At 58.8% G+C, this 115,343-nt stretch carries 105 protein-coding genes and 3 pseudogenes (1 of these 108 running past the window's edge); 70 read left to right on the top strand and 38 right to left on the bottom strand.

The genetic code is table 11. The annotated features are described in order from the left end of the window. Window positions 1-164: the beginning of a restriction endonuclease gene (locus WDJ57_RS20945; RefSeq protein ID WP_338906417.1), read on the bottom strand. 1,201 nt of this gene lie to the left of the window's left edge; only the first 164 of its 1,365 coding nucleotides appear in the window; the start codon lies at window positions 162-164; its stop codon lies off the left edge, out of view. Window positions 165-281: 117 nt separating this feature from the next. Between WDJ57_RS20945 and WDJ57_RS20940 the strand changes: the two genes are divergently transcribed. Continuing rightward, window positions 282-1,031 carry a DUF6166 domain-containing protein gene (locus WDJ57_RS20940; protein ID WP_338906415.1) on the top strand — a complete coding sequence of 250 codons (750 nt, stop codon included), beginning with the start codon at window positions 282-284 and terminating at the stop codon, window positions 1,029-1,031. A gap of 77 nt (window positions 1,032-1,108) precedes the next feature. Here the strand turns inward: WDJ57_RS20940 and WDJ57_RS20935 are convergent, their stop codons facing one another. Then, window positions 1,109-1,858 (bottom strand): hypothetical protein, encoded by a 750-nt coding sequence (locus tag WDJ57_RS20935; protein ID WP_338906414.1) that lies wholly within the window; start codon window positions 1,856-1,858, stop codon window positions 1,109-1,111. Window positions 1,859-2,426: 568 nt separating this feature from the next. Here WDJ57_RS20935 and WDJ57_RS20930 point away from each other — a divergent pair. The 5 genes from WDJ57_RS20930 (at window position 2,427) to WDJ57_RS20910 (ending at window position 6,421) form a co-directional block, all read left to right on the top strand. After that, window positions 2,427-3,587: a hypothetical protein gene (locus WDJ57_RS20930; protein ID WP_338906413.1), complete on the top strand. Its 1,161-nt coding sequence runs from the start codon at window positions 2,427-2,429 to the stop codon at window positions 3,585-3,587. Between the two features lie 66 nt (window positions 3,588-3,653). Beyond that, on the top strand, window positions 3,654-3,866 hold the full coding sequence (locus WDJ57_RS20925) for a hypothetical protein (RefSeq protein ID WP_338906412.1): 213 nt from the start codon (window positions 3,654-3,656) through the stop codon (window positions 3,864-3,866). A gap of 122 nt (window positions 3,867-3,988) precedes the next feature. Beyond that, window positions 3,989-4,990 carry a DUF6610 family protein gene (locus WDJ57_RS20920; RefSeq protein ID WP_338906410.1) on the top strand — a complete coding sequence of 334 codons (1,002 nt, stop codon included), beginning with the start codon at window positions 3,989-3,991 and terminating at the stop codon, window positions 4,988-4,990. Between the two features lie 70 nt (window positions 4,991-5,060). After that, the gene (locus WDJ57_RS20915) at window positions 5,061-5,408 is read left to right on the top strand and encodes a hypothetical protein (protein WP_338906409.1); all 348 of its coding nucleotides are present in this window, start codon (window positions 5,061-5,063) and stop codon (window positions 5,406-5,408) included. Between the two features lie 86 nt (window positions 5,409-5,494). Continuing rightward, window positions 5,495-6,421 carry an ArdC-like ssDNA-binding domain-containing protein gene (locus WDJ57_RS20910; RefSeq protein ID WP_338906408.1) on the top strand — a complete coding sequence of 309 codons (927 nt, stop codon included), beginning with the start codon at window positions 5,495-5,497 and terminating at the stop codon, window positions 6,419-6,421. A gap of 10 nt (window positions 6,422-6,431) precedes the next feature. Here the strand turns inward: WDJ57_RS20910 and WDJ57_RS20905 are convergent, their stop codons facing one another. Further along, window positions 6,432-6,785: a hypothetical protein gene (locus WDJ57_RS20905; protein ID WP_220581131.1), complete on the bottom strand. Its 354-nt coding sequence runs from the start codon at window positions 6,783-6,785 to the stop codon at window positions 6,432-6,434. Between the two features lie 195 nt (window positions 6,786-6,980). On the opposite strand from WDJ57_RS20905, the gene WDJ57_RS20900 reads away from it, so the two are divergent. Next, the gene (locus WDJ57_RS20900; RefSeq protein ID WP_338906473.1) at window positions 6,981-7,796 is read left to right on the top strand and encodes a hypothetical protein; all 816 of its coding nucleotides are present in this window, start codon (window positions 6,981-6,983) and stop codon (window positions 7,794-7,796) included. Window positions 7,797-7,809: 13 nt separating this feature from the next. Here the strand turns inward: WDJ57_RS20900 and WDJ57_RS20895 are convergent, their stop codons facing one another. Further along, window positions 7,810-8,613 carry a DUF6036 family nucleotidyltransferase gene (locus WDJ57_RS20895; protein ID WP_338906406.1) on the bottom strand — a complete coding sequence of 268 codons (804 nt, stop codon included), beginning with the start codon at window positions 8,611-8,613 and terminating at the stop codon, window positions 7,810-7,812. Then, entirely contained in the window at window positions 8,610-9,536 is a 927-nt protein-coding gene (locus WDJ57_RS20890) for a MarR family transcriptional regulator (RefSeq protein WP_338906404.1), read from the bottom strand. Before WDJ57_RS20890 ends, WDJ57_RS20895 begins: the two co-directional genes overlap by 4 nt. 138 nt (window positions 9,537-9,674) lie before the next feature. Between WDJ57_RS20890 and WDJ57_RS20885 the strand changes: the two genes are divergently transcribed. Continuing rightward, the gene (locus WDJ57_RS20885; RefSeq protein WP_338906402.1) at window positions 9,675-9,998 is read left to right on the top strand and encodes a hypothetical protein; all 324 of its coding nucleotides are present in this window, start codon (window positions 9,675-9,677) and stop codon (window positions 9,996-9,998) included. A 606-nt stretch (window positions 9,999-10,604) separates the two neighbouring features. Here WDJ57_RS20885 and WDJ57_RS20880 read toward each other — a convergent pair. The 4 genes and pseudogenes from WDJ57_RS20880 to WDJ57_RS20865 all read right to left on the bottom strand — a co-directional run bounded on the left by WDJ57_RS20880 (window position 10,605) and on the right by WDJ57_RS20865 (window position 15,421). After that, window positions 10,605-11,831 (bottom strand): orc1/cdc6 family replication initiation protein, encoded by a 1,227-nt coding sequence (locus WDJ57_RS20880; RefSeq protein ID WP_338906401.1) that lies wholly within the window; start codon window positions 11,829-11,831, stop codon window positions 10,605-10,607. A gap of 173 nt (window positions 11,832-12,004) precedes the next feature. Continuing rightward, a pseudogene (locus WDJ57_RS20875) lies at window positions 12,005-14,169 on the bottom strand (type B DNA-directed DNA polymerase). 2 nt (window positions 14,170-14,171) lie between these two features. Beyond that, window positions 14,172-14,477 (bottom strand): hypothetical protein, encoded by a 306-nt coding sequence (locus WDJ57_RS20870; RefSeq protein WP_338906400.1) that lies wholly within the window; start codon window positions 14,475-14,477, stop codon window positions 14,172-14,174. A 2-nt stretch (window positions 14,478-14,479) separates the two neighbouring features. Next, complete coding sequence (locus WDJ57_RS20865; protein ID WP_338906399.1) at window positions 14,480-15,421, bottom strand: hypothetical protein; 942 nt, start codon at window positions 15,419-15,421, stop codon at window positions 14,480-14,482. A 1,121-nt stretch (window positions 15,422-16,542) separates the two neighbouring features. On the opposite strand from WDJ57_RS20865, the gene WDJ57_RS20860 reads away from it, so the two are divergent. Both WDJ57_RS20860 and WDJ57_RS20855 read left to right on the top strand, forming a co-directional pair. Then, window positions 16,543-18,138 carry a hypothetical protein gene (locus WDJ57_RS20860; protein ID WP_338906398.1) on the top strand — a complete coding sequence of 532 codons (1,596 nt, stop codon included), beginning with the start codon at window positions 16,543-16,545 and terminating at the stop codon, window positions 18,136-18,138. Window positions 18,139-18,262: 124 nt separating this feature from the next. Continuing rightward, the gene (locus WDJ57_RS20855) at window positions 18,263-18,949 is read left to right on the top strand and encodes an SOS response-associated peptidase (RefSeq protein ID WP_338906397.1); all 687 of its coding nucleotides are present in this window, start codon (window positions 18,263-18,265) and stop codon (window positions 18,947-18,949) included. An 18-nt stretch (window positions 18,950-18,967) separates the two neighbouring features. On the opposite strand, the gene WDJ57_RS20850 is transcribed toward WDJ57_RS20855, so the two are convergent. Then, the gene (locus WDJ57_RS20850) at window positions 18,968-19,996 is read right to left on the bottom strand and encodes a Cdc6/Cdc18 family protein (protein ID WP_338906396.1); all 1,029 of its coding nucleotides are present in this window, start codon (window positions 19,994-19,996) and stop codon (window positions 18,968-18,970) included. Between the two features lie 458 nt (window positions 19,997-20,454). Between WDJ57_RS20850 and WDJ57_RS20845 the strand changes: the two genes are divergently transcribed. Beyond that, window positions 20,455-21,426 (top strand): hypothetical protein, encoded by a 972-nt coding sequence (locus tag WDJ57_RS20845; protein ID WP_338906395.1) that lies wholly within the window; start codon window positions 20,455-20,457, stop codon window positions 21,424-21,426. 6 nt (window positions 21,427-21,432) lie between these two features. On the opposite strand, the gene WDJ57_RS20840 is transcribed toward WDJ57_RS20845, so the two are convergent. Both WDJ57_RS20840 and WDJ57_RS20835 read right to left on the bottom strand, forming a co-directional pair. Beyond that, the gene (locus WDJ57_RS20840) at window positions 21,433-22,902 is read right to left on the bottom strand and encodes a GmrSD restriction endonuclease domain-containing protein (RefSeq protein ID WP_338906394.1); all 1,470 of its coding nucleotides are present in this window, start codon (window positions 22,900-22,902) and stop codon (window positions 21,433-21,435) included. Then, window positions 22,899-23,201, bottom strand: a complete 303-nt coding sequence (locus tag WDJ57_RS20835; RefSeq protein WP_338906392.1) for a DUF262 domain-containing protein — start codon at window positions 23,199-23,201, stop codon at window positions 22,899-22,901. Before WDJ57_RS20835 ends, WDJ57_RS20840 begins: the two co-directional genes overlap by 4 nt. Before the next feature lie 90 nt (window positions 23,202-23,291). Here WDJ57_RS20835 and WDJ57_RS20830 point away from each other — a divergent pair, with 90 nt between their 5' ends. After that, entirely contained in the window at window positions 23,292-24,347 is a 1,056-nt protein-coding gene (locus WDJ57_RS20830) for a GNAT family N-acetyltransferase (RefSeq protein ID WP_338906390.1), read from the top strand. A 21-nt stretch (window positions 24,348-24,368) separates the two neighbouring features. On the opposite strand, the gene WDJ57_RS20825 is transcribed toward WDJ57_RS20830, so the two are convergent. Continuing rightward, window positions 24,369-24,806, bottom strand: coding sequence for a TIR domain-containing protein (locus WDJ57_RS20825; protein WP_338906388.1), 438 nt, complete (start codon window positions 24,804-24,806; stop codon window positions 24,369-24,371). A 127-nt stretch (window positions 24,807-24,933) separates the two neighbouring features. Between WDJ57_RS20825 and WDJ57_RS20820 the strand changes: the two genes are divergently transcribed. From WDJ57_RS20820 to WDJ57_RS20785, 8 genes are all read left to right on the top strand, one after another. After that, the gene (locus tag WDJ57_RS20820) at window positions 24,934-25,875 is read left to right on the top strand and encodes a TIR domain-containing protein (RefSeq protein WP_338906386.1); all 942 of its coding nucleotides are present in this window, start codon (window positions 24,934-24,936) and stop codon (window positions 25,873-25,875) included. Next, on the top strand, window positions 25,868-26,638 hold the full coding sequence (locus WDJ57_RS20815) for a RipA family octameric membrane protein (protein ID WP_338906385.1): 771 nt from the start codon (window positions 25,868-25,870) through the stop codon (window positions 26,636-26,638). The genes WDJ57_RS20820 and WDJ57_RS20815 overlap by 8 nt, the downstream gene beginning before the upstream one ends. Before the next feature lie 7 nt (window positions 26,639-26,645). Then, window positions 26,646-26,867, top strand: a complete 222-nt coding sequence (locus tag WDJ57_RS20810) for a hypothetical protein (protein ID WP_338906383.1) — start codon at window positions 26,646-26,648, stop codon at window positions 26,865-26,867. Between the two features lie 357 nt (window positions 26,868-27,224). Further along, complete coding sequence (locus WDJ57_RS20805; protein WP_338906382.1) at window positions 27,225-30,281, top strand: PD-(D/E)XK nuclease family protein; 3,057 nt, start codon at window positions 27,225-27,227, stop codon at window positions 30,279-30,281. Beyond that, the gene (locus WDJ57_RS20800; RefSeq protein ID WP_338906381.1) at window positions 30,274-33,906 is read left to right on the top strand and encodes a UvrD-helicase domain-containing protein; all 3,633 of its coding nucleotides are present in this window, start codon (window positions 30,274-30,276) and stop codon (window positions 33,904-33,906) included. Before WDJ57_RS20805 ends, WDJ57_RS20800 begins: the two co-directional genes overlap by 8 nt. Before the next feature lie 358 nt (window positions 33,907-34,264). Continuing rightward, on the top strand, window positions 34,265-35,083 hold the full coding sequence (locus WDJ57_RS20795) for a ParA family protein (RefSeq protein WP_338906380.1): 819 nt from the start codon (window positions 34,265-34,267) through the stop codon (window positions 35,081-35,083). Further along, entirely contained in the window at window positions 35,080-35,487 is a 408-nt protein-coding gene (locus WDJ57_RS20790) for a hypothetical protein (protein WP_338906379.1), read from the top strand. The genes WDJ57_RS20795 and WDJ57_RS20790 overlap by 4 nt, the downstream gene beginning before the upstream one ends. A 273-nt stretch (window positions 35,488-35,760) precedes the next feature. Then, window positions 35,761-36,993, top strand: coding sequence for a phage integrase SAM-like domain-containing protein (locus WDJ57_RS20785; protein WP_338906377.1), 1,233 nt, complete (start codon window positions 35,761-35,763; stop codon window positions 36,991-36,993). A gap of 61 nt (window positions 36,994-37,054) precedes the next feature. Here the strand turns inward: WDJ57_RS20785 and WDJ57_RS20780 are convergent, their stop codons facing one another. The 4 genes from WDJ57_RS20780 to WDJ57_RS20765 form a co-directional block, all read right to left on the bottom strand. Next, window positions 37,055-38,281 carry a hypothetical protein gene (locus WDJ57_RS20780; RefSeq protein WP_338906376.1) on the bottom strand — a complete coding sequence of 409 codons (1,227 nt, stop codon included), beginning with the start codon at window positions 38,279-38,281 and terminating at the stop codon, window positions 37,055-37,057. 279 nt (window positions 38,282-38,560) lie between these two features. Further along, complete coding sequence (locus WDJ57_RS20775; RefSeq protein ID WP_338906375.1) at window positions 38,561-39,784, bottom strand: competence protein CoiA; 1,224 nt, start codon at window positions 39,782-39,784, stop codon at window positions 38,561-38,563. A 68-nt stretch (window positions 39,785-39,852) separates the two neighbouring features. Continuing rightward, the gene (locus tag WDJ57_RS20770; RefSeq protein ID WP_338906373.1) at window positions 39,853-40,938 is read right to left on the bottom strand and encodes a hypothetical protein; all 1,086 of its coding nucleotides are present in this window, start codon (window positions 40,936-40,938) and stop codon (window positions 39,853-39,855) included. After that, on the bottom strand, window positions 40,939-41,238 hold the full coding sequence (locus tag WDJ57_RS20765; RefSeq protein ID WP_338906481.1) for a helix-turn-helix transcriptional regulator: 300 nt from the start codon (window positions 41,236-41,238) through the stop codon (window positions 40,939-40,941). It abuts the gene before it with no gap. Window positions 41,239-41,374: 136 nt separating this feature from the next. Between WDJ57_RS20765 and WDJ57_RS20760 the strand changes: the two genes are divergently transcribed. The 13 genes from WDJ57_RS20760 (at window position 41,375) to WDJ57_RS20700 (ending at window position 56,986) form a co-directional block, all read left to right on the top strand. Then, a complete protein-coding gene (locus WDJ57_RS20760) occupies window positions 41,375-41,542 on the top strand; it encodes a DUF1931 domain-containing protein (protein ID WP_246989545.1) in 168 nt (55 codons plus the stop codon). Window positions 41,543-41,617: 75 nt separating this feature from the next. Next, the gene (gene xseA / locus WDJ57_RS20755) at window positions 41,618-42,670 is read left to right on the top strand and encodes an exodeoxyribonuclease VII large subunit (RefSeq protein ID WP_338906368.1); all 1,053 of its coding nucleotides are present in this window, start codon (window positions 41,618-41,620) and stop codon (window positions 42,668-42,670) included. A gap of 2 nt (window positions 42,671-42,672) precedes the next feature. Beyond that, the gene (gene xseB, locus WDJ57_RS20750; protein WP_338906366.1) at window positions 42,673-42,855 is read left to right on the top strand and encodes an exodeoxyribonuclease VII small subunit; all 183 of its coding nucleotides are present in this window, start codon (window positions 42,673-42,675) and stop codon (window positions 42,853-42,855) included. 207 nt (window positions 42,856-43,062) lie between these two features. Then, entirely contained in the window at window positions 43,063-43,341 is a 279-nt protein-coding gene (locus tag WDJ57_RS20745) for a hypothetical protein (protein WP_008580506.1), read from the top strand. A 6-nt stretch (window positions 43,342-43,347) separates the two neighbouring features. Beyond that, a complete protein-coding gene (locus WDJ57_RS20740; RefSeq protein WP_008580508.1) occupies window positions 43,348-43,767 on the top strand; it encodes a hypothetical protein in 420 nt (139 codons plus the stop codon). Between the two features lie 27 nt (window positions 43,768-43,794). Then, window positions 43,795-45,528 carry a hypothetical protein gene (locus WDJ57_RS20735; protein ID WP_338906362.1) on the top strand — a complete coding sequence of 578 codons (1,734 nt, stop codon included), beginning with the start codon at window positions 43,795-43,797 and terminating at the stop codon, window positions 45,526-45,528. Continuing rightward, a complete protein-coding gene (locus tag WDJ57_RS20730; protein WP_338906361.1) occupies window positions 45,525-46,355 on the top strand; it encodes a hypothetical protein in 831 nt (276 codons plus the stop codon). The genes WDJ57_RS20735 and WDJ57_RS20730 overlap by 4 nt, the downstream gene beginning before the upstream one ends. Before the next feature lie 2 nt (window positions 46,356-46,357). Continuing rightward, window positions 46,358-47,419, top strand: coding sequence for a hypothetical protein (locus WDJ57_RS20725; RefSeq protein ID WP_338906359.1), 1,062 nt, complete (start codon window positions 46,358-46,360; stop codon window positions 47,417-47,419). 6 nt (window positions 47,420-47,425) lie between these two features. After that, window positions 47,426-48,547, top strand: coding sequence for a hypothetical protein (locus tag WDJ57_RS20720; protein ID WP_338906357.1), 1,122 nt, complete (start codon window positions 47,426-47,428; stop codon window positions 48,545-48,547). Beyond that, window positions 48,531-50,765, top strand: a complete 2,235-nt coding sequence (locus WDJ57_RS20715; RefSeq protein WP_338906470.1) for a VirB4 family type IV secretion system protein — start codon at window positions 48,531-48,533, stop codon at window positions 50,763-50,765. Before WDJ57_RS20720 ends, WDJ57_RS20715 begins: the two co-directional genes overlap by 17 nt. Beyond that, window positions 50,758-54,582 (top strand): ATP-binding protein, encoded by a 3,825-nt coding sequence (locus WDJ57_RS20710; protein WP_338906468.1) that lies wholly within the window; start codon window positions 50,758-50,760, stop codon window positions 54,580-54,582. The genes WDJ57_RS20715 and WDJ57_RS20710 overlap by 8 nt, the downstream gene beginning before the upstream one ends. After that, complete coding sequence (locus WDJ57_RS20705; RefSeq protein ID WP_338906467.1) at window positions 54,579-55,463, top strand: DNA primase; 885 nt, start codon at window positions 54,579-54,581, stop codon at window positions 55,461-55,463. Before WDJ57_RS20710 ends, WDJ57_RS20705 begins: the two co-directional genes overlap by 4 nt. Then, window positions 55,460-56,986 (top strand): primase-associated protein, encoded by a 1,527-nt coding sequence (locus WDJ57_RS20700; RefSeq protein ID WP_338906466.1) that lies wholly within the window; start codon window positions 55,460-55,462, stop codon window positions 56,984-56,986. Before WDJ57_RS20705 ends, WDJ57_RS20700 begins: the two co-directional genes overlap by 4 nt. A 100-nt stretch (window positions 56,987-57,086) precedes the next feature. On the opposite strand, the gene WDJ57_RS20695 is transcribed toward WDJ57_RS20700, so the two are convergent. After that, the gene (locus WDJ57_RS20695) at window positions 57,087-58,859 is read right to left on the bottom strand and encodes a hypothetical protein (protein ID WP_338906465.1); all 1,773 of its coding nucleotides are present in this window, start codon (window positions 58,857-58,859) and stop codon (window positions 57,087-57,089) included. A 659-nt stretch (window positions 58,860-59,518) separates the two neighbouring features. Between WDJ57_RS20695 and WDJ57_RS20690 the strand changes: the two genes are divergently transcribed. The 6 genes from WDJ57_RS20690 to WDJ57_RS20665 all read left to right on the top strand — a co-directional run bounded on the left by WDJ57_RS20690 (window position 59,519) and on the right by WDJ57_RS20665 (window position 63,215). Further along, a complete protein-coding gene (locus WDJ57_RS20690; RefSeq protein ID WP_338906464.1) occupies window positions 59,519-59,959 on the top strand; it encodes a hypothetical protein in 441 nt (146 codons plus the stop codon). A gap of 858 nt (window positions 59,960-60,817) precedes the next feature. Beyond that, window positions 60,818-61,363 (top strand): hypothetical protein, encoded by a 546-nt coding sequence (locus WDJ57_RS20685; protein ID WP_338906462.1) that lies wholly within the window; start codon window positions 60,818-60,820, stop codon window positions 61,361-61,363. A gap of 74 nt (window positions 61,364-61,437) precedes the next feature. Beyond that, window positions 61,438-61,728 (top strand): hypothetical protein, encoded by a 291-nt coding sequence (locus tag WDJ57_RS20680; RefSeq protein WP_338906461.1) that lies wholly within the window; start codon window positions 61,438-61,440, stop codon window positions 61,726-61,728. Continuing rightward, window positions 61,728-62,063 carry a DUF7558 family protein gene (locus WDJ57_RS20675; RefSeq protein WP_338906460.1) on the top strand — a complete coding sequence of 112 codons (336 nt, stop codon included), beginning with the start codon at window positions 61,728-61,730 and terminating at the stop codon, window positions 62,061-62,063. Before WDJ57_RS20680 ends, WDJ57_RS20675 begins: the two co-directional genes overlap by 1 nt. Window positions 62,064-62,112: 49 nt before the next feature. After that, on the top strand, window positions 62,113-62,709 hold the full coding sequence (locus WDJ57_RS20670) for a DUF7437 domain-containing protein (RefSeq protein ID WP_338906459.1): 597 nt from the start codon (window positions 62,113-62,115) through the stop codon (window positions 62,707-62,709). After that, entirely contained in the window at window positions 62,706-63,215 is a 510-nt protein-coding gene (locus tag WDJ57_RS20665) for a hypothetical protein (protein ID WP_338906458.1), read from the top strand. Before WDJ57_RS20670 ends, WDJ57_RS20665 begins: the two co-directional genes overlap by 4 nt. 2 nt (window positions 63,216-63,217) lie before the next feature. Here WDJ57_RS20665 and WDJ57_RS20660 read toward each other — a convergent pair whose 3' ends face one another. Beyond that, a complete protein-coding gene (locus WDJ57_RS20660) occupies window positions 63,218-63,478 on the bottom strand; it encodes a MarR family transcriptional regulator (RefSeq protein ID WP_191452461.1) in 261 nt (86 codons plus the stop codon). 121 nt (window positions 63,479-63,599) lie between these two features. Here WDJ57_RS20660 and WDJ57_RS20655 point away from each other — a divergent pair, with 121 nt between their 5' ends. Then, window positions 63,600-63,860 carry a HalOD1 output domain-containing protein gene (locus WDJ57_RS20655; protein WP_191452460.1) on the top strand — a complete coding sequence of 87 codons (261 nt, stop codon included), beginning with the start codon at window positions 63,600-63,602 and terminating at the stop codon, window positions 63,858-63,860. A 126-nt stretch (window positions 63,861-63,986) separates the two neighbouring features. Continuing rightward, window positions 63,987-65,897, top strand: coding sequence for a PAS domain S-box protein (locus WDJ57_RS20650; RefSeq protein WP_338906455.1), 1,911 nt, complete (start codon window positions 63,987-63,989; stop codon window positions 65,895-65,897). A gap of 291 nt (window positions 65,898-66,188) precedes the next feature. On the opposite strand, the gene WDJ57_RS20645 is transcribed toward WDJ57_RS20650, so the two are convergent. The 3 genes from WDJ57_RS20645 to WDJ57_RS20635 all read right to left on the bottom strand — a co-directional run bounded on the left by WDJ57_RS20645 (window position 66,189) and on the right by WDJ57_RS20635 (window position 69,113). Further along, window positions 66,189-66,698: a redoxin domain-containing protein gene (locus WDJ57_RS20645; protein ID WP_121538072.1), complete on the bottom strand. Its 510-nt coding sequence runs from the start codon at window positions 66,696-66,698 to the stop codon at window positions 66,189-66,191. 214 nt (window positions 66,699-66,912) lie between these two features. Next, window positions 66,913-68,298, bottom strand: coding sequence for a PAS domain-containing sensor histidine kinase (locus WDJ57_RS20640; RefSeq protein WP_338906453.1), 1,386 nt, complete (start codon window positions 68,296-68,298; stop codon window positions 66,913-66,915). 260 nt (window positions 68,299-68,558) lie between these two features. Beyond that, a complete protein-coding gene (locus tag WDJ57_RS20635; protein WP_338906433.1) occupies window positions 68,559-69,113 on the bottom strand; it encodes a redoxin domain-containing protein in 555 nt (184 codons plus the stop codon). 828 nt (window positions 69,114-69,941) lie between these two features. Between WDJ57_RS20635 and WDJ57_RS20630 the strand changes: the two genes are divergently transcribed. Beyond that, on the top strand, window positions 69,942-70,808 hold the full coding sequence (locus WDJ57_RS20630) for a DNA-binding protein (protein ID WP_338906431.1): 867 nt from the start codon (window positions 69,942-69,944) through the stop codon (window positions 70,806-70,808). A 228-nt stretch (window positions 70,809-71,036) separates the two neighbouring features. Here the strand turns inward: WDJ57_RS20630 and WDJ57_RS20625 are convergent, their stop codons facing one another. Further along, complete coding sequence (locus WDJ57_RS20625) at window positions 71,037-71,921, bottom strand: DUF6293 family protein (protein WP_099254204.1); 885 nt, start codon at window positions 71,919-71,921, stop codon at window positions 71,037-71,039. A gap of 205 nt (window positions 71,922-72,126) precedes the next feature. On the opposite strand from WDJ57_RS20625, the gene WDJ57_RS20620 reads away from it, so the two are divergent. The 5 genes and pseudogenes from WDJ57_RS20620 (at window position 72,127) to WDJ57_RS20600 (ending at window position 76,121) form a co-directional block, all read left to right on the top strand. Next, window positions 72,127-72,930, top strand: a complete 804-nt coding sequence (locus WDJ57_RS20620) for a hypothetical protein (protein WP_338906430.1) — start codon at window positions 72,127-72,129, stop codon at window positions 72,928-72,930. Then, window positions 72,911-73,720 carry a hypothetical protein gene (locus WDJ57_RS20615; RefSeq protein WP_338906452.1) on the top strand — a complete coding sequence of 270 codons (810 nt, stop codon included), beginning with the start codon at window positions 72,911-72,913 and terminating at the stop codon, window positions 73,718-73,720. Before WDJ57_RS20620 ends, WDJ57_RS20615 begins: the two co-directional genes overlap by 20 nt. 173 nt (window positions 73,721-73,893) lie before the next feature. Next, window positions 73,894-74,820 (top strand): transcription initiation factor IIB family protein, encoded by a 927-nt coding sequence (locus tag WDJ57_RS20610; RefSeq protein ID WP_338906479.1) that lies wholly within the window; start codon window positions 73,894-73,896, stop codon window positions 74,818-74,820. 93 nt (window positions 74,821-74,913) lie between these two features. Then, window positions 74,914-75,794: pseudogene (locus WDJ57_RS20605) on the top strand (hypothetical protein). A 138-nt stretch (window positions 75,795-75,932) separates the two neighbouring features. Further along, window positions 75,933-76,121: a hypothetical protein gene (locus tag WDJ57_RS20600; protein WP_338906477.1), complete on the top strand. Its 189-nt coding sequence runs from the start codon at window positions 75,933-75,935 to the stop codon at window positions 76,119-76,121. 170 nt (window positions 76,122-76,291) lie between these two features. Here WDJ57_RS20600 and WDJ57_RS20595 read toward each other — a convergent pair whose 3' ends face one another. Further along, complete coding sequence (locus WDJ57_RS20595) at window positions 76,292-77,629, bottom strand: hypothetical protein (RefSeq protein WP_338906426.1); 1,338 nt, start codon at window positions 77,627-77,629, stop codon at window positions 76,292-76,294. Window positions 77,630-77,756: 127 nt separating this feature from the next. On the opposite strand from WDJ57_RS20595, the gene WDJ57_RS20590 reads away from it, so the two are divergent. From WDJ57_RS20590 to WDJ57_RS20570, 5 genes are all read left to right on the top strand, one after another. Beyond that, entirely contained in the window at window positions 77,757-78,158 is a 402-nt protein-coding gene (locus tag WDJ57_RS20590) for a hypothetical protein (protein WP_338906424.1), read from the top strand. A gap of 119 nt (window positions 78,159-78,277) precedes the next feature. Beyond that, the gene (locus WDJ57_RS20585) at window positions 78,278-78,769 is read left to right on the top strand and encodes a hypothetical protein (RefSeq protein WP_338906475.1); all 492 of its coding nucleotides are present in this window, start codon (window positions 78,278-78,280) and stop codon (window positions 78,767-78,769) included. A 3-nt stretch (window positions 78,770-78,772) separates the two neighbouring features. Beyond that, window positions 78,773-79,138, top strand: coding sequence for a DUF7568 family protein (locus WDJ57_RS20580; protein WP_338906422.1), 366 nt, complete (start codon window positions 78,773-78,775; stop codon window positions 79,136-79,138). A gap of 134 nt (window positions 79,139-79,272) precedes the next feature. After that, window positions 79,273-82,884 (top strand): Eco57I restriction-modification methylase domain-containing protein, encoded by a 3,612-nt coding sequence (locus tag WDJ57_RS20575; RefSeq protein ID WP_338906451.1) that lies wholly within the window; start codon window positions 79,273-79,275, stop codon window positions 82,882-82,884. Beyond that, window positions 82,884-83,450 (top strand): transcription factor, encoded by a 567-nt coding sequence (locus WDJ57_RS20570; RefSeq protein WP_338906419.1) that lies wholly within the window; start codon window positions 82,884-82,886, stop codon window positions 83,448-83,450. The genes WDJ57_RS20575 and WDJ57_RS20570 overlap by 1 nt, the downstream gene beginning before the upstream one ends. Before the next feature lie 89 nt (window positions 83,451-83,539). Here WDJ57_RS20570 and WDJ57_RS20565 read toward each other — a convergent pair whose 3' ends face one another. Then, a complete protein-coding gene (locus WDJ57_RS20565; RefSeq protein ID WP_338906417.1) occupies window positions 83,540-84,904 on the bottom strand; it encodes a restriction endonuclease in 1,365 nt (454 codons plus the stop codon). A 117-nt stretch (window positions 84,905-85,021) separates the two neighbouring features. Here WDJ57_RS20565 and WDJ57_RS20560 point away from each other — a divergent pair, with 117 nt between their 5' ends. Both WDJ57_RS20560 and WDJ57_RS20555 read left to right on the top strand, forming a co-directional pair. Then, window positions 85,022-85,708 carry a DUF6166 domain-containing protein gene (locus WDJ57_RS20560; RefSeq protein ID WP_338906450.1) on the top strand — a complete coding sequence of 229 codons (687 nt, stop codon included), beginning with the start codon at window positions 85,022-85,024 and terminating at the stop codon, window positions 85,706-85,708. Next, a complete protein-coding gene (locus tag WDJ57_RS20555) occupies window positions 85,708-85,836 on the top strand; it encodes a hypothetical protein (RefSeq protein ID WP_006825413.1) in 129 nt (42 codons plus the stop codon). Before WDJ57_RS20560 ends, WDJ57_RS20555 begins: the two co-directional genes overlap by 1 nt. 13 nt (window positions 85,837-85,849) lie before the next feature. Here the strand turns inward: WDJ57_RS20555 and WDJ57_RS20550 are convergent, their stop codons facing one another. Next, a complete protein-coding gene (locus WDJ57_RS20550) occupies window positions 85,850-86,953 on the bottom strand; it encodes a hypothetical protein (protein ID WP_338906447.1) in 1,104 nt (367 codons plus the stop codon). A gap of 215 nt (window positions 86,954-87,168) precedes the next feature. Here WDJ57_RS20550 and WDJ57_RS20545 point away from each other — a divergent pair, with 215 nt between their 5' ends. The 5 genes from WDJ57_RS20545 to WDJ57_RS20525 all read left to right on the top strand — a co-directional run bounded on the left by WDJ57_RS20545 (window position 87,169) and on the right by WDJ57_RS20525 (window position 91,164). Next, entirely contained in the window at window positions 87,169-88,329 is a 1,161-nt protein-coding gene (locus tag WDJ57_RS20545) for a hypothetical protein (RefSeq protein WP_338906413.1), read from the top strand. Between the two features lie 66 nt (window positions 88,330-88,395). Continuing rightward, window positions 88,396-88,608, top strand: a complete 213-nt coding sequence (locus WDJ57_RS20540; RefSeq protein ID WP_338906412.1) for a hypothetical protein — start codon at window positions 88,396-88,398, stop codon at window positions 88,606-88,608. 122 nt (window positions 88,609-88,730) lie between these two features. Then, window positions 88,731-89,732, top strand: coding sequence for a DUF6610 family protein (locus WDJ57_RS20535; RefSeq protein ID WP_338906410.1), 1,002 nt, complete (start codon window positions 88,731-88,733; stop codon window positions 89,730-89,732). Between the two features lie 70 nt (window positions 89,733-89,802). Continuing rightward, window positions 89,803-90,150, top strand: a complete 348-nt coding sequence (locus WDJ57_RS20530) for a hypothetical protein (protein WP_338906409.1) — start codon at window positions 89,803-89,805, stop codon at window positions 90,148-90,150. Window positions 90,151-90,237: 87 nt separating this feature from the next. Next, a complete protein-coding gene (locus WDJ57_RS20525) occupies window positions 90,238-91,164 on the top strand; it encodes an ArdC-like ssDNA-binding domain-containing protein (protein WP_338906445.1) in 927 nt (308 codons plus the stop codon). 10 nt (window positions 91,165-91,174) lie between these two features. On the opposite strand, the gene WDJ57_RS20520 is transcribed toward WDJ57_RS20525, so the two are convergent. After that, on the bottom strand, window positions 91,175-91,528 hold the full coding sequence (locus tag WDJ57_RS20520) for a hypothetical protein (protein WP_220581131.1): 354 nt from the start codon (window positions 91,526-91,528) through the stop codon (window positions 91,175-91,177). 195 nt (window positions 91,529-91,723) lie between these two features. Between WDJ57_RS20520 and WDJ57_RS20515 the strand changes: the two genes are divergently transcribed. After that, window positions 91,724-92,539, top strand: a complete 816-nt coding sequence (locus tag WDJ57_RS20515; RefSeq protein ID WP_338906473.1) for a hypothetical protein — start codon at window positions 91,724-91,726, stop codon at window positions 92,537-92,539. 13 nt (window positions 92,540-92,552) lie between these two features. Here the strand turns inward: WDJ57_RS20515 and WDJ57_RS20510 are convergent, their stop codons facing one another. After that, window positions 92,553-93,356 carry a DUF6036 family nucleotidyltransferase gene (locus WDJ57_RS20510; protein ID WP_338906444.1) on the bottom strand — a complete coding sequence of 268 codons (804 nt, stop codon included), beginning with the start codon at window positions 93,354-93,356 and terminating at the stop codon, window positions 92,553-92,555. Beyond that, on the bottom strand, window positions 93,353-94,279 hold the full coding sequence (locus tag WDJ57_RS20505; RefSeq protein ID WP_338906404.1) for a MarR family transcriptional regulator: 927 nt from the start codon (window positions 94,277-94,279) through the stop codon (window positions 93,353-93,355). The genes WDJ57_RS20510 and WDJ57_RS20505 overlap by 4 nt, the downstream gene beginning before the upstream one ends. A gap of 138 nt (window positions 94,280-94,417) precedes the next feature. On the opposite strand from WDJ57_RS20505, the gene WDJ57_RS20500 reads away from it, so the two are divergent. Beyond that, on the top strand, window positions 94,418-94,741 hold the full coding sequence (locus WDJ57_RS20500; RefSeq protein ID WP_338906402.1) for a hypothetical protein: 324 nt from the start codon (window positions 94,418-94,420) through the stop codon (window positions 94,739-94,741). Between the two features lie 565 nt (window positions 94,742-95,306). On the opposite strand, the gene WDJ57_RS20495 is transcribed toward WDJ57_RS20500, so the two are convergent. The 5 genes from WDJ57_RS20495 to WDJ57_RS20475 all read right to left on the bottom strand — a co-directional run bounded on the left by WDJ57_RS20495 (window position 95,307) and on the right by WDJ57_RS20475 (window position 100,165). Continuing rightward, window positions 95,307-96,236, bottom strand: coding sequence for a cell division control protein Cdc6 (locus WDJ57_RS20495; protein ID WP_338906471.1), 930 nt, complete (start codon window positions 96,234-96,236; stop codon window positions 95,307-95,309). Further along, the gene (locus WDJ57_RS20490; RefSeq protein WP_338906483.1) at window positions 96,191-96,574 is read right to left on the bottom strand and encodes a hypothetical protein; all 384 of its coding nucleotides are present in this window, start codon (window positions 96,572-96,574) and stop codon (window positions 96,191-96,193) included. The genes WDJ57_RS20495 and WDJ57_RS20490 overlap by 46 nt, the downstream gene beginning before the upstream one ends. 173 nt (window positions 96,575-96,747) lie before the next feature. Beyond that, window positions 96,748-98,913, bottom strand: a complete 2,166-nt coding sequence (locus tag WDJ57_RS20485) for a type B DNA-directed DNA polymerase (RefSeq protein WP_338906442.1) — start codon at window positions 98,911-98,913, stop codon at window positions 96,748-96,750. 2 nt (window positions 98,914-98,915) lie between these two features. Beyond that, entirely contained in the window at window positions 98,916-99,221 is a 306-nt protein-coding gene (locus WDJ57_RS20480) for a hypothetical protein (RefSeq protein ID WP_338906400.1), read from the bottom strand. Between the two features lie 2 nt (window positions 99,222-99,223). Then, window positions 99,224-100,165 carry a hypothetical protein gene (locus WDJ57_RS20475; protein ID WP_338906399.1) on the bottom strand — a complete coding sequence of 314 codons (942 nt, stop codon included), beginning with the start codon at window positions 100,163-100,165 and terminating at the stop codon, window positions 99,224-99,226. Window positions 100,166-101,286: 1,121 nt separating this feature from the next. Here WDJ57_RS20475 and WDJ57_RS20470 point away from each other — a divergent pair. Next, complete coding sequence (locus tag WDJ57_RS20470) at window positions 101,287-102,882, top strand: hypothetical protein (protein WP_338906398.1); 1,596 nt, start codon at window positions 101,287-101,289, stop codon at window positions 102,880-102,882. A 124-nt stretch (window positions 102,883-103,006) separates the two neighbouring features. Beyond that, window positions 103,007-103,693 carry an SOS response-associated peptidase gene (locus WDJ57_RS20465; protein WP_338906397.1) on the top strand — a complete coding sequence of 229 codons (687 nt, stop codon included), beginning with the start codon at window positions 103,007-103,009 and terminating at the stop codon, window positions 103,691-103,693. 18 nt (window positions 103,694-103,711) lie between these two features. On the opposite strand, the gene WDJ57_RS20460 is transcribed toward WDJ57_RS20465, so the two are convergent. Then, complete coding sequence (locus WDJ57_RS20460) at window positions 103,712-104,740, bottom strand: Cdc6/Cdc18 family protein (RefSeq protein WP_338906396.1); 1,029 nt, start codon at window positions 104,738-104,740, stop codon at window positions 103,712-103,714. 458 nt (window positions 104,741-105,198) lie between these two features. Between WDJ57_RS20460 and WDJ57_RS20455 the strand changes: the two genes are divergently transcribed. Beyond that, entirely contained in the window at window positions 105,199-106,170 is a 972-nt protein-coding gene (locus WDJ57_RS20455) for a hypothetical protein (protein WP_338906395.1), read from the top strand. 6 nt (window positions 106,171-106,176) lie between these two features. Here WDJ57_RS20455 and WDJ57_RS20450 read toward each other — a convergent pair whose 3' ends face one another. Further along, the gene (locus WDJ57_RS20450) at window positions 106,177-107,058 is read right to left on the bottom strand and encodes an HNH endonuclease signature motif containing protein (protein ID WP_338906440.1); all 882 of its coding nucleotides are present in this window, start codon (window positions 107,056-107,058) and stop codon (window positions 106,177-106,179) included. A gap of 52 nt (window positions 107,059-107,110) precedes the next feature. After that, window positions 107,111-107,944 carry a DUF262 domain-containing protein gene (locus tag WDJ57_RS20445; protein WP_338906438.1) on the bottom strand — a complete coding sequence of 278 codons (834 nt, stop codon included), beginning with the start codon at window positions 107,942-107,944 and terminating at the stop codon, window positions 107,111-107,113. A 90-nt stretch (window positions 107,945-108,034) separates the two neighbouring features. On the opposite strand from WDJ57_RS20445, the gene WDJ57_RS20440 reads away from it, so the two are divergent. Continuing rightward, window positions 108,035-109,090 carry a GNAT family N-acetyltransferase gene (locus WDJ57_RS20440; RefSeq protein WP_338906390.1) on the top strand — a complete coding sequence of 352 codons (1,056 nt, stop codon included), beginning with the start codon at window positions 108,035-108,037 and terminating at the stop codon, window positions 109,088-109,090. A 21-nt stretch (window positions 109,091-109,111) separates the two neighbouring features. Here the strand turns inward: WDJ57_RS20440 and WDJ57_RS20435 are convergent, their stop codons facing one another. Further along, window positions 109,112-109,549 (bottom strand): TIR domain-containing protein, encoded by a 438-nt coding sequence (locus WDJ57_RS20435; protein ID WP_338906388.1) that lies wholly within the window; start codon window positions 109,547-109,549, stop codon window positions 109,112-109,114. 127 nt (window positions 109,550-109,676) lie between these two features. On the opposite strand from WDJ57_RS20435, the gene WDJ57_RS20430 reads away from it, so the two are divergent. From WDJ57_RS20430 to WDJ57_RS21700, 5 genes and pseudogenes are all read left to right on the top strand, one after another. Next, window positions 109,677-110,618 carry a TIR domain-containing protein gene (locus WDJ57_RS20430; protein ID WP_338906386.1) on the top strand — a complete coding sequence of 314 codons (942 nt, stop codon included), beginning with the start codon at window positions 109,677-109,679 and terminating at the stop codon, window positions 110,616-110,618. Continuing rightward, window positions 110,611-111,381, top strand: a complete 771-nt coding sequence (locus tag WDJ57_RS20425; protein WP_338906385.1) for a RipA family octameric membrane protein — start codon at window positions 110,611-110,613, stop codon at window positions 111,379-111,381. The genes WDJ57_RS20430 and WDJ57_RS20425 overlap by 8 nt, the downstream gene beginning before the upstream one ends. A 7-nt stretch (window positions 111,382-111,388) precedes the next feature. Beyond that, window positions 111,389-111,610 (top strand): hypothetical protein, encoded by a 222-nt coding sequence (locus WDJ57_RS20420; RefSeq protein WP_338906383.1) that lies wholly within the window; start codon window positions 111,389-111,391, stop codon window positions 111,608-111,610. A 357-nt stretch (window positions 111,611-111,967) separates the two neighbouring features. Next, window positions 111,968-115,024: a PD-(D/E)XK nuclease family protein gene (locus WDJ57_RS20415; protein WP_338906436.1), complete on the top strand. Its 3,057-nt coding sequence runs from the start codon at window positions 111,968-111,970 to the stop codon at window positions 115,022-115,024. Continuing rightward, window positions 115,017-115,343 (top strand): annotated as a pseudogene (locus tag WDJ57_RS21700) (UvrD-helicase domain-containing protein); the annotation flags it as partial. The gene WDJ57_RS20415 and the pseudogene WDJ57_RS21700, both read left to right, overlap by 8 nt.

Genomic DNA, 115,343 nt, shown 5'->3' with positions numbered 1-115,343 from the left:
ATGATCGCGCGCCGCGTGCCATCGACGACCTCCTCCATGATGACGTCGCGACCCTCGTCAGCCGTGCGGTCGGCCTGGCGGACGTTCTCGTAGCCGAGGTTCCGGAACACGTCCTCCATCACGTCCTCGAACTCGAACCCCGAGAGATCGTCCAGTACAGCCATCCTCAATTATGTGGACAGTACGTTGCAACTGCCAAATACGTTGCCGAACGCTACGCCGTCCTGTTTGTGGAACCCCTGAGAGGGGTGCGGGGTCACCGAACCGCCCGCGAGCAACGAATGAACGGGAATGTACCTGTAGCAAGTTCGGAATCGGTTCCAGTCGCATCGCCCGGTCAGTCCCACCGAGACACAGTCGAATACGTCGGCTTCCGTGTCGACGGCCAAGCCGTCGTCCTGAACCTCTCGGAGCATCGGCGACTCTCCCTCGAGCGCAGTCTGGACCTCGTCAACCACAGTCCGAGCGGGTTCGAATGGGGATACAGTGGTAGCGGGCCCGCCCAGCTCGCGTGCACGCTCCTCCTCGACTACTACGACGATGAGCAGTTCGCCCGTGAGCACTACATCGCGTTCCGGAATCAGGTGGTCTCACAACTGGAGTGCGACGGTGCAGCGGCGTGCTGGCACCTCACCGGCGAGGAGATCGACACCGCGATGGCGACCCTTACCGACGACGTCGTCGCGCTCGCGGACGGCGGACGGCCGTCACCGTCGCTCCCTGAGAACTGGCGAACCGTCTCTCGCCCGGACCGGCGGGTCTTCCAGCGCGCTGATCGCGACCACTACATCGTACTCGGGGATGGAAGCGACGAGTGGCTGGTCGTTCTCTGCAGCCAGGGCGACCGGGCATATCCCGCCCCGCTCGCACATCGGACGGTTGCCGAGGAGGCTGACGTGGAACAGGTAATCCGGGAACTTGCCGAAGAGAGCAACGACCTCATCGAACCCCCGGAGGGGAGTACTGATGGAGACGCTTCGACTGGCGCGAGCCACCCACCAGCTCCTCGAACGTGGTGTCGAGGCACTTGAGAAAATCGGGCGTGAACTGGAGCGATACAACGATCGGGAGGAGCTCTCCGGTGATGCTGATTAACCGTCGATTCAGATTATAGAGGAGACTCTCCTTCGTTTTCCGGTGGGGCCGTTAGCATTGCATCGAGGAGTGCTGGTTTGAGTTGTTCCAGCTTCGTGAACACCTCGCCGTTTGAGATGTACTCCACTGATTCAGGGATCACCACATCGGGGTTCTCATAACCAGCGCGCGGGCCGAAGAATAGCAACCTTGCTTTCGTTGTTGAACGAGCATATCCTTCCAGCTTTGTCAGTTTGTCATTCAGTTCATCAGCATCCGTTTCATGAGTTACTTGCGCGACAATACTCATTTCCCCAGGATGGCTCCGGCCGAGAATGTCGATATCACGCAATTCGCTACCGGGCGGAAGGTTTTCACCGATGCTATACAGCTGAAGGAAGTGCGTGTACTCCTGTCGAAGATATTCGAGACAAACAGTTTCGAGTTGCCCCGGTGCCAAGAAGCGTGCTTTTTCTTCTGCGCTAGCCTGATTTCCCAAGATCTCGGTGAGGGTGGTGGCGCCGTTATACGCTGCTTGTAGGTATTTCATATCCCCGTTGTCCCAAGTTCCCAGTGCTCCTCGAGGGAGTTTTGCCGAAAGAACCGGGTAGTCACGATACCAGACCCACCGAGAGTCCTCAAGTTGAAGGCCAGTATAGACATAGCCGTCGTCAATATCATCGATATTTTGGAAGAGTTCATAGAGAGAGCTGGAAGACTCTTCAGCACTGGTGAGGACCTCCGACTCGCTTGTACCGACTGGTACCTCTGGTGTCCCACACATTCTGACCCTCGACATCCAATCAATAGTAAGTGGGCCTGAGAGCTGTCATCTGGCTGCCTGATAGACCCAATCTTCATTCCACCTTTAAGATTTAGACTGCCAGAACCGTAGTCGGCACCCACGAGAGCCCCAGATTCCGCCCAGTCTTTGAGGACCTCTATTTTATTTCCGAGTTTTCGATGATTCTCCGTTCCAGTTTCCTCGTACCGTGCCGCACATTCGTCGGGATCTGCGGTAATTGGGGTATTCGAATAGTGAACAGCAATCAGGTCATCTTGATACAGATCTTCAATAGCGCCTGCTGTACAGCTGATTCTGTGCCGAATAAACACAGTATCAAGTTCTTCAGTCATGGTCTGAAGGTGATTCGGCGTGTCCTAATCCTTTCGCCTATACATCAGTTGGAGATCGCGAATCCAACCTTCGTGACCTAGTTCAATTAACCAACAATCAACCCATCTTGTTCGGATGTTGGTTAAGTTGAGTTTTTTGCGCCCGGGAGAAGGGCGCAGGGCGCGAGACGATGCAGTCGCACGTCGACGAGGATTCCTGAAGTGAGGTGACTGAGATGAAAGATCCAGAGTCCAGAACCATCTTCGCTGGCGTCGATGGGCGTACCGACACCGAACTACCAGAGTGGTACCGAGAGCGACACGGGGATGCAGACCCCGTGACCTTCGCTGAGGCGGTTCGTGATCTTCCGCAGGCCGTCGAGACGACCGTAGCGTACCAGAATCCGTACACCGACGAGTGGATCGAGACGGAGCGGTTCAACGCGCTCGTCGAGCCGAGTCGGGCTCGGGAGCAGGCCCGAGATGAGGACCCGGACACGGACCCGTTGTTCCACGTTCCCACTGACAGCTACTCGATCATCAACCCGGTCGACGTCTACGGGCCGCTGGAGGAGGTCCTCCGCGAGGAGACCATCGACGGGACCCCGCTGGGCGAGGTGATGTTCGGCGAGATTCGGCGCTACCGGGGCGGCGGCGAAGTCCACATGGACATCATGTTCGATGGCCTCGAGGTGCGCCTGCCCGGCCGGTCGGACCCGATCACGATGGGCGTCACGTCGGGCTACGACTTCTTCGGCGAGCACGCCGTCTACGTGGAGGGTTTCGCTCAGGATGGCTACTGCTCGAACACGATGCGCTCGCTCACCGACAAGGAGGTCATCAAACACGTCGGCGACGTGCGGAACTTCCACACCTGGTGGGAGGAACTCCTCGCACAGGTCGAACTCGTCGCCGATGACCTCTTCGAGTTCATCCGGGACGCGCAGGACATCGACCTCGACTTTTCGGAGCTCCCGTTCACCGTCACGGAGTTCTACACCCTGCTGGGGTTCCCGGACTACCTGGCCGAGCGTGCCGCTGGCGATGCAGAAGCCAATGCGGCGTCCCCCTTCGAGATCGATATGTGGACGCTGCATTCCGGTGCGACGTACGCGCTCACCCACTTCTTCCAGGGGAAAGAAGGGGCGTCTCTCGATCAGTACGTCCGCATTGCCAACGACATCCTGTTCAACCCGGAAGGCACCATCGAGCGCGTCGAGCAGGCGTACGAACAGCAGTTAGAAGCGGACGGCGACGACGGGTCGCAGGCCTCGCTGGAGGGTGAACGAGCGTTGGCGAGCATCGAGCGCGTCAGCGACGACCTGCAGGAGAAAGTTGAGCAGTTCGAAGAGCGCGAGGACGCGCTCCGGGAGCGGTTCCAAGAGGCGAATGCCTGACACCGCGTCAGTGACGTAGTCGTCTGTTCTGTTTTTCTCGCCCTGGAGGGGTGGAGGTCTACCGAGATGGAACAGTCCACGATTAGCGACGACGAGTTCCCACCTGAGAAGCGTCTTGAAGCACCGAATTACCGATTGATCAAGGCCGGTATCGCGACGATCCCGGATATGGAAACCCTCCAAGAGTGTGTTGCCTACGAGAACGCCCACCAGAATCGGACGCAGATTCTGCGCCGGCTCAAGTGGAAGGCTGAAGAGCTGCGTGAGAACGAAGAGTAAGCCCTATCTTAACCAACACAATCCGCGTGAGTTTCCCTATTGTTGGTTAACCCGCTGTGCCTCGGTTTTTCGGGCCCCTGAAAGGGTGCGGGGCAGCCAGCAGCGGCCTCGCGAGCCTAATCATGTCCCTCGAGCTGAGCTCCAGCGCCAGCACCGCCCGCGAAATCGCCGCCGCCAGACAGGCAGATTACGTGGCGTTTCTGCATCGAGCACCGTTTGTCGTCGACGCTGTCGAACTCGGCTTCCTTCCCGGGTTTCGCGAGGACTGTGGGTACCAAGAGACGCAGTATCAGAACCTCAGCCTTCCCGTTGGTATGCTCGACAACGATTTCCGAAATCCCGATCTGGAGCGGTTTGTCGACCGTTTCTTCGAGTACGAACCAGAGGTTGGGGTCATCGGGGACGTTGACGAAATCGACGACGTCGACGCCCACGTCGCTGCGGCTCGTGAGATCCAAGCGAGCTATCCTGAGGCCGAGCTCATCGTCGTTCCGAAGTCGCGGGCGGTGATCGACGCGATGCCCGAGAACCTTGTCCTCGGGTATTCACGGGGATACGCCGACCGCCTGGCCCACGAGTTCTCCGACCCAGCCGATTGGAGAGGGCGGCGCGTCCACATCCTCGGCGGGAGTCCACCCAAGCAGCTCGACGCCATTCGACAGCTGACCAGACCGACACTCACCGACGAGCCACCGGCCGACATCGTCGGCGTCGACTGGAACGGGCTGCATCGTGGCGCACAGTTCGGTGAGTTCTGGACGGCCGACGGCTGGGACGACAGCGGTCGCGACGCCGACCACGTCACCGTCCGAAAGACGGTGCGCCACAGCCTCGCCCGCGTCCGTGAGTTTTGGAGGACCCAAGGAATCTGGCCCGAAACGACACCGCAGGACGAGGGGGTGGCCGTGGAGTACGAGGGCCCGAGTCCTGCCGATCTCGAGGACGCCGCCTGTACCGAGTGCGGGACGAACGTCTGGCGAACTCGCCGCGGCCCGTACGTCGCCGAGTACGATACCGGCGCAATCTGTGGATACTGCAGCTACGAGTGCTACTTCAGCCACCGTCACCGGAACAACTTGGAGGAGATCGCCGGCGAGCAGAGCGTCTACCTCCCGCCGGCGTGATTTCGCGACCTGTTTTTCGTGCCCCCGAGAGGGCGAGGGCTTCTTCGAAAGCTCTCAGAGGTGACTACCAGTGAGTCAACAACAGAGTCCCGACAACGTCTCGATCGACGAGATCCCGGTCGATATCGACAACACGCAATCAGCGGAGGTCGATTCCGCCGACGTCCCTGACGAAATCGAATCCATCACCCGTGGGCTCGCCGGTGAGCAGCCGCCGACGAATCCGCTGGTCGTGCTGAAAGCGGCCCGGTGGTGGTACATTCACGGCAATGGCGGCACGGATCCCGCCTTCCAGTGGGCCATCGAGTGGGCACGTCATCTTGCGACCGACACGCCTGGTGACGTCGAGCGGTTCGACGAGTTCCTCGAGTACCTCGTCTCGGTTGGCTTTGCGGACGAACGTCACGAGCTCCGCTGACCGACAGAGCGGTTTTTGAACGCCCCTGAGGGGTGCGGGGCGGTCTGAACAGACGCAGTCGCCGTGAACTTGATTCGGTGAACACAATGGCTACGACTAGTGACTCGTCGGTCTCCTTCGACCAGACCGACACGCGATCAGACGAGATGAACAGTACCATCGAACAGTGGATCGACGACCTCGTCGCCGGCGTCGACGACGCGCAGGCCAGCGAAGAGTTCCAAGAGTGGCTCGATGTCCAGAGTCGTTTCCACGACTACTCCTACCGGAACACGCTCCTCATCAAGCGGCAGTGTCCCGAGGCGAGCCGGGTGGCGGGCTACCGGACGTGGCAGGAGGAGTTCGACCGCCACGTCAAGGAGGGTGAGTCGGCCATCTGGATCTGGGCACCGATCATCTCCAAGCAGTGCCCGGAGTGCGAGAATTCGCCGAGCTACCATGAGGACAGCGACTGTGACTACGATGAGACGCCGCCCGAGGAGTGGTCCGATGGCCTGGTCGGATTCAAGCCTGCGCCGGTGTTCGACGTCTCGCAGACCGAAGGCGAGCCGCTTCCCGACCTAGACACTGAAGCAACCGGGGACGCCGGCGACCTCGTCGAACAGTTGACTGTCGCCGCTGACGACCTCGGCGTGACGGTGCGGATCGTTCCAGCCGAGGAGTGGACCCACGGCGAGGCGAAGGGCATCTGCGAACAGCTGAGCCTCGTCGACGTCCAGCCGCTCGTCGAGGTGCGCGATCGGGAGAATGAGGCCGACCTCGCGCGGACGCTGATTCACGAGTACGCCCACGCCCTGCTCCACTTCGACGTCGACGACGACACCGAACGGTCGAAACGCGAAGTCGAGGCCGAAGCCGTCGCGTACGTCGTCGGGCGGTACTGCGGGCTCGACACGAGCGGATCGGCGTTCTACCTCGCTGCGTGGGAGTCGGACGATCCCGAGGTCATTCGCGAGCGGCTCGGACGGATCAGTCGGACGGCAGAGGAACTCATCGACGTCCTCGAAGAGTAACCCTCGCGCTTCACTTGCGGAACAGTCCTACGAGTAGCATCAAACCAGCAGCTCCTATCGCGAAAGTCGTTTGAACTGCAGAGAAACCCCCGCGAAGTGCCATTCGAGTATAATTGGGATTTGAATGGTAGAGGTCGCTCGCCATCCTAATTATCGCATCAACTAGTGGAGCCAACACATCAAATACCAGCGCCTTTCCAAAATTCACCCCTGCTTGACCCAGTCGGTACGCAACCGTCACCAAGAAATTCGCCTTCCCCGTCAGGAAATGGCGGTTTGAAGGTGTGACGTACTGTCCCCTTCCGTTGGTCGGGTTAAATGGCCATTTTGCGAACTTCACAGCCTCAGTAAACAGCGATGCCACAAACGCGATAAGTCCCCGAATCATCTTGTGTGTTATGTAGTAACTAGTAGCACATTAAATTTCGTTCTCAAAAGGCACCAAGCCAGACGGCTAAGTGAGCCAGATCAATTCTCTATGTCATCATTGGCTTCCAGTTTCTGGAAGTTTTTCTGCGCCCGCCGAGGGCCGGAGGCGCGTTCTTACCTCCGTCGAATGATGACTGAACCCTATCTCACGACGGTCCTCGAGGAAGCTGAGCACGCTGCCGAGCAGCATGACCAGGTCGCTCGAACGACAGACAACCAAGCCCACGAGTACCTTCGATACGCCGTCCTCCGGGTGCTCGAAGGCGAGGCGGAACACCTCCCGGCGGACTGGACGCCGATCGACGGCGTGACCGTCGGCTACGGGAGCGACGAGGCGATGTACAATAGCTGGGGCTCCAGCGAAGACTGGTGGGAGATCGTCCCGCCGCAGGTGGCGTGTACCCGCTTCCGGGTGTTCTTCCCGGACGACCACCAGACGGTTCCCCGCGACATCGTCGACGTGATGGCCGCGCTCGGTGCCTGGCGCGTCTGGACTGGGTGCGCAGCCGCCTGTGGCTCCTACGACCATCGCGAGCGCCGCGAGGTCCACTACCTGTGGCCGGAAGGCCATCCGGTGGAGGAACTGCTCCACGAGCGGCTCAGTGGCCCTGTGGAAGCCGTCGCTCCGGACGGGGGTCGAACGGGCGACGTTCGCGACCGACTGGTCGTCGACGAGAACGCAGAGTCACAGGACGATCTCGAGCCCCGCACGAAGCGTGCTGTCGCCGAAGCGATGGACGTCTCACTCCTCTCGAAAGGTGGCCGCTACGAGGTGCGGTCCGCGTCCGGGAACCGGTACGAAGTCGACGTCATCGACAAATCGTGTACCTGTCCCGACTGGCAGCAGCGCTCACCCGAGGGGGGCTGCAAGCACCTGCGTCGCGTCGATCACGAGATCAAACGGGGCCGCGTGCCCCGACCAGACGGCCGCCTTCCTTCCCCGTAGGGCGACGATTGAGCTACTCCACAGGACGGACCGTGTCGCCATCTCGTTGGACCCGGTCGAACGTTGAGAGATACGCAATCCGGTCGTGAACCTCGTCGGTATCCAGCTCCAGTTCGGAGGCCAGTTCGTCGACGGTCATCGGCTTGTCGAGTGCCTGGAGGACTTCGAGCCCCCGGTAGTACCTGTTCGTGAGTTCCTGGACGCGGGCCTCGATCGGCGTGGTCACTCCGTACCGCTCCTCGAGTTCGACCAAGGCCTCGTTCGCGAACGTGGCGAACTGATCGTCCCCCAGGCGTTCGATCTGGGCTTCGAGTTCAACCCGGACGACGTCGTAATCGAGGCCGGCCTGCACGAGCATATTCATGTCCTCGATGTCGTCGTCGCGGCCTGCGATTGCCTTGAACAGGAAGATATCCTCGTTGCTGACCAGCCGGACCGTCAGTCGATCCGTGTCGAGGAACGGCTCGCTGCGCTCTTGCATCCCGTCGGTGAGCACGAGCTTGTTCGCGACTTGCTGGTTGAAGATGTCGAGGCGACACCCATCGTCGTTCTCGACGCAGCTCGTCGCCCCCAGCGCCCGGTAATCTGGATCCAGGGATTGAACCTCCGCATACCCGAGATCCATCAGGACGGCCCACAGCTGACCGTACGCGTCGCCATCAGGGACGGCTGGGTCGATATCTTTCGTCGCCCCCTTGAGGTCGCGCAGTGACATCGCACCACCACCGATCAGGAATACCGTGAGCGGTTCAGATAGGCCATCCCCGATCCGCTGGAATTCGTTCTCGATGTACTCGCGTCCGAATGTTGGTCTCATTGTGGTAGTGGCACCTCGTAGTCAGCCGCCAGCTCTTGGAACTCGTCCCACTCCGGGAGCCGGTCGTCGTCGACCTCGTCGTGCGTCTCGAGGTAGCGGAGCAAGGCGTCGATTTCGTCTTCGAGGCCATACTTCGCCGCCTGCTCTCGGAGGTCCGCCTCGTCGACGTCGACGTGGCTGAGCAGGAGGAGACAGTACGAGCGGTGACGGCTGCCGTCGTCGATCAGCAGCATGTGACAGCAGAGCTCCGCCGGCGAGACTGCGTCGAGGTTCTCGGAGTAGACGTAGTAGCGGTGGCCGGTAAGCAGGAACTGGAGGTCAAAGGCCGCGAATCGAGCGAGGCCAGTTTCGTGGAATCCCTCGGCGTCGATCTCCGTCTCAGCCTGGGCGAGAAATTCGTCGTAGTCCTCCCAGAGAATCGTGCCCTTCGGGGCAACGGCTTCGAGGCGATGGCGATGGAGATGGTGTGTGAGTTCACGGGCGAACTCGTGGAGGCGGTCGAAGTCGGCGTTGAACTCGTAGCGGCCGTCGGCCGTCCCGACGAGCCCACGGTCGCGAAACCGCTTGAGGACCCGGTTGACCGTATTGCGGTAGTTGTCGCTCCGGTCGGCGATCTCGGAGACGGTTCGCGGCTGGTCGAGGTAGTACAGCACCTCGAGTGCCTTCCCGGTCAGTAGATCGGGGAAGTCGATATGGGAGTGCTGGCGGACGAGGTCCTGGTACCGTTCGACGGCGCGAGTATCCGACGGGACGACTCGTTTTCGGCGGCCGTCGCGTTCCGTGTAGACGAGCCCCTTCTCGACGAGGTCGGCGACGGCACGAGAGAGGTAGCTCTCGCTGTGGTCGAGTTTCGTCGCGAGTTCGGAGATCGTGTCGCCGCGGTCGACCGTGGCGAGGACCTCGAGTTCGATGCGCCGGAGCACGGTGTAACATAGTACGAAACTTGTATATAAAGAAGTTTCGAGTAGTGTTACATCCAGCAATCGCGAGAACCGTCCCCATCGTCTTAACCAACAAAACTATGGACTCGTGGGTCGTGTTGGTTAACACGAGAGTAGCCGATGTCCTACGAACCCCCGACCCCACCGGCGAACCTCCCGACGGAGATCGTCCACACGCTCAATGAAGCCACACCGGAGCATCTTCGAGACGTTGCCAGCTACGCCGAGGCGTTGGCCGAATACAAGGAGCGTGAAGCTCGTCTCGAGGAGGAAGCGGACGACGCCGACGTCGAGGCGCGCCCCGATGACCTCCCAGACGACGTGCCGGCGAAGGCGACGATCACGATCAAGGAGATCAACGACAACCGCTACTACTACTGGCAGTGGCGGGAAGGCGATTCGGTGACGTCGAAGTACAAAGGGCCGGTGAATCCCAACGAGTAGACGAGATGGAACTGTAGCCTGATGTTTGTTTCAACGTGATTCGTAGCGTAGCAGATGACACCCCCCAGAGTGTGAATGGGATCGGTTTACCCGACACCCCTCGGTGTGAATGGGCTATCAACCGCCACTCTCTAACGAGACTTCACGCCGAGAGAAGACAGAGCAACACGCGGATAGATTACGCCTCGTTTACCCCCACACCCCTCAGTGTGAATGGTCCACCACCCAGGGTACCGCGATTAAGAAGTCCTTAACAGCAGAAGTCCTCTCACCGTAGGGAAGGTTTTCGCCTCAGTGACGAAGCGTCGGCTTCGGCACAAGGCCTTGCCTTTTAGAATACGTCTACTCGGAGGACTGTTTAGACTGTAGTATAATAAAGATAACTACAACTGCGGTGCGGTGCAGTAGCGGACCGGGTCAGCTACGGTGGCAGGACTTGTAAGCCGCTCTCCGTGCCGGTAATGGGACCTCAGACGGACGACACAGCTTCTACGGGTCAAGTCCTGCTCCGTCTTTACTACTGCCCTGACCTATAGGGGACCATTCACACCGAGGGGTGGGAGGGTCACCATCCCATCAACGTCTGGAGTTCCGGCGTTGAGTTGATCAGTCCAGTTCGTGTACTCTCCACGTCTCCTTGGAGCGAATACGACCTGAACTTCCCTGATCTCCGCCTTCCTTCTTTTTCGATTCGAGAACTCCTGTCGTCACGTGCTTGTTCAGAAGCTCAAGCGCACGATTGTACCCCTTGGGTTCTACTTCGACGTCCCGTGCTACTGTTTGGTAAACCTCGTGAATCTCTGACGTCCGGAACCATTCTTTCTCCGGGTTATTCCGGTCAAGACGTGTGAGAGCAAACAAGAGTAATTTCCCGGACAACGGAGTCCCTTTCACCATCTCCATAAAGAGCTCAACTTCGACGAGTTCGTCAGCTTCGAAAACGTGATTCGCGGTCACAATATCATCGCCTTCTTCGTCAGCGATCTCGCCCGCATTTCGGAACAATCGGACTGCCCGTCGAGCGTCACCGTGTTCTTCAGCTGCGAGTTCAGCTGTGGTTGGAATCACCTCGTCATCCAGGACACCGTCGTAAAATGCGTCCCGTCGATTTTCGAGGATTGCAATGAGCTGGTCTTCTTCGTATGGCGTGAACGTTCGGTGTTCTGGCTGGAGAGTCGATTGAACCCGTGACTCGATTTCTCCTTTGAATTCGATGTCGTTCGAAATCCCGATTGTAAGGACTGGGAAGTCAACGTCGTCTTTTGATTGTGACCGTGATAGCGTGTAGAGGACCTCGTTGACTTCTCCGTGCTTGTCGATTTCATCGATGATGACGACAAGACCGCCAGAAAACTCCCGCTGAACAACTGGCCACAATTTCTGATCCCGATAGTGCTCGGCTGAGAGGCCCTGATAGGGGACATCAAGCGGGTTCTCTGCTTTCGCGTTTACCTGCTCTGCGATCTTTCGGAAGGTGGAGGTATACGTAGAGATGGGGTCTGGGTTGATGTAAGCAGTAACGATGGGGGAGTCCGTTCCTGCAGTTGCTGCTTCGAGCCGTTCGCAGACGTGTCTTGCAACTAGTGTCTTCCCCGTCCCGGTTTCTCCCCACTCCAGAACGTTATCCGGGACGCTGTTTGTCCGCATCTTCCGGAGATTCTTGGCCAAGAACGTGATATGGTCGTCTCGGCCGACGATTCGATTGGCGTCAGGAACGTTATCGATCTCGAGCAACCACGGTTTCTCAAAAATATCCGATTCGTCTTCGCTATCCCCCTCGTCGATATTTAATATCTCGTCGACGGTTGTTTGCGTGGAATCATTGTTTGGCATGGGCGGACCAATTCGCCCCATTCACAAATAGGTTGTCCACCCTCGGTGTGATTGATTCCCTCCATTCACACTCCGGGGGGTGTTACATAGACCAAGGCCCCCCAGAGTGTGAATGGGATCGACCTCGTCGCCCACTTGTGGTTTTGCTCGCATCAAGTGACATCTGAGCCTACTCATCCGTTCCGGGCTGCTGTGAACTCCGTCAGCTCCACCTCTCGTGTCTCTGCGAGTCTCCGTCGAATGTCTGTACGAGCCCACCCGAGCGGTGAAAGCACGCTCTCGACCGCTCTGATCAGCTGCGTCTCGTAGTACGAGGCGTCGTAGGTCTCGATCTCCTCGTGGGCGAGGGCGACCCGGTCTCGCGAGGATTTCTCGTCGTCGACGACCACGTACTCGATATCCTGCCCCGGGTGGACTGCCAGTTCCTGCTCGCGAGCCCGTTTCAAGGCGGCCACGTTCTGGGTATTCTGTGAGTAGCCTTCCAGGGGCTTGGAGACACGATTCCGCTCGACGAGGCGCTCCACTGCTACGTTGCCCGCCTGCAGTTCGTCGATTGCTCGTTCGAGCCGTCCGAGCACCGCGTCCGGTGACCGCGTGGCATCGAGCTGGTCGAGACAGTCCCGCTGGATGTCCACGATGAACGGCGGGGTTGAGCGCTGCCGGGCTTCGATGCCTCTGACCTTGAAGTCGTCGTCGCCGGCGACCTTGCCGAAGTACTTCGTCAGCGCGCCGGCGTCGCTCTCGCGCTGCGGAACGAACGCCACCCAGTCGTAGTGGGCCTCGTGTTCGAGCCGAATCTCGACGCGTTCCGTGATCTCCGTCGCGAGCGTCCCGAGGTCCTCGCGGTCCTCGTCGTCGACGTCAGGGTCCGGCGTCACCCAGATGGAGTCGACGATGCCGTGGACGACGCGCCAGCCGCCGGCTTCCAGCCGCTGTTTCGCCGTCAGCAGAATCTCGCGAGCGAACGCGTTGATTGCTTCGTGGCACTCGATTCGGCCGAATTTCGCGTTGCTGAACCCTTGATAGCCGAAGCAGGCGACGAGGATCCACTTCAGCGCTCCCGACCGTCCCTCGAGTTCCGCCAGCCGGTCCTCGTCGGGGTTGTCCCGTTCCTTCTCGCGACGGATGGCCGCCTTGATCTCGTCGCGCGCGTCGATGATCGGCTGTAGCACGTCGACGAGGTAACCCCGCTCGTCACAGATCGAGTACCCGAGGCCGGGGACGTCCTCGCGGTCGCTGTGGCACTCACACCGGATGACGTCCGGCGAGACGTTCCGGGTACAGATGATGTTCGGGTACAACGAGGAGAAGTCGAGTTCGTGGACGTTCTCGTGAAGCCCGACCTCGGGCGCGAAGATGAAGCCGCCGCGGTCGGCGTCGTGGAGCGTCCCCATCGGTTTGTAGAACTCGTGGCGCCAGGAGTTCCATGGCACGAGGACGCCGCGGTCGTGGGCTTCACAGATCTGGATCGCCGTGAGCACGTTCCCGATCGACGCCCATGCGAGCTCCTGGACGGGCTTGTTCGAGCGCGACACGAGGTCGAGGACGCCCTCGAGGTTCGTCTCCCCGTAGAAGAACGTGTTCGATTCGTCGATGATCGCCCGGCCGGGCACGTTGTACCGCGCCGGTGAGTGACCGACGCGGCCGTAGCTCGAGTACGTCGACCGGCTCGCGAGTTGCTGGTAGTCGACGTCCGGCCACCGACTCAGCGAGAAGCCGTCGACGCCGGCAGCCGTCGCCATCTCGTACAGAGTTGGGACGATCTCGCTGGTTGAGCAGACCAGGACGTCCGGATCGTGTGCGTCGAGCGCCCCTGGACGGCGGTCAGGAGATCCGTCGGCGAGCCGGTAACAGTATCGCCGGCGACAGACAGCTCCCCATAGATGTCGTTGCTCGTTTCGGTCACCGGAACGCTGAGCCGGAGCGTCGACAGCTCGCTCGCCGGCGTCGGATCGGCGTCGGTCTCCAGACAGTACCGGAACTCTCGCGAGAAGTCGACGTTGAAACAGGCGAGATCCCCGACTGGATAGTCCGACAGCTGGCGCGCTTGCCGGGCGAGTGGAGTGACGCGATCGATGTGGGCAACGTCGACTGCGAGAACGGCCTCCTCGTCTCGTCGAAAGCCGGGGCGTCGCGCAACCATCTCGGTCGCGACGACGTCCGGGTGCTGGTCGTACACCGACTGGAGCGTTGTGAGGTCGAGGTCGGTCTCTGGGTCGCGAGCGGCGACGTAGAAGCGTGGGGTGTAGTCTTGGCGCTCGGTCGCGACGGCGCCGTCGGCGGTTGCCTCCCACTCCAGGACGCGGCCGTCGTCCAGAAAGTCGATACTGAACGGCATCGTCACGGGTTCGCGTCCGGTGGGCCACTCTCTTGATCATCGCTCGCTGTGACTGCGGCTTCGAGCTCCTCGAGGCGTTCCTCGTGGTCGTCGAGGCGGGCCTCCTGTTCGAGATCGATGCTGAGCAGCGCCGGCAGCAGCGGATTTTGGTGGTTCAACAGCCCGCTCGCGTCGGCGTGCTCGCGGGCGTACTCGAACAGCTGGTCAAATCGTGGCTGGTCGCGACGCCGCAGTGCCCGGCGGAACTCTGCCCAGCGCTCTTCGATAGCCCGGAGCGCATCCCGGTACGTCGGGTTTGTGCGCCCCATCGCTATCGGCCTCCTGTCCCGGTCGCGGTCCACGCATCGAGCAAGGGGTCCGTAGTGGCCGCCACCGTCTCACCGTCAGCTGTGACGCCTGTCCCGACACCCTCCGGAGTCGGCGTCGACGGCGTCGACGTTGTCGGTTCCACGCCGACCTGCGTGGCGCGTGCCGCGAGCAGCTGCCGCCAGTACGCGAACGTCGTCTGGTAGTACGCGCCGTCGTCGACGGGATAGACGAGCGTCTCGAAGTCTTTGCCGACGACCCGTGGCCCCATCCGAGTCTGCTCGCACTCCAGGTGGTGGTCGGCGACCGTCGCGACTGACTCGGTGAATTCGTTTCGTTCGTTTCGCGTAACGAGCACCGGGATGTCGTACCCCTCGGCGTAGGTTGCCAACCGAGCGAGAGTTCGAGCCTGAAGGGTTCCCGCGTGGGTTTCGCCGAGGATATCGTCGGCGCGGTACTGGACGTCGACGGCCGGCGCGACGATGAGGGCGGGCGTGTGGGGCGACGTGTCCTCGTCACGACTCGGTTCCCCTCGACCGGCCGTCCCGGCGTCAGTGGTGGACATCTGGATCGACTTGTTCACTGCCGTCGGGAGATTACAGACGGCGCCGTAGTGCTGGTAGGCGGTGAATCCGCGGGCGACGTGAATTCGGTTGAGCAACCGTTGACTGGGCGCGATCTGGGCGAGTGTCGTCGTCGCGTGACCATTTGCGTCGACCCAGAAGGCGGGCCCGTCGTGCAGGAGGAGATGGTCGAGTACGAGCGACTGCAGGATTGGGACGCCGCGGCCTCCCTCGACGTCGAGCAGCGTGATGCCGTCGCCGAGTGACGGCAACAACATCTCGTCCGTAGTCGGATCGGCCTGGTCAGCAAGGGACCGATTGCGGTCAGCGCCCCGTGTCGGCTGGTCCACCGTCAATCGGTTCGACGTTGAGTGTTCTCCCATACTAGATTAGTTGTCTACGTTCCCGATAAGCCGCGGCGTGTCGCTTCCGCGTTTCAGGAAACTCGATGTGATCCCCTCCAATCCCGGTACAGTCCCGAGTAGTCTCCGTTTGGATCCTGTTTCCGAGAATAGTTCCTGAATCGAGCGCACTTCGTGTTAACCAACACCCGGCCGTATCGACGGCGGTGTGTTGGTTAAACCTGCCCAGCTGCAGTCTCGAGCCTGACTGCTCGGTATGTTAATGCTCAACGCCACGTTGGAAGAGGTGCTCTATGAGCTATCCACGAACCCACGTCGACCACCGAAACCCCGATCACCACGAGTCAATGCACCCAACTCGAAATATCGTGAACGCCCACGTTGTCGCTGGGGAGTTCCTCACTTCACGATACCACGATGCGCTTCAAACTGTTCTCCATCCCCTCGGCGAATCTCTGGACACCAAAGACCAACATGCGCTCAACGACCTTGGCATCGTCCATGCTAATGGTTCCTTGAACGAGCTTTCCCCTATCGTTCGTACATACGTCAAACTCGACGAGTATTGGACACGCACCCATCGTACTGCGCTCAACGAATTATTCGATGATCGACGTGCTCACGTCCTGAGTTGCTGTACACGGTTCCTTTCTGAGTTCTCTCGACACACACTCGAAGTCGAATCTGGCCGTTCCGGAACTGCGCTGGATACTACCCTTGCTCCACTCCTCGAAAGCGGATTTCTCTCACACACAGATGATGAGAAAACGCCATATTCTGTTGATGAACACCACGCGCTATATCGACCGACTGAACGGCTCTTCGACGCACTTCTTGACCAAGCAGCTGTTCTCTGTGAGCTTCTGCCGCCGACAGAGCTCTAATCGTACGATTCAGAGTCTTTTCGCCTCTGTGGGATCCTCTTGGTCACATACCATCTGCGGTGAAACAGCCGATAAGTAGGCTTGCGAAGTGACCGCTCCTGTCTTCCCAGTTTCAGATGTGTTCAGAGTACGGTGCAAGATGCAGGACGCATAGTCAGCACAATGTTCTGGAGGCCTTGTAGCGTAGTTAAATGATGATTGCTATACCTTCTTGTTTCTGGCACGACCGACTTCCACAAGAACGGGTCACTGGCTGCTATGGACGATATTGAGCGCATTCAGGCGTACATCCTCGGTCGGCTTGATCGGGAACCGCAGGAGAAGGCGGACGTCATCGACGAAATCGACGAGAATCGTGGCGACGACCGTGATACCATCGAATTTGCGTTCGAGGATCTGATCGATCGAGGTCGGATCCAACCCGACGACGAGGATCCACCGACCTACTCTCTTACTGACGCCGGCGAGGTCAAGATGCTTTTCGAAGGACCAGCGGTGATGCTGGCGATCGACTTCGTCGGCGTCCCAGACAAGAACCAGTTGGATGCCTATCTTATGGACCTATACGAGGTGGAAGAGACACCGGAGGAGATGACGACGGGGGGAACGGGTACACTCCCGCTCACCTCGCAGGAATGGGGCGAAATAGAAATGGATCGGGACGAGTTCGACTCTCTCAAACTGACGGTGCTCCAGTTCAACTCCGTCCCGCTCGGCTATCACATCGTCCTCTCCGGAAAGCTGACCTCGGACCACTTCGACGCCATTTGGGCCGCGGACCAGGATGCAGGTTTAGCGCCGGCCCGTGACGCGATCCGCGAGGTATGGAGTGACATCTTCGACGGGTTCTCGCTCGGCCTCGTCTCCAGCCATGATGACCCAGTACGGCTCGTCGGGAGGAACACGCCGATAACCGTGTCCACTCTCAAATTAGGGTTAAGCGTCAACGAAGCCTTGACTGGCTCCCGCGACGTCACGGATCATCAGCGTCTCTACCGCTCGTACGCCTCGCACTTCGGAGGACACGGATTCTTCGAGATGCTGGATATCGATCCATTATCCTCCAAGTCGGTGATCCCACAGGCGGCGAACGCGGTGTGTATCGTCGGTTCAGGGAGTGAGATGTCGCCCGATAACATGACGTACCATAGTTCCTATACCATGATCGAGATCTCTGACCAGCTGGTGCTTGATGAAAACACGCAAACTCCGCCTTCAGCGCTTTCCCTGAGTTCGGACTTTTTTGTCCGGTTCCTCCCGTTGCTCTACCTCTTCAACTGGTTCAAAGACAAGCGATTGGAATTCTGGGAGTTGAACGAGTCGGTCCGGGAGCTCTCCCTGTCGCAGATAGATGCCGGCGGCAGTATAGATGACGTCCAGGATGACATGGAGCACCTGATCGATGCCGACTTGGATTTCACAGAGACGTACTCGCGGGTCCTGTTCCACCAGCAGATCGCGGAGAACTATTTCGAATATTTGACCGACTGGTTCGAGCAGCGCGACCACGGTGAGATTCCTGTCTCGGATATACGGCGGATCGACGATACGGAAGAAACTCAAGGTGTGTTCACGACCATTCTGGATGATATCGTCGACGAAATGGAGTTGGTCGAGGAGAACTATGAAGGTCTGTTTGACCGGTACTCGGTGACTGCGACCAGCTTGAATCGGCTGTTGTCGTACCAATCGTCGGCAACGAACATCCAGATTAACAACACGGTGAAGTGGCTGACGGTGGTCTTGGTATTTCTGGCGTTGTTCGGCGGCTTCGGCGGATATGATATCGTGGCAGATCTGGCAACGCAAGCCTATGAACGCGCTGTAGAATTAGCTGGACACCTACCGTTCTAACCCGTGAAATCTTTCGTCTGTACTTGTCGATTGTCCCCAAATATAAAATCAAACGAGGGAGCAACAGCACCACACCTTCACATTTCCAGATACGTTGAAGACTCTCCCAGTTGGACTGGGAGGTATGTGTGGCCGAAACTCGCTCTTCATCGACCAAGCAGACCTCGAGGCTCGCTTCGATGCCGAGGTCGTCGCGGACGGCGGGTACACACCCCGATACAACATCGCGCCTGGCGACGACCTCCACATCATCACGAACGAGGCTTCCGACGAGATCGACGCCTACCACTGGGGGCTGATTCCGTTCTGGGCGGACGAACCCGAGGAGGGCATCATCAACGCTCGCTCCGAGACTGCCGACGAGAAACGCGTCTTCGAGCGGGCGTGGGAATCACGTCCTTGCCTCGTCCCCTCGTCTGGGTTCTACGAGTGGCAATCGCCGAACGGCGGGTCGAAGCAGCCCTACCGGATTTACCGGGAGGACGACCCCGCATTCGCGATGGCTGGGCTCTGGGACGTCTGGGAGGGCGACGACGAGACGATCTCGTGCGTCACGATTCTCACGACGGAGCCGAACAACCTGATGAACTCAATCCACGACCGGATGCCGGTCGTCCTCCCAAAGGACGCTGAGTCCGACTGGCTCGCCGCAGACGCGGACACCCGCAAGGAACTGTGCCAGCCGTACCCGAAAGACGATCTGGACGCCTACGAGATCTCGACGCGGGTCAACAACCCCGGCAACGACGATCCCCAGGTCATCGAGCCGCTGGACCACGAGCAATCGGGCCTCGGCGAGTTCAGTTCCTGATAGCTGACGGGATCACGGTCACTGCATCGGCGACGCCGCCGCTGAATCGACGAGCGAGTACTCTCGATCCCGACTCGTCCCCTCCGCCTCGAGGAGGTTGTACTGCTCCATCTTCGAGAGGTACGTGCGGATAGTCCGCTTCGTCCGTGGGTCATCGACGTCCTCGGTATAGCGCTCGTGAATCTCGCTCGGCCCGACCGGGCCGTGCTCGCGAACGATGTCGTAGACGACGCGCTGGTGCGGGGTGAGCGAGTCGAGGCTCTTCTGCTTGATTTGGGCCCGAGCATCCTCGGCGGCATCCAGGAGAATGTCGTCGGTGATGCGCTCGTGGTTCTCGCGATCAGCCTTACCGGCGGCCGTTCGGAGGATACCGATTGCGAGGCGGGCGTCGCCGGCGGCCGCGTCGGCGATTCGATAGAGTTGGTCGTCGGTGATGACGTCATTGTCGAGCCCCCACTTTGCCCGCGCACTCAGGATATCGTACAGCTGCTCGTCGTGGTACTTGTCCATCCGGACGTGTTCGCTGGAGCGCAGCCGGCTCACGAGCCGGTCGTCGACGCGGCTGAACAGCTCCTCTTCCTTGTTCGCTATGCAGATGATCGCGAATTGCGGGAGGCTGTGGAGGTCGTAGATGACGCTGGGGTCTTCGAGCTGGTCGACCTCATCGAGGATGACGACGGTTCGCGGGCCATCGTGTTGCTGGAGGCGGTCGACGAGTTCGTCGTGGGGCGTCGACTGCCGGTGGATGTCGATGGTTGCACCGAGGTCGTCGAGGATCTGGTAGAGCGTGCGGAACCGGGTGTAGTTGCGCCAGCAGTTGACGTAGGTGGTCTCGACATCGAGGACCTCCTCACGTAGGCGTTCGGTGACGAATTTTGAGATGCACGTCTTGCCGGCGCCGCTGGGTCCGGTGACAATAGCGGTGTCGGCGGGTTCGCCGTTCGTGATTGGCTCGAGGACACTGGAGAGGTGGTTGACTTCGGCGTCGCGATGCTCAACTTCCCGAGGAACGAACCCGGCCCGGAGGACGCGAGCATCGCGAATCATCTGTCTCTGACAGACTGATTTCGGGTCAGGTTACAAAAGCCTGACCGGGTTGTTTCCGGAAACTCCTATGATAGTACCATCGTGAGTACCCAAAAACCTACGCTGTATCCCGATTTGTGTTCATGGAAAGTCGAGGCTTCCGGAAACTTCCGGAAACTCATCCTCCACTACTGATTTGACACCAAGTGAGTGATTTCTCTTTGACCCCCGAACGACGGGGTGCCGGAGAAATGGTCATTATGATCGAGTGACAAGCAAATCTAATACAGCCATCGACTTCGATGCCATATCTTGGAGTTCTAAACGGAACACGGGTAATCCCACCGCAAGTAGCCGACGGCACGTCTGTTACTTGTCCTGCGTGCGACCAACCGATGGCCGTTGTACGGTCTCACGAACGAGGTTCTGCTTTCATTTCCCGTCATTTTCGGCACCACGAACAGGAGGGTCGTTCTGAGATGGGCCAAACTGCAGGTCAGGCAACCTTTGCTGATCTTGTAGATGTCGGCGAGTGCCCTGGTGAATCGGACGAACATATGAAAATGAAGTCGATTGCATATGCTCGATTGGAGCACGATTTCCCCGATGCGACAGTTGAGCTTGAATCCGGTATCGACGGCCGAATTGCGGATGTCCTGCTCACATTCGATACTCCCCGAGAGCCCCATGGAAGGGGTATCGCGATAGAGGCTCAGTATCGGAATCAGGGCAAAGATATCGAGGCAGTCACTGACCATTATCTACAGCGTGACTATAGCGTTGCATGGCTCAATGAGGGCGATTTCTCAGAGTACGATGTTGATCTCTCCGGAATACTGTCTGTCTGGCCCTATGCGCTTCCGTCGCGGTCTGATATGGAGGGGTACCCGGAAGTCATCAGATGGCTCTGGCAAGAGAAGTCGCCCTCTGTTTCGGTAGAGATCCCTGTACCCGGAGAATATTGGGCTTCATTCGATAAGTCGGATGAATGGGTGACCGTTGCTCAACAAGATCTCCGACGGAAGGGGCGCGCTTGGGCGACTGTTTCTCGCTCACCAACGGGTCAGCTAACTCTTCAGCTTGGAAAGAAGGACTGGGGCTGGGACGGAGATACCCACCGTGTCACCGTTCAGCTTGAAGAATCGGATACCGAGGAACTCCGGTCATTCACTAATAACTTGGAACGGCTGGCATTTGGGTCGGATCGTCCGACTGAGGCAGATCGGGAACGCCCTTGGCATGATTTGACAACGGCTTGGTTCGCCGGTTCCCCCCGTGTTACCTCCTGGCTCTCAGCTTCCCTCTCCCCCGATGACGACGTAGTCCTCTCGTTAGGAAAGAAACACCCGAAGGAAACCGATCGCGTTAGTGTACAAATTGATGAAACTGCGACTCAGGCTCTAAATGAGCTCACTGATCTCCTTGAGAGGGCTTTCGAACTGGAAGCTTGATTGCGGTTAGAACGGTTGGTTCTCGAGGATGTGCTCCATAATGAGCTGCTCCCGAGCATTAACGAATTCCTCAAAGGTCATCTCCTTGGCGCCCTCTGGGATATGGTGAGTCTGCTTGTAGTCGTCCGTTCGGGAGTTCATCCAGTCCTCGAAGTCGTCATCGGATTTCATCTTGTTCGTCTTGTCGATCAGCAACTGGAGGTTCCCCACTCGGTCGGCATCTGCCTCCTCCGGGAGTACCGACTTCGGGATAATGTGGTCGATATCGTAGTCTTTGCCCCGTGCCGGTTCATCGGGATAGTGCGACAGCTGCAGAAGGAACTCGATGTCGCGCTTCCCGTACTGGAGCTCCTCGAAAAGCGTGGTCAACTTTTCTTCGGTGAAACGGAGGGAGGTTCCGTAACTGGATGCCACTTCATCACTGATCCGCTCAAGTGGGAATTCCGAGGTCTCCTCTTCCTCTCGGATAACATCCCGGACGAGTTCTGCGATCTGGTTCGATGATTGGCTGGTGAATCCGTTGAGTCGGGCCGCACAGATATAGTAGAGAATGTCACGACGCCGCCCGCGTCCTTTTATAGAGGTCGAATCGAGCGAGGGATTCTCGTTCTGGTAGAGGTAGTAGGCGATAGGTGTGTAGAGGGCGGGACTGAGGATGTAGGTCACCGTCGGATAGTAACTGTTCAGAAGCTCAGCGAGTTGTTCCATCGTGTTCGAGAACGTATCGGTAAGCCAGATCTCCTTCAGATTCCGCAGCAAGTCGAGTGTGTAGTTGTCGAACCGATACTGGATCTCGTTGCCGTTGATTGCGAGCAGTACCTTCTGGACGTGCTTCGTAGCAAAAGGAGCGTTCCCACCGTCGATGATCCCGTTCAGTTCGTCGACCATCGAGTGCACCTCGTCCCGTGCGTTGATTTCCGGCGGCTCCTGTTGCCAGCTACTAGTCATCAACGACAGGAGGATTTCGGCACGATTCGGTGTCACCCCTCCCTGATTGATCCGTACGAAGACGTCACGAACACGGGTGATGTCGTTCTCGTCTTCGGTAAAGAAGTGGAGCTTCTCGTCCTTGTGGACCGCTCGATAGAGGTCCTCGAAATTACGCTGAGCGTTGAGAATCAGACTATCTGAATTCTCTATCTCGGGGTGGTTCTCGACCAGCTCCTGGATCTCTCCCTCAATTTCCTGGCGTTCTGCATAGAAATCGTCGTTGTCAGAGATGGACATGATTCGGTTGACTGGATACCAGTATGCATTCGCGGTTGCGGACTTCTCAGAGCGGAAGGAGAAGTCGTATTTATTGCCGAGTTCTGAGTCCGCTGTCTGCGGGTCCGAGAGGAGGTTGAGATAGAGTCGCTTCTGAACCCACGAACTGGCCTTGTTCCGAGGGTGGTTGTGTTTCCGCTCGTAGAATGATCCGGTCAGACCGATATTGAGCGCGGTCAGTCGCTGCTGGCCGTCGAGGACTAGTTTCACCGGTGACGGGAGTGGGTCTTCAGAATTGTGCGGGGGTTTCGATGGGTCGGTGTTGTGAGTGACTGGGGAAAATTCGGTTCGTCGACGTAGTGGGTGACGAAGCGATATTTGGGCTGAGCCTGTGCTTCCTCAGCCGAGAGGTTCCACTGAAGGAGCGCACCGATCGGATAGTCCCGTAACAGGGAATCAAACAGATCCACGATGTCACTCGTTTCCCAGACGAACTCCCGCTGAATCGCGGGTAAGAGATAAGAATAATTTATGTTTTCCACGACCTCAGCGATCCGCTTGGTTTCCATATTCCGTCTTGTGGTATGCTGGTTTTATATATCCACATAGTGGTGGTCGCCTATCATTTATAACGTCACAGAGCGATTTCTGATACGGAAATGAGTTTGAATATTCCACTTCCTGCGGGTCTCGGGGACTATGCTTGGCTCGAAACTCTTGCTCAACGTGAGGAGATTAATCAAACGATTCCTCTCTATATCGAAGCTGATGACGGGATTGAGGTCGTCGCTGTTTCCCTTCTCTGTGAAGATGATCTTCGGATGATCTACCGGGCACCCGGTGGTTGGCAATTGCTCACAGAATATGAGTTGTCCGAGGACCCGATTATTCACGTAGACGACCTCCTTGATGCTGTCGTTGCATTTGTGGGAACAGACGCGAGAGTCGTTCAAAAACTCGCTCAGGAACTCGGTGAGAAGTTAGAGGAGCATTGGAAGATGGGATTTGTTCCGTATAGTCAATCTGGGAAGGGGGACAAATTTGAGGAACTTAGACAGGACTGCAATTGCTCAGGGATTGACGACCCGTCAATTGAGCGTGTTCCGGGAATGTCCGAAATCGAGGAATCAGCAGAATTTCGCTGCCATAACTGTATGAGCCTATACGGTATCGAGTATCAGGGTCGTAGAATCGATCTTGATGAGGTGTTCAGTGCTGAGTGGCTCTTCACGAATTCGACTCCGGATGACATCGTGGAGATCGGTGCCGAAGATTCATTTCTCGTGTATTCTAATGGTCGACCAATAGACAAAACAGAACGAGTCATCGGCGCGATGACTAGCTATGGTGGTGACACGAGTTCTTCTTTTGCCCGATATATCCCTGAAAACCACCAGGGATTGCTCTATATTCGAGATGACGACGCGGCTGGATACGTCACTTGGGAAGAGCTGGATGGAATACAGGTTCTTCGACAGCTGTATGTCCGGGATCATTACCGGCGCCGGGGGATTGCTGAGGAGTTAATTCAGACTTGGTGCCAGGAGTACTGTAAGGATGATGTCTACTATATCGACGAACCAAATGATAAGAGCCGGTCTCTGTTTTCAAAACTGGGCCACATTAACGGAGACGGTGAGTACGAAGCGATCGAACTCTACCCGATTCGTGGAGTTGGAAACAGTCTCGACGGTAGCCAGACTCTCCCTCAATAGTTCATCCACGCTCTCATCAACTCAATCAGCCAGGTCTCGAATTCCCTCTACCACACTCTTTCCTTGCCAACCCACGATCTGGTCTGCGTGGTCTTCAACGAAATTGGGCATCTGCTCGTTTCCGCGCGGTGTAACACCCAGAATAGGCTTGCTCTCGATTTTAGCTAAAATAGTTTCTTTCTTGATCCATTTGCTGTGTGCTACGTACATTCCCCCGAGTATTATTACGACCGTAGCTGGCTTGATCTGGTCTTCCCGGAGCGCCTGTTCCAGCTCCTTTTCGGTGTCAGCATCGATCTCATCCACCTTCGGTACTGAGTAGTTCCGGAAACTGAAATTCGGGTAGTCGCGAAGTAGTTCTACCATCCGATTGTACTCGTCGCTGTACTCCCAAGAGTGCGAGATGAACAGTCGGTATTCGCTCCGACGGTTGCTTGAAGATCTGCTGTTGAAGCTCATAACTATATGCGAATTGTTGACGGCTTACCCGTTTAGTACTATGGTCCTCTCTGATGCGGAATCCAAATATGGCGATATTCCAGGGGGAAGAACTTATACTATTTAAAAACGGATTGTTCATACGGTTATGAGCCAAGACACCTCCTCCCCATTGAAAACCACCTGGGAGGCTGCGTTTGATGATATTCGTGGCAGTCCAAACCCCGAATCAGCTGTTCGATTCGTTCTGAAGTCAGCTGTTAACGATCTACCTACCGGATTCTATCGCGATGATGGAGACCGCATACTACCGACCTACAAAGGGAACGATCTCGGAAAGGAGTTCACCGTTCGAGAACTCGGCCCCGTTTATACAGTCACGCAATCTGGGGATAACAGTCTCCCTGAGCTCAGTTCCTCTCAACCGTCGCTCTTCGAGCCGAATGACCAACAGTCGGGCCTTGTCCCGACCGACGATCCCCTGAGCCGCAGTTCTACCGACACTCAGAACCAGCAGGGGCTCTCGTCTAGACAAAAAATCGCTGGCGGTGCTTTGCTCCTATATGGTGCCTACAAAGGGCTGGAAGCCTTGGCCTCTGTAGGCTCGTCGACTCAAGAGTCCCCTTCCTCCTCAGGCGGAAATACTGGGCAATCACTCCCTCGCTTAGCACGCGCTGCAACTCGACTTGAGGACAAGCAGTACAACGTTTTTGTCTCCCACTCGTGGGAGTACGACGAACACTACGAGCGTATCGTTGATTTCCTTGACGAGGTTCCGTCGATCGAGTGGCAGAATCATAGTGTCCCCTCAACTGACCCCCTGCCCGTGGATACCGAGTCTGCCCTTCGCTCTGAACTCCGGAACCAGATGAAAACGGCGTCGGTTGTCGTCGTAAGTAGTGGAATGTACGGTGCTCACAGCACTTGGATCCTGGAGGAGCTGGAACTCGCCGATGAACTGGACAAGCCGGTGATCGCAATCATTCCAGAGGGACAATCGAAGGTCCCCGAGAAAATCCAAGAAGTCGCAGATACTCAGGTAGGATGGCGAAAGGCCTCGCTTGTCGACGCACTCGCTGAATATGCCTGATTCAACCGACGAAGCGGCGGTTGATCTCTCAGAGGATGGCGCCGATACTGACGATGGAGACACGCCCGAAACAGAACCTGAACACTCTGAAGAGGTCACTGGAGGGGACCCTGCTGAGCCATCTGAGGAGGAAGATGTTACAGCTGGACCGCTGGCTAATCTAAGTGAGGACGAGAAGAATCGGCTGATGGAGCAGTACATACATTACGGGGAGGTTGCGATCCAGACTGCCAATCAGCGAGTCCAGATGAACCGCTTTTTCGGTCTGATTTTAACCTCGGTACTGGCCGGTCTCTTTGCTCTCGCCCGCGGCAATCTCACGACCACTAACGCTGCGATCGTTCTCTTCGCATCAGGATTCGGTAGTCTGATTTGCTACTTCTGGTATCAGAGTCTTCAATCATACCGCCGGCTGAACAAAGCGCGGTATGCCATCTTGAATGAGATTGAGTCGGTCCTGCCTGTTCGCATGTACCTGGATGAATGGCGATATTTGAAGCGAGAGAAACCCGACCCGGAAATCGTTGATCCTCGTCCCGCTGAAGATGCTGACCACCGCTCGCATACGATTGTGGAACAGTGGTTCGTCCGCCTATTGGCTGCTGGATACATATCCGTCGGAGGGTATGCCGGCGGGTTCATTCTTACTCCACGGGTGAAGAGGTTCATTCCATCACTACCGGACCCATCGGTGGTTGGTTTTGGTGTTGGTGGAGTCTTCCTGCTCGGCTTAGCCATCCTCTTTAGGATTCAAACCCGCTGAGAATATCATGAGACGCTTCGATACCGGTGATTCTGTCCGAATTGATATTCCTGATGAGACTGATCCCGATCACGACTGGCTCCATGGTCGTCAGGGAACAGTTGTTGAGATCATTATTGACGATGCGGGAGCTGTGACTGATGATGAACGCGAGGGATATCTCTTTCGCGTTAAATTCGATGATGGCGAAACTGCTGATGTGCGCTGGCGTGACCTCCGACCCGCTTGATGTGACTTCGATGCTACTATTCGTATCAGTCGAATCCTTCCTACAAGAACGAGGTGCTTGAACTCAGCGTGAACGACACTCGGACACAGTTGTTCGGGTGTTAGCAACCGTCGCCTGAGTTCTCAATCCTCCCTGATTTATTTTGGTTCCTCTCGGTAAGCCACTCCTAAGCTGTCAGTCTCGCCAAGAGTGAAGTGAGACCGATATCTTGGTAGGGAGTGTTCGATGGATTCAACGCTTCTCACCGGCCCGAAACACGCCCGATTGGAACGACGGGCATTTCAGCGGGCTGATGACATCGCAACCGATTCGCTGGGGAGTATTCTCTACATAACGCGGAACGACGCTCGCCGGAGTATGGTCGAGGACAGCTGGGCCGTTTCCCACGAACCTCTCCGTCTTCGTGCCGAGACGCTTGACGCGGTCGTTCGGGAGTGGTACGAACATCTCCACGGTCCGGTTCAACCACTCGCCGGGCAGCTGAACCGCCGGCTGGCGGAGTACGCTCTGGACAGATCGACAGCCGAGACAGACGGCGCTCTCGCCGGTGAACCTGCCTCTGCCGCTCTCGCTGATTCGTTCAGTAGCCGCTTCTCGCTCTTCGACGACGCCGGCGTCGGTACCGCTGACGCGCTCGTAGCGGAGTTCGAGGGCTCAGACCTCGATGACCGTATCGCGAAAGCCACTGTCGACGCGTACCGACACTACCGGGATCTCCACGGCGACTATGTCGACGAGTGGGTCTGTACCCGGGGAGAAATGTTCGACGCCGTCGCGACGGCGGAGCAGTCACTATCGGCGTTCTCGCCGGAACTGGATGTCGTCATCCTTTCCGGGTATCACGAGTTCCGTCCCGTCGAACGCCGCCTCATCGAACGCCTCGCCGACGAACTTCCGACGATCGCACTTCTGCCACTCCACCAGGATGGCCGGAGCGGAGTCGACGCCGTTGCGGAGGGCGCCTTGGAGGTCTACGAAGCACTTGACTTTGAGACAGTAGAACTCGATCCCGTCGACGAGTCAGGGCAGGCCTTTGGAACGATCACCGAGTCGCTCTACCGCCCGGATCCCGACACCGTCCCTGCTCCAGACGCGCTCCAGTGGCGGGAACTCCCGACGCCCGAGCGCGAGATTCGCTTCGTCGCTCGCGAGCTCCGGACCGAGTTGGCCAATGGTCGCGATCCCGACGACTTGGCCGTCGTCGCCCCCGGGACCGAGGCCTATTCGGGGTACGTCGAGGACACGTTCGATACGTACGACATCCCGCACGTCACGACTGCCGCCTCACAGCTGAACCGGACGTTCACCGGGAGCGTCGTCCACGATCTCCTGAACCTCGCCGAACCCGACCCCCGTGCTGAGGACCTCACGTCCCTGTTAGCAAATCCATTGGTCAACGTCGTCGATACCGACCAGGCCAACGCCGTCACGGCAGCTGCTCGCCGGCGCGACACGGTTTCTGTGTCACCCCTGCTCGATGACGTCGACGACGACTCGGCGGCGCTGATCGAGGAGCTACTGGCCACGTTAGAGACGCTCCGAACAGGCGACGTCGAGGACGCAACCGAAACGCTCCGTCGACTGTTGGACGACCGGTTCGACCTAGAGGCGGCGACAGAGGACTACGCCAGCGGTTCCGAGCAAGCCGTCGAACAGCGAGCCTACGACCTCGTGGACGAGGTCCTCGCCTCGTTCGAGTCGCTGGCGGCGGTCAATAGCGACCTTTCCCCGTTGGCACTGTTCACCCGTGCGTTCGATGGCGTGCCGATCCGGGTTCCACAGCGCGCTGCTGGCGGCCACGTTGAGGTGATGGGGCTGCTCGACGCCCGGATGCGCTCGTTCGAGAAAGTGTTCCTCGTGGGCCTGACGAGCGAGCACTTCCCGGTAACGCCGGAACGCCCGGCCTTCTTCGAGGAGATGACCGACGCCCATCCGCGGTTCGACACTGGCGACGAGCGCCTCCGGGGGCGCTATCTCTTCGCGACGCTCCTCGCGAACGTCGATGAACTCACGATTACCACACCAGAGACGGGCGACGACGAGTCCGCAGTCGTCCGGTCGCCGGTCCTCGACGAACTCCAGCGCGTGACCGGCATTGAACCCGAAGACGGCGTCGACGACCGCGTGGGCTCTCGTGAGGACCTCCAGCGGCACGTTGCCGCAACGACCAACCGGCGTGCGGCGGTCAGCCACGCCGGCGACCGGGGCGATCTCTCTCCCGAGCAGACCAAGCGCACGGATCGGGGACTCCACTGTGCGGACAACAGGGGAACGGCTGGCCTCTCCGAACACGACGGCGTCTTAGAACTCGATACAGTCGATGAGGTATACCCTCCGTCTGAACGGGAACCCTACAGCGCGAGTCGTATCGAACGATACGTCGAGTGTGGGTTCAAGTTCTACGCTGACGAAGTACTCGGAATTGCGGATCCGGACGATGTCGAGGTCGTCCCTACGCCCCTCGAAACTGGATCGTACGTCCACGACGTCCTCGAACGGTTCTTCGCGGATTTGCAGGACGAGACCGAGGACGGTGTCGATCTCACGAACTTCGACCGGGACGACCTGGCGACGCACCTTCGCGAGATCGCCGTTGAGGAACTCCGGGATGCTGACTTCGAGTACGACGGCCTGTTCTACGAACGGTGGAAGGCGGAGCTGTTCGCGGGCCTGGGTGACGGCGAGAGTGCTCCGTACGAGGCCGGGAGCAAACCTCACGACGCACCGGAACAGGGGTTGTTCGCTACCTTCCTCGACAACGAACTCTCGCGGGACGGCGCTGACCTCCCACACTTGTTCGAGGCCCCGTTCGGCGAGGGACTTCACGACTCGGATGCTGGGCCGTTCACAGTTGGGCGACCGGACGGCTCGACTGTCTCGATTCGGGGTTACATCGACCGCGTTGACGTGAGCCAGGGTGGCGAACAACCGACGCTCACGCTCTACGACTACAAAACTGGTCGAGCACCGTATATGACGAAGACGACCGGCGGCACGAAGTTCCAGCTCCCCATCTATCTGCTCGCTGCGGCCAACGTCGTCGACGGTGATCTGTTCGAACAGGGATCGCTTTCAGCGACATACTATCAGGTGCGACCCCCCAACGACCTCAAGGTTCCACGCGGCGTCGAATCGAAGTTCGATTCAGAGGTCGAACTCCGCCGGTTCCTGAACGATGTCGTTCCGGAGTGGTTGGGCCAGATCGACAAGGCCATCGGCAACGGACGGTTCCACACGACGATTCTGTCGTCCAGCGGAGCGAATTGCCGATACTGTGACTACCGTCGGGCGTGCGATGTCCGCCATCACCGCAAGCGGGAGTTCGTCGACGAGGTTCACAAGGACGACGCAGCGTATGTTCCGCTCCGTGTTCGCGACGACGAGGACATCCAGACGGTGATGAGCGATGACTGAGGAACCCGAGGAGATTCAGCTCACAGAGGAACAGGAGGACGCGCTCGTCCAGGGCCGGAACGTCGCGATCACTGCCGGCGCTGGGACGGGGAAGACGACAACGCTCACCGAGCGGTACGTGACGATACTGGCCGAGAACCGGTCGCTCACCCCGGAGAATATCGTCACGATCACCTTCACGCGAAAGGCCGCTGCCGAACTGACTGAGCGTGTCCGAGAAGAGGTGTACGACCGGCTGGAGGCTGTAGACTCACCAGAGGCCTATCATCGCTGGCGAAACGTCCTCGACGACCTGGAGGATGGCTACGTCCACACCATTCACGCGTTCTGTACCCGTCTCTTGCGAGAACGGGCCGTCGAGGCTCCGGTCCCGCTCGGCTTCGACGTGCTCGATGAAGACGGCGCCGCGACACTCCAACGCGAAGTCGTGACGGAGTTCCTCGAACGCAATCAGGACGATGATGACGTGGAGCTCCTTGCCCAGCTCTGGAGTCGCGACCAGTTGGTCGATGTACTCGCTGGATTACTTGATGAACGCCCACATAGCGAGTCCGTCCTCGAGGCGTGGCATGACGCCGAGGTCGACGACTACGTGGATATCTGCTGGGAGGTCGTTTGTGATCTCGACGTTGCTGATGCTCGACAGACGCTGTATGCGGACGGACTCCTTGAGCAGCTACGCACGGTCGCGAACAGTGTCGACCGCGAGGACACTATCGCTGATGGGGACGGCCTTCGAGCCTACCGGACCTTCACCGAGGTCGCGACGACACTCCCTGAGCGACCTGAAGATAGCGACCCCCGCGACTGTCAGCGGGCAATCCTCGAGCTGTACGAGGCCTGTGAGAAGAAGAACGGCGGCCTGTACAGCAGTTCGGGGTACGTCGTCGGTGACCGGGACGATTGGGGTGAGTCCGGTGACGTCTACGACGACCTGAAAGACACCATCGACACGGTCATCGATGCCGTCGAACCGCACGCGGATGCGGTCGAGACGACGCCGGGGGAACTGGAAGAGAATAGCGCTCACTACGCGCTGGCTCTGATGCGGGTCTTCGACGACGTCCTCGCAACCTACACCGACGAAAAGGACCGCCGGGATACGCTCGACTTTCCCGACGTGATCGAGACGACCCTTGAGTTCCTGCGAGCCAACGATGCCGTCACGGAGCGGTTACGAGAGCAGTTTGCGGCCGTGATGGTCGACGAGTTCCAGGACACGGACCCGCGCCAGTGGGAGTTAGTCAAGCTCCTCACGGGCGTCGACGAGCAGACGGCGTCGAACGTCTTTCTGGTCGGCGACGAGAAACAGAGTATCTACGGATTCCGTGGTGCAGACGTGACGACGTTCGGGGAAGCGAGAGCCGACCTTCAGGCCGTCAACGAGTTCCGTGGGGTTGACGACGTTCCCGACAGCGATACCGAGAGTCCGACCGCGCTCGAACTCTCCGGGAACTTCCGGACGCTGGATGAGCCATTGTCGTTCCTGAACGAGCTCTTCGAGTACCTGTTCCAGCCGGAGGGTGACCGCCACGAACCCTACGAAGCGCCATCGCAGGAGTTGACCACGCAACGCGACCGTGTCGAGGACATCGAGGGACTGACCGGGAGTGTCGAGTATCTCGCTGTCCCCGACGACGCTGACACGGCGGCAGAGCTCTTCGGCGACGACCATCCGGTCGCCGAAGGCGCGCTCGACCACACCATCGAGGCCGAGGCGCAAGCGCTCGCTGCTCGATTGACCCACCTGTTTGACGATCCGCCGCAAGTCCAAGACCCCGATACAGGTGGCCATCGTGACGCTACTCCCGACGACACAGCAATCCTCCTCCGCCGGCGAACCCATCTGGATCGGTATCAGCGCGCCCTCGAGGAGTACGACATCCCCTATACTGTCGTCGGTGGCGTCGGGTTCTACGATACGCCTGAGGTCCAGGCGCTTACGAACCTGCTTCGAGTACTCGGTGATCCACAGGACGACGTCTCCCTCTACGGGGTGCTTCGGTCGCCGCTGTTCGGATTCGCGGATGATCGCCTCGCACCGGCTGTCGCTGAAGCTGATTCAGTATGGAATGCGCTCGCCGAGGCGGACGATCCACAGCTCGCGGATGCGTTCGATCTCCTTACGACGTGGCGGACCCTCAGCGGCTGTGCGACGCCGTCCGAAGATGGCGTCCTCCCGTGGAACCGCCTGCTGTCCCGGGTGATCGACGACACGGGGTATCTGGCGAGTGTGAGTGCTGATGAACGCGGTCGACAGGCCGTCGCGAATGTCGAGAAGTTCCGCGACCAGGTCCGTACTTGGAGCGAGAACGGTGTTCACACAGCTGCCGGGTTGCTCCACCGGATCGACCGCCAAGCCGAGATCGACCCTCGTGAGGGGGAGGCAGATATTCCGGGTGACGCCGAGGGCGTCCGGATTATGACGATCCATTCTGCGAAGGGACTCGAGTTCCCGATCGTCACCGTCCCCGATCTCGGGAGTGACCTCAACTTCGGTCGCTCCGTCGACGACCATGGCTACGTTCGACTCGTGGACGGAACTGATGACGCGCCGCCGGTGCCGGCGGTTGGTGGGCCGAATCCGGATGATGCGTTCTCCATCGAGAAGACAGCCGTCCACGAGTACGCTGACCGACGGTCGCGTCCACAGGAGCGAGCGGAGTCAAAACGCCTCCTCTACGTAGCGTGTACACGAACGCGGGATCACCTCCTTCTCTGCGGCACGCACGACATCGACGTCGACGAGTCCGGGACAATCGAACTCGGCGAGCCTGCAGCCTTCGACGACGCAGACCGGTGGCGCGACTGGTTACAGCCAGCCCTCCTCGACGGAGCACTCGTCGCCGAGGCGGTTCGTGACGGACAGGCCCGTGGTGAGATAGATGGAGCCAGCTATACTGTTCGCAGGCCGCCACGCCCAGTAGACTGGAACACCGACGACGTTGTTGATTCAGCGCTGGAGATATCGATTCCTTCACCGCCGTCGTTAGCGCCGGCGAAACGTATCGCGGCTACGACCCTCGTGAATGCGGTGGCGGATGCGTCTTCAGACGGCCACAGTTACTCTCAGCGTGAGGAGTCGGCCGGCCTGAGTCCCACGACGTTTGGGACGGTCGTCCACCGGATCAACGAACTTCGTCCTCCGAGAGACGAGTGGATCACCCTGATCCGTCGTTTGAGTCAGATGGTTGGTGAGGAGCCGACAGAATCGGACCTCCGTGATGCTGTTAACCACGCTGCTGATGCAGTCGAATTTGTTGATCACATCGAGTCCGATACCCAGCTTCAGGAGATTTACGACGAGTACTCTGTTGTCGCTCGAATCGATGAGTCGCGGATTGTCGGTGATATCGACCGGCTGCTCGTCACGCCGGACGCATTCCACATTATCGACTACAAGACCAACGACCTCTCAGCTACGACATCGGATGAGCTCGCGGAACATTATCGACCACAGATGCTCGCGTACGCTCTCGCCCTCCTCCAACATGACCGGAATCGTGACGTACGAGCTTCACTCCGGTTTACTGACGAGGGGATAGAGGAGCGGTTCTATTGGGTATCGGATCAGATGACGGAGATGGAATCTGAACTACGGTCAATGGTGGATTTGGTAGATTAAGCCTCTGTTTTTGCCAATTCACTCACCTTGCGATAGGTCAGGGCGAGCTCTTGGTGGCAGCCTTCGAGAAACGAATAGAACGAACGAAACGAACGCAACGAGCGTATTTCGAGTAATGAATGAATTTACTGGAACGAGCCGAACCGACGCTGGTATACAGAGTGCTCGGTGAACGAAACGAACAAAACGAGAGAAACGAAGATGGTGATGAAAATGAACGAAATCCGTTCAACGAGTGGAACGAACAGTTGGTTTTAACATCGTAGTAATCCTCTCACCGAGTGAAACAACCTCACCGAACGCACCGAACTAAACGACCAAAACGAACGAAACGAACACAACGAGAGAAACGAAGATAATGACCGACACCAATACCGCACGAATCACGGTGGCGAATCAGAAGGGAGGCGCGGGGAAGACAACCGACGTTATTCATACTGGCGGCGCACTCTCCGCCCGAGGCCACGATGTCCTCTTGGTCGATATCGACTATCACGGAGGGCTCACCTGCTCACTTGGCTACAACGATCTGTACTACGACACCGACCGCACAACGCTGTTCGACGTCCTCGACTTCGATCAGATGGAGTCGGTGAACGACATCATCGTCGAGCACGAGGAATTCGACATCCTTCCCGCGAGCGAGAAGCTCGCGAACAACAAGAACATCCAGACGCTGCTTGAGGCGCCGAAGAGTCGCGAGCGGTTGGAGATGACTCTCGACGAGCTCAAAAAGGACTACGACTACATCATTGTCGACACGCCGCCATCCCTGAACGTCCTCACTGACAACGCTCTCGTCGCGACCGGCAACGTCGTCATCCCCGTCATTCCCGAGAAGCTCAACGCCAACAGCCTCCAGATTTTCGCAAAGCAGCTGAGCTCCCTCGAACAGGCGTACGGAGACATCAATCGGCTCGCAATTGTTTGTAACCGCGTCGAGCAGAACGCTGAACACCGCGACACCATCGAGGAGATCAAGTCGGCGTACTCCCTCCCAGTGTTCGAGATTCCGAAGCGGACCGACCTCTCCCAGTCGATTGGCGAGGGGGTGTCCGTCTTCGGATTCGGCAAAGAGAACCAGCGCGTCGAGGATGCACGTGACCTGTTCAACGAGATCGCCGACCTGTTCGACGAGAAGTTCGAGAAGACCGCGCCTGAGGAGGTGAAAGCATGAGCGACGGCTGGGGTGATGCTTCGGGCATCGAGGGCAACTACGAAGAGGAGGACGATGAGGTCGATTCCAGCGAAACGAGTGAGGTGAGTGAAACGGTGGAAACCAGTTCATCGACCGAAACGACGGAATCGACTTCAACGAGTGAAACGAGCGAAACGAGCAAAACGAAGACGAACATCAAGGACGAGTGGAACGGGCGAACGATCTACATTCCCGACGATGTCCTCGACGAGATGGAGGATACCTACCTCGAGTCCCAGCTGAAGCTCCGCAAGGCGGGGCAGGACGAGTTCAAGAAGAACCGCCACTTCTACCCGCTACTCGTCCAGTTCGGTGTTGAGGCGCTCTCTGATGCGGATGCTGAGGAAATTCAGGCTCGGCTTTCGGAACTCGGAGACGAATGACCTCGCGCAGAACGAGGACCGAGTTTTTGTATAGCGATATACGATATACATTTTCCTGTAGTGCGGAGTTCCGGCGCTAAGAGACTCTAGACCCCCGAATTCTCCCGATGGCTCGAATACAACAAGTGGTCCTGATTATGCCCGTAATCACGACCACTTTGAAGTACCCCGCCGCCGTCGGTGAAGCACGAATGCTGCAACCGCCTCACGACGGCGCTTCCCCCGGGGTAGACGCACCGAGACCGGGCCCGCAGGACGGTGGAGGGCCGGTGGATGCCTGATCGAGCGCTTTCGACACCGCTCGACGACAGCTTCGAGCGCTACCTCCAGGACAAAGGGAAAGGCCGTGGTGGCGACGGCGGGAACTATCGACGCAACGCAGCTCGCGAACTCGAGCGGTTCGCCGAGTGGGCCGCCGGCGACCGCGGCGCCGACGACTGGACCGGGATCGTCCCCGACGACGTCGACCGGGAGCCGACCTTCAACGATCTCGAGGAACGCGTGTTTCGGGAGTACGCCCGACATCTCGGTGGAGATCGGGGACTCAAGCAGAACACAGTACAAACCTATTACCGCTATATCTCTGCCTGGTGTGGCTGGTGCGTCAACGAGGGATATCTCGAAGCGCATTACGCGCAGCGGGCGAGTGCGATGGCGCCGTTACCGGAGGACGACGGCCGCAAGCCCGGCGACCAGCAGGCCTGGACGTCTGAACAGCGCCACGCCCTCACCCGCCACGTCGACGAACAGGCTCGCGAGGCCATCGAGGCGTACACGACACTCCCGGAGGATACTGACCCCCTCGACAAGCAGCGAGCGCGCTACGGAGCGCTGAAGGCGACTCGTGACCGGGCTCTGGTGTTCGTCCTCGCGTATACCGCCGTCCGCGTTGGCGAACTCCTCCGGGACCCGAATGACCCGCGCCGACGCGGTGTTCGCTGGGAGGATCTCTCCCTCGACGACGGGAGTATGGACGTCTACCGGAAGAAACAGCAGTGGGACGCCGCCAGTCTTCCCGACCCGGTGATCTCGCCGCTCCGGAGTTATCGCCAGCTGATGGACCCACCAACGGAGCGCTGGCCGGTGTTTTCGACGTTCGACCAACGGACGCTCGCAGAGCTCGTCCGGGAAGAGCTAGCCGAACGAGGGGAACGCCCAGAAGCAATCGCTGAACGCCGAGCGGAGTACGCTCGCGACCTGTTGCTGGCGCTCGATGAGGATATTCGGCCGCCGTCGATCACGACGGACGGCGCACGGTCGATTCTCCAACGGCTATCGGAGGCCGCCGAAATCGACATCGCCCATCCGAAACACGATTATCTTGCTCCACACGGTGGTCGACGTGGGATGGGGGAGGTACTTGTTCGAGCGTTCGGGTATACGGTCGCGGCTCGGTACTTAGATAACTCTGAGGAGATGGTGAGGGAGCGGTACTCCCATATTGAAGCTGGTGAACTCGGTGACGTAGCAACTGAAGCACTAGAAGAGATTGATACTCTTACATAATCGTGGCCCCATCTCAATACATTACGTTTTCAGAAAGACAGGGTAGATAGCCAATTGAGGGCTATTCGTTTTTGAGCATCTGCCGGATCAACGGGGTCAGAACTGCGGCAGCGTAACCTGCGGCACCCCACTTCGACGTCATCGAGTAAGCAATATACCCAGCTATCCCTCCAATAACTGCCCGCTGGTAATTTGCAGGTTGCTCATTAAACCACTCTCTGGTCTCAGAACCTGCTAAAATGAAATACGTAATCTGAGTCGGCACCTCCAACGCCAATTCAAAAGAGAAACTACCTGCATCCGGCAGAGTAGCATCCACAGTAGCCTCAGCAGGGCCCGCTTCCGGAAGCACCTCGGCAGTAGCCTCCAATGGCTCAGCATCTCCACTTGTCGTTGACGGCGGATTAACAACCGACCTCTCAAACTGGGAAGACGGATAACTACTGGCCGCAGCTGCAGCACTTACCGACGGTTGAATCGCCGCCAAATCAGCCAATACAGACTGAGGAACCCGGATATCTGCAATCACATCAGATAGCATCAAAGCAGTTGATCGAGCAATCATATTTTGCTGTTCCTCAATGACAGCAGTCAATGGAGCCAAACTCCGTGCGAGTGCCATCTCCTGCTGAGCAATAATCGGCTTGAGGGCACTGGCCACCATCTTTTCCGTTCGAAACAGCTCTGAATCCACGACACCAGCTAAAAGAGATGTCTGATTCTGAAGAACCGTATCGTGGATGTTCGGAATATTAGCCACCGCAGCAATCGTAGAAGCCGGGATTTCAATACTCGGAACTAGCGCACTCATATCTAGATTCAACCCTTCCCAATCAAAGGGTAGCGGCGGCGTTTCCTCCTCTGGTGGCTCACCTACCGACAAATCCTCAATATCGTGGTCCAAGTACAGCGCGCCGACATACTCTCGAAGCAGATCTTCAACTGGCTCATCATCATTGTCCTCACCGAACTTTTCCTCCAACTCCTGTTCTAGAGAAAAGTACGCTCGTGATGGCCTCGACGCTTTCGTCGCCACATCCGAGGGGTCCTCGAAGATCAAACGGTAAACCGTGAGTGCCTCCTTCGTTGTCTCCACAGACAAGTCAGTCTCCTCGGCAACTGTTTCTATATCTCCTACATCACGCCATAATTCGCCGGCCTCACGAACCGTCCCTACCCACTCAAATGACACCTGCTCTTGGCGCTCCTGGCGCTCCTCCTGAATCGCCTCCATCAACTCCTCAAAATCAGCTTCACTACTCGGTTCCTCGTCTTCTTCCTCACTCATTACCAGAAGAGTAAGTAGCACGGCGTAAAAAGACGCTTCCCCCGATAACCAACATAGGCGCTTCAGCTGTAGTTTTATGCTTGAATTCCTCGCTGAAGAGTTCGACCTCAAGTGAAGCGAGCACGTCCGTGAGGTCGGTCAGTCGGTTGCCGAACTTCGCGACTGATTTGAATATTTTTCTGAAGCCCGTCCAACGAGTCTCTCTTCTGGGTACGGAATGCATTCTTGTTCCGTTGGCCCTTGCTGTCGAGTAGATTGTCTTGAGTGGTTGGCTTCCTTTTACGGCGGAATCCAGCTCGTGTGGTCGCGGAGAGTTGTCTCGGGAGTTTTCATCGTCGCGCCGCACTTGGGGCAGTAATCTTCGATCGCATCCTCGTCGTAGAGGTAGTGATCGCACTCGGGAGGGCTGGCTTGGAAATACACGTCGTCCCAGTCGAGATCAGGCTCTCGACCGTAGAGACAGAAGGTACTGTGTCCTGACCGCCCTCGATGGTTCGTCACTAACCGAACGGGACAGTACATGCATTCGCGGAGTTCGATTAACGGCTGGTCGGAATGGTTTGTCCAGAGCGTTTCTCGTCGCCCCCATTCGTGAAACCCCTTCGGCCCCCGACAGCGCTCTATCTCAGGTCGTGTCGCAAGCAGCTTCTCCACCTGTGCGGAATGGTACTGGCTTCCTGCCCACTTCCAGAACGGATCTCGGTCGTACTCACGGACAATCGCGTTCTTGAGCGCTTTCAGGGGAAAGTCGGGGCCGTGCTCGTCGCTCGCGGTGTAGGTGTAACTGCCGTCGGGTTCGTGAAGCCGGCGTAGCTCGCAACCCTGGGCAGTACAGATATCGTACGTAATCAGGTCATTCTGTCCGCGGGGATGGGCATAGGGCGGCACGCGCTCCCACGCATGTTCGCCGTCGTAGAGGAGCGCTTGGCAGTTCGTAAATCGGCTAGCTTTGCTCGTTCGTTGGGCGTATCCGGAACCGTCGTCTTGCTCAAATTCGGCACCGATCATATCGTAGTTGAACGTATCGAGAAGGACTGTTGCCGCGCGTATCCAGACGACCGAGTACCCAGCGGCCAAGTAGTCATGCGTCACCTGATGGACGTCCTTGTCCTCGTGACTGTGCTGTACCTCAACGGCGAGGCCTTCTCCGAAATAAGGGTTCCAATCGTCAAAGGTCGCGAGTGCGTCGGCCCGGCGTTCGGTCACAGGTGTCGGCACCTCGGGCACGTCGACGTCCACCTCCGTCTCGATGCGGGCGTTTTCTCCGAATTGCTGGTGCAGAGCGACCTCAACACGGGCGACTGCGCGTTCGTGGGTCTCTGACTCGCCGCCATTCGAGCAGCGCTGGCCGGCGTCGTCTGATACGTGGTAGAAGTGTCGAGACTTGCCCGGCGCCGATCGCGGGTACATCGTCCCGCCGCATACTGGACAGGTGACTTCTTCTCCATCGTCGACAATAGCGGGGACGACCGGGCGACCGTCACGACGACCGCGGAAGGGCATACCGGCAAAGAACATCTCGGTAAGCAAATAATCTCTCCCAGCTGTAGGCCAGTACAAGACGGAACAGGTTAGAGCGGGTCCTCAAGTCCGCAGGAGATACACTTCATGCAGCCGTCCTCACGTTCCCAAATGTGATCGCAGTACTGGGGGTCCGTGGTCGTCATCTCAGAGAAGTCCTCGAACGGATCATTTGAGATGACCTCCTCTCCGTTGTGCTCTTTGAGACGGGCCCCACACCGGCACCGAAAGCGGTTCTCTCCTCGCGGCTCCCAGACGTGTTGATGGTCTTCTTTCTTCTCCTCCTTTTCTCGCTGTTCAAACGCTGCTTGAGCAGCTCTGTCAGCAAGATCTGAGCTCGTCTTGATGGTCGACTCATCAAAGATATAGGCATCAACAGCTCTCTCTTTCCAGCGCTCAAGCCGACAGTGTTTACAGAAATCCCGGTCGTGGAGGTCACTCCCTCCGTATTTCCAGGTATGATTACAGTCCGGATTCGGGTCGGAGAATGTTAGGGAATCAGCGTTCACGAACCGCTCGAGATACCCCTCAGGTGGATCTACCTCTGGAGGGTCTGCCCACGAAGCTGCGAAGGCGGCCTCAGCCCGTTTGTCGAATGCGACGACCATCCCCTCAATACGGAATCGGTCGTTCGTAAAATCGTCAGGGCTGGCCCAGTAGACGCTATATCCGGCCGAGAGATAGTCGTGCGTGACCGCGTCGAGGTCTTTGTCTTCGTTTGCGTATTGTACCTCAACGATCAATCCACGCCCAAGGTAGTCGTTTGTGTCATCAGCGGGAAATTCGACGAGGGCATCTGCTCGGCGAGAATCAGTGAGCGTCGGCGTATTGGGAACATCGACGGTGACCTCGGGTCCACAACGGACATATTGGTCAAACCGCTGCCGCAACGCTGATACTGCGAGTGATTTCATCTTTCGATGCGGATCCGACTCTCCTCCGGAGCAATTGACCGTCGAATCCCCTGAGCCCGCAGTAACGTGATAGAAATGGCGGGCGCGGCCATCATCAAATGGGCCCCGTGGTCGCATCGTTCCCCCACAGGCTGGACACACGACGTCAGTACCGTCCTCTACCTCTTCAGGAAGAACTGTTCCTCCCTCCTCGCCTGTAGAAGACTGTGCGATAAATGGCATCTAGGTCGACGTAGCGACTTCTTCTGTAGACTCGATATATTCGTCTTCCCACTCTCGACGTGCCTCAATTTCGCGGGAGCCTCGTTGCGTTAACGAGTACAGATTGGTTCGCTTGTCGAGTTCGCCTTTCTTGAGGAGCCCTTTCTCGACGAGGTCGTCGAGATTCGGATAGAGCCGGCCGTGGTTGATCTCCTGTTCGTAGTAGTCGTCGAGTTCGGCCTTTACTGCGAGCCCGTGTGGTTCGTCGAGCCCGGCGATCACGTACATGATGTCCCGCTGGAACCCAGTTAGATCGTGCATCCGTCCGTTCACTATTTTTGAGGGGTGGCATATGTTCTCTCTGGTGCTCAAAGGCCAATATTCGATACGACGAGGTGAGAACCCTGCGTGAGAACTTCGAACCTTTATATGGTGGACAAGAGAAGTCCGCGATGGAATGTCTGACCTAATCGTCAAAGCAGCCGTGAAGGACGCACTTTCGGACCACAACGTCTCGGCAGATTTCTACGACGCCCTCAACAAAGAGGTCGCCGAACTGCTCGACGACGCCGCAGAGCGTGCCGAGGCCAACGACCGGAAGACGGTCCAGCCCCGCGATCTGTAGGCCTGCGTAACGCAGCCAACCCCGCCACTCGAACGTAGCTTTTTGAGGTTCCTGTTCAGAAGTTAGGAAACGGAGATGGCGGACGCACCGGATACCGAACGGCAGGCGGTCGAACCCGATGCGAGAGAGGTCCTTAGCGTGTCCCAGCTGAACGACCGGATCGCGTCAGTCGTCCAGGACACGCCTGCCCTCAACGGCGTCCGCTGTATCGGGGAGGTCACTGACCTCCACAAGAACAGTACGGCGCTTTACTTCACGCTCACCGACGGCGATGCCGAGCTCCCCTGTATGATCTGGGCGAACCGTTACCGGGAGATGGACGCCGACCTCGAGGACGGGACCGAAGTCATCCTCGAGGGCGATATCGACTACTGGGTCGAAGGTGGGAAAATCGACCTCAAACCGTGGGAGGTGATCGTCGTCGGCGACGGCGACCAGGCGGCCGCCGTCGAGCGACTGCGAAGTGAACTCGAAGAGCGTGGCTGGTTCGACGACGAACAGAAACAGCAACCGCCGGCGTTCCCGGAGCGGGTCGGCGTCGCCACGTCCCTCCGAGGGGACGCCCGGTACGACATCCAGAACGCGATTCACGAGCAGGACCCCACCGTCGACATCCTGGTGAAGGACGCAACCGTCCAAGGGTCGAACGCGCCGACGTCCATCGCGAACGGCATCCATCATCTCGACCGTTCGGAGGACGTCGACGCGATCATCGTCGGCCGTGGCGGTGGGAGCGATTCGAACCTCCAAGCCTTCAACACCGAGCGGGTCGCGGAGGCGATCTTCACCGCCAATACCCCTGTGGTCACCGCTATCGGACACACCGATGACCGACTCATCGCGGATCAGGTGGCGGACGTTGCGACGATCACGCCGACCGCCGCCGGCGAGTATATCGTGAACTCCCGCCAAGAGTTCCTTGCGAGTGAGATCGAGCCGCTGGAGCAACAGCTCGACGGCGCGTACGAGACCTTCCAGCAGGAGCACGAACACGAACAGGAGCTCGCCGAAGCAGTCGATGAAGCGACTGCACCCGAGGGGCTCTCACCGATTTACTACAAAGTCGCGATCGCTGTGTTGCTGTTGCTGTTGCTGGTCATCACCGGACTTTGGCTGGGGGTGATCTAACCGTGGCAAAAGACTCCGAAATCCACGATCGGCTAAGTCGCGTCGAGGAGATCATTGAGCAGCTCGACGCAGATGAGTGCGACCTCGACGAAGGTACAGCACTTCACGAGGAAGGTCAAGAACTCCTGACCGAGGTTCGAGAGGTCCTCGACGGGGGAAACGGCGAAGTTGTGGAGCTCGAGTAAGTGAGCTGATTCTCACTCTTAACCAACAGACTTCTTCCTCCTGCGCCTTCGTTGGTTAAGTCCTTTCCTACGAGGTCAACAAGTGATTTGGTTATAATTTATCCGATAAACTTGCACCACTTGGTAGCCAGAAAGCATTTAGGTATCATCCAACTACCGCGCCAATATGTACCGTGACTCAACCGGTGCATACCCATACCCGCATGTATGATTACGAGGTCAGTCACCATCGAAGACATCGATGACCTGTACCTGATGTGGAACGACCACATCAACGCCTCCGCCCTCTATCGCCGCGCCCTCCGCGAGGAAATGGAAGTCCGCGGTGTTGACCCCGATGAACTCCGCGACCTCCTCGAACGGGCCCGCGAGCAGGGCTACACGCTCGACGAGATCGCAGAAGACACCAACCGATTCGACGACCTACAGTCGCTCGTCGAAGAGCAACAGAACCAGCCACCAGCTGGAGACGCCACAGATGATTGACTCGCTATGTCACAGGACCAGACTCCCTCCGACCCTGAGCCTAGCGTCGAAAACCAGTCACCGCTGACCGGGAAGATCCCTCGGCAGGCAGCGCTCACCGTCGTCCTCCTGAGCCTGTTCGCTGTCCAGCCGGTCGCCGCCCAGAGTAACGCGGTCTGTAGCGCAGACAACCTCCCGAGCATGATTGAGGGGTTCTTCCAGCTGACCACCGCGCTGGGGATCGTCGGCCTCGCCATCGTCTGGCAGGCTGACTCCCTCATCGAGATGTTCACCCTCAATCCCGAGCAGAAGAAGGGCCTCAAGCGCCACAAGCGGTCGGCGATGAAGTCCGCGGTCGTCCTCGTCGTGCTCGGCCCGCTGTACACCGTCGCCGGGTCGATGATGGGCCTCCCGCTGGCGCAGTGCGTCGACCTCGTCCCCTGGTAACCACCCCGCAGTCCCGGTGCGAGCCCTATGAACCATCGAGAGCTCTCCGTGCTCATGGCCGGCTTGCTCGCGACGAGCCTAGTCACGGGTATCGTCGCCGCTGACCCGCCACGACCAGGTACGGAGGGAAACGGGCTCACGGAAAACGAGTCGGCAACGCTGTGGTCACGTGATGCGGACAACTACATCAGCCAGGAGGAGTACCGCCAGCGCTACGGCGAGGACCGCTCCGCCGTCCATCAGGTCGCCAACGGGACGGACATTACGTTCAAACGGCCGCCCGCGACCGCGGCGACGTGGACGCGGAACGACTTCGAGGACCTCGACGCCGCCGGCCCAGATACGTCCGTGCATCCGCCGCACGCGGACCTCGAGGAGGGCGTCTTCATCGAAGATGCTCACGCGACGATCTTCGCGGTCCAGCCCTCTACTCGTGGCCACCTCGAGTCCGGTGAAACCCCACTCTACATCGCGCCGAATGGGACGATGCGCGGGTTCGTTGATTATCGCGTTCGCGTCCCCAACGGGAGTTCCTCCGGCAACACGACTATCTCGTGGTCGCTCACGGAGCACGAGATCGAAGAAGTCCGGTTGAAGAAGGACGGCGAGACCATCGCCGAGCGTGACGGGTCACATACGCCTGCCCTCGACTACCAGATCGAGGACGACTGGAGTGCGAATCTCACGTTGGAAGCGGAGATTAGCGTCCGGCTGAAGAAGACCGTCAGGACCGACCTGGGTGACCGGACGGACGTCGACGTCACCTATCGGACGGAATCACGCAATGTCTCCGATTCGATCGGCGTCGAGATCTACGACCTCTCGGCGTACCCCTACTACGCCGAGTATCCGAACGGCGACGCTGGCGTGGCGATCTTCCAGTCGCGGCCATGGCAGGGGTACACGCTCACGGAGGACGGTGAGGCACGGGTCCGTGGCATCTGGCGGTTCTACACCGCTCGGAACACCAACTGGGACACGCTCGTCCGGTCGAATCGCACGGATAGCGCCACCGTCGAGTCAGACGCGATTCCGGTGTACGTCCACGCCTATCCCTCGCGGATCGGGCCGCGTGCCGAGCCGGTTCGAGACGGACCGGAACTCATCGAGACCTGGGGGACTGACCGCCCGTCACCAGTCGGTACCATCGGTGAGAACATCAATATCGACATCGTCAACCAGTCGTACACGACGACGTACGGCGTCGCCGTTCGAGCTGAGAACGTCGATCGAGAGGCGCTGCATGTAGCGGGAATCGTCCGGGGCGTGAATGCGTCAATCGTCGAGCCGGACGCCGGCTCCGAGCGGCAGCTCCACCGCAGCAATCTTACTGTTGAGGTCATCCATCAGAATCAGTCGCAAGCGACGCTCAGGGTCGAACTCCGGGACAATCAAACTGGTGCGCCGATCGCGCTCGACGATAGCCGTCAGTATCCAATCGGCGGCACCACCCGAAACGGGTACATCACGGTCGCGGATCAGCGCGTCGAGACCAACGCCTCGGGAGTGGCGATCGTGACCATCGACGAACCGGGCATCTACACGGCTCGGTACCATCCGGGCTCGTGGCTCGGTCACGACCCAGCGTACGTGAGTGATACCGCGACGGCCCGGTGGCACCCACTCGGGACGATCGACGGCTGGTTTGCACTGGTGTTCGAGGTCGGCTGGCAGCTCCTGCCCTTCTTCGTGATGTTCTACGCTGGCAAGCGCCTCCTGCGGATGCTCGGCCCAGAAGACATCTTCGGACAAAACCCATGACTCAGGACAATCCCCACCTCAGTAGACGGACCGCCCTCCGAACAGTCGCCGGCGCCGCTCTCGCGAGCGTGGCCGGATGTCTCAACAACGGCGATTCCCCGGATGGCGGGAACTCAACACCGTCTGATGAAGGAGGAGTCATCCAGGAAGTCACTATAGAGGGGACAGAACTCGTCGTTGAATACTCCTCACAGGAGGAAGTCGACCAGATTAATCTCGTCCAGCCGAATGGGGAACTGTTCGGTCAGCGAGAAACCGCTGCTGGGTCACAGCAGGTCTCCTTCGAGATCGGGACTTCCTACGAGCCTGGAGAGTATACTGTCGTGGCCCTCAGCGGTGAAGAAACGCTAGCTGAGACTTCCTCTCTGATACAGCCGGAAATTGGAATTCAAGAGGTCGGTCTTTATCGGAATAACCCTGAGAAGCCGTGGGACGAAGTCTACGGAGACACCGAGACGGATCGGCTAAAGAACGGGGAAGCGTACGTCACCGTCGGAAACACCGGAAGCGGACCAGAAGCGATTGTTGAGTTGATTTTCTCCGGTGATGTTCCAAACCCTGTCGAAGATCCCCGAGGTAGCGGGATGTATGAAACCGAGCAGGTGGTGATCTCGCCGGGAGAAACTACCGACCTGTTCAGTAGTTCGTTCCCGTTTGGTTCTGAATCTGAGGAGGGAATGGGATGCTCCCCGGACGGGAACAGCGGCCAGTTCACCGTTACAGTCCGAACCCAGGTTGGCGGCGACCAGGTATCGAAATCCTTCGATGTAGAGTACTCCGGATCCACGGAGATGAGTGACTGCGAGGTTTCAATCACGGAGGCCTAACGATGGTGGACCTGATAGACGTCGTTCTCGAGGGCTTCAAAGACGTCGTCGATTGGTTCATCGGTCTGTTCATGGACGGGCTTCGGTCGGGGTATCAGACGCTGACCGAAGAGATGTTTGGCACTCCGACTCCCCAGACTGAAGGGACGTTCATTTTCGGAGAACCAAGTAACGCCCCTTGGCCAGCAATTCAGGAAGGACTCATCGGTGGCGAGATCATGTTGATCTCTCTGCTGCTACTCGTGATGAGCGTTCAGGGACGACACACCATCCGCATCTTCAATATCGGGAGTGCGTACGAGGCTCGGAAGACCAAGAAGACTGCCTGGGTCGGAGCCTTTCTGATTATTACCTGGTACTGGATTGGAGCGCTCGCGCTCTACCTTGTTGATGGGTTCACGATTGCCCTGATGCCGGAGCTGTCCTCGCTGGGCTCTGCTATGCTGCAGTTCATAACGGGGTCGATTACCAATCCCGGTCTTGGTCTCCTCTTTGCTCTCATCGGAGGAATCTCGATGTGGGCACTGGAGGCGCTGTTCTACATCAGGCAGATTCTCCTCTACGTCTACCTGTACGGGATGCCCATCGCGTTCGCCGTTGCGTATGGCAATATCCCAGTCCTCTCTGATGTCGCGATGGGGTTCAGCAAACGGTTCGTCCCACTGGCCATCCTACCCCTGCCTGCGGCGATAGTCCTCAAAGGATACGACCTACTCTACTCTGGAGGGGCGTTGACGCCGGGATCAGCGTTCCTCAAGTATCTCGTTGCGGCTTCACTTCCCCTCGTTGCGCTCTATGTGACGTGGAAGACGTTCAAGTACGCGACCCCGCTGACGGCGAAGGTTCTCGGTGGTGCGACGAAGGGAGCGGCCCTCATCGGCGGTGTCGCCGCTGGGGCCTATGTCGGCGGCGCCGGCGTCGCAACGACGGCGGCCCGGTGGGGACCGAAGGCCGCAGCGGGACACGCTGTGGCGCAGAAAGCTGCAGCCCGTGGCGCGAACAGCGACGAAGACGGCGGGACGCCGTCCTACCGGCGGACCGAGAACGACCCTGGAGGTTACTAACAATCCATGTCCATCGACGAAGACGCAGCCGCACGGCGCATCATGGACCAGTTCGGTGAGGAGAGTCGCATCCCCTACCTCAACATCGAGGAAGGCGACGTCGGCGTCCTGATCGCCTTCCCGATCGTCGGCCTGTTCATCGCCGGCCTCACCGGCATCGAATCACTCGCCCTGCCGTTCGTCGCAGGTGGGTTCGGGTTCGGCGTCGCGATCGTCTACGTCTCGCCCGACCACCTGAACGCGTGGACGTGGACGAAAGACGTCTATCGCTACGTCAAGCGCCCCCAGATCACGTTCAGTGCCCCGGAGGAGCCCGACAGTAATACCAACGAGACAGAGCGAAACGAGGGCGGGCTCGCGAACTACACACCGTTCAAGCCCGACGAGCGGACGCAGGACCTCACGAACATCGAGCGGGCGTGGCCGGGTGCTGGCGCGATCCAGCGTGCCGACGGGACGATGGAGGCGTTCATCGAGATCGACCCCGGCAACATGGATTTCGCGATGTCCGACGACTGGGCACAGCTCCAGGACGCCGGCGAAGAGTTCGCCAACAAGGAACTGGACTCGAAGCTCAAACTCCACGCCACGACCCGCTCGTTCCCGGTCGAACAGATTACGGAGAACATCGAAGACCGCCTGAACGACGAGGACGTCAAAGCAAATCCGATCTTCCGGGAACTCCTCGAGGAGTATCGGGAAACCCGACCCAAAGAGATGCGCGAACGGGGCATCCAGCAGGTGCGGTACTACATCGGCGTCGAGGTCACGCCGCTGGAGGTCTACGACCGCTTCCGGGATGAGGGCACACCGGCCGAGAAGCTGACGCAGTTCCCCGTCATCGGGTTCCTGTTCAACCCGTTCGTAACCCGCCGGGAGGACCTCACGGACGTCGAGCGCCGCGCCCAGATGTTCGAGAAGCTGGACAGCCGAGTCAACGACGTGCGGTCGGAGTTCATCCAGCAGGCCTCAGGCTGGTCCGCTCGGCGGCTCAGCACGGTCGAGCTCTTCGTGTTGAATATGGACTTTTGGAACGGCCGCGAACACGACTACGACGACGCAGAGAGCATCGTTCGCGAACAACCTATCATCGGCGACTCGCGCCGGGAGGATGCCCACGATGCGTAACCTCGTCCTCCAGACGGGCAGCGGAGCCGTCGGCCAGCTCACGGAGTGGCTGACGAATCCGACTTCAGCTGAAGGAGCGGCCCTCTACATCCTGCTCGCGGTACTGGTCGGGATCGGCGGGAAATTCCTCTGGGACTGGTACACCGAAGACGACGAGGAAGAGGTCGAGTTCTCGGACCTGCTCGACGAGGAGACCATCGAACAGGGCGCGGCCGAACGCCAGCTCCTCGACGACATCGCCGAGTCACACAAGACGGTGACCGCGCCGGCGGCCATCGAGTGGGAGACACGCGCAGCACGGGTCGGCGAGCAGTGGACGACGACGCTGTACATCGCTGACTATCCGGACTACCCCAACGACGGCTACCTCTCCGAGCTCTTCGAGATGACGGACGTGCAGTTCGATCTGACGGCCCACATCACGCCGAAGAACCAGGAGCGGGCCCGGAACGAACTGCAGGATATCGCCGACGACCTTCAGGTGGACGCTGACCTTGAACAGAGCGTGCGAAGTGCCTACCTACAGGAACGCGCCAACGAGGCCGCAGCGACGTACAAGGCCGTCGAGAACGGCGCGAACGTCTTCGACCAGGGGATGTTCATCACGGTCAGAGCCGACGAGAAGGAGGCACTCCGCGACGCCGTCCAGAAGGTCAAGAGCGCGCTCCGTGACGACCCCGCGAATCTCACGCCGAAGACGGCGATCTGTCGGCAGGATCTCGCCCTTCAGTCCGCCGCACCCATCGGTGACAACGAGTTCGGGCGGACGTCGATTGCGCTCGGCGGCGCCGTCGGCGCGTTACTGTCTTCGCCGCACAACGCGACGATTCTCGAGGAGGGCGGCGTCGAATTCGGAATTCACAAGGACAACCAGAGTCCCGTGGTCATCGACCCGTTCGCGAGGGACAACGGCTACGCGATGTTCACCGTCGGCGACACGGGGTCGGGGAAGTCGTTCAGTTCGAAGCAGAACTTCATCCGCTCCATCGAGCAGAGCAAGGACCGTATCGGCATCATCCTCGAGCCGTTGAACAACTGGGCGGGGGTCGCGGAAGCCCTCGACGCCAAACGCATCACGGTCGGCGGGACGCTCGGCCTGAACCCCTTGGAGATTCGGGAGACGCCTGAACACGTCCAGCGGGCGATGGGCGAGGACGCGAGCCCGTTCAACGAGAAGCTCGACGACGCGATGAGCTTCCTCACGAACTTCTTCGCGCTCCGTGGCATCTCGCTTGGCGACCGCCGGACGACGCTCGAACTCGGGCTCAAGCGTGCCTACAAGCGCCAAGGAATCACCGACGACATCTCCACGCACAGCAACCCGAGCCCGACCATCCGCGATATGATGGACGTCTTCGAGGATATGGTCGACGACCCCGAGGAGTTCGTCGTCCGGTCCGACGAGGAGGCCGGGAAGATCAAGGAGGACGCGACGTGGCTCCTCGATCAGCTCCGCCCCTTCGAGGACGACGGTCGCCACGCCAATCTCGGCCAAGAGTCCGACTTCGACATCCGGGACGAGAAGGTCATCTATCTCGACCTCGCCCAACAGGAGGGCAGCGTCGACAGCAGTACGGCGCTGACCATGCAGCTGCTCATCTCGCTGGTCTACGAGCGCGCGAAAGTCTCGGACAAGGAGGTCGTGTTCTACATCGACGAGGCGCGGTACATCATGCAGGACGCCGCGAGCCTGGCGTTTCTTGAAACGGTGTTCCGTCACCACCGCCACCACGACCTCTCGATCCGGCTGGTCACACAGACCGTCGACGAGTTCTTCGAGCACGCCGAATCCGAGGCGATCCTGGATCAGTGTGCAGTCAAGCAGTTCCACCGCCTCGACGGGATGGACGAGGAGTGGGCCGACGAGTTCGGGCTGAACTACGCGCAGATGCGGTTCGTCCAGGACGCCGTGCCGGGCAACGAGGACGCCGGCTTCTCCGAGGCCCTCGTGGGCGTCGACGGCGAGTGGCGCGGTATCCAGGTCAAAGCGATGCCCAAGGAGAAGCAGGTCATCGACTTCGACCCGACCTCACAGATCCGGTCCTCGCTGCCCGGCGCCGGCGACGACGCCGTCGATACCGAGATGGAGGAGTTCCAGGAAGAGCTCGAACACCGAGCAACGAACGGAACGAACGAAACGAGCGAACTGAACGAGGAATCAGACGCCGTCGAAGCTGAGCCAGACGGCGGGTCAACGGAGGACACCAACGATGGCTGAGTACCTGCGCGTCACGCCGACATCCGAGCGGCTTGACCCGGAGAGCATCCCCCGAGTCCTCGACAGCCTCCACAAACTGACCACGCCCGGCTCGTCGGGCCTCGGGGCGAAGCTGAACCCACTCCACAGTGAGACACCACCCCGATTCGAGTTCCTCGCGATCAGTGATGGCCCGGACGACCCGGTAGAGTTCTTCTACGGGGCCGATGCGCACCTCGATACGCTTGAGAAGCGTCTCCGCTCCATCTATCCAAGCACGTTCGACATCGAGCGCGTCGACGTCGACGTCGCCTCTCGGCTCATTCAGCCAGTCGAGTTCACACCGCAGGAATTCGTCGACCACTACGAGGCCGGGCGGCTGCAGTACGAGTTTGGCCCGGCAGAACAGTACGACATCGTCGACGAGGAATCAGGGGACTCCGAGCCAGCCGAAGCGGACCCCGTTGTCGACGGCGGTACAGCAGCCACGAGCGTCCCCGATCATCACGTTACTGTCGGGGACTCAGCCCTCGAACTAGCGCCGCCCGATGCACTTCCAGACGACGAGGAAGAGCGACGGGCCATCGAGGAGCCGACGACGACACCGGCGGGAACGATTCTGGCTCGCCCGGCACAAGACGCTGTCTCGCCGCTCGGGGTTCGGTGGTGTGGTGCCGCGTCGCGGAAGCAGGACTGGATGACCTCGCTGACGCCGTTCACGGCAGAGGAAACGAACGGCGATCTCTCGTCCGTCGACGAGCCCGGCGCGGCACTGGCGTCGCTGATCGACCACCTGATGGAGGCGACAGCGCCGACCGCGTTCCAGGTTGTCTTCCAACGGCGTGCTAGCTGGCAGTCCGACGCGGAGGTACGGAAAGAGGACCTCGTCGACGGCCGCGACACGTTCTTCCAGGAGGTCGTTGGGTCGTTGCTCGAGGTCGAGGACCAGCGGAGCGACCAGGACGACCGGCAGCTCAGCGAGGCCGTCGAGAAGCGCATCGAGTACATCGACGCGAAGAACGCCAAACGGTCGTTCACGGTCAACATCCGGGCCGTCGGCGTCCCCACCGACGACACCCGCGACGACCTCGATGCCCGGATGGACTCGCTCCTCCCCGTGTTCGACCCGCTTGATGGGCCGTTCTACGAGGTCGAGGGGCAACGCCTCCGGGACAGCGGCTTCCGTGAGAAAACGAAGGAGAAGAAGGCACGGGCCGCTCTCCAGCGCCTCCTCAATCGCGAGCTGACGACGGGCCGGGGGAAGACCCGCCCCGAGCTGGTCCTCAGCGGGACGGAGCTCGCGAACTTCGTCCTCGTCCCCTCCTCCGAACAGTTGACCGTCGAAGGGACGCGGGGAACGAGGGCCGAACAGCAGAGTCGGAATCCGCTCCCGTGGCCGAACCCGGATCTGATCCAGCAGTTCCAAGACGGGATGGCCATCGGGTACGCGCTCGACGAGAACGGTGAGCCACGGCCGGACCCCATCCGGATCCCGCCGGACCTGTTGCCGACGCATTACGGCCGGTTCGCGTCGACGGGTGGCGGGAAGTCGAAGGCCATCATCAACGACGCGCTCTCGCTCCGCGAGACGACGGGTGGCCCCGTCGTCCTCGTCGACCCGAAGGGCGACGGGATGTGTGAGAACTACCTGCGCTGCCACTACGAACGATTCGGTGGTTTGGACGACGTCTACCACTTCCGCGTCCCGGAGACGATTCCCGCGTTCTCGTTCTTCGACATCCGGCCCGCGCTCGAAGCGGGCCGCAACCGTGAGGACGCGATTCAGGACAAGGTCGACCACTTCCACGATATCCTCCGTATGATTATGGGCCGCGAGCAGTACGGCCAGGCGTTCGTCGCGAACGAGATCCTGAGTTACCTAATCAAGGCGCTGTTCGACGAGGAGTACGGGAACGACGTGTTCGGGCTGGACGACCTCTTCGCCGCCGCCCTCCGGATGCAGCGCGACCAGACGATTCCCCCGGTCTCAGCGGACAACCAGAACATCGAGGAATCGCTGACGCGCCACTTCGCGAAGGACAACCACCAGTTCCAGGTGTCGATGGACGCCGTCGGGAACCGCCTCGACAAGCTCAAAGAGGACGCGCATCTCCGGCGAATCTTCAGCCACGTCCCTGAGCAGAACGACGCCGGCGAGTACGTCGACAACCGCTTCGACTTCCGCGAATTCCTCGACGAAGACGCTACCATCATCTTCGACCTCGGCGACCTCCGGCCGGAGGCACAGCGAGCGATCACACTCCTGCTGTTGAGCAACCTCTGGGACGCCGTGCAGGTTCGCCGTCGCGACGGTCAGACCGACTACGAGAAGCTCACGAACCTCATCATCGAGGAGGCGGCGCCGGTCGCGTCGACGAAGCTCGTCTCCGAGCAGCTACTGCCGCAGGGCCGATCGTTCGGGCTGAGTATGGGGCTCGTGATGCAGTTCCCCGAACAGGTGCGGAACCGGAACGAGCGAGCCTACGACGAGGTGCTGAACAACATCAAGACGAAGCTCATCGGCAACATCTCGATCGAGCGCGACCTCGCGGAGTCGCTTGCCCACGAGGACCTCAGCCCGACCGAACTCCGCAACCGAATCAACACGCTTCCGAGCGGCGAGTGGATCGCACAGCTCCCGAGCCCGTCCTTCGGGGAGACTGGTCCGCCGCCGTTTTCGTTGAAGCCCCTCCCGATTGCGCCGGGGCATCCAGAAAGCGACCAGCCGCTCACAGAGCCCCAAGAAGACCATTTCGAGTCCGTGTCCCGGCCACGGATGGTCGAGCGGACACAGGCCCAGCACGGGCTAACAGAGCCGACTGAGTCGAGCACTGCTCCGGAAGAGACTGGCTGGGGGAGTTCGGGGGCCGAGACGACGGGCTCGGCTGCCGACGGCGACTCAGGAACGGACCCGACGCAATCCGCGTTCATCAGCAAATCGACGACCGAAGATGCGTCGACGTCGACCACGCCGACCGAGACGGACAGCGACCCAGATGCAGACGAGTCAGAGATAAGCCCCCTGTTCGGGCAGGCCACCGAAACGGACGAGGACCCAGCTGGTGACCAAACAGCGGAGCCGGAGAACGGGGCAACGCCCGTCCAGGAAAGCAGCGTGCCCGTTCCCGATGACGAACTCCGACAACGCGGGCTCAGCCGTGACGACGTCCGGTTCCTGAATCGGGTTCTCGACGTGATGAACCGAGAGGACGACGAGTACACGCTACTGGACAGGATGAGCCAGCTTCGGGACGAATACGACGACCTCCATGTGGAGCGGCTCACGGAGCAGGACCTCCTGGAAGCGGACTCCGCGGCCGGGCGCAAGTACTACACCGTCCTCCCGGACGGTCGAGACCTCCTCGGGAGAGAATTGAAGGCGGGGCCAGGAGCGGGCGATCTCGGCGAGAAAACGCCACACAAGGTTGGCGTCCGGCTCCTCGAGCTGTGGCTCCAGCAGCGGGATGACGTCGTTCGCGTGGAACCGTACTACGAAACTGACGACGGCACGGTACTGGACGTGGCCGGCTTCGACGCGGACGGCGATCTCGTCTGGGCCGGCGAAGCAGAGCTCGCGAGTAACAACCGGCACGCCCCGGTCGAGGATTACGACAAACTCCGCGCGGTGGACGCCGACGCGATCTGGGCCTTCAACAATCGCGAGACGGCGCTCGACGTCCTGGATAGCCTTGCCGACGCGGATCGGATCGACGAGCGGGTCAGCGGGCGGGCGGCACGGTCGTTCGCGACCATCAGAGACGCCGTCGATGACTTCGATGCTGCGGGCCTGACCACCGTTCGGGGCTTCAAAAATCTCGATCAGGAACTTAACCCATGACCTGGCGACAGGCGACCCGCGAGGAGATTTACGCCTACTACGCCGAAGAATTCCCCCGCTATCTGGATGACCTGCCGGAATTCATCACGGCGACCGGCCCGAAACAGTACGCCATCGCCTTCCGAGAGTCCCACCCGGTTCGCAAAGATGAGGTGCCGGACAAGGACTTCATCCGGCGGGATACGTGGCAAACAGATGCTTCGGGGGACCGAACGACGCCCGAGTTCGACGACTTCGAGGACGTCGTTGAGTTCATTCGGCACCCAGCTCGCAACGACCCGCTGGGACGGAGCAAGTTCGCACTCGCTGATCCGGAGGTGCTAGAGCAGCCGGACCCACGGCCAGACGCCGTGTACTACGCGCTGGATCACTGGGAACGACCCTGGGTCCTTCTCGTCGACATCGACGCGAAAGAGATCGCCCGAGACCGAGCGGACGAGATGGTGTCGGCGGACGTCGACAGTCGGGACGACGATGCGCTCCTCGACGCTGCAGGTATCCTCGACGCCGCTCCCGAGGGGTATCCGTACGCCTTCGAAGACGTCGACCGCGCCATCGAGTACGGGTTCGAGGTGCGCGACATCTTCGAGGACGATTTCGACGCCGAGGAAACGATGGTCGTCTACAGCGGGCAGGGTGTCCACGTCTACCTGCTGGATACCGACCCGGCGCACCGATACGACGAGCAGAGTCGCGAAGTGTTGAACGACCTCCTCCTCGAGACGTACGACATCCCGATCGATCCCGTCGTGACGGCCGACCGCCGGCGTGTCGCTCGCCTGCCCTACTCGCTGCACGCCGACGTCTGTAGCATCGTTCAACCAATCGAGAGTCCGGCGTTCGACGTTCGGTCGGCGACACCCGAGGTGATCGACGAATGAGTCCGAGTACCCCCACCGACGACGAGGACATGGCGTATCGGGTTGCGGCACTCCCGCTGGAGTACGGTGAGACCCGCATCAACCAGCTGTTTACGCGTGGCTACAACCGATACGTCGTCGACGGCGAGGACCAACCAGAGGACCTCGTGAACGACGTCGAGCGGTTCGGGACGGCGGCGTTCAAAGAGCAGGTCCGTGTCGACGCCGCCGAAGAGCCGTTCGTCGACGAACCGGGGACGCTCGCCGTGCTCGCGACGCTGAGTGCGATCTGTGTGAAAGAAAACCCGAAGTTCGAGCACGCGTCACCACGGAACATTCAGGTACTCTACGACATCCGAGAGCTGTACGTCAACAATCTCGCCTCCCTCATTCGAGCCCACGGCGATGGGTCGCTCCAACAGGACATCGCCGACGTGCTGTACAGCAAGGAGCCCGGTGAAGATGGCCCGCATCCGGGTCGGGTCTGTACGGGCATCACAGAGATGCCGGAGTTCGGGGAGGGCCTGTACCTCGAAATCCCGATGGCGGCGGCGTCACGCAAATGTCTCGTTCGAGCGGAGGGCGAGTCATCGACGGGGAGTGACGATGGCGGGGAGATACTGACGCGAGTGAAGGACAACAACCTGTACGTCCCGGTCGGTGATTTCGACAGCAAGTATCGGGACTACGCTGAGCGGGCATTCAAGAAGCTCCTGCGGGTGCAAGAAGACGGACTCTCCGACGACCAGCTATCGTGGCTGACCACGAACGAGTCGGCGATTACGGAGCGGATCGACCGCTTCCTCGAGACCGGCCATCACGAGCGAATCTGGCGGAACTGGGACCGTGGAGAACGGACGATTCGCGTCCTCCGGCGGGCCCTGAGTGACGCGCCCGACGACGTGGCGCAAACGGGCGAGTTCCAGACGGCGAAAGAGCTCTATCGAGCGGTCACCGCGTATGACGCCGAGGACGACTGGGAATCCTCTGTAACGGACTGGATCTCGAGTCCGAGCAGTCTCGCGAAGACGCTGGCCGACCACGAGTCCAACTCGGCTGTCACCATCGACCGCGACGGGCGCGTCAATACCTACCGAATCGGGCGAGCCGGAACCGGCGCCGAACAGATCGAAGTGCGAGAGATCGAGGACCTCTTTGAACTCCCCTGTATGGCGAATATGGAGGAGCGGCTACACGAGAAGAAGCCTGTTCGAAAGGATCTCTACAACTTCGCGCGGATGGTGATGTGGCTGCCGCAGTACCAGGACAGCAGCCTTGACGAGATCGTCGCGGACCTCAAGGACGTCTTCTCCCGGTGGCCGTGGTACGACGAGCAGGAGACCGAGTACCAGGTCCGCTACGAGTTCTCGAACACGATCGACGGCGACACGCCGTTGCCGATGAACTGCGATAACGACGATCTACAGCGCTACTGTATCGGCCAGGACCAGTGTCCCTACTCGATCTGGGGCAGCCTCCCGTTCCCGGATGAGATGTACGAGCAGGTTGAGGAGGAGTCCGCCGGCCCCACTGAGCAATTCTGATTCAGAGAGTGGGATATGGCAGCAGTCTATCGTTGGCTTCGCACCGGTATAGTCCTATAATCATACAGTCGATGATAGAAACACTACCCTCAGCAACAACTTATGACGATTGGATCAGCTCGTCCAATTCATCCACAATCCACCCACCAGTAGCCCCCTTTGCAACAATTTCGTGACGAACTCCATCGTTGTACACTAACTCTAGCTCCCGGTGATATTCCGGCCCAGAGCGCCCCTCAATCATCGCCTCCAGACGCCGTAACATGAACTCACTATACTTCCACGGCAATGATCCCTCTTCATACTCTCTCAAGTCGCTACACCTCGTGAATAGGATTTCCGTGATATACTTCTTGAACTGGTGTGGAATCTCTTCAGTCGTCAGAATCTCCTGGTGACACGACAACATAATTTCTACTGCCGACTTAGGAATGGTCCCACCTCGATCACGCCGATACGATTCTAGCGCTATGAATTCCTCAAAGTCGCCATCCTCATCCTTCACATCATACTCGTCGTTTTTAACCAGCCGTTCCATAATCCGGAGTAAATCTCCCATGTTACTGATCATCTCATACATAAATCGGGAGTAGTCGTTCGGCCATTCGCTATCTGGATCAGTTTCCTCCGTATTCTCGTAGTTCTCGCACATTAGGCGCGTCATCGATTCGTAATAATACAACCACATATGCCAGTCAATTCGCTGGTAGAACGCCTCACGCACCATAATATCAAAGAAACTGATGGCGATGAAGAGCGGGTCGTTAAACACGTAGTCCTTCGAGCGATTCACGGATGTCAACCGCTGAGCGTTGTACTTATCGTAGTCCTTCGTTCCCTGATCGCGCAGCATCTCTTTGGCCGTATCCCCGACCGGCTTGTACGCATCTAATTCCTCAGCACGAGAGCAATCCGAGAACAACGCATGCAACAACCGATTATCGGGATCAACTCGATATCGGTAGATCCCGGCCATCGACATATTATTCGAGATTTCTTGATACAGCAAGCTGTTTTCTTCTCGAAGGAGCGTTGTGAGGTACTGGTGCGTAACGTCTCGACGCCGAAACCCGTCGAGGTCGGTGTCTAAGATGATGTCAATCCCGAGCCCAGGGTCAAGAATTGGGTGTTTAGCGCCGAATTCAGGGTCCAACAGCAGAGTTTCTGTGTAACTGGAGGCGTCTTCTGCCGAGTCTGCAAGCCGGTAACGTAGCGCTGCGAGGTAGTATGTTGCTTGCCGACGCTTCAGTTCAAAGCTGTCTCGTACACGCTCACGAGCAGTTTGCTCTGCGTTATCTTCCTCTACATATTCGATCAAAGGCGAAGAGTCATCGAGTTCTTCTGCTTCTTCTTCAGTCTCGATAAGGGTGTGTGTGACTGTAATGTCGATGTCTCGCCATTGTTGTTCACTCGGTGGAGTGGGTTTCTTCGGGTGGTCGATAAGGGGTGTATAGTTGTCCCGAAGCACTTCCACGAGCGTAGCGTATTCGCCCCGGTTGTAGAGGTCTCGAAGTGTGGATAAGAGCATTTGTTCGTTGCGAATACGCACGCTTTTGCTTAGGAAGACTCCGAGGAATATGCCCATGATCGTGATGGCCGCAGCTAACTGGATGAATTCGATTTCGAGAGCAGTGATTTCGATAGGGGATTGTGTGTAAGAGGTAGTCAGGCTCCAGAGTGTGGTTTTGTCGGTGTTCTGTAAGTAGATGCTTCCGGCGTAGCTCGCTAGAACGGTCAGTCCGAGAGCTGTGAGAAGGGCTGCAAAAGGTTTGTTCCAGAGTGTATAGGTAACTCGGAGCTGTCGATAACGCGGTAGAACGCTGTAGATGGCGACAATGGTGGCGAAAAGTGTGAATATAAATAATTCCGCCATTTTCCAGGGAGTGGTTCTCGAGGTTTATTAACTGTAAGTATTTGCACAGCCGTCTATCCAGCGACAATCAGATGGAACATCAAGCAAGATACGCGCCCCGTGTTCAGCACGTCAACTGAAACCCATCAAAACGGATGAATTATAAGATTTTCTTAGATAGTAGAAACAGATCCACTATAACCCCGTCGAGCAATTGTCAGCGGCTAACACGGCCAAAATCGAGGGAATCGGGGATATTCCACAATTCGAAGTGCCGAGTCGGAGGATCTTGAGAGGTTCAGTCCAGGTGATGCAACGGTTCCAAGTTATCCAGATACGGCCGTAATCACCTTCGTTACCCTGCCGTCGAGCAATTTTTGAGATTATGGCATTACTCCGGAACTCGTCGAGGTATCTTCTACCGCCTCAAATCGGCCCGACGGGGTTCTTCTTCGATTTGAGGGCGTCATATTGTCTTGCATATCGCGGTTTTCGTCCAAAGAAAGAGGCGATATGCAATGTGCGAAGGCCGCCGGCTCTCTCAGGCCGAGGGGCCATCACAGGGGTAGCGGAACTACGGAAGTATCAGATTTAGCGCATTGGTTGACAGGGTGCGTTTCGGTGGGGTCTGTTGCCCCCGCGAGGGGGTGGCGGGGCGCGTCACGTGCCCCCAATAGACGATGGTTTCGGAACAACGCAGTAAGACACGAGCAGCGGATCACGCAGCAACTACCACTGACGGTGAGGCGCCGTGGGCGGACCTCGAGATGACGGTTCCGACCGACCGGAATCACGCGTCGGTCGTCGCGCTCGTGGAGTGTACTCTCGTCGAGCTCACGCACGAGGCCGTGGGAGCCATCTTCATCTCCCGGCAGGTCGGGCGGTCGACGCGGACGCAGTACGTCGCGGCCGACGACGTCGGCGAGGAGTTCCAGAAGCGGCACTTCGACGACCGGCAGGGCTGGCACGAGACCACCGTCCCTCGACGAACCGTTCGCGACGAGCTCATCACTCAGCTCACGCGGTCGGCGTCAACGACGGCGGAGTGGGCAGGTGAAGAAGCAGCCAGCGACCCAGATACCTTCGTCGTGAAGCCAGTTCGAGAGCTCCGGACGCCGTAGCGGCTAGACTTAACCAACATTCCGAACCGATACCGACACAGTGTTGGTTAACTCTGGGGCTATCGCGACCCCTTTTTCCAGAACAGGACCACAGCTGGAATCGCCATTTTCGCAAGGAAGACTACGGACTGAGTGCGTATCGCAGAATGTTACCCACTTAATCAAATTGTCTAGGTCGCGTGAAAACCTACTGGACTCTTCCGTATGAAGCACGTACTATCTGTTTATCACAGACCTCACGTCATCGGGGAACGCCCCCCGTTCCGATCCCCCCTCCGCTGATTTAGACGTTGCTAAACTCCGTCTTGAATTGAGCGAAAAGTCCTTGGAAGAATTAGTGGAAGATGGGGTGGTCAAGTGGGATCCCGAGAGAAATATTGTAAAGAAAGGCCCCCACTTCGACAAGGAACGTCCCCTCAAGAGCTAATTCAGGATTCGACATGGTGTATCATGCCACAATCGTATTCCTCTCCGCAGTCTAAAGAGAAGGATGCCTGAACAGGATCCAACTACCAAACGGGAGTTTCAAGAAGCGATGGATGACCTCATTCTTCGTGCACTTGAGAACGGTGTTCCCATAGACAATGGAGGATACGAACTACGCCATGACGCCGAGACTCGAGACTTAGAAGTGATGATTTTCCGGTTGAAGAAGTCGGGATAATGACGATGACTAGCAGCCCTGAGCAGGATTTTCACCCCATCGCTGAATTGAGAAGGGGATATTGCGCCTAACTAAAATCAGTCGAATAACCCCGCCCACCGCCCTACTCCTCGAGTAAGTATACCTTGGCGGCCGGTCGGCTCGATTGACCGTCGCGACGGGTTTTATCGGGTCGCTACTCCTCGAGAGCGAGTATGGTCGTCGTCGAGGAAGTCACCAAACTGAGCGCGCGCCGCACCCAAACTTCGTCCGAGGCGTTTCCGGACGATGCGCTGGCGTCGATTCGGGCGGCCGTTGAAGCTGTCCCGGCCAGCGTCTTCGACGACTCGACGAAACACACGGAGGTCGGTGGGTTCGATGCCGCGATCGCCGACAAGCTCTCGCAGTACGAGTACGAAGGGGACGCCGCCGGCGGCTACAACCCGAACTGCAAGCTCTGGTCGCATCAGGGGTTTAACTACAGCGTCGATCTCTACGACGCCGACGCCCGTATCGCCATCGAGGTCGAAAAGAGCGAGCGGAAGAACGTCAGCGATGACCTCCTCAAGTTCCAGAAGGGGTACCGCACCCAGAAGGACGGCCGGCCAAAGATCGAGTTCGGCTGTCTGGTTGTGCCAGTAAACTACCTGGGCCGGCATAACCTGTACCAGCACAGTCTGACCAAGCTCGACTTTATGAAGGGCGTCCTGTTCATCGACGATGTCGCCGTCATCGGCTATCGCGATCCCCGACCGGACTAGACGCTGTCCGCCCTGACTGTTTATCGGCGCCGGGAGGCGTGCAGCGCGCAATAGCGTGCGCTGTGTGACTCACCATGCCTGATCCCGATCCGCACGACGACACGAGTCGCGACTACGAACAGTTCGAGAAAGAACAGCTCGCCCAGGACCGCGACGCCGCCGGCGTCGACACGGCGGACGTCGACGACACGACGGCCCAGAACCTGGTCAACGACCTCATCGACGCGGACGTCGTCACTCCGGTTCCCGAGGACCAAGTTCTGGTTCACGAGCCGAGCGGTACCGCGTTCGACTCATCGACGCAGCTAGCCGTCTTCCATCGTGGCTGGACGACTGACCGCGACGCCGACGCGGAGGGCGAGTGATGCAGCAAACCCTCGTCGGCTGTGCATTCTGCGACGCGCCGCCCGGTACCGAGACTGGCGAGGCCCACACCTGGGGGCAAGACGAGCGGGTCACGCACCCGATCTGCGTGGACTGTGCCATCCAGACCGAGCCGGATCCCGACGAGTGCGATCACGTCGCCTGTGACGGCTGTGGGCTGGCCGTCGACACGCTCGCGGCGCTCACGCGATTCCGTGTCGAACTCGGGCATCTGGAAGGCCCGTTGCAGCTGTGCGCCCGCTGTAGTCCGGGTGGGCTCGCGACGTACTGGACGCGCGACCTCGAAGAGCATCTCGTCGCGACGCCGGCAGAGTGACCCCAACACTCTTTACTGATTCGCTGTAAACTGTAATCAAGAACGAATCGTGTCACGCACTTCAAATCGCGCCGACGGCGACATCGTCCAGGACTTTCTCTCGGTCGCTGACCTTCTCGAGGAGCCACAGCTCGCCCAGCTGTACGCGTACCTCGCTAGAGAGGGCGAGGCGACCGTCCAGGACGTAATGGACGACCTCGAACTTGCCCAGGGGACCGCCTACAGTTACGTCAACCGGCTCGTCGACGCCGGCGTCGTCGACGTCACCGACGACGAGCAGCCGCGCCGGTACGCCGCCCGGGAGATCGACCTGACCGTGACGACGGCCGCCGGCGACCGCGAGTACACCATCACGCCGGCGCTGATCGACGCCGTCGGCCGCCGCGAGACGGACGCCGACATCGACACCTACATCGACCGCCACGGCGTCGCCGGCCTCGCGACCGCGCTCACCTACGCCGTCGCTCGGGAGCGTGGGGAAGTGACCCACCGGCTGATGGCGGAGGACCTCGACATCTCGCCGCTGGCGGCGGAGATGATCCTCCAGGCGCTCCGGCCCGTCGTCCACGAGCACTACGACATCGAGGAGGCAGGGGCAGGACTCGACGAGTTGGATATCGACGACGACGGCGCTGACGACGCGTGAGCCGGCTCCACATCGCTGACACCGGCCTGTTCGTCGCGATGGGACAGTCGTCGAACAGTCGGTACCAGGCCGTTCGGCGGTTCGCTCGCCGGAACGACGTCACCTTCGTCCTGCCCGAACGGGTGTACGAGGAGCTGACTATCGACGATCCGGATGTCGAAAACCCGCCCGTCGACACCGCAATCGACGAGGGCTGGGCGACGGTTGCGGCGCCGCTCGAGTTCTCCGAACCGGTCGTCTCGCGGGTGATGGATGGCGTCCAGCGGTACATCGCGAACGCCGACGACCGCCCTGCCGACGAAGTCGAGCGTGCCGACGCCGCCCTCGCCGCCCTCGCTGCCCAGCATCTCAGCGCGGGGACGGCGACCGAGGTGTACATCTACACGACCGATATCGCGGCCGGCGAAGGGGCCGAAACCGTGCTCGCGAGCGAGGGGTACGGTGACTCGGTGACGTTCGTGAACGGCTTCCGGTTCATCGAGGACCTGGTCGCCGGCGACAGTTGACGCTATTCGGGGTCGAGATCACGAGCGTCGAGGTCGCCGGCGAGATACTGCTCTCCCGTTCGCGTGATATCGTAGACGCCGTTGCCGAGGTGGACGAGGAGGCCGTATTCGACCAGCGTCTTGCAACGGGCATTGATGTGTTGGCGAGAGAAGCGCACTCGATCGCTGTCCGCCATTTCTTTTGGGGTATCGGGACCGGCTTCAGCAAGATGCTCCAGAATGCGGTCATCGGCGCGAGACATCCAGTCGGCGTCAAAGCGCATAATCGCTTGTGGTTGCGCCGACGCTATCCCGAACGCGCTAAGTCAATTGAGGAAGCGTTAAGCTTCTGTGGTTGACTCCAAACGTTTTAAACAACTGCCATACTATGCCCCACGTGTACAGATGGATTCCCCACCAGTAGACAGTCCGGCCACATCGAGTGACCTGCTGGTTGATATTGTTGAGAGACTAGAGGCGTGTGGGCTCGAGGATGACACCTATCAGCTCCACGATTACGTCGACGTCGACGCTCTGGACCAGCTCGTGAACGCGTCACAGGCGGACGTAGAAGTTCAGTTCACGGTCGAGGGCGTCCAACTCGTAGTGACGCCGGACAACGTCGACGTTCTGATTGACCAAAGGGAAAGATCAGAGCCACAGTAACCCGATGCCTGCCGAGCGGTGTATCCGGACACCGGCCGGGCACTTCCATCTGGTACGCGGTGGGCGGATACACCGACACTTGGCGTCCACGGCGATTAAATGGTTAACAGGTCGTAACATATTGTAATGAACCGGGCGTATCGCGTGGCCAGTCAATGGTCGGTCACTTTCCTGGGAGGTGCCCTTCTATGGCTTGCACTTGGCCGCGCGATTACTGATACCGACGAGCCTCTCGTCGATTTTATCGAAGTATCTCTTCCGGTTGCGGTCGGGCTTGGACTAATCGTGGGTGGAATCTGGCTGGCACGAACGCACCCAATCGACCGGATCACCCAGCTGACAAAATGGCTCCTTGGGGGCGCACTCGTCGGCGTTGCCGTCACCCTCTGGATCCTGTTCATCATCTCTCTCGAACAGGTTCCCGCCGGCGAACCGATTGTCCTCGTTCTCAATGACGTTGCGCTCTTCATGGCTGCTGGAATCCTGCTCGGCTACTATGCGACCGGCCTGGAAGCACGTGAACAGCAGCTCGAACTGTCTGAACAGCGGTTTCGCGCCCTGACCGAGAATTCGTCATTCGCCGTCATTACCATCGACGAGTCGAGCACGATTCGCTACGCGAACGACGCCGTCGAGGAGCTTTTTGGTTACTCGCCAAAGTCACTCACCGGGGAGCCACTAGCGACGCTGATGCCCGGCCGATTGCAGGAACCACATCGCGACGCGATGGCGCAGTATCTATCAGCGGGCGAGCGTTCGCTCGATTGGGCAGGGCTCGAATTGGTTGGTCAGCGAGCGAACGGAGCGGAGTTCCCCGTGGAGGTTAGCTTCGGCGAATATGCCGTTGCGGACGAGCATCTGTTTACGGGTGTCATTCAGGATGTCTCCGACCGAAAAGCAGCCGAACACCGGCTCCACCAGCACACGTCGAAGGTGACTCAACTCCACGAGATTGCCACTGACATCACCGCGGCTGATTCGAGAGCGGCGATCCACCAACGGGCCGCTGATGGCGCTGTCGAGTTGTTCGGGGCAGATGTCGCCCGAGTTGCCGTCGTAGAAGGTGATCAGTTTGTTCCGGCCGCCAGCTCTGGTTCCGAAGATATCGACGATAGTGAGCCGATGCCGCTCTCGTTCGGGTACGCCGGTCAAAGCTATCAAACCGACACGGTCCTTCGAGTCGACGATCTCGCCGACACGCGGTCAGCAGCCAGGTCGCCCATCCGTGATGGTGGGGGAAAATCCGAGCCCCAGTCATGTGAGGATCCTCGAGCGTTGCTGAGTATCCCGCTCGAAGGCTACGGTGTCTTACAGGTGTTCGCGTCGGAGCCGGGTGCGTTCGCCGAACGCGACGAGGACGTCGCAGAGATGCTGGCAACCCACGTCGTGACGGCCCTCGATCGGATGTCCGCAGAGGCGATGATCCGCCGAGAGCGTGACCGTCTCGAGGAGTTCGCCAGTCTGCTGTCTCACGATCTCCGAAATCCCCTGAACGTCGCACAGGGTCGTCTGGAACTCATCCAGATGACTGGCGAGATAGACCACGTTGACGCAATCGACCGGGCGTTGAATCGGATGGAACGGCTAATCGAGGATATGTTGACACTCGCTCGCGAAGGCGATGCCGTCGGAGAAACGGAACCGGTAGCACTGCGCGCGGTCGCTAATCAAGCCTGGACAAACGTCACAACCAAATCAGCTTCGCTCGAGGTCGAGTCGAGCGTCCAGATCGACGCGGACCGCAGTCGGCTCATCCAGGTGTTTGAGAACCTGTACCGGAACGCAATCGAACACGGCGGCGACGGAGTCACAATTCGCGTCGGCTCCCTCGACGACGGGTTCTACATCGAAGATACCGGCCCCGGCATCCCAGAAGACGAACGAGACGACGTCTTCGAGAGTGGGTATACGACCAACCAGGACGGCACCGGGTTCGGGCTCGCGATCGTCAAACGCATCGTCGAAGCCCACGGGTGGAAAATCAAGGTCACCGAGGGCACAGACGGTGGGGCCCGGTTCGAGGTTTCAGGCACCTAATCTGGGTCAATATTGAGAGTGTGAGGAGACGGAGACGAAAGCCCTCGGCCGCTCGACGTCCCGCGACCGCCGCTGTGGGCTCGTGCCTGCGGTGCTGGCGGGTCGGCGGACGGCCTCGCCCTTTCTGAGTCCACAAGACGAGAGTAGTTGCGCCGAGCGGTGGAGCTAGTTGGATAGGTGTATACGTACCGGCCCGCCCCGCTCTCCGCTGCCGCCCTCCGCGTAGCCCACGACAAAGGGACTTAATACTGGGGCTGTATTCACCCAGTTTCGAACTAATAGGACTATTCGTTACTTGTCAGCCTCTTGTGCATCGGGATTGATGAGATCTAAACTGATTTCGTATGCCTCATGAAGGGGATCCATATCCCACGGGTCCCAATTATCCTCAGCAACCCATCGATAGCGAACAGTACGATCTGAATCAAGCAAAACGATTCCACGTTTATGATTCCGTTTGCCCTCTGAGGTCCGGGTGAGCATCCCGTACTGGTCGTATACTTGCTTGTCCTCGTCAGTTAAGAGTGGATACGACAGACTGTTTTGGCGGATAAACTGTTGATGACTGTACGGGCCATCAGGTGAGACGCCGAGGACAGCAATATCGTCATTGAACGTCAACATCTCCATATCATTGAGTTCGCACATTTGGGATTCACATACCGGACTGAAGTCATAGACGTAGAACACCAGCATCGTCGGTCGTCCAGCAGCGAACTCAGAAAGAGTGAATTCCTGGACTTCATCGCCTTGGGTCCCTGTCAGCGTGAAATCAGGCGCCGTTGTCCCAGTCTCAACCATATCTATAAATACGAGTCAAGTTTGAAAACAGTTGTCACGCTACACCCATTCGGTTCACTTACTGGCCCGTATTCAGGGGGCATCACGTCTCAGTAACCACTTGTTCATTTTTGTGGTAGAAGCCGACTTGAGTTCCAGAGGCTCACAATACGGCATTCTACTGAGTAGCGACTGAACGGTACGTCGACCGTCAGCTAACACAGACGAGAATAACTTACCGATCAGCGGAAGTGGTCGTGACACCGGTGAAGTCGAAATGTGCGCCACCACCCTCACTCGCCGTGACCTGGACATTCCACCCGTGGGCGTCGGCGATCTCTCGGACAATATTGAGGCCAAAGCCTGTTCCATCGGTAGCAGTCGAGTATCCAGCCTCGAATACCTGGTCCCGCTCACCGTCCGGGATTCCGGGTCCATCATCGGCAACATAGAAGCCGTTGTCCCGCTCAGCTACCCGCACTGTGATGTCCTCACCCCCATGTTCGACGGCATTTCGAATTAGGTTTTCAAGAAGTTCTCGTAGCCGACTCCGATCCGCACGGATATGCTGCTCGGTCTCTACGACGAGTGTCGCCTCCTTGGTTTCGACAGTCCGCCAGCACTCCTCAGTCACGGCTGCGAGGTCAACAGCAGTAACCTCGCCAATTCGAGAACCCTCTCGAGCAAGCGTGAGTAAATCCTCAAGCAGCGTCTGACTTCGGTCAATCCCATTCGCTGCGGCATCAAGGTGCTCGCTCTCACACTCTTGTTGGGCCAGTTCCAGTCGCCCTTGCGCGATATTTAATGGGTTCCGGAGATCGTGACTGACGACGCTGGCGAACTCATCCAACCGCTCGTTTTTTCGTTGTAGCTCCCTTTGACGTTCTTTGAGCTCGGTGATATCGCGCACGACACAGATGATTCGCCCATCGTCAGTCAGACTCAATGAGAGTTCCTGTGGGAACGTGCTCCCGTCTTTGCAGATTCCGACTGCTTGGCCCCGCCAACTATTCTCTTCAAACAACGTTGGCATCACATCTTCTTCGAATCGAGTAGCCTCCTCCTCCGTGTAGCACATCTGCCACGTCTCTCCCAAGAACGCGTCCGGTGTATCGTACCCGTAGATATCGGCATGTGCCTGGTTTACAAACGCGTATTCTTCATCGGTGTCGAGTATTGCCATCCCATCGATGGACGCTTCAATCGCCGTCGACTGAGCCTGCAGCTCCCGTTCGCGTGCCTTCCGCTCAGAAACATCTCGGATGACTCCCGCCGTGCCCGCTCCCAGATCGGTGTCGTCGAACTCAGGAAGGAGTTGGCACCGAATTTCGCACGGAATGCGGTCGTCGTGTGCAGTCTTCAGTTCGGTTTCCGTGTATCCAAATTCGATATCACCTGCTCTGAGTTGGTCGCGGTTCCATGTTCCGCCCTCTATGGCCGCGTCATCGAAGAGAAGCGAGGCATGCGCTCCGAGTAACTCGTCGCGGTCGTACCCAGTAACATCCGCCATCGCGTCGTTGACAAAGATAAAGTGAAACTCCGGATCGAGGACATATACCATATCCGGAACCGTATTGAGGATAGTCCAATACTGCGCCTTTTTCTGCCTATCCTCGCCCATAGAGGGACAATTCAAATCATCGAGTGAAAATAGTTGTGCTAACACATAGCACCGCATCTTCGTCTGCTGGGTCGACTCTCTGCAAGACTAACTGGCCAACGCGACCAGTGAACTACGTCACCAGGACCCTCTCAGCCCCTCAATGCCCCATAACTGTACGAAGCTCTAAGACGGGGATCATCGATAACCAGCGACTGGCTCCGTTCGAAGACGTGGCTATCCGCTTCTCACCGACTGCTCACCGTTGTGGAGATGATGACTCAGGAGATCTGACTCGGCGTCTCGTCGTATTCGACGACCAGGTCGACGTCCGCAGTGCCAAAGTCATCTCGTTCCTCTGTCAGTTGGTCGAGTGCCTCTTTGACCGGGAAGAAATCCGGTTTTTTGAGGGCGTCATCAGTCGACCACGCGTATCGAATCGTCTGTGTCGAGTCGATGAGGAAGACAGCGCGTTGCGGTACGGACTCGTGGTTTTCCCATTCATTGTAACACACGTCGTATGCGGATGCAACACGCCCAGCACTGTCACTGAGCAGCGGGAAATTCAACCCGTACTCCTCAGCAAACACTCGGTGCGAATACGCGCTATCCCCCGATGCCGCCCACACATCAAGATTCGGCGTGAGCTCGAACCATTCGGCATCGCGGATTGCACACAATTCGTTGGTACATACCGGACTGAAATCGAAGGGATAGAACAAGAGGAGCACGGCACTGTCCCGTTCAGTCGCGTCGCTGAGGCTGAACGTGTCGAACGTGTCGTCGACGACACCCGGGAGCGTGAACGTGGGTGCAGAATCTCCTTCAGTAACCATGGTGTTTGTTCACCAACCACTTACTCCTCTATACAGAAGTATTCAGTGGCGGTCAGGTTCGAAAGCCCCGATAAGTAAGCTGGTTCACTCCGTAACGCATGGGTCTTGTTTGATCCGAACACTTGGTCGACATCGTTGAGACGCTCGAAACGGGAGGAGTGGGTCGAGACCGACCCCTGCTGTAGGACGGCGTCGACATCCTTCTCGGCGAGTCGGCCGGCTCACCGAACTGATTACGCGAACGTATTCGTGGACAGACACTGCTCCTGAAAGCCCTCGGCCGCTCGACGTCCCGCGACCACCGCTGCGCGCCTCGTGCCTGCGGTGCTTGCGGGGTCGGGGGACGACCGAGGCGGCCTCGCCCTTTCTGAGTCCGCCAGGACGTTAGATGCCTCACCGAGCGACGTAACCAGCTGAACAGGTGTGTACGTAGCGGCCCGCCCCGCTCGCCGCTGCCGCCCTCCGCGTCGCTCGCGACCGACCATTCCGGGCGTGCGGGCGCTCTCCGCACCGCCCGCGCCCGTTCCGGGCTAAAGTGCATGTGCCCTCGGCGCCAGCGGGTAAGCGCGAGGGGTTGCGCGGCGTGGCTGCTCACCCCCACGCTTACTCCGCTGGCCGCTCGCTCCGGGCGGGTCGGCGCGCGGTGCTGGTTGGGGCCACCTCATGCAGGCGCGCTCTCGCTCGCGCCCGGTAGGGCGCTCGCGAAGGCGCGAGCGAGAGCGCGCAGATGGTTCTGTCGGTCGTTGTCGTCGGAAAACCGCGATGTGGTAGCATCGCGGTGTCGGCGCGTGAGCGCCTTCGTCGGAAATCACCTTGTGAGTGATTCCAATGTCCAGTAACAACGCTAGCGGAAAGGTCGTTTCGGTCGATGAACAGGCATTCGAGAAAGCGGGCGGTCAGGCGGTCGATGAAGACGGCTTCCCGGTCGTCGACGAGACGCCGGAGTTCGAGGCCGCGGTCGAGCAGGAGACGCAAGCGAAAGTGGATGCGAACCACCCGGACGGGATCGCGGACACGAGCGAGGACCGGATTCACGGTGTCACCCTCGAACAGGAGGAGCGCATTCAGGCGCGGGAAGCCGAACTGGAGCGCATCAGTGCCCAGGCCGAGCTGGGAACGCAGGACGGTCGGGAGCAGCGCACGCGAGAGGTCGTCAGCGAGCAGTGTGGCCGTGACGAGCCGGCGCCGGCGGAGCGCACGGATCCCCGAGAGAAGCTGACGCAAGAAGAACTCGCGGAGGTCAACGAGCAGGCGATGCGGATCAGCGACGAAGTGCAGGGCGGCTGGTCGAGAGCGGTCGTCGCGAAGCAGCTGGCCGAGAAGGTGCAACGTGGGCGGGACGTCACGAAGGCGGTGCTGGAGACCCTCGAGGAACTAAAGGCGGTGCCGGGGGCGATCGTGCCCATCGCGGACGTGCCGGACGTCCCGGTCGGTGAGGTGACGGTCGAGGGTGAAATCACGCAACTCTGGGATCCGAGTGATACGTCGATTTCTCAGGTCGGGTTGATCGAGGACGATAGCGGGAAGATCAAGTTCACCATCTGGGAGGCCTCTCGGAAGACGGTCGTGAGCGAAGGTGAGACGGTCCGGTTCCGGGCCGTCAAGAAGAACTGGTACCAGGGGCGGTGCAGCATCGCCATCACGGGCTGGAGCAGGATCGAATTCCCAGAGCGCGGTCGGTGGTGGGAAGAGTAGGTGAGCGCAACGCCGTTCTTTTTTGTGTGTGCCGGACCGGCCCTGACCCCGCCGCCCCACCCTCCGCTCCGTGCTCGCTTCGCTGCGCGCGCAGCCACAACCTCACGCACCGGGCCAACAGTTATCCTGCAAGCCCAGGGAGCGCGTGTGCGACCCGAGGAAGTTTATCGGCCCCCAGAGGGGTGTGGACGCGCGAGTGCTCCGGTGAGACCTTCCAGAAAGTGTCGGTTAGTCCCTATGGGTTTTGACCCACATCATCCCCATCGTTGAAAGGGACGTTTCGTGCCGATTTCCCTTTTCGTCGCGATCTAAGTACCCGCGCTCATCGAGATTTGACGCATTGTACTGAACGCGGCTGCGAAACGAGTCATTGTACTCCTCACCGAGGTCGGCCGCCAGCTGCTCTGCAAGCTGTGATGTGGACTCCATCGCCCCTTCTCGGTACAGGAACTCCAAGATAGATTCTTCAAAATCCTGCAGCTCGCGCCCAGGTGATGCCGGGAACTCAACGTACATGTCGCCGTCTTCGATCTCACGAACACCCTCTGTTACGCCCACACGGTCGATCTTTTCGCGGATCTCCTTGAGCTCGTGGAGACGTTCCGGCATCCGGATGTCCTCCAGTTTCTCCAAGAACTCGATCTGGTTGTCGATCGCCTCGATCATGTCCAAGACCAGATATTCATCCGGTGCGGCGTAGTACGTATGAACTTGGTCGCGGTATTTTGGGTCTTTTTCGGCAATGATCGAGTCGGCCGCAGTGGCGAACGCGAACGCCACTGTCCGCGGCATCGAAGAAATGTTCACGTACACTTCGTTTCCCTTCTGCAGCTCCGTCCAGAGGTAGTCGTAGGCGCGTGGGTACAGGTTTTCGTAACTGTACAGCTGCTCGTACTCGATTTGCTCGTGGTCGACGTCGACGTCGATGAGTTCGAACGATTCCTCCAGTCGTTGCACCATATTCCCGGCAAGGTCTCCAGCTCGGCTGTCAACGTCATCAGTATCCGTGTCGATCAGGACAACGCGGTCCGCAGGTAGGTCGCCTTTTGAGATTGGGTAGATAAGCCGGTGAAAGTCAAACCCGACCGGGATGAAATGAATGCGGTCAGTCATCAGTCTCCACTCTCGGAGTGTTCACAAAAAATGCTTCGTAGTTCCACGGCCTCGGTTTTGTTGTCTCTCCGACAGAGTGCGTTTGAAGAATAATATTCACACACTACCCCACTCTCGGGCCCTATTAGTCGGTAGGATTAAGTTGACGTGCGAGAAAGTATTGATTAGGTGCCCCGGAAGCACAACAGCACCACCACAACAGCGCATGTCGGAAGAGATATTCCCTCACGGACCGATCCCCAAGTTCTCACCCCGCAACAGTCGTCACCGGCGGTTGTTCTCGAGCCACGATGCCGCACCGTACCTGCTGACCACGTTCACGAACGCGGTGTGGCTGGAGAAGCGGCCCGACGAGCTCGACGCATTACTGGCGCCTCACCAGGAGCTGGTCCTGGCGAACGTAGAGGCTGACAAGTACCTGGTCGGGCGGACGCCGGACGATGAGATGGAGCGGGTTGAGAAGTTACAGCCAGCGTACTACATCCCGAGTGACCGGTGGGTGTACGAGGACACGATGACGGATGCTGAGCAGTTGGAAGAGATCGACCGTTGTATGGACGGGACTCGTGAGGTGTTCAGCCGAATCGAGGCCCGTGATGACCTGCCGACGCAGGTGATCCCGATCGCGAAGGGGTGGAAGCACTGGCATTTTGAACGGTGCCGGCGTACGTTCGAGGATCTCGGCTTGTCGTACTGTGCGTTCGATGTGACGCAGTACAACAGCATCAATATGGTTCTCGAGGACGTTCACCGGTTGATCGAGGTCATCGGTCCTGACGGGGTCTTGTTAATCGGGAAGCTGTCCCCCGATCATCTCCGACGATGCCCGCCTGAAGTGGTGGCTGCTACCGGGGTCGATCACTGGCGGAAGAACAGCCAGAGGGAGTCAGGCCGGTTCAGTCGTGAGCTGTATCGTTTCTGGGCGGTGCGGGCGTACGCCGCCATCAGCAGTGCACAGACCAGATTAGACCATTTCGGAAGCCAATCCAATGTTCGTATTCATGGGTAACCGTGTTGGCAGTCCGCCGTCCAGTTCGGGCGGTGGAGGCGAGGAACAGCCCGAGGAACAGCCAGAGGAGGAAGCGGACGGTGACGAGGACGAGACGGTGCAGGCCGGTATCACGGGCGGAGTGGCGGGTGCTGCGGCAGCTGCCGCCGGTGCTGCGTCGGGGAGTGGTTCGCCGCCTGTAGATGGTGAGACACCTGACGAGGACGCGGAGGATGGTGACGATGTCAGTCCCGACGATAACGACGAGGGCAGCAAGGAAGACCCAGAGGTTCCGGAGGAGATCCGGGAGGATCCGCCCGTTGAGCCGGAGCAGCCGACCGACGGTGACGGGTTTGAGCCTGCGGAGCCGGCAGAGAAACCCACCGAATCTGACAGTGAGGAGAAGACTGAGAACGAGGAGGCCCCTGAGGACGAGGATGACCTCGACGATGACGATGAGGATTCCCGGTTCGTGTACGGCGATATCGTGTTCGATCGGGACAGCGTCGACGAGGACGAGGTCGACGAGGCGGACACCGAGTTGTCCGTAGTTGTGAACCTCCCGGACGCGAGTATCCGTGAATGGGAGTGCGGCGAGGATGAGACCGTAGCGGATCGGGACTCGCATTACCCACCGACTGATGACGTTGTCCTGGTCGTTGAACGGGGGGTGCTGGACGCGGTGGCACCTGCGTGGGATGAGCGCGAGTCCGAAATCCTGATCGAGGAGTTGGATGCTGTCGGTGTAGAGTATACAGCCTATCCGTCGCTTCGGCTAGGGCTGTATGAGCCGTCGCATCTCCGGGAATAAGAACGCGTAGAAAATTCCGCTTGGAGTACGTTACCTACGCCGGTTTAGGAGTCAAGCACTGTATTCAGTGCCACAACCCCCAGGACCGAATTCCGTACTCGATAGCGTTTATTTGCCCCTCAATGGGTGAGGGGCTCGCTGTACTGGCGGGTTCCCTGAACACGGTGAGAACGATGGCAACCAGAGACATCTACGAGAGCGGATTCGACGAAGACGCCCGAGCTGAGTCGAGCGCAAACCAATGCCCCGAGTGCGACGGCCGGGTCACGACGAACGCAGTCGAAACGGTCTGCGAGGACTGTGGCCTGGTCATCGACGAACAGCGTATCGATAACGGGCCGGAGTGGCGGGCGTACGACGACGAGGAGTGTGAACGAACGGGCGCCCCACTTACAGCGGCTCGCCACGATCGCGGCCTGTCGACGGAAATCGGTCGCGGCACCGATGCCAAGGGGAACGAGATCTCTGGGCAGAAGCGACGGCGACTCGCACGGATGCGCCGTGAGCAGACCCGGGGGCGCTGGCGGTCGAAAGCGGAACGGAATCTCGCCCACGGCCTGGGCGAAGTGCGTCGGTTGACAAGTGCCCTCGAGCTCTCCGATTCGGTTCGCGACCAGGCGTGTCAGCTCTTCCGGAGCGCCCAGAACGAGGATCTGCTTCGTGGCAGATCCATCGAGGCGATCGCCGCGGCCAGCGTCTACGGAGCCTGCCGGTGCAACGGCCTCTCGCGGTTGGTGGATGACGTCAGCGAGATGGCCCGCGTCGCGGAGTCACGGGTCACGAACGCGTACAAAACGCTGAACGAAGAGCTGGGCCTCCCTGCTGAGCCCGTCTCCCCCAGTATGTTCGTGCCACGGCTCGCCTCAGACCTCGAGTGTCCGGACGAGATCCGACAGCGGGCCCGAGCCCTCGCGGAACAGGCCGAGGAGCGCGGCGTCACGACGGGCGTCCATCCGGCCGGGTTCGCCGCGGCCTGCCTCTACAAGGCCGGTCGCGAAGAGGGCCGATGGCTGACGCAATCCGAGGCCGCGGACGTGGCGAACGCCTCGAAGGCGACTGTTCGGGCGCACCGGGATACGTTGGAGGAACAGGTCGCCTGAGGCGATCACTGTCTCTCCGTCTGTACTGCACATCGGTCTATCCACGCTACGATTTAAACACGAAGACGAGCCATGTTCTCTGTAGACTGCCCTATGAACGGTCGTTACTCCGACTTTGAGGAACTGCGGCCGACCGGCGAAGCGTCCCACATTCCGGACACGAGGCTGGACGAGGGGTGTGAGGGTGCCCCCCGGCGGCAACGCGTCGCGACGAGCTCTGGTGGCTACCCTGATGCGCCGACGCCCGCCGATGGCGAGTGCCGGTCCTGTGGGGCGTCAGTCCCAGACGGCCAGACGAAATGCCGGTTCTGTCTCTCTAACCATCTCGGAGGTGACGCCACTAGCACGAACGAGGCAGCGTCGACGACGTTCCTCGGCATCGTCCATCTGGTCGTCGAGTCGACCACGTTCTACGGCGCCGTGGCGAAAGGCGGCGCCGCGGCGAACCTCCTCTCTGCCAACGAGGCGGATCCGGCCGTCGACGACTACACGCTCATCTACGATCTCGACGAGGCGCCAGCGCGCCAGCTGGCCGAGCAGTGGCCCTCACTCCCCGCCGCGGTACAGGTGGCGTCAGAGGAGGAGAGCGGCTTCTCAGTGCTGCCCGTGACCGGAGTGGGTGGAACGGGCAGGAAGCGTCGGAGCGTCAGGAGCAGCCCCCGACGCGGCTCTACGACCAGCGTGGGGACGGCATCCGCGACGCGTCGCGTCTCGACGCGGTCCTCGACGGCGCCGACGACGCGGTGTGGCTGGTCCCAGCGATGGCGTTGACCGAATCCAGTGGCGAGGCTGCGGCTGATCGCCAGGCGTCGTCGGTACCGACGACGCAGGAACTCGACTGTCAAACCTGTGGACGGGCGACCGACCATCGGTTCAAGACCCACGAGTCGGTCCCGGATGAGGCGTGGACGGGGCAACCGATCTGGGAGTGCCGGGTGTGTGGCTCGGCTCGCTACGGCCCCAATCTCGAGTAAGGCCAGTGCTGGGCATCGATTCACCAACAGCCTGCGAGTACCGTCGGGGTTTGTTGGTTAAGGCCGCGAGCTCCTGCAAGCCCGACGCCAATCTCGATGGGGCGTCTTTCCGCGCCGGCGAGCGGTGAGGCGCTTCCGATGGAGCAAGAGTTCAAACAGGGCTATCGGATGCATCGTATACTCAGCAATCTCAACCGACTCGACGTCGACCGATTAGACGACGCGGATCGAGAGCGAGTCGAGGCCGCGAGAGACCTCTTGGAGGAGGTGAGCCTTCTCACGCGGCCGGGCGACGGAGCCGGAGCGGACGCCCACGCAGACTCCTAACTGGCGTCGCCGACCACGCCTCGGGAGGCACCTCTCGCGTCGGTTAATCGCCCCCGATAGGAGTACGGGGCGATCCAGTCGTGGATCCTCCGTGAGATGAAGAGTACGTCGAGTTGATGAGGGAGGTGATAAACGAGGATGGAGGGTCAAGTTGACTTGTCTGACACCAATTATTCCTGAGATTCGGCGTTTTCTCTCATTTCTTCCAGTTTCTCCAGCAGTTTGAGGTCGTGTTCGTGCCCCTCGATCTCCCCCCGCTTTTCCGTGATTTGACGTTCACGCTCTGCCTGTGCCTGTAGGATGTTGTCGTCAGATTTTGCTCCGTACTCGAACAAGAACTGCAACTCCTCGAATGAGTGGTTCTCCCTTTCATTGGCGACGAATCGGATAGACGCTTCACAGAGGTTTTTCAGGTAGACTCGGTCGCCTTCTGTGACTTCGACTTCTTTGCCGCCGTGGATCAGGTCGTTGCGTTTGTCGGCTAAGAGCTCGATCCGTTTCTCAGCGAGGTCACGGTCCTCCGGTAGCAAGGCTGCCGTACTTCGTTCAAGTGGAGCGGCTGCTGAGTATTCCTCCTCTTGGGAGAGTGTGGCAGCTTCTAAGGCCCGCCAGAACTCGAGGAATGACTGTGTCGGCCTAGGTTTCGACATACCGGATTGGAAGGCTCGCAATGCTGTGCCGAGGTGCTCCTCGATTGTGGAAAGCTCTCCGTTGAAATTGGGGAGTTCGTTGTAGAGTTCTTCGAAGGCATACCCCATTCCTGCCCTGAATTTGAATGTTTGGCGGGGCCGGTAGTCGTATGAGACGTAGTAGTGAAGGTATTCACTGTCTTCCAAAACGATGTAGCAGACCGGTGCTTGTAGTTCTGTAATCCCGTACTTCCACGTCGTTGAACGGAACGTATTAGGAGTGGATGCGAAGTATGCCGAGTACGTGATCTTCCCCATCAGGGTCTTCAACGCTGTTTCCACACGGTTCACGGCGTATTGTGGATCGGCTGCTTCAACTTCTGCCTCCCAGTACCGATGATGACTGAAAGGCGATTCGTGGTGGCGCTTAGTAGGTACTTCTTCGAGGAATTTGTCGAACGTGCTTTCCTCTGATGCCTGTTCGACATAGTCGTCCCAGACTTGTTTCGCTGTTAAACGGAATTCGACGCCGAGAATCTCAACGGGGTGAGTGAATCCTTCGGCGTCTTTCTCTCGGAAATTCCAAGGGAAGAGAATCGTGTATTCTTGGTATCGGTCTTCGACGTCAGCTTTGAGTTTGTGGAGGCTGGAATGAAAATCGGAGATCGGGTCATCCGAGTCGGAAATGTCTTCGAGGATATCCTCGACTTCGTCTTTGAACTTTTGTTCAGAGATCCGTAGTTCGTCAGGGCTGATTGAGGTTTCGTCAGCGATGATGCTGACCAAGACGTCGAATTGGTCGTCCTGCGGAGTGAGTCTTGATTGACCGTCCCGTTCTTCTAAGGCATCGAGGGCATCATGGATGTGTTCGTGAAGCATCGAACTCTGTGGTGGACTGTTTTTGAAGCCTGTTTGAGGTAAGTGTTTGCGAGAGGATAGTCAGGGGTAGTGCTGCCTGTTTGTCAGGGGGCGGAATGGGTGAGCCCCGCCATAGGCTCGTGATTCGATGACCTCAGACGACGACCCGTTTCACGACTGCGAATTGGATCCCGAGGCGATCCTCGGAACACACACCTTCAAAGACGTCCTGTTCACCGACGAGACGGAAACCCCGGTGAACGTGCTCACCGGCGAGACACCGGCACATTCGCAAGCAACCGTCGAGGAAGCGAAAGAGTTCGCTGCGAGTATCGACACGGAGACGCCCCAAATCGCGCTCCCCGCATCCGTCGAGTCGCAGGTCGAAACACAGAGCAAGCCCTACACGGCGACCGCATTCTTCCACTTCAAGGCGACAGGCTCGCTCGCACGCCACCGTGCTTACCAAGCCGCCTACGAGTCGGACGCGTTCGCGGTCGACTTCGAGGCTGACTACGCGTCGGGCGACCTGACCATCACTGTCGAATGAGCGGACGAATCCTGAGAATCCGCCGTCACGAGGAGAGTTTTTCGAGCGCCGGCGATGGGTGCCGGCGCAGCTGGAGCGAGCAACGACACCCAGTGCGTCGGCGTTTCGAGGTGTTCAAGATGCACATGGTGATTTACGCCCTCGTAGAGGCATCGACGCACGACGACGCGCTGGCCACCGGAAAGTCGGTGTTCAACCGCCTAGTCGGCGCGGACCCACACGCCGGCGCCGTCTTCGATTACTATGTGACCTTCGACGAGGAGGACACGTCCGTTGCTGGGAAGGCGCGATGGGGTGAGCTCCCGACTGCAGCCCCCGTCGATTCTGATGACGGCCAGGATCTCCTCGAGCGTGGCTGGGAGGCGACGAAGGAAGAGTTCGAGCGTAATCTCGATCGGGTGAAGGAGGCCATCGACGAGCTCTCCGACGAGGAGATCATGCGCGACGAGGACCTCGCCCGGCACGCCTTCCACAAGGTCGGTGCGTACGATGGCCCGACGATCTTCCTGTATACAGAACACGGAGCCGGCATTCGCCACCGTGGACAGCTGGATCGACTCCTCGAAGAAAGTGAAGAGATCTGGATCGTGCCCGCTGACGTCCACTTCTAACCAATGCCCCGTATCACCAACTGGCGACGCGAGAGCCGCTCGCCGACGCTTGCGTTTCGGAACACCGAGACCGGGGCGCGAGCCGTCCTGCATCGAGCCCCGGATTCCTACCGATACAAATGGCGTGGGGCAATCCTCGTCGACGGCTACCCGGTCTGGTCGCGGGGATACGAGACGAAGGATGCGACATCGTTCCGTGACGAGCTCCGGGAGCGGCCCGCACCGGACCTCAACTGCACGGAGTGTCCGAACGACGACGTTCGCGTCGGCGAGAAGGCGGCAGACGGGGCGAAAGTCCAGCGGTGGTATGACTGCCCCGATTGTGGGTACGAAGCCCCCTCACGCATCGTCTACGGCGCCGAACGGTGAGTGGAAGAATATGCGCAGGGGGTAGAGAACGAGATTACCGATAGTTCTGCAGCACTCCTGGTGGGTCAGAGTAGGTCCTACCCATTCCGGAGCGCCTACACTTATTTGACCGCGAGTTAAAGGCCCGAATATCAATGAGTGAGTTGACGGAGTCTCTTGCCGGGTACCTCCCCGATGATTTTGGTGATAAAGTCGAAGACCCGGACTACGGCGAGGAAACCGCAGCGAAGAACTACGGTATCCCGATACTACAAGAACTTGGGTTGGAGCACGCTGAATACGAATCCATCATTGAATCCGGTGACCGTCCGGATTTCATATGGCACGATGAGGACGGTGTGTCGCGCATCGTAGGTGAACTCAAGAAACCGCGAGACGAGGACCACAAGGATGACGAGCGGTACAAAATCAACCAAGCCATTGAAGAGGCGCGCGTCTACAACGACCAGCTGCGGCTAAAATACATACTCTGCACGGATGGCCGCTACATTTTCCTATCGAATGAGTACGACGATCCAGCCAGTGAAATTGAACTCGACCTCTTAGACCTATTCCACGATCCGAGCGACGACGAGGTGGAAAGTGTCGCCGCGCAACTCCAATCCCGACTCAGCGGAATCTACGGTGGGGAGTGGAATGACGAGCCGAGTCAGCGCGACATCAGCGACGACGAAATTTTTAGTGAGTTTATCGAAGCGTCCAAGCAAGCGCTGAACGACGACCTTCTCCCATCAATAGAGCGACGGTTCGAGGGGTATCAAGACCGATACGAGGAGTTCGAAGACAAACGCGCTGAGATTCTCGAGGAACGAGAGGACCTCCGGGAGCAATACCGCGGGCACTACGATTGGGATGCGTACCAGGATTCTATTGACGCTGTCGCGGAGGACTTACAGTTCGACTACGAGGAGCACATGCGCGACGCGGCGTCACGAAACATCGACGAGGATCGGTGGATTGACGAAGTGGCCGAGTTCCGCGATGAGCTACTGGGACTCCGGAATCAGCTGTCGAGTTTGAAGGCGGAATACGCGGAAGCGGTGCGGTGGCACGACAAGTGGCAGGAGTGGCTCATTTTAACCGGAAAGGACTACGAGGAGGCAAGCCAGTCGGATAAGGAGGACATCAAGGAGACGTTTCAGCTGCAAACGCTGAATACGCTGTACAACCGTCTCTTATTGATTCGCACGTTTGAGGACCTCGGGTTGGTGGGACAGATCATCAGTAACGGGTTCATCAAATTCTATGACGAAAAGGTCCAACTCCGGGATAACAAGTATATTGAGCCGCTGAGCGTGGCATCCCGTCAAGCCGAAGAGGTATACTCTCCGCTGTTCCGACGGGATACGCCCCATGATTGGTACCACTACGAAGAGGATGTGCTGAAGACGGTACTGCGGCGGTTTGATAACTTCAACTTCCGCGATATCAACCGAGATATCTTCGGTGAGATGTATCAGCAGTGCTTGGATGCAGAGAAGCGGAAGAAGTTGGGTGCGTACTACACGCCGCCGACCGCTGTGCGAGTCCTACTGGATTACGCTGAATTCACGCCGCGAGAGCAGAATATCACGCAAAGTGGTGACCCGGTACTTGACCCCGCGTGTGGTTCGGGCACGTTCGTGCTGGAGGCGATGGGTCGCGTAATTGAATCCCTTGAGGACGCTGGGTTCGATTTGTCGCGTGATGACGATCTCTTGGAGGCGGTCGAGCTCATCAACGAGAAAATCCGAGGGTTCGACATCGACCCATTCGCTATCCAGCTGGCGCAATCGAATTTGCTGATTCGCGTGCTTCAGGAGCGCCGCAGTGGGAATGGCGGGGACGCGCACTTGGAACTCCCATCATTTTCAACGTACGAAACGGATTCGCTGCTCACCGCGAAAGGCAGTGATAGTCGGATGAGTAACCGCCGATTCTACCGGTCGAAAGAGAATGACGCGGAGCACCTAGATGAGATTATGGATGCGAAAGAAGACGACTACGGGTGGATTATTGGTAATCCGCCATACATCCGGTCACACAATCAGGAAGATCGCGTCACGGCAGAGTACGAGCGGCTTCACGACGTGTTCGGTGAGGAGCAGAGTGACATCTTCACGGCGTTCGTCGAGCAGGGCTTAGAGTGGCTGGATGAAGGCGGGAGACTAGCGTTCGTGATTTCGAACAAGCTGTTAGTCACGGGTGCATCCGAGGATGCGATGGAGTTCATCAGGGATAACGCGACGATCGACTTGGTCGCGGATCTCACGCGATGCAAGGTATTCGGAATCGACGTTAATGTATTCCCAATCCTCATCGTTCTGACCAAGAAATCTGGTGAAGATAACGAGGACGTCCGAAAAGAGAATGAGACGGACGTGGTGAAGGTGTATCCAAAAGGATCGAAGGAATCGAATGAGTGGGGATACGCGCTTGAGCACGCCGCTGCAGAGTTAATTCCGTGGCGTGACGCGCCGGATTACGATTTCGAAGACGACTTTGAGAGTGAGGAGTATCCGGACATCGAGACAGAGGACACGTACGAGCGGTATACAGTATCGCAGAAGCGGTTTAGCGAGGATTGGAGTGAATGGGCGGACCGCTTAACACTGAATTTCCAGATCACGGATAGCTTGTGGGAAGCCGCGAAGGAAATGGAAGACACCGACGAGTGCGTCCCGCTCAGCGATCTTTGCAAGATGGATAATGGCGGGCGAGGTGGCGCTGTTTCACGAGGTGAGGAACCACGGTATTACCGACCTTACGCGTCCGACACGAAGGAATCGGACTCGCACGTACCGGTAATTGGCGGGAAGAATATTGAGCAGTTCTACCTCGGGGATGCGCCGGGAGATATTGAAGAGTACGTAGACGTGGATGCGATTGAAGCCGATGATGACACGGATGTCTCGGATAACAAGCTGGATGCGTTCAAGAACAAGGACAAGATTGCGTATCGCGAAACCGCACCCGAGTTGAGTTTCGTCGTTGATACAGCGAGTGGGCCGACAAAATTCTACAACAAGACCGCGTACTTCCTTCAGCTGCAGAACGACGGGGGGCTCGCTGAGTTCTCCGATTCGTCAGACGCAATGGATCCGCACTACATAGCGGGGCTTCTGAATTCGGACGCGCTCGATTTCTATTACAAAGCCTATTACGAGCACTTGTCGTTCCGGCACGCCCCGGCAATTAGGTGCCGTCCGACGCACTTGCATCACGCGCCAATCCAGGTCCCCGATGAGGAGACCCGGGAAGCAATTGCGGGGCATTCGGAGGCGATTCACGACGCGAAACGCCAGCTGAAAATCCAGAGGCATGACCGTGAGACCCTGTTCGAGACGTTCAAGGAGGAAGATAAGACGGAGCCGTTCCGTACGAAAGTTCGGTCGGTCGTCGACACGCAGGATTACAATATCGGATCGTTCAATATTGAACAGGATGGGGACGAGGTGTCCCTGAATCGGTTCCACACCGTTCGGATGCACAGCGTTGCGGAGGCAGAAGACCTCGCAGAGTTCCTCGAGGAATTCGGTGATGAGTACATCGCCGGGGACGAGCTCCGTAATCTTGAGCTCCCGGAGGACTTTGACGAATTCCGCGACGCTCACTCCACGGTGTCACGTGAAATCAGTGATTTGGAAGACCGTATTGAGTCGGAGCGTGAGGCGCTGGATGACGAAGTGTTCGCGCTGTACGGGCTTGAGGAGTACCGTGATGAAATTCAAGAGTATCTGGATAGCTTCCTTACTGTGATTCAGTAATGTGCGCCGATAACGAGGTGGATGTGGTGAATGTCGTTGGGTCAGGGAAGCTGGGTGTCGAGTTAGACCTATACGCACTCGCTACTGACCTATCTGCTGAGACGAATTCTCAGACGAAATACGATCCGGATGAGCATACAGGGATGCATGTCCGCCTTGAGAGTGGGGCGCTCATCACGTTGTATCGGACCGGGAGTTACCACATCGTCGGTGTTGATTCCGAAAGGGCGTTGTTCGAGGCGCGGGATACATTCATTGAGGCGATGGGGAAGGTCGGGTTGGATGTCCCGAGTGGTGAGGACCCGTTTAGTGTGCGGAATTTAGTAACAACGACGAGTCTCGGGGATTCGGTGAATCTGAATGCATTGGCGATTGGACTTGGATTGGAGCAGGTGGAATACGAGCCGGAGCAGTTTCCGGGGTTGGTGTATCGCCCAACGGAATTTGACGCTGTGGTCCTCATTTTTGGGTCGGGGAAGATGGTTGTGACGGGTGTGACGAGTGTCGAGAGAGCGAAGCAGGTGCGAGAATCCGTAGCTGATGAGGTTTATCGGTTGTTAGGGTAGCTGATAATAGGCACCTCAGTCAGTTCCACGGCCCGCTTGAGCACGCTCTCGAAGAGCTGGTCGCTGAGCCGGCGTGTACCCGATCCCGCTCAGATAATGCCGCCGGTGACAAGTAGTCCGACGACGAGCAGCACCGTCGCGACTACGCTCCCCCCGGCCAGCCACTTGTTCTCCATCGTCTTCTCGTGGAGCGGCATTTCGGCGTACTCCTCGCGGAACGCTTCGAGGTTCTCCTCATCGTAGAAGTACTTCGTTTTCAACGCGAACCGTTCGGTCACTGCACAGCCCGTACAGACCGGCTCGCTTTCCAGCCGCTCCGTTTTGGTGTGGCTGGTGCAGGCGATCGCCCCACAGTTCGGACAGTACGTGTACGTCTCGTCGACGCCGCTCGTGTCACAGTGGACGCACTGATGGATGCCGTCCTCGGCGGTCACCCGTGACGGGCCTGCCGCGTAGTACTCGAAGGGGTAGGTGTACTCTTGGAGTTCGGTCGTCTGGCGAACCTCGGGGAGGTACACTGGTTCGATCGATTGGACGGAGATGTCCGAGCGGTTCGGCTCGCAGGTCTTGTTGTACGTGACGTTGTTGTCACCGGTGTAGGTCACCGTCGTCGTGTGATGCTGCTGGAGCCGCTCGACGGCCCACTCCTTGTACTCGGTTTGGGTCTGCCCGAACCGGCGCTCCTCGACGTCATCGAACACCTCCGCGAACTGCTCGGTATCGAGGTCGACCGTCGCGTGAAGGTTCTCGGTGACCAGCGTTGCGACGTCTTCGTCGACGACCTTCGGCTGCCCGCGTTCGGCGTGGGCAACGAATCGCGTCCGGTCGTTGATCCGGTGGATGATGCCCACCGACGTCTCGAAGACGGCGTTTGTGTCCGCGGTGACCGCGACCACTGGGCGGAACGTCACCGATGAGTGCGGGTCTGGGAGGTCGGCGGCCTCGATGTTCTCGACGTCGCGGAACGCCTCTTCGACGGGTGCGTCGACGTCGGCGGCCGGGTCGTACGGGCGGAGCGTCTCGTCGCAGAGAATCTCGATGCGACCGTTGTAGAGGTCGAGGCCGATCTCGTCGGCAATCTCCCGGAGGTCCTCGCCGTCAAGCAACTCGATTGGGTGCGGGTCGTCGTTCTGCTGGAGGCGGTCGGCGTACTCCTGAGCGGGATTCGTGAACCGGCCGGTCGTGACGACCATCCCGCGCTTCGGGCCGTCGAAGTCGAACGTCGCGATGGCGGAGTGGAGCTTCTGGACGACCGGCCGGCCGACCGTCCCCGTGTGCTTGCACTCGACGATGATCGCGCGCCGCGTGCCATCGACGACCTCCTCCATGATGACGTCGCGACCCTCGTCAGCCGTGCGGTCGGCCTGGCGGACGTTCTCGTAGCCGAGGTTCCGGAACACGTCCTCCATCACGTCCTCGAACTCGAACCCCGAGAGATCGTCCAGTACAGCCATCCTCAATTATGTGGACAGTACGTTGCAACTGCCAAATACGTTGCCGAACGCTACGCCGTCCTGTTTGTGGAACCCCTGAGAGGGGTGCGGGGTCACCGAACCGCCCGCGAGCAACGAATGAACGGGAATGTACCTGTAGCAAGTTCGGAATCGGTTCCAGTCGCATCGCCCGGTCAGTCCCACCGAGACACAGTCGAATACGTCGGCTTCCGTGTCGACGGCCAAGCCGTCGTCCTGAACCTCTCGGAGCATCGGCGACTCTCCCTCGAGCGCAGTCTGGACCTCGTCAACCACAGTCCGAGCGGGTTCGAATGGGGATACAGTGGTAGCGGGCCCGCCCAGCTCGCGTGCACGCTCCTCCTCGACTACTACGACGATGAGCAGTTCGCCCGTGAGCACTACATCGCGTTCCGGAATCAGGTGGTCTCACAACTGGAGTGCGACGGTGCAGCGGCGTGCTGGCACCTCACCGGCGAGGAGATCGACACCGCGATGGCGACCCTTACCGACGACGTCGTCGCGCTCGCGGACGGCGGACGGCCGTCACCGTCGCTCCCTGAGAACTGGCGAACCGTCTCTCGCCCGGACCGGCGGGTCTTCCAGCGCGCTGATCGCGACCACTACATCGTACTCGGGGATGGAAGCGACGAGTGGCTGGTCGTTCTCTGCAGCCAGGGCGACCGGGCATATCCCGCCCCGCTCGCACATCGGACGGTTGCCGAGGAGGCTGACGTGGAACAGGTAATCCGGGAACTTGCCGAAGAGAGCAACGACCTCATCGAACCCCCGGAGGGGGAGTACTGATGGAGACGCTTCGACTGGCGCGAGCCACCCACCAGCTCCTCGAACGTGGTGTCGAGGCACTTGAGAAAATCGGGCGTGAACTGGAGCGATACAACGATCGGGAGGAGCTCTCCGGTGATGCTGATTAACCGTCGATTCAGATTATAGAGGAGACTCTCCTTCGTTTTCCGGTGGGGCCGTTAGCATTGCATCGAGGAGTGCTGGTTTGAGTTGTTCCAGCTTCGTGAACACCTCGCCGTTTGAGATGTACTCCACTGATTCAGGGATCACCACATCGGGGTTCTCATAACCAGCGCGCGGGCCGAAGAATAGCAACCTTGCTTTCGTTGTTGAACGAGCATATCCTTCCAGCTTTGTCAGTTTGTCATTCAGTTCATCAGCATCCGTTTCATGAGTTACTTGCGCGACAATACTCATTTCCCCAGGATGGCTCCGGCCGAGAATGTCGATATCACGCAATTCGCTACCGGGCGGAAGGTTTTCACCGATGCTATACAGCTGAAGGAAGTGCGTGTACTCCTGTCGAAGATATTCGAGACAAACAGTTTCGAGTTGCCCCGGTGCCAAGAAGCGTGCTTTTTCTTCTGCGCTAGCCTGATTTCCCAAGATCTCGGTGAGGGTGGTGGCGCCGTTATACGCTGCTTGTAGGTATTTCATATCCCCGTTGTCCCAAGTTCCCAGTGCTCCTCGAGGGAGTTTTGCCGAAAGAACCGGGTAGTCACGATACCAGACCCACCGAGAGTCCTCAAGTTGAAGGCCAGTATAGACATAGCCGTCGTCAATATCATCGATATTTTGGAAGAGTTCATAGAGAGAGCTGGAAGACTCTTCAGCACTGGTGAGGACCTCCGACTCGCTTGTACCGACTGGTACCTCTAGGTGTCCCACACATTCTGACCCTCGACATCCAATCAATAGTAAGTGGGCCTGAGAGCTGTCATCTGGCTGCCTGATAGACCCAATCTTCATTCCACCTTTAAGATTTAGACTGCCAGAACCGTAGTCGGCACCCACGAGAGCCCCAGATTCCGCCCAGTCTTTGAGGACCTCTATTTTATTTCCGAGTTTTCGATGATTCTCCGTTCCAGTTTCCTCGTACCGTGCCGCACATTCGTCGGGATCTGCGGTAATTGGGGTATTCGAATAGTGAACAGCAATCAGGTCATCTTGATACAGATCTTCAATAGCGCCTGCTGTACAGCTGATTCTGTGCCGAATAAACACAGTATCAAGTTCTTCAGTCATGGTCTGAAGGTGATTCGGCGTGTCCTAATCCTTTCGCCTATACATCAGTTGGAGATCGCGAATCCAACCTTCGTGACCTAGTTCAATTAACCAACAATCAACCCATCTTGTTCGGATGTTGGTTAAGTTGAGTTTTTTGCGCCCGGGAGAAGGGCGCAGGGCGCGAGACGATGCAGTCGCACGTCGACGAGGATTCCTGAAGTGAGGTGACTGAGATGAAAGATCCAGAGTCCAGAACCATCTTCGCTGGCGTCGATGGGCGTACCGACACCGAACTACCAGAGTGGTACCGAGAGCGACACGGGGATGCAGACCCCGTGACCTTCGCTGAGGCGGTTCGTGATCTTCCGCAGGCCGTCGAGACGACCGTAGCGTACCAGAATCCGTACACCGACGAGTGGATCGAGACGGAGCGGTTCAACGCGCTCGTCGAGCCGAGTCGGGCTCGGGAGCAGGCCCGAGATGAGGACCCGGACACGGACCCGTTGTTCCACGTTCCCACTGACAGCTACTCGATCATCAACCCGGTCGACGTCTACGGGCCGCTGGAGGAGGTCCTCCGCGAGGAGACCATCGACGGGACCCCGCTGGGCGAGGTGATGTTCGGCGAGATTCGGCGCTACCGGGGCGGCGGCGAAGTCCACATGGACATCATGTTCGATGGCCTCGAGGTGCGCCTGCCCGGCCGGTCGGACCCGATCACGATGGGCGTCACGTCGGGCTACGACTTCTTCGGCGAGCACGCCGTCTACGTGGAGGGTTTCGCTCAGGATGGCTACTGCTCGAACACGATGCGCTCGCTCACCGACAAGGAGGTCATCAAACACGTCGGCGACGTGCGGAACTTCCACACCTGGTGGGAGGAACTCCTCGCACAGGTCGAACTCGTCGCCGATGACCTCTTCGAGTTCATCCGGGACGCGCAGGACATCGACCTCGACTTTTCGGAGCTCCCGTTCACCGTCACGGAGTTCTACACCCTGCTGGGGTTCCCGGACTACCTGGCCGAGCGTGCCGCTGGCGATGCAGAAGCCAATGCGGCGTCCCCCTTCGAGATCGATATGTGGACGCTGCATTCCGGTGCGACGTACGCGCTCACCCACTTCTTCCAGGGGAAAGAAGGGGCGTCTCTCGATCAGTACGTCCGCATTGCCAACGACATCCTGTTCAACCCGGAAGGCACCATCGAGCGCGTCGAGCAGGCGTACGAACAGCAGTTAGAAGCGGACGGCGACGACGGGTCGCAGGCCTCGCTGGAGGGTGAACGAGCGTTGGCGAGCATCGAGCGCGTCAGCGACGACCTGCAGGAGAAAGTTGAGCAGTTCGAAGAGCGCGAGGACGCGCTCCGGGAGCGGTTCCAAGAGGCGAATGCCTGACACCGCGTCAGTGACGTAGTCGTCTGTTCTGTTTTTCTCGCCCTGGAGGGGTGGAGGTCTACCGAGATGGAACAGTCCACGATTAGCGACGACGAGTTCCCACCTGAGAAGCGTCTTGAAGCACCGAATTACCGATTGATCAAGGCCGGTATCGCGACGATCCCGGATATGGAAACCCTCCAAGAGTGTGTTGCCTACGAGAACGCCCACCAGAATCGGACGCAGATTCTGCGCCGGCTCAAGTGGAAGGCTGAAGAGCTGCGTGAGAACGAAGAGTAAGCCCTATCTTAACCAACACAATCCGCGTGAGTTTCCCTATTGTTGGTTAACCCGCTGTGCCTCGGTTTTTCGGGCCCCTGAAAGGGTGCGGGGCAGCCAGCAGCGGCCTCGCGAGCCTAATCATGTCCCTCGAGCTGAGCTCCAGCGCCAGCACCGCCCGCGAAATCGCCGCCGCCAGACAGGCAGATTACGTGGCGTTTCTGCATCGAGCACCGTTTGTCGTCGACGCTGTCGAACTCGGCTTCCTTCCCGGGTTTCGCGAGGACTGTGGGTACCAAGAGACGCAGTATCAGAACCTCAGCCTTCCCGTTGGTATGCTCGACAACGATTTCCGAAATCCCGATCTGGAGCGGTTTGTCGACCGTTTCTTCGAGTACGAACCAGAGGTTGGGGTCATCGGGGACGTTGACGAAATCGACGACGTCGACGCCCACGTCGCTGCGGCTCGTGAGATCCAAGCGAGCTATCCTGAGGCCGAGCTCATCGTCGTTCCGAAGTCGCGGGCGGTGATCGACGCGATGCCCGAGAACCTTGTCCTCGGGTATTCACGGGGATACGCCGACCGCCTGGCCCACGAGTTCTCCGACCCAGCCGATTGGAGAGGGCGGCGCGTCCACATCCTCGGCGGGAGTCCACCCAAGCAGCTCGACGCCATTCGACAGCTGACCAGACCGACACTCACCGACGAGCCACCGGCCGACATCGTCGGCGTCGACTGGAACGGGCTGCATCGTGGCGCACAGTTCGGTGAGTTCTGGACGGCCGACGGCTGGGACGACAGCGGTCGCGACGCCGACCACGTCACCGTCCGAAAGACGGTGCGCCACAGCCTCGCCCGCGTCCGTGAGTTTTGGAGGACCCAAGGAATCTGGCCCGAAACGACACCGCAGGACGAGGGGGTGGCCGTGGAGTACGAGGGCCCGAGTCCTGCCGATCTCGAGGACGCCGCCTGTACCGAGTGCGGGACGAACGTCTGGCGAACTCGCCGCGGCCCGTACGTCGCCGAGTACGATACCGGCGCAATCTGTGGATACTGCAGCTACGAGTGCTACTTCAGCCACCGTCACCGGAACAACTTGGAGGAGATCGCCGGCGAGCAGAGCGTCTACCTCCCGCCGGCGTGATTTCGCGACCTGTTTTTCGTGCCCCCGAGAGGGCGAGGGCTTCTTCGAAAGCTCTCAGAGGTGACTACCAGTGAGTCAACAACAGAGTCCCGACAACGTCTCGATCGACGAGATCCCGGTCGATATCGACAACACGCAATCAGCGGAGGTCGATTCCGCCGACGTCCCTGACGAAATCGAATCCATCACCCGTGGGCTCGCCGGTGAGCAGCCGCCGACGAATCCGCTGGTCGTGCTGAAAGCGGCCCGGTGGTGGTACATTCACGGCAATGGCGGCACGGATCCCGCCTTCCAGTGGGCCATCGAGTGGGCACGTCATCTTGCGACCGACACGCCTGGTGACGTCGAGCGGTTCGACGAGTTCCTCGAGTACCTCGTCTCGGTTGGCTTTGCGGACGAACGTCACGAGCTCCGCTGACCGACAGAGCGGTTTTTTGAACGCCCCTGAGGGGTGCGGGGCGGTCTGAACAGACGCAGTCGCCGTGAACTTGATTCGGTGAACACAATGGCTACGACTAGTGACTCGTCGGTCTCCTTCGACCAGACCGACACGCGATCAGACGAGATGAACAGTACCATCGAACAGTGGATCGACGACCTCGTCGCCGGCGTCGACGACGCGCAGGCCAGCGAAGAGTTCCAAGAGTGGCTCGATGTCCAGAGTCGTTTCCACGACTACTCCTACCGGAACACGCTCCTCATCAAGCGGCAGTGTCCCGAGGCGAGCCGGGTGGCGGGCTACCGGACGTGGCAGGAGGAGTTCGACCGCCACGTCAAGGAGGGTGAGTCGGCCATCTGGATCTGGGCACCGATCATCTCCAAGCAGTGCCCGGAGTGCGAGAATTCGCCGAGCTACCATGAGGACAGCGACTGTGACTACGATGAGACGCCGCCCGAGGAGTGGTCCGATGGCCTGGTCGGATTCAAGCCTGCGCCGGTGTTCGACGTCTCGCAGACCGAAGGCGAGCCGCTTCCCGACCTGAACACTGAAGCAACCGGGGACGCCGGCGACCTCGTCGAACAGTTGACTGTCGCCGCTGACGACCTCGGCGTGACGGTGCGGATCGTTCCAGCCGAGGAGTGGACCCACGGCGAGGCGAAGGGCATCTGCGAACAGCTGAGCCTCGTCGACGTCCAGCCGCTCGTCGAGGTGCGCGATCGGGAGAATGAGGCCGACCTCGCGCGGACGCTGATTCACGAGTACGCCCACGCCCTGCTCCACTTCGACGTCGACGACGACACCGAACGGTCGAAACGCGAAGTCGAGGCCGAAGCCGTCGCGTACGTCGTCGGGCGGTACTGCGGGCTCGACACGAGCGGATCGGCGTTCTACCTCGCTGCGTGGGAGTCGGACGATCCCGAGGTCATTCGCGAGCGGCTCGGACGGATCAGTCGGACGGCAGAGGAACTCATCGACGTCCTCGAAGAGTAACCCTCGCGCTTCACTTGCGGAACAGTCCTACGAGTAGCATCAAACCAGCAGCTCCTATCGCGAAAGTCGTTTGAACTGCAGAGAAACCCCCGCGAAGTGCCATTCGAGTATAATTGGGATTTGAATGGTAGAGGTCGCTCGCCATCCTAATTATCGCATCAACTAGTGGAGCCAACACATCAAATACCAGCGCCTTTCCAAAATTCACCCCTGCTTGACCCAGTCGGTACGCAACCGTCACCAAGAAATTCGCCTTCCCCGTCAGGAAATGGCGGTTTGAAGGTGTGACGTACTGTCCCCTTCCGTTGGTCGGGTTAAATGGCCATTTTGCGAACTTCACAGCCTCAGTAAACAGCGATGCCACAAACGCGATAAGTCCCCGAATCATCTTGTGTGTTATGTAGTAACTAGTAGCACATTAAATTTCGTTCTCAAAAGGCACCAAGCCAGACGGCTAAGTGAGCCAGATCAATTCTCTATGTCATCATTGGCTTCCAGTTTCTGGAAGTTTTTCTGCGCCCGCCGAGGGCCGGAGGCGCGTTCTTACCTCCGTCGAATGATGACTGAACCCTATCTCACGACGGTCCTCGAGGAAGCTGAGCACGCTGCCGAGCAGCATGACCAGGTCGCTCGAACGACAGACAACCAAGCCCACGAGTACCTTCGATACGCCGTCCTCCGGGTGCTCGAAGGCGAGGCGGAACACCTCCCGGCGGACTGGACGCCGATCGACGGCGTGACCGTCGGCTACGGGAGCGACGAGGCGATGTACAATAGCTGGGGCTCCAGCGAAGACTGGTGGGAGATCGTCCCGCCGCAGGTGGCGTGTACCCGCTTCCGGGTGTTCTTCCCGGACGACCACCAGACGGTTCCCCGCGACATCGTCGACGTGATGGCCGCGCTCGGTGCCTGGCGCGTCTGGACTGGGTGCGCAGCCGCCTGTGGCTCCTACGACCATCGCGAGCGCCGCGAGGTCCACTACCTGTGGCCGGAAGGCCATCCGGTGGAGGAACTGCTCCACGAGCGGCTCAGTGGCCCTGTGGAAGCCGTCGCTCCGGACGGGGGTCGAACGGGCGACGTTCGCGACCGACTGGTCGTCGACGAGAACGCAGAGTCACAGGACGATCTCGAGCCCCGCACGAAGCGTGCTGTCGCCGAAGCGATGGACGTCTCACTCCTCTCGAAAGGTGGCCGCTACGAGGTGCGGTCCGCGTCCGGGAACCGGTACGAAGTCGACGTCATCGACAAATCGTGTACCTGTCCCGACTGGCAGCAGCGCTCACCCGAGGGGGGCTGCAAGCACCTGCGTCGCGTCGATCACGAGATCAAACGGGGCCGCGTGCCCCGACCAGACGGCCGCCTTCCTTCCCCGTAGGGCGACGATTGAGCTACTCCACAGGACGGACCGTGTCGCCATCTCGTTGGACCCGGTCGAACGTTGAGAGATACGCAATCCGGTCGTGAACCTCGTCGGTATCCAGCTCCAGTTCGGAGGCCAGTTCGTCGACGGTCATCGGCTTGTCGAGTGCCTGGAGGACTTCGAGCCCCCGGTAGTACCTGTTCGTGAGTTCCTGGACGCGGGCCTCGATCGGCGTGGTCACTCCGTACCGCTCCTCGAGTTCGACCAAGGCCTCGTTCGCGAACGTGGCGAACTGATCGTCCCCCAGGCGTTCGATCTGGGCTTCGAGTTCAACCCGGACGACGTCGTAATCGAGGCCGGCCTGCACGAGCATATTCATGTCCTCGATGTCGTCGTCGCGGCCTGCGATTGCCTTGAACAGGAAGATATCCTCGTTGCTGACCAGCCGGACCGTCAGTCGATCCGTGTCGAGGAACGGCTCGCTGCGCTCTTGCATCCCGTCGGTGAGCACGAGCTTGTTCGCGACTTGCTGGTTGAAGATGTCGAGGCGACACCCATCGTCGTTCTCGACGCAGCTCGTCGCCCCCAGCGCCCGGTAATCTGGATCCAGGGATTGAACCTCCGCATACCCGAGATCCATCAGGACGGCCCACAGCTGACCGTACGCGTCGCCATCAGGGACGACTAGGTCGATATCTTTCGTCGCCCCCTTGAGGTCGCGCAGTGACATCGCACCACCACCGATCAGGAATACCGTGAGCGGTTCAGATAGGCCATCCCCGATCCGCTGGAATTCGTTCTCGATGTACTCGCGTCCGAATGTTGGTCTCATTGTGGTAGTGGCACCTCGTAGTCAGCCGCCAGCTCTTGGAACTCGTCCCACTCCGGGAGCCGGTCGTCGTCGACCTCGTCGTGCGTCTCGAGGTAGCGGAGCAAGGCGTCGATTTCGTCTTCGAGGCCATACTTCGCCGCCTGCTCTCGGAGGTCCGCCTCGTCGACGTCGACGTGGCTGAGCAGGAGGAGACAGTACGAGCGGTGACGGCTGCCGTCGTCGATCAGCAGCATGTGACAGCAGAGCTCCGCCGGCGAGACTGCGTCGAGGTTCTCGGAGTAGACGTAGTAGCGGTGGCCGGTAAGCAGGAACTGGAGGTCAAAGGCCGCGAATCGAGCGAGGCCAGTTTCGTGGAATCCCTCGGCGTCGATCTCCGTCTCAGCCTGGGCGAGAAATTCGTCGTAGTCCTCCCAGAGAATCGTGCCCTTCGGGGCAACGGCTTCGAGGCGATGGCGATGGAGATGGTGTGTGAGTTCACGGGCGAACTCGTGGAGGCGGTCGAAGTCGGCGTTGAACTCGTAGCGGCCGTCGGCCGTCCCGACGAGCCCACGGTCGCGAAACCGCTTGAGGACCCGGTTGACCGTATTGCGGTAGTTGTCGCTCCGGTCGGCGATCTCGGAGACGGTTCGCGGCTGGTCGAGGTAGTACAGCACCTCGAGTGCCTTCCCGGTCAGTAGATCGGGGAAGTCGATATGGGAGTGCTGGCGGACGAGGTCCTGGTACCGTTCGACGGCGCGAGTATCCGACGGGACGACTCGTTTTCGGCGGCCGTCGCGTTCCGTGTAGACGAGCCCCTTCTCGACGAGGTCGGCGACGGCACGAGAGAGGTAGCTCTCGCTGTGGTCGAGTTTCGTCGCGAGTTCGGAGATCGTGTCGCCGCGGTCGACCGTGGCGAGGACCTCGAGTTCGATGCGCCGGAGCACGGTGTAACATAGTACGAAACTTGTATATAAAGAAGTTTCGAGTAGTGTTACATCCAGCAATCGCGAGAACCGTCCCCATCGTCTTAACCAACAAAACTATGGACTCGTGGGTCGTGTTGGTTAACACGAGAGTAGCCGATGTCCTACGAACCCCCGACCCCACCGGCGAACCTCCCGACGGAGATCGTCCACACGCTCAATGAAGCCACACCGGAGCATCTTCGAGACGTTGCCAGCTACGCCGAGGCGTTGGCCGAATACAAGGAGCGTGAAGCTCGTCTCGAGGAGGAAGCGGACGACGCCGACGTCGAGGCGCGCCCCGATGACCTCCCAGACGACGTGCCGGCGAAGGCGACGATCACGATCAAGGAGATCAACGACAACCGCTACTACTACTGGCAGTGGCGGGAAGGCGATTCGGTGACGTCGAAGTACAAAGGGCCGGTGAATCCCAACGAGTAGACGAGATGGAACTGTAGCCTGATGTTTGTTTCAACGTGATTCGTAGCGTAGCAGATGACACCCCCCAGAGTGTGAATGGGATCGGTTTACCCGACACCCCTCGGTGTGAATGGGCTATCAACCGCCACTCTCTAACGAGACTTCACGCCGAGAGAAGACAGAGCAACACGCGGATAGATTACGCCTCGTTTACCCCCACACCCCTCAGTGTGAATGGTCCACCACCCAGGGTACCGCGATTAAGAAGTCCTTAACAGCAGAAGTCCTCTCACCGTAGGGAAGGTTTTCGCCTCAGTGACGAAGCGTCGGCTTCGGCACAAGGCCTTGCCTTTTAGAATACGTCTACTCGGAGGACTGTTTAGACTGTAGTATAATAAAGATAACTACAACTGCGGTGCGGTGCAGTAGCGGACCGGGTCAGCTACGGTGGCAGGACTTGTAAGCCGCTCTCCGTGCCGGTAATGGGACCTCAGACGGACGACACAGCTTCTACGGGTCAAGTCCTGCTCCGTCTTTACTACTGCCCTGACCTATAGGGGACCATTCACACCGAGGGGTGGGAGGGTCACCATCCCATCAACGTCTGGAGTTCCGGCGTTGAGTTGATCAGTCCAGTTCGTGTACTCTCCACGTCTCCTTGGAGCGAATACGACCTGAACTTCCCCTGATCTCCGCCTTCCTTCTTTTTCGATTCGAGAACTCCTGTCGTCACGTGCTTGTTCAGAAGCTCAAGCGCACGATTGTACCCCTTGGGTTCTACTTCGACGTCCCGTGCTACTGTTTGGTAAACCTCGTGAATCTCTGACGTCCGGAACCATTCTTTCTCCGGGTTATTCCGGTCAAGACGTGTGAGAGCAAACAAGAGTAATTTCCCGGACAACGGAGTCCCTTTCACCATCTCCATAAAGAGCTCAACTTCGACGAGTTCGTCAGCTTCGAAAACGTGATTCGCGGTCACAATATCATCGCCTTCTTCGTCAGCGATCTCGCCCGCATTTCGGAACAATCGGACTGCCCGTCGAGCGTCACCGTGTTCTTCAGCTGCGAGTTCAGCTGTGGTTGGAATCACCTCGTCATCCAGGACACCGTCGTAAAATGCGTCCCGTCGATTTTCGAGGATTGCAATGAGCTGGTCTTCTTCGTATGGCGTGAACGTTCGGTGTTCTGGCTGGAGAGTCGATTGAACCCGTGACTCGATTTCTCCTTTGAATTCGATGTCGTTCGAAATCCCGATTGTAAGGACTGGGAAGTCAACGTCGTCTTTTGATTGTGACCGTGATAGCGTGTAGAGGACCTCGTTGACTTCTCCGTGCTTGTCGATTTCATCGATGATGACGACAAGACCGCCAGAAAACTCCCGCTGAACAACTGGCCACAATTTCTGATCCCGATAGTGCTCGGCTGAGAGGCCCTGATAGGGGACATCAAGCGGGTTCTCTGCTTTCGCGTTTACCTGCTCTGCGATCTTTCGGAAGGTGGAGGTATACGTAGAGATGGGGTCTGGGTTGATGTAAGCAGTAACGATGGGGAGTCCGTTCCTGCAGTTGCTGCTTCGAGCCGTTCGCAGACGTGTCTTGCAACCAGTGTCTTCCCCGTCCCGGTTTCTCCCCACTCCAGAACGTTATCCGGGACGCTGTTTGTCCGCATCTTCCGGAGATTCTTGGCCAAGAACGTGATATGGTCGTCTCGGCCGACGATTCGATTGGCGTCAGGAACGTTATCGATCTCGAGCAACCACGGTTTCTCAAAAATATCCGATTCGTCTTCGCTATCCCCCTCGTCGATATTTAATATCTCGTCGACGGTTGTTTGCGTGGAATCATTGTTTGGCATGGGCGGACCAATTCGCCCCATTCACAAATAGGTTGTCCACCCTCGGTGTGATTGATTCCCTCCATTCACACTCCGGGGGGTGTTACATAGACCAAGGCCCCCCAGAGTGTGAATGGGATCGACCTCGTCGCCCACTTGTGGTTTTGCTCGCATCAAGTGACATCTGAGCCTACTCATCCGTTCCGGGCTGCTGTGAACTCCGTCAGCTCCACCTCTCGTGTCTCTGCGAGTCTCCGTCGAATGTCTGTACGAGCCCACCCGAGCGGTGAAAGCACGCTCTCGACCGCTCTGATCAGCTGCGTCTCGTAGTACGAGGCGTCGTAGGTCTCGATCTCCTCGTGGGCGAGGGCGACCCGGTCTCGCGAGGATTTCTCGTCGTCGACGACCACGTACTCGATATCCTGCCCCGGGTGGACTGCCAGTTCCTGCTCGCGAGCCCGTTTCAAGGCGGCCACGTTCTGGGTATTCTGTGAGTAGCCTTCCAGGGGCTTGGAGACACGATTCCGCTCGACGAGGCGCTCCACTGCTACGTTGCCCGCCTGCAGTTCGTCGATTGCTCGTTCGAGCCGTCCGAGCACCGCGTCCGGTGACCGCGTGGCATCGAGCTGGTCGAGACAGTCCCGCTGGATGTCCACGATGAACGGCGGGGTTGAGCGCTGCCGGGCTTCGATGCCTCTGACCTTGAAGTCGTCGTCGCCGGCGACCTTGCCGAAGTACTTCGTCAGCGCGCCGGCGTCGCTCTCGCGCTGCGGAACGAACGCCACCCAGTCGTAGTGGGCCTCGTGTTCGAGCCGAATCTCGACGCGTTCCGTGATCTCCGTCGCGAGCGTCCCGAGGTCCTCGCGGTCCTCGTCGTCGACGTCAGGGTCCGGCGTCACCCAGATGGAGTCGACGATGCCGTGGACGACGCGCCAGCCGCCGGCTTCCAGCCGCTGTTTCGCCGTCAGCAGAATCTCGCGAGCGAACGCGTTGATTGCTTCGTGGCACTCGATTCGGCCGAATTTCGCGTTGCTGAACCCTTGATAGCCGAAGCAGGCGACGAGGATCCACTTCAGCGCTCCCGACCGTCCCTCGAGTTCCGCCAGCCGGTCCTCGTCGGGGTTGTCCCGTTCCTTCTCGCGACGGATGGCCGCCTTGATCTCGTCGCGCGCGTCGATGATCGGCTGTAGCACGTCGACGAGGTAACCCCGCTCGTCACAGATCGAGTACCCGAGGCCGGGGACGTCCTCGCGGTCGCTGTGGCACTCACACCGGATGACGTCCGGCGAGACGTTCCGGGTACAGATGATGTTCGGGTACAACGAGGAGAAGTCGAGTTCGTGGACGTTCTCGTGAAGCCCGACCTCGGGCGCGAAGATGAAGCCGCCGCGGTCGGCGTCGTGGAGCGTCCCCATCGGTTTGTAGAACTCGTGGCGCCAGGAGTTCCATGGCACGAGGACGCCGCGGTCGTGGGCTTCACAGATCTGGATCGCCGTGAGCACGTTCCCGATCGACGCCCATGCGAGCTCCTGGACGGGCTTGTTCGAGCGCGACACGAGGTCGAGGACGCCCTCGAGGTTCGTCTCCCCGTAGAAGAACGTGTTCGATTCGTCGATGATCGCCCGGCCGGGCACGTTGTACCGCGCCGGTGAGTGACCGACGCGGCCGTAGCTCGAGTACGTCGACCGGCTCGCGAGTTGCTGGTAGTCGACGTCCGGCCACCGACTCAGCGAGAAGCCGTCGACGCCGGCAGCCGTCGCCATCTCGTACAGAGTTGGGACGATCTCGCTGGTTGAGCAGACCAGGACGTCCGGATCGTGTGCGTCGAGCGCCCCCTGGACGGCGGTCAGGAGATCCGTCGGCGAGCCGGTAACAGTATCGCCGGCGACAGACAGCTCCCCATAGATGTCGTTGCTCGTTTCGGTCACCGGAACGCTGAGCCGGAGCGTCGACAGCTCGCTCGCCGGCGTCGGATCGGCGTCGGTCTCCAGACAGTACCGGAACTCTCGCGAGAAGTCGACGTTGAAACAGGCGAGATCCCCGACTGGATAGTCCGACAGCTGGCGCGCTTGCCGGGCGAGTGGAGTGACGCGATCGATGTGGGCAACGTCGACTGCGAGAACGGCCTCCTCGTCTCGTCGAAAGCCGGGGCGTCGCGCAACCATCTCGGTCGCGACGACGTCCGGGTGCTGGTCGTACACCGACTGGAGCGTTGTGAGGTCGAGGTCGGTCTCTGGGTCGCGAGCGGCGACGTAGAAGCGTGGGGTGTAGTCTTGGCGCTCGGTCGCGACGGCGCCGTCGGCGGTTGCCTCCCACTCCAGGACGCGGCCGTCGTCCAGAAAGTCGATACTGAACGGCATCGTCACGGGTTCGCGTCCGGTGGGCCACTCTCTTGATCATCGCTCGCTGTGACTGCGGCTTCGAGCTCCTCGAGGCGTTCCTCGTGGTCGTCGAGGCGGGCCTCCTGTTCGAGATCGATGCTGAGCAGCGCCGGCAGCAGCGGATTTTGGTGGTTCAACAGCCCGCTCGCGTCGGCGTGCTCGCGGGCGTACTCGAACAGCTGGTCAAATCGTGGCTGGTCGCGACGCCGCAGTGCCCGGCGGAACTCTGCCCAGCGCTCTTCGATAGCCCGGAGCGCATCCCGGTACGTCGGGTTTGTGCGCCCCATCGCTATCGGCCTCCTGTCCCGGTCGCGGTCCACGCATCGAGCAAGGGGTCCGTAGTGGCCGCCACCGTCTCACCGTCAGCTGTGACGCCTGTCCCGACACCCTCCGGAGTCGGCGTCGACGGCGTCGACGTTGTCGGTTCCACGCCGACCTGCGTGGCGCGTGCCGCGAGCAGCTGCCGCCAGTACGCGAACGTCGTCTGGTAGTACGCGCCGTCGTCGACGGGATAGACGAGCGTCTCGAAGTCTTTGCCGACGACCCGTGGCCCCATCCGAGTCTGCTCGCACTCCAGGTGGTGGTCGGCGACCGTCGCGACTGACTCGGTGAATTCGTTTCGTTCGTTTCGCGTAACGAGCACCGGGATGTCGTACCCCTCGGCGTAGGTTGCCAACCGAGCGAGAGTTCGAGCCTGAAGGGTTCCCGCGTGGGTTTCGCCGAGGATATCGTCGGCGCGGTACTGGACGTCGACGGCCGGCGCGACGATGAGGGCGGGCGTGTGGGGCGACGTGTCCTCGTCACGACTCGGTTCCCCTCGACCGGCCGTCCCGGCGTCAGTGGTGGACATCTGGATCGACTTGTTCACTGCCGTCGGGAGATTACAGACGGCGCCGTAGTGCTGGTAGGCGGTGAATCCGCGGGCGACGTGAATTCGGTTGAGCAACCGTTGACTGGGCGCGATCTGGGCGAGTGTCGTCGTCGCGTGACCATTTGCGTCGACCCAGAAGGCGGGCCCGTCGTGCAGGAGGAGATGGTCGAGTACGAGCGACTGCAGGATTGGGACGCCGCGGCCTCCCTCGACGTCGAGCAGCGTGATGCCGTCGCCGAGTGACGGCAACAACATCTCGTCCGTAGTCGGATCGGCCTGGTCAGCAAGGGACCGATTGCGGTCAGCGCCCCGTGTCGGCTGGTCCACCGTCAATCGGTTCGACGTTGAGTGTTCTCCCATACTAGATTAGTTGTCTACGTTCCCGATAAGCCGCGGCGTGTCGCTTCCGCGTTTCAGGAAACTCGATGTGATCCCCTCCAATCCCGGTACAGTCCCGAGTAGTCTCCGTTTGGATCCTGTTTCCGAGAATAGTTCCTGAATCGAGCGCACTTCGTGTTAACCAACACCCGGCCGTATCGACGGCGGTGTGTTGGTTAAACCTGCCCAGCTGCAGTCTCGAGCCTGACTGCTCGGTATGTTAATGCTCAACGCCACGTTGGAAGAGGTGCTCTATGAGCTATCCACGAACCCACGTCGACCACCGAAACCCCGATCACCACGAGTCAATGCACCCAACTCGAAATATCGTGAACGCCCACGTTGTCGCTGGGGAGTTCCTCACTTCACGATACCACGATGCGCTTCAAACTGTTCTCCATCCCCTCGGCGAATCTCTGGACACCAAAGACCAACATGCGCTCAACGACCTTGGCATCGTCCATGCTAATGGTTCCTTGAACGAGCTTTCCCCTATCGTTCGTACATACGTCAAACTCGACGAGTATTGGACACGCACCCATCGTACTGCGCTCAACGAATTATTCGATGATCGACGTGCTCACGTCCTGAGTTGCTGTACACGGTTCCTTTCTGAGTTCTCTCGACACACACTCGAAGTCGAATCTGGCCGTTCCGGAACTGCGCTGGATACTACCCTTGCTCCACTCCTCGAAAGCGGATTTCTCTCACACACAGATGATGAGAAAACGCCATATTCTGTTGATGAACACCACGCGCTATATCGACCGACTGAACGGCTCTTCGACGCACTTCTTGACCAAGCAGCTGTTCTCTGTGAGCTTCTGCCGCCGACAGAGCTCTAATCGTACGATTCAGAGTCTTTTCGCCTCTGTGGGATCCTCTTGGTCACATACCATCTGCGGTGAAACAGCCGATAAGTAGGCTTGCGAAGTGACCGCTCCTGTCTTCCCAGTTTCAGATGTGTTCAGAGTACGGTGCAAGATGCAGGACGCATAGTCAGCACAATGTTCTGGAGGCCTTGTAGCGTAGTTAAATGATGATTGCTATACCTTCTTGTTTCTGGCACGACCGACTTCCACAAGAACGGGTCACTGGCTGCTATGGACGATATTGAGCGCATTCAGGCGTACATCCTCGGTCGGCTTGATCGGGAACCGCAGGAGAAGGCGGACGTCATCGACGAAATCGACGAGAATCGTGGCGACGACCGTGATACCATCGAATTTGCGTTCGAGGATCTGATCGATCGAGGTCGGATCCAACCCGACGACGAGGATCCACCGACCTACTCTCTTACTGACGCCGGCGAGGTCAAGATGCTTTTCGAAGGACCAGCGGTGATGCTGGCGATCGACTTCGTCGGCGTCCCAGACAAGAACCAGTTGGATGCCTATCTTATGGACCTATACGAGGTGGAAGAGACACCGGAGGAGATGACGACGGGGGGAACGGGTACACTCCCGCTCACCTCGCAGGAATGGGGCGAAATAGAAATGGATCGGGACGAGTTCGACTCTCTCAAACTGACGGTGCTCCAGTTCAACTCCGTCCCGCTCGGCTATCACATCGTCCTCTCCGGAAAGCTGACCTCGGACCACTTCGACGCCATTTGGGCCGCGGACCAGGATGCAGGTTTAGCGCCGGCCCGTGACGCGATCCGCGAGGTATGGAGTGACATCTTCGACGGGTTCTCGCTCGGCCTCGTCTCCAGCCATGATGACCCAGTACGGCTCGTCGGGAGGAACACGCCGATAACCGTGTCCACTCTCAAATTAGGGTTAAGCGTCAACGAAGCCTTGACTGGCTCCCGCGACGTCACGGATCATCAGCGTCTCTACCGCTCGTACGCCTCGCACTTCGGAGGACACGGATTCTTCGAGATGCTGGATATCGATCCATTATCCTCCAAGTCGGTGATCCCACAGGCGGCGAACGCGGTGTGTATCGTCGGTTCAGGGAGTGAGATGTCGCCCGATAACATGACGTACCATAGTTCCTATACCATGATCGAGATCTCTGACCAGCTGGTGCTTGATGAAAACACGCAAACTCCGCCTTCAGCGCTTTCCCTGAGTTCGGACTTTTTTGTCCGGTTCCTCCCGTTGCTCTACCTCTTCAACTGGTTCAAAGACAAGCGATTGGAATTCTGGGAGTTGAACGAGTCGGTCCGGGAGCTCTCCCTGTCGCAGATAGATGCCGGCGGCAGTATAGATGACGTCCAGGATGACATGGAGCACCTGATCGATGCCGACTTGGATTTCACAGAGACGTACTCGCGGGTCCTGTTCCACCAGCAGATCGCGGAGAACTATTTCGAATATTTGACCGACTGGTTCGAGCAGCGCGACCACGGTGAGATTCCTGTCTCGGATATACGGCGGATCGACGATACGGAAGAAACTCAAGGTGTGTTCACGACCATTCTGGATGATATCGTCGACGAAATGGAGTTGGTCGAGGAGAACTATGAAGGTCTGTTTGACCGGTACTCGGTGACTGCGACCAGCTTGAATCGGCTGTTGTCGTACCAATCGTCGGCAACGAACATCCAGATTAACAACACGGTGAAGTGGCTGACGGTGGTCTTGGTATTTCTGGCGTTGTTCGGCGGCTTCGGCGGATATGATATCGTGGCAGATCTGGCAACGCAAGCCTATGAACGCGCTGTAGAATTAGCTGGACACCTACCGTTCTAACCCGTGAAATCTTTCGTCTGTACTTGTCGATTGTCCCCAAATATAAAATCAAACGAGGGAGCAACAGCACCACACCTTCACATTTCCAGATACGTTGAAGACTCTCCCAGTTGGACTGGGAGGTATGTGTGGCCGAAACTCGCTCTTCATCGACCAAGCAGACCTCGAGGCTCGCTTCGATGCCGAGGTCGTCGCGGACGGCGGGTACACACCCCGATACAACATCGCGCCTGGCGACGACCTCCACATCATCACGAACGAGGCTTCCGACGAGATCGACGCCTACCACTGGGGGCTGATTCCGTTCTGGGCGGACGAACCCGAGGAGGGCATCATCAACGCTCGCTCCGAGACTGCCGACGAGAAACGCGTCTTCGAGCGGGCGTGGGAATCACGTCCTTGCCTCGTCCCCTCGTCTGGGTTCTACGAGTGGCAATCGCCGAACGGCGGGTCGAAGCAGCCCTACCGGATTTACCGGGAGGACGACCCCGCATTCGCGATGGCTGGGCTCTGGGACGTCTGGGAGGGCGACGACGAGACGATCTCGTGCGTCACGATTCTCACGACGGAGCCGAACAACCTGATGAACTCAATCCACGACCGGATGCCGGTCGTCCTCCCAAAGGACGCTGAGTCCGACTGGCTCGCCGCAGACGCGGACACCCGCAAGGAACTGTGCCAGCCGTACCCGAAAGACGATCTGGACGCCTACGAGATCTCGACGCGGGTCAACAACCCCGGCAACGACGATCCCCAGGTCATCGAGCCGCTGGACCACGAGCAATCGGGCCTCGGCGAGTTCAGTTCCTGATAGCTGACGGGATCACGGTCACTGCATCGGCGACGCCGCCGCTGAATCGACGAGCGAGTACTCTCGATCCCGACTCGTCCCCTCCGCCTCGAGGAGGTTGTACTGCTCCATCTTCGAGAGGTACGTGCGGATAGTCCGCTTCGTCCGTGGGTCATCGACGTCCTCGGTATAGCGCTCGTGAATCTCGCTCGGCCCGACCGGGCCGTGCTCGCGAACGATGTCGTAGACGACGCGCTGGTGCGGGGTGAGCGAGTCGAGGCTCTTCTGCTTGATTTGGGCCCGAGCATCCTCGGCGGCATCCAGGAGAATGTCGTCGGTGATGCGCTCGTGGTTCTCGCGATCAGCCTTACCGGCGGCCGTTCGGAGGATACCGATTGCGAGGCGGGCGTCGCCGGCGGCCGCGTCGGCGATTCGATAGAGTTGGTCGTCGGTGATGACGTCATTGTCGAGCCCCCACTTTGCCCGCGCACTCAGGATATCGTACAGCTGCTCGTCGTGGTACTTGTCCATCCGGACGTGTTCGCTGGAGCGCAGCCGGCTCACGAGCCGGTCGTCGACGCGGCTGAACAGCTCCTCTTCCTTGTTCGCTATGCAGATGATCGCGAATTGCGGGAGGCTGTGGAGGTCGTAGATGACGCTGGGGTCTTCGAGCTGGTCGACCTCATCGAGGATGACGACGGTTCGCGGGCCATCGTGTTGCTGGAGGCGGTCGACGAGTTCGTCGTGGGGCGTCGACTGCCGGTGGATGTCGATGGTTGCACCGAGGTCGTCGAGGATCTGGTAGAGCGTGCGGAACCGGGTGTAGTTGCGCCAGCAGTTGACGTAGGTGGTCTCGACATCGAGGACCTCCTCACGTAGGCGTTCGGTGACGAATTTTGAGATGCACGTCTTGCCGGCGCCGCTGGGTCCGGTGACAATAGCGGTGTCGGCGGGTTCGCCGTTCGTGATTGGCTCGAGGACACTGGAGAGGTGGTTGACTTCGGCGTCGCGATGCTCAACTTCCCGAGGAACGAACCCGGCCCGGAGGACGCGAGCATCGCGAATCATCTGTCTCTGACAGACTGATTTCGGGTCAGGTTACAAAAGCCTGACCGGGTTGTTTCCGGAAACTCCTATGATAGTACCATCGTGAGTACCCAAAAACCTACGCTGTATCCCGATTTGTGTTCATGGAAAGTCGAGGCTTCCGGAAACTTCCGGAAACTCATCCTCCACTACTGATTTGACACCAAGTGAGTGATTTCTCTTTGACCCCCGAACGACGGGGTGCCGGAGAAATGGTCATTATGATCGAGTGACAAGCAAATCTAATACAGCCATCGACTTCGATGCCATATCTTGGAGTTCTAAACGGAACACGGGTAATCCCACCGCAAGTAGCCGACGGCACGTCTGTTACTTGTCCTGCGTGCGACCAACCGATGGCCGTTGTACGGTCTCACGAACGAGGTTCTGCTTTCATTTCCCGTCATTTTCGGCACCACGAACAGGAGGGTCGTTCTGAGATGGGCCAAACTGCAGGTCAGGCAACCTTTGCTGATCTTGTAGATGTCGGCGAGTGCCCTGGTGAATCGGACGAACATATGAAAATGAAGTCGATTGCATATGCTCGATTGGAGCACGATTTCCCCGATGCGACAGTTGAGCTTGAATCCGGTATCGACGGCCGAATTGCGGATGTCCTGCTCACATTCGATACTCCCCGAGAGCCCCATGGAAGGGGTATCGCGATAGAGGCTCAGTATCGGAATCAGGGCAAAGATATCGAGGCAGTCACTGACCATTATCTACAGCGTGACTATAGCGTTGCATGGCTCAATGAGGGCGATTTCTCAGAGTACGATGTTGATCTCTCCGGAATACTGTCTGTCTGGCCCTATGCGCTTCCGTCGCGGTCTGATATGGAGGGGTACCCGGAAGTCATCAGATGGCTCTGGCAAGAGAAGTCGCCCTCTGTTTCGGTAGAGATCCCTGTACCCGGAGAATATTGGGCTTCATTCGATAAGTCGGATGAATGGGTGACCGTTGCTCAACAAGATCTCCGACGGAAGGGGCGCGCTTGGGCGACTGTTTCTCGCTCACCAACGGGTCAGCTAACTCTTCAGCTTGGAAAGAAGGACTGGGGCTGGGACGGAGATACCCACCGTGTCACCGTTCAGCTTGAAGAATCGGATACCGAGGAACTCCGGTCATTCACTAATAACTTGGAACGGCTGGCATTTGGGTCGGATCGTCCGACTGAGGCAGATCGGGAACGCCCTTGGCATGATTTGACAACGGCTTGGTTCGCCGGTTCCCCCCGTGTTACCTCCTGGCTCTCAGCTTCCCTCTCCCCCGATGACGACGTAGTCCTCTCGTTAGGAAAGAAACACCCGAAGGAAACCGATCGCGTTAGTGTACAAATTGATGAAACTGCGACTCAGGCTCTAAATGAGCTCACTGATCTCCTTGAGAGGGCTTTCGAACTGGAAGCTTGATTGCGGTTAGAACGGTTGGTTCTCGAGGATGTGCTCCATAATGAGCTGCTCCCGAGCATTAACGAATTCCTCAAAGGTCATCTCCTTGGCGCCCTCTGGGATATGGTGAGTCTGCTTGTAGTCGTCCGTTCGGGAGTTCATCCAGTCCTCGAAGTCGTCATCGGATTTCATCTTGTTCGTCTTGTCGATCAGCAACTGGAGGTTCCCCACTCGGTCGGCATCTGCCTCCTCCGGGAGTACCGACTTCGGGATAATGTGGTCGATATCGTAGTCTTTGCCCCGTGCCGGTTCATCGGGATAGTGCGACAGCTGCAGAAGGAACTCGATGTCGCGCTTCCCGTACTGGAGCTCCTCGAAAAGCGTGGTCAACTTTTCTTCGGTGAAACGGAGGGAGGTTCCGTAACTGGATGCCACTTCATCACTGATCCGCTCAAGTGGGAATTCCGAGGTCTCCTCTTCCTCTCGGATAACATCCCGGACGAGTTCTGCGATCTGGTTCGATGATTGGCTGGTGAATCCGTTGAGTCGGGCCGCACAGATATAGTAGAGAATGTCACGACGCCGCCCGCGTCCTTTTATAGAGGTCGAATCGAGCGAGGGATTCTCGTTCTGGTAGAGGTAGTAGGCGATAGGTGTGTAGAGGGCGGGACTGAGGATGTAGGTCACCGTCGGATAGTAACTGTTCAGAAGCTCAGCGAGTTGTTCCATCGTGTTCGAGAACGTATCGGTAAGCCAGATCTCCTTCAGATTCCGCAGCAAGTCGAGTGTGTAGTTGTCGAACCGATACTGGATCTCGTTGCCGTTGATTGCGAGCAGTACCTTCTGGACGTGCTTCGTAGCAAAAGGAGCGTTCCCACCGTCGATGATCCCGTTCAGTTCGTCGACCATCGAGTGCACCTCGTCCCGTGCGTTGATTTCCGGCGGCTCCTGTTGCCAGCTACTAGTCATCAACGACAGGAGGATTTCGGCACGATTCGGTGTCACCCTCCTGATTGATCCGTACGAAGACGTCACGAACACGGGTGATGTCGTTCTCGTCTTCGGTAAAGAAGTGGAGCTTCTCGTCCTTGTGGACCGCTCGATAGAGGTCCTCGAAATTACGCTGAGCGTTGAGAATCAGACTATCTGAATTCTCTATCTCGGGGTGGTTCTCGACCAGCTCCTGGATCTCTCCCTCAATTTCCTGGCGTTCTGCATAGAAATCGTCGTTGTCAGAGATGGACATGATTCGGTTGACTGGATACCAGTATGCATTCGCGGTTGCGGACTTCTCAGAGCGGAAGGAGAAGTCGTATTTATTGCCGAGTTCTGAGTCCGCTGTCTGCGGGTCCGAGAGGAGGTTGAGATAGAGTCGCTTCTGAACCCACGAACTGGCCTTGTTCCGAGGGTGGTTGTGTTTCCGCTCGTAGAATGATCCGGTCAGACCGATATTGAGCGCGGTCAGTCGCTGCTGGCCGTCGAGGACTAGTTTCACCGGTGACGGGAGTGGGTCTTCAGAATTGTGCGGGGGGTTTCGATGGGTCGGTGTTGTGAGTGACTGGGGAAAATTCGGTTCGTCGACGTAGTGGGTGACGAAGCGATATTTGGGCTGAGCCTGTGCTTCCTCAGCCGAGAGGTTCCACTGAAGGAGCGCACCGATCGGATAGTCCCGTAACAGGGAATCAAACAGATCCACGATGTCACTCGTTTCCCAGACGAACTCCCGCTGAATCGCGGGTAAGAGATAAGAATAATTTATGTTTTCCACGACCTCAGCGATCCGCTTGGTTTCCATATTCCGTCTTGTGGTATGCTGGTTTTATATATCCACATAGTGGTGGTCGCCTATCATTTATAACGTCACAGAGCGATTTCTGATACGGAAATGAGTTTGAATATTCCACTTCCTGCGGGTCTCGGGGACTATGCTTGGCTCGAAACTCTTGCTCAACGTGAGGAGATTAATCAAACGATTCCTCTCTATATCGAAGCTGATGACGGGATTGAGGTCGTCGCTGTTTCCCTTCTCTGTGAAGATGATCTTCGGATGATCTACCGGGCACCCGGTGGTTGGCAATTGCTCACAGAATATGAGTTGTCCGAGGACCCGATTATTCACGTAGACGACCTCCTTGATGCTGTCGTTGCATTTGTGGGAACAGACGCGAGAGTCGTTCAAAAACTCGCTCAGGAACTCGGTGAGAAGTTAGAGGAGCATTGGAAGATGGGATTTGTTCCGTATAGTCAATCTGGGAAGGGGGACAAATTTGAGGAACTTAGACAGGACTGCAATTGCTCAGGGATTGACGACCCGTCAATTGAGCGTGTTCCGGGAATGTCCGAAATCGAGGAATCAGCAGAATTTCGCTGCCATAACTGTATGAGCCTATACGGTATCGAGTATCAGGGTCGTAGAATCGATCTTGATGAGGTGTTCAGTGCTGAGTGGCTCTTCACGAATTCGACTCCGGATGACATCGTGGAGATCGGTGCCGAAGATTCATTTCTCGTGTATTCTAATGGTCGACCAATAGACAAAACAGAACGAGTCATCGGCGCGATGACTAGCTATGGTGGTGACACGAGTTCTTCTTTTGCCCGATATATCCCTGAAAACCACCAGGGATTGCTCTATATTCGAGATGACGACGCGGCTGGATACGTCACTTGGGAAGAGCTGGATGGAATACAGGTTCTTCGACAGCTGTATGTCCGGGATCATTACCGGCGCCGGGGGATTGCTGAGGAGTTAATTCAGACTTGGTGCCAGGAGTACTGTAAGGATGATGTCTACTATATCGACGAACCAAATGATAAGAGCCGGTCTCTGTTTTCAAAACTGGGCCACATTAACGGAGACGGTGAGTACGAAGCGATCGAACTCTACCCGATTCGTGGAGTTGGAAACAGTCTCGACGGTAGCCAGACTCTCCCTCAATAGTTCATCCACGCTCTCATCAACTCAATCAGCCAGGTCTCGAATTCCCTCTACCACACTCTTTCCTTGCCAACCCACGATCTGGTCTGCGTGGTCTTCAACGAAATTGGGCATCTGCTCGTTTCCGCGCGGTGTAACACCCAGAATAGGCTTGCTCTCGATTTTAGCTAAAATAGTTTCTTTCTTGATCCATTTGCTGTGTGCTACGTACATTCCCCCGAGTATTATTACGACCGTAGCTGGCTTGATCTGGTCTTCCCGGAGCGCCTGTTCCAGCTCCTTTTCGGTGTCAGCATCGATCTCATCCACCTTCGGTACTGAGTAGTTCCGGAAACTGAAATTCGGGTAGTCGCGAAGTAGTTCTACCATCCGATTGTACTCGTCGCTGTACTCCCAAGAGTGCGAGATGAACAGTCGGTATTCGCTCCGACGGTTGCTTGAAGATCTGCTGTTGAAGCTCATAACTATATGCGAATTGTTGACGGCTTACCCGTTTAGTACTATGGTCCTCTCTGATGCGGAATCCAAATATGGCGATATTCCAGGGGGAAGAACTTATACTATTTAAAAACGGATTGTTCATACGGTTATGAGCCAAGACACCTCCTCCCCATTGAAAACCACCTGGGAGGCTGCGTTTGATGATATTCGTGGCAGTCCAAACCCCGAATCAGCTGTTCGATTCGTTCTGAAGTCAGCTGTTAACGATCTACCTACCGGATTCTATCGCGATGATGGAGACCGCATACTACCGACCTACAAAGGGAACGATCTCGGAAAGGAGTTCACCGTTCGAGAACTCGGCCCCGTTTATACAGTCACGCAATCTGGGGATAACAGTCTCCCTGAGCTCAGTTCCTCTCAACCGTCGCTCTTCGAGCCGAATGACCAACAGTCGGGCCTTGTCCCGACCGACGATCCCCTGAGCCGCAGTTCTACCGACACTCAGAACCAGCAGGGGCTCTCGTCTAGACAAAAAATCGCTGGCGGTGCTTTGCTCCTATATGGTGCCTACAAAGGGCTGGAAGCCTTGGCCTCTGTAGGCTCGTCGACTCAAGAGTCCCCTTCCTCCTCAGGCGGAAATACTGGGCAATCACTCCCTCGCTTAGCACGCGCTGCAACTCGACTTGAGGACAAGCAGTACAACGTTTTTGTCTCCCACTCGTGGGAGTACGACGAACACTACGAGCGTATCGTTGATTTCCTTGACGAGGTTCCGTCGATCGAGTGGCAGAATCATAGTGTCCCCTCAACTGACCCCCTGCCCGTGGATACCGAGTCTGCCCTTCGCTCTGAACTCCGGAACCAGATGAAAACGGCGTCGGTTGTCGTCGTAAGTAGTGGAATGTACGGTGCTCACAGCACTTGGATCCTGGAGGAGCTGGAACTCGCCGATGAACTGGACAAGCCGGTGATCGCAATCATTCCAGAGGGACAATCGAAGGTCCCCGAGAAAATCCAAGAAGTCGCAGATACTCAGGTAGGATGGCGAAAGGCCTCGCTTGTCGACGCACTCGCTGAATATGCCTGATTCAACCGACGAAGCGGCGGTTGATCTCTCAGAGGATGGCGCCGATACTGACGATGGAGACACGCCCGAAACAGAACCTGAACACTCTGAAGAGGTCACTGGAGGGGACCCTGCTGAGCCATCTGAGGAGGAAGATGTTACAGCTGGACCGCTGGCTAATCTAAGTGAGGACGAGAAGAATCGGCTGATGGAGCAGTACATACATTACGGGGAGGTTGCGATCCAGACTGCCAATCAGCGAGTCCAGATGAACCGCTTTTTCGGTCTGATTTTAACCTCGGTACTGGCCGGTCTCTTTGCTCTCGCCCGCGGCAATCTCACGACCACTAACGCTGCGATCGTTCTCTTCGCATCAGGATTCGGTAGTCTGATTTGCTACTTCTGGTATCAGAGTCTTCAATCATACCGCCGGCTGAACAAAGCGCGGTATGCCATCTTGAATGAGATTGAGTCGGTCCTGCCTGTTCGCATGTACCTGGATGAATGGCGATATTTGAAGCGAGAGAAACCCGACCCGGAAATCGTTGATCCTCGTCCCGCTGAAGATGCTGACCACCGCTCGCATACGATTGTGGAACAGTGGTTCGTCCGCCTATTGGCTGCTGGATACATATCCGTCGGAGGGTATGCCGGCGGGTTCATTCTTACTCCACGGGTGAAGAGGTTCATTCCATCACTACCGGACCCATCGGTGGTTGGTTTTGGTGTTGGTGGAGTCTTCCTGCTCGGCTTAGCCATCCTCTTTAGGATTCAAACCCGCTGAGAATATCATGAGACGCTTCGATACCGGTGATTCTGTCCGAATTGATATTCCTGATGAGACTGATCCCGATCACGACTGGCTCCATGGTCGTCAGGGAACAGTTGTTGAGATCATTATTGACGATGCGGGAGCTGTGACTGATGATGAACGCGAGGGATATCTCTTTCGCGTTAAATTCGATGATGGCGAAACTGCTGATGTGCGCTGGCGTGACCTCCGACCCGCTTGATGTGACTTCGATGCTACTATTCGTATCAGTCGAATCCTTCCTACAAGAACGAGGTGCTTGAACTCAGCGTGAACGACACTCGGACACAGTTGTTCGGGTGTTAGCAACCGTCGCCTGAGTTCTCAATCCTCCCTGATTTATTTTGGTTCCTCTCGGTAAGCCACTCCTAAGCTGTCAGTCTCGCCAAGAGTGAAGTGAGACCGATATCTTGGTAGGGAGTGTTCGATGGATTCAACGCTTCTCACCGGCCCGAAACACGCCCGATTGGAACGACGGGCATTTCAGCGGGCTGATGACATCGCAACCGATTCGCTGGGGAGTATTCTCTACATAACGCGGAACGACGCTCGCCGGAGTATGGTCGAGGACAGCTGGGCCGTTTCCCACGAACCTCTCCGTCTTCGTGCCGAGACGCTTGACGCGGTCGTTCGGGAGTGGTACGAACATCTCCACGGTCCGGTTCAACCACTCGCCGGGCAGCTGAACCGCCGGCTGGCGGAGTACGCTCTGGACAGATCGACAGCCGAGACAGACGGCGCTCTCGCCGGTGAACCTGCCTCTGCCGCTCTCGCTGATTCGTTCAGTAGCCGCTTCTCGCTCTTCGACGACGCCGGCGTCGGTACCGCTGACGCGCTCGTAGCGGAGTTCGAGGGCTCAGACCTCGATGACCGTATCGCGAAAGCCACTGTCGACGCGTACCGACACTACCGGGATCTCCACGGCGACTATGTCGACGAGTGGGTCTGTACCCGGGGAGAAATGTTCGACGCCGTCGCGACGGCGGAGCAGTCACTATCGGCGTTCTCGCCGGAACTGGATGTCGTCATCCTTTCCGGGTATCACGAGTTCCGTCCCGTCGAACGCCGCCTCATCGAACGCCTCGCCGACGAACTTCCGACGATCGCACTTCTGCCACTCCACCAGGATGGCCGGAGCGGAGTCGACGCCGTTGCGGAGGGCGCCTTGGAGGTCTACGAAGCACTTGACTTTGAGACAGTAGAACTCGATCCCGTCGACGAGTCAGGGCAGGCCTTTGGAACGATCACCGAGTCGCTCTACCGCCCGGATCCCGACACCGTCCCTGCTCCAGACGCGCTCCAGTGGCGGGAACTCCCGACGCCCGAGCGCGAGATTCGCTTCGTCGCTCGCGAGCTCCGGACCGAGTTGGCCAATGGTCGCGATCCCGACGACTTGGCCGTCGTCGCCCCCGGGACCGAGGCCTATTCGGGGTACGTCGAGGACACGTTCGATACGTACGACATCCCGCACGTCACGACTGCCGCCTCACAGCTGAACCGGACGTTCACCGGGAGCGTCGTCCACGATCTCCTGAACCTCGCCGAACCCGACCCCCGTGCTGAGGACCTCACGTCCCTGTTAGCAAATCCATTGGTCAACGTCGTCGATACCGACCAGGCCAACGCCGTCACGGCAGCTGCTCGCCGGCGCGACACGGTTTCTGTGTCACCCCTGCTCGATGACGTCGACGACGACTCGGCGGCGCTGATCGAGGAGCTACTGGCCACGTTAGAGACGCTCCGAACAGGCGACGTCGAGGACGCAACCGAAACGCTCCGTCGACTGTTGGACGACCGGTTCGACCTGCAGGCGGCGACAGAGGACTACGCCAGCGGTTCCGAGCAAGCCGTCGAACAGCGAGCCTACGACCTCGTGGACGAGGTCCTCGCCTCGTTCGAGTCGCTGGCGGCGGTCAATAGCGACCTTTCCCCGTTGGCACTGTTCACCCGTGCGTTCGATGGCGTGCCGATCCGGGTTCCACAGCGCGCTGCTGGCGGCCACGTTGAGGTGATGGGGCTGCTCGACGCCCGGATGCGCTCGTTCGAGAAAGTGTTCCTCGTGGGCCTGACGAGCGAGCACTTCCCGGTAACGCCGGAACGCCCGGCCTTCTTCGAGGAGATGACCGACGCCCATCCGCGGTTCGACACTGGCGACGAGCGCCTCCGGGGGCGCTATCTCTTCGCGACGCTCCTCGCGAACGTCGATGAACTCACGATTACCACACCAGAGACGGGCGACGACGAGTCCGCAGTCGTCCGGTCGCCGGTCCTCGACGAACTCCAGCGCGTGACCGGCATTGAACCCGAAGACGGCGTCGACGACCGCGTGGGCTCTCGTGAGGACCTCCAGCGGCACGTTGCCGCAACGACCAACCGGCGTGCGGCGGTCAGCCACGCCGGCGACCGGGGCGATCTCTCTCCCGAGCAGACCAAGCGCACGGATCGGGGACTCCACTGTGCGGACAACAGGGGAACGGCTGGCCTCTCCGAACACGACGGCGTCTTAGAACTCGATACAGTCGATGAGGTATACCCTCCGTCTGAACGGGAACCCTACAGCGCGAGTCGTATCGAACGATACGTCGAGTGTGGGTTCAAGTTCTACGCTGACGAAGTACTCGGAATTGCGGATCCGGACGATGTCGAGGTCGTCCCTACGCCCCTCGAAACTGGATCGTACGTCCACGACGTCCTCGAACGGTTCTTCGCGGATTTGCAGGACGAGACCGAGGACGGTGTCGATCTCACGAACTTCGACCGGGACGACCTGGCGACGCACCTTCGCGAGATCGCCGTTGAGGAACTCCGGGATGCTGACTTCGAGTACGACGGCCTGTTCTACGAACGGTGGAAGGCGGAGCTGTTCGCGGGCCTGGGTGACGGCGAGAGTGCTCCGTACGAGGCCGGGAGCAAACCTCACGACGCACCGGAACAGGGGTTGTTCGCTACCTTCCTCGACAACGAACTCTCGCGGGACGGCGCTGACCTCCCACACTTGTTCGAGGCCCCGTTCGGCGAGGGACTTCACGACTCGGATGCTGGGCCGTTCACAGTTGGGCGACCGGACGGCTCGACTGTCTCGATTCGGGGTTACATCGACCGCGTTGACGTGAGCCAGGGTGGCGAACAACCGACGCTCACGCTCTACGACTACAAAACTGGTCGAGCACCGTATATGACGAAGACGACCGGCGGCACGAAGTTCCAGCTCCCCATCTATCTGCTCGCTGCGGCCAACGTCGTCGACGGTGATCTGTTCGAACAGGGATCGCTTTCAGCGACATACTATCAGGTGCGACCCCCCAACGACCTCAAGGTTCCACGCGGCGTCGAATCGAAGTTCGATTCAGAGGTCGAACTCCGCCGGTTCCTGAACGATGTCGTTCCGGAGTGGTTGGGCCAGATCGACAAGGCCATCGGCAACGGACGGTTCCACACGACGATTCTGTCGTCCAGCGGAGCGAATTGCCGATACTGTGACTACCGTCGGGCGTGCGATGTCCGCCATCACCGCAAGCGGGAGTTCGTCGACGAGGTTCACAAGGACGACGCAGCGTATGTTCCGCTCCGTGTTCGCGACGACGAGGACATCCAGACGGTGATGAGCGATGACTGAGGAACCCGAGGAGATTCAGCTCACAGAGGAACAGGAGGACGCGCTCGTCCAGGGCCGGAACGTCGCGATCACTGCCGGCGCTGGGACGGGGAAGACGACAACGCTCACCGAGCGGTACGTGACGATACTGGCCGAGAACCGGTCGCTCACCCCGGAGAATATCGTCACGATCACCTTCACGCGAAAGGCCGCTGCCGAACTGACTGAGCGTGTCCGAGAAGAGGTGTACGACCGGCTGGAGGCTGTAGACTCACCAGAGGCCTATCATCGCTGGCGAAACGTCCTCGACGACCTGGAGGATGGCTACGTCCACACCATT

Origin of the sequence: Salinibaculum sp. SYNS191, from assembly GCF_037338445.1 — an archaeon.
Classification (GTDB): domain Archaea; phylum Halobacteriota; class Halobacteria; order Halobacteriales; family Haloarculaceae; genus Salinibaculum; species Salinibaculum marinum.
The sequence above is the reverse complement of the archived record's forward strand: the minus strand, read 5'-3'. Positions and strand labels throughout refer to the sequence as shown.

Coding starts and splice junctions, on each gene's coding strand:
- WDJ57_RS20940 (WP_338906415.1), top strand. CDS start 282: ATGAACGGGAATGTACCTGTAGCAAGTTCGGAATCGGTTCCAGTCGCA.
- WDJ57_RS20935 (WP_338906414.1), bottom strand. CDS start 1,858: ATGTGTGGGACACCAGAGGTACCAGTCGGTACAAGCGAGTCGGAGGTC.
- WDJ57_RS20930 (WP_338906413.1), top strand. CDS start 2,427: ATGAAAGATCCAGAGTCCAGAACCATCTTCGCTGGCGTCGATGGGCGT.
- WDJ57_RS20925 (WP_338906412.1), top strand. CDS start 3,654: ATGGAACAGTCCACGATTAGCGACGACGAGTTCCCACCTGAGAAGCGT.
- WDJ57_RS20920 (WP_338906410.1), top strand. CDS start 3,989: ATGTCCCTCGAGCTGAGCTCCAGCGCCAGCACCGCCCGCGAAATCGCC.
- WDJ57_RS20910 (WP_338906408.1), top strand. CDS start 5,495: ATGGCTACGACTAGTGACTCGTCGGTCTCCTTCGACCAGACCGACACG.
- WDJ57_RS20900 (WP_338906473.1), top strand. CDS start 6,981: ATGACTGAACCCTATCTCACGACGGTCCTCGAGGAAGCTGAGCACGCT.
- WDJ57_RS20895 (WP_338906406.1), bottom strand. CDS start 8,613: ATGAGACCAACATTCGGACGCGAGTACATCGAGAACGAATTCCAGCGG.
- WDJ57_RS20885 (WP_338906402.1), top strand. CDS start 9,675: ATGTCCTACGAACCCCCGACCCCACCGGCGAACCTCCCGACGGAGATC.
- WDJ57_RS20880 (WP_338906401.1), bottom strand. CDS start 11,831: ATGCCAAACAATGATTCCACGCAAACAACCGTCGACGAGATATTAAAT.
- WDJ57_RS20870 (WP_338906400.1), bottom strand. CDS start 14,477: ATGGGGCGCACAAACCCGACGTACCGGGATGCGCTCCGGGCTATCGAA.
- WDJ57_RS20865 (WP_338906399.1), bottom strand. CDS start 15,421: ATGGGAGAACACTCAACGTCGAACCGATTGACGGTGGACCAGCCGACA.
- WDJ57_RS20860 (WP_338906398.1), top strand. CDS start 16,543: ATGGACGATATTGAGCGCATTCAGGCGTACATCCTCGGTCGGCTTGAT.
- WDJ57_RS20855 (WP_338906397.1), top strand. CDS start 18,263: ATGTGTGGCCGAAACTCGCTCTTCATCGACCAAGCAGACCTCGAGGCT.
- WDJ57_RS20850 (WP_338906396.1), bottom strand. CDS start 19,996: ATGATTCGCGATGCTCGCGTCCTCCGGGCCGGGTTCGTTCCTCGGGAA.
- WDJ57_RS20845 (WP_338906395.1), top strand. CDS start 20,455: ATGGGCCAAACTGCAGGTCAGGCAACCTTTGCTGATCTTGTAGATGTC.
- WDJ57_RS20835 (WP_338906392.1), bottom strand. CDS start 23,201: ATGGAAACCAAGCGGATCGCTGAGGTCGTGGAAAACATAAATTATTCT.
- WDJ57_RS20830 (WP_338906390.1), top strand. CDS start 23,292: ATGAGTTTGAATATTCCACTTCCTGCGGGTCTCGGGGACTATGCTTGG.
- WDJ57_RS20825 (WP_338906388.1), bottom strand. CDS start 24,806: ATGAGCTTCAACAGCAGATCTTCAAGCAACCGTCGGAGCGAATACCGA.
- WDJ57_RS20820 (WP_338906386.1), top strand. CDS start 24,934: ATGAGCCAAGACACCTCCTCCCCATTGAAAACCACCTGGGAGGCTGCG.
- WDJ57_RS20815 (WP_338906385.1), top strand. CDS start 25,868: ATGCCTGATTCAACCGACGAAGCGGCGGTTGATCTCTCAGAGGATGGC.
- WDJ57_RS20810 (WP_338906383.1), top strand. CDS start 26,646: ATGAGACGCTTCGATACCGGTGATTCTGTCCGAATTGATATTCCTGAT.
- WDJ57_RS20805 (WP_338906382.1), top strand. CDS start 27,225: ATGGTCGAGGACAGCTGGGCCGTTTCCCACGAACCTCTCCGTCTTCGT.
- WDJ57_RS20800 (WP_338906381.1), top strand. CDS start 30,274: ATGACTGAGGAACCCGAGGAGATTCAGCTCACAGAGGAACAGGAGGAC.
- WDJ57_RS20795 (WP_338906380.1), top strand. CDS start 34,265: ATGACCGACACCAATACCGCACGAATCACGGTGGCGAATCAGAAGGGA.
- WDJ57_RS20790 (WP_338906379.1), top strand. CDS start 35,080: ATGAGCGACGGCTGGGGTGATGCTTCGGGCATCGAGGGCAACTACGAA.
- WDJ57_RS20785 (WP_338906377.1), top strand. CDS start 35,761: ATGCCTGATCGAGCGCTTTCGACACCGCTCGACGACAGCTTCGAGCGC.
- WDJ57_RS20780 (WP_338906376.1), bottom strand. CDS start 38,281: ATGAGTGAGGAAGAAGACGAGGAACCGAGTAGTGAAGCTGATTTTGAG.
- WDJ57_RS20775 (WP_338906375.1), bottom strand. CDS start 39,784: ATGCCCTTCCGCGGTCGTCGTGACGGTCGCCCGGTCGTCCCCGCTATT.
- WDJ57_RS20770 (WP_338906373.1), bottom strand. CDS start 40,938: ATGCCATTTATCGCACAGTCTTCTACAGGCGAGGAGGGAGGAACAGTT.
- WDJ57_RS20765 (WP_338906481.1), bottom strand. CDS start 41,238: ATGCACGATCTAACTGGGTTCCAGCGGGACATCATGTACGTGATCGCC.
- WDJ57_RS20760 (WP_246989545.1), top strand. CDS start 41,375: ATGTCTGACCTAATCGTCAAAGCAGCCGTGAAGGACGCACTTTCGGAC.
- xseA (WP_338906368.1), top strand. CDS start 41,618: ATGGCGGACGCACCGGATACCGAACGGCAGGCGGTCGAACCCGATGCG.
- WDJ57_RS20745 (WP_008580506.1), top strand. CDS start 43,063: ATGATTACGAGGTCAGTCACCATCGAAGACATCGATGACCTGTACCTG.
- WDJ57_RS20740 (WP_008580508.1), top strand. CDS start 43,348: ATGTCACAGGACCAGACTCCCTCCGACCCTGAGCCTAGCGTCGAAAAC.
- WDJ57_RS20735 (WP_338906362.1), top strand. CDS start 43,795: ATGAACCATCGAGAGCTCTCCGTGCTCATGGCCGGCTTGCTCGCGACG.
- WDJ57_RS20730 (WP_338906361.1), top strand. CDS start 45,525: ATGACTCAGGACAATCCCCACCTCAGTAGACGGACCGCCCTCCGAACA.
- WDJ57_RS20725 (WP_338906359.1), top strand. CDS start 46,358: ATGGTGGACCTGATAGACGTCGTTCTCGAGGGCTTCAAAGACGTCGTC.
- WDJ57_RS20720 (WP_338906357.1), top strand. CDS start 47,426: ATGTCCATCGACGAAGACGCAGCCGCACGGCGCATCATGGACCAGTTC.
- WDJ57_RS20715 (WP_338906470.1), top strand. CDS start 48,531: ATGCCCACGATGCGTAACCTCGTCCTCCAGACGGGCAGCGGAGCCGTC.
- WDJ57_RS20710 (WP_338906468.1), top strand. CDS start 50,758: ATGGCTGAGTACCTGCGCGTCACGCCGACATCCGAGCGGCTTGACCCG.
- WDJ57_RS20705 (WP_338906467.1), top strand. CDS start 54,579: ATGACCTGGCGACAGGCGACCCGCGAGGAGATTTACGCCTACTACGCC.
- WDJ57_RS20700 (WP_338906466.1), top strand. CDS start 55,460: ATGAGTCCGAGTACCCCCACCGACGACGAGGACATGGCGTATCGGGTT.
- WDJ57_RS20695 (WP_338906465.1), bottom strand. CDS start 58,859: ATGGCGGAATTATTTATATTCACACTTTTCGCCACCATTGTCGCCATC.
- WDJ57_RS20690 (WP_338906464.1), top strand. CDS start 59,519: ATGGTTTCGGAACAACGCAGTAAGACACGAGCAGCGGATCACGCAGCA.
- WDJ57_RS20685 (WP_338906462.1), top strand. CDS start 60,818: ATGGTCGTCGTCGAGGAAGTCACCAAACTGAGCGCGCGCCGCACCCAA.
- WDJ57_RS20680 (WP_338906461.1), top strand. CDS start 61,438: ATGCCTGATCCCGATCCGCACGACGACACGAGTCGCGACTACGAACAG.
- WDJ57_RS20675 (WP_338906460.1), top strand. CDS start 61,728: ATGCAGCAAACCCTCGTCGGCTGTGCATTCTGCGACGCGCCGCCCGGT.
- WDJ57_RS20660 (WP_191452461.1), bottom strand. CDS start 63,478: ATGCGCTTTGACGCCGACTGGATGTCTCGCGCCGATGACCGCATTCTG.
- WDJ57_RS20655 (WP_191452460.1), top strand. CDS start 63,600: ATGGATTCCCCACCAGTAGACAGTCCGGCCACATCGAGTGACCTGCTG.
- WDJ57_RS20650 (WP_338906455.1), top strand. CDS start 63,987: ATGAACCGGGCGTATCGCGTGGCCAGTCAATGGTCGGTCACTTTCCTG.
- WDJ57_RS20645 (WP_121538072.1), bottom strand. CDS start 66,698: ATGGTTGAGACTGGGACAACGGCGCCTGATTTCACGCTGACAGGGACC.
- WDJ57_RS20640 (WP_338906453.1), bottom strand. CDS start 68,298: ATGGGCGAGGATAGGCAGAAAAAGGCGCAGTATTGGACTATCCTCAAT.
- WDJ57_RS20635 (WP_338906433.1), bottom strand. CDS start 69,113: ATGGTTACTGAAGGAGATTCTGCACCCACGTTCACGCTCCCGGGTGTC.
- WDJ57_RS20630 (WP_338906431.1), top strand. CDS start 69,942: ATGTCCAGTAACAACGCTAGCGGAAAGGTCGTTTCGGTCGATGAACAG.
- WDJ57_RS20625 (WP_099254204.1), bottom strand. CDS start 71,921: ATGACTGACCGCATTCATTTCATCCCGGTCGGGTTTGACTTTCACCGG.
- WDJ57_RS20620 (WP_338906430.1), top strand. CDS start 72,127: ATGTCGGAAGAGATATTCCCTCACGGACCGATCCCCAAGTTCTCACCC.
- WDJ57_RS20615 (WP_338906452.1), top strand. CDS start 72,911: ATGTTCGTATTCATGGGTAACCGTGTTGGCAGTCCGCCGTCCAGTTCG.
- WDJ57_RS20610 (WP_338906479.1), top strand. CDS start 73,894: ATGGCAACCAGAGACATCTACGAGAGCGGATTCGACGAAGACGCCCGA.
- WDJ57_RS20600 (WP_338906477.1), top strand. CDS start 75,933: ATGGAGCAAGAGTTCAAACAGGGCTATCGGATGCATCGTATACTCAGC.
- WDJ57_RS20595 (WP_338906426.1), bottom strand. CDS start 77,629: ATGCTTCACGAACACATCCATGATGCCCTCGATGCCTTAGAAGAACGG.
- WDJ57_RS20590 (WP_338906424.1), top strand. CDS start 77,757: ATGACCTCAGACGACGACCCGTTTCACGACTGCGAATTGGATCCCGAG.
- WDJ57_RS20585 (WP_338906475.1), top strand. CDS start 78,278: ATGCACATGGTGATTTACGCCCTCGTAGAGGCATCGACGCACGACGAC.
- WDJ57_RS20580 (WP_338906422.1), top strand. CDS start 78,773: ATGCCCCGTATCACCAACTGGCGACGCGAGAGCCGCTCGCCGACGCTT.
- WDJ57_RS20575 (WP_338906451.1), top strand. CDS start 79,273: ATGAGTGAGTTGACGGAGTCTCTTGCCGGGTACCTCCCCGATGATTTT.
- WDJ57_RS20570 (WP_338906419.1), top strand. CDS start 82,884: ATGTGCGCCGATAACGAGGTGGATGTGGTGAATGTCGTTGGGTCAGGG.
- WDJ57_RS20565 (WP_338906417.1), bottom strand. CDS start 84,904: ATGGCTGTACTGGACGATCTCTCGGGGTTCGAGTTCGAGGACGTGATG.
- WDJ57_RS20560 (WP_338906450.1), top strand. CDS start 85,022: ATGAACGGGAATGTACCTGTAGCAAGTTCGGAATCGGTTCCAGTCGCA.
- WDJ57_RS20555 (WP_006825413.1), top strand. CDS start 85,708: ATGGAGACGCTTCGACTGGCGCGAGCCACCCACCAGCTCCTCGAACGT.
- WDJ57_RS20550 (WP_338906447.1), bottom strand. CDS start 86,953: ATGACTGAAGAACTTGATACTGTGTTTATTCGGCACAGAATCAGCTGT.
- WDJ57_RS20545 (WP_338906413.1), top strand. CDS start 87,169: ATGAAAGATCCAGAGTCCAGAACCATCTTCGCTGGCGTCGATGGGCGT.
- WDJ57_RS20540 (WP_338906412.1), top strand. CDS start 88,396: ATGGAACAGTCCACGATTAGCGACGACGAGTTCCCACCTGAGAAGCGT.
- WDJ57_RS20535 (WP_338906410.1), top strand. CDS start 88,731: ATGTCCCTCGAGCTGAGCTCCAGCGCCAGCACCGCCCGCGAAATCGCC.
- WDJ57_RS20525 (WP_338906445.1), top strand. CDS start 90,238: ATGGCTACGACTAGTGACTCGTCGGTCTCCTTCGACCAGACCGACACG.
- WDJ57_RS20515 (WP_338906473.1), top strand. CDS start 91,724: ATGACTGAACCCTATCTCACGACGGTCCTCGAGGAAGCTGAGCACGCT.
- WDJ57_RS20510 (WP_338906444.1), bottom strand. CDS start 93,356: ATGAGACCAACATTCGGACGCGAGTACATCGAGAACGAATTCCAGCGG.
- WDJ57_RS20500 (WP_338906402.1), top strand. CDS start 94,418: ATGTCCTACGAACCCCCGACCCCACCGGCGAACCTCCCGACGGAGATC.
- WDJ57_RS20490 (WP_338906483.1), bottom strand. CDS start 96,574: ATGCCAAACAATGATTCCACGCAAACAACCGTCGACGAGATATTAAAT.
- WDJ57_RS20485 (WP_338906442.1), bottom strand. CDS start 98,913: ATGCCGTTCAGTATCGACTTTCTGGACGACGGCCGCGTCCTGGAGTGG.
- WDJ57_RS20480 (WP_338906400.1), bottom strand. CDS start 99,221: ATGGGGCGCACAAACCCGACGTACCGGGATGCGCTCCGGGCTATCGAA.
- WDJ57_RS20475 (WP_338906399.1), bottom strand. CDS start 100,165: ATGGGAGAACACTCAACGTCGAACCGATTGACGGTGGACCAGCCGACA.
- WDJ57_RS20470 (WP_338906398.1), top strand. CDS start 101,287: ATGGACGATATTGAGCGCATTCAGGCGTACATCCTCGGTCGGCTTGAT.
- WDJ57_RS20465 (WP_338906397.1), top strand. CDS start 103,007: ATGTGTGGCCGAAACTCGCTCTTCATCGACCAAGCAGACCTCGAGGCT.
- WDJ57_RS20460 (WP_338906396.1), bottom strand. CDS start 104,740: ATGATTCGCGATGCTCGCGTCCTCCGGGCCGGGTTCGTTCCTCGGGAA.
- WDJ57_RS20455 (WP_338906395.1), top strand. CDS start 105,199: ATGGGCCAAACTGCAGGTCAGGCAACCTTTGCTGATCTTGTAGATGTC.
- WDJ57_RS20450 (WP_338906440.1), bottom strand. CDS start 107,058: ATGGTCGACGAACTGAACGGGATCATCGACGGTGGGAACGCTCCTTTT.
- WDJ57_RS20445 (WP_338906438.1), bottom strand. CDS start 107,944: ATGGAAACCAAGCGGATCGCTGAGGTCGTGGAAAACATAAATTATTCT.
- WDJ57_RS20440 (WP_338906390.1), top strand. CDS start 108,035: ATGAGTTTGAATATTCCACTTCCTGCGGGTCTCGGGGACTATGCTTGG.
- WDJ57_RS20435 (WP_338906388.1), bottom strand. CDS start 109,549: ATGAGCTTCAACAGCAGATCTTCAAGCAACCGTCGGAGCGAATACCGA.
- WDJ57_RS20430 (WP_338906386.1), top strand. CDS start 109,677: ATGAGCCAAGACACCTCCTCCCCATTGAAAACCACCTGGGAGGCTGCG.
- WDJ57_RS20425 (WP_338906385.1), top strand. CDS start 110,611: ATGCCTGATTCAACCGACGAAGCGGCGGTTGATCTCTCAGAGGATGGC.
- WDJ57_RS20420 (WP_338906383.1), top strand. CDS start 111,389: ATGAGACGCTTCGATACCGGTGATTCTGTCCGAATTGATATTCCTGAT.
- WDJ57_RS20415 (WP_338906436.1), top strand. CDS start 111,968: ATGGTCGAGGACAGCTGGGCCGTTTCCCACGAACCTCTCCGTCTTCGT.